At 58.4% G+C, this 115,343-nt stretch carries 96 protein-coding genes and 2 pseudogenes (1 of these 98 cut by a window edge); 58 read left to right on the top strand and 40 right to left on the bottom strand.

What is annotated here, in order from left to right; genetic code table 11:
• The 9 genes from G5306_RS03010 to ttcA all read left to right on the top strand — a co-directional run.
• Window positions 1–132, top strand: partial view of a CcoQ/FixQ family Cbb3-type cytochrome c oxidase assembly chaperone gene (locus G5306_RS03010; RefSeq protein ID WP_005336620.1) — the 3' portion only. Its footprint begins 48 nt before the window's first position; the window shows 132 of its 180 coding nt (coding positions 49–180); its start codon lies beyond the left edge, outside the window; the stop codon is at window positions 130–132.
• Window positions 132–1,112, top strand: coding sequence for a cytochrome-c oxidase, cbb3-type subunit III (gene ccoP, locus G5306_RS03005; RefSeq protein ID WP_047435046.1), 981 nt, complete (start codon window positions 132–134; stop codon window positions 1,110–1,112). The genes G5306_RS03010 and ccoP overlap by 1 nt, the downstream gene beginning before the upstream one ends.
• 141 nt (window positions 1,113–1,253) lie before the next feature.
• Window positions 1,254–1,754 carry a FixH family protein gene (locus G5306_RS03000; protein WP_005345427.1) on the top strand — a complete coding sequence of 167 codons (501 nt, stop codon included), beginning with the start codon at window positions 1,254–1,256 and terminating at the stop codon, window positions 1,752–1,754.
• Between the two features lie 86 nt (window positions 1,755–1,840).
• On the top strand, window positions 1,841–4,225 hold the full coding sequence (locus G5306_RS02995; RefSeq protein ID WP_421312351.1) for a heavy metal translocating P-type ATPase: 2,385 nt from the start codon (window positions 1,841–1,843) through the stop codon (window positions 4,223–4,225).
• A gap of 138 nt (window positions 4,226–4,363) precedes the next feature.
• Window positions 4,364–4,552, top strand: coding sequence for a cbb3-type cytochrome oxidase assembly protein CcoS (ccoS, locus tag G5306_RS02990; protein ID WP_202004609.1), 189 nt, complete (start codon window positions 4,364–4,366; stop codon window positions 4,550–4,552).
• Entirely contained in the window at window positions 4,536–5,222 is a 687-nt protein-coding gene (locus G5306_RS02985; protein ID WP_019446375.1) for a sulfite exporter TauE/SafE family protein, read from the top strand. The genes ccoS and G5306_RS02985 overlap by 17 nt, the downstream gene beginning before the upstream one ends.
• Before the next feature lie 68 nt (window positions 5,223–5,290).
• Window positions 5,291–6,046 (top strand): FNR family transcription factor, encoded by a 756-nt coding sequence (locus tag G5306_RS02980; protein ID WP_005336632.1) that lies wholly within the window; start codon window positions 5,291–5,293, stop codon window positions 6,044–6,046.
• 151 nt (window positions 6,047–6,197) lie between these two features.
• Window positions 6,198–7,145, top strand: a complete 948-nt coding sequence (gene uspE, locus G5306_RS02975) for a universal stress protein UspE (RefSeq protein ID WP_005345417.1) — start codon at window positions 6,198–6,200, stop codon at window positions 7,143–7,145.
• A gap of 74 nt (window positions 7,146–7,219) precedes the next feature.
• The gene (ttcA, locus tag G5306_RS02970) at window positions 7,220–8,128 is read left to right on the top strand and encodes a tRNA 2-thiocytidine(32) synthetase TtcA (protein WP_421312349.1); all 909 of its coding nucleotides are present in this window, start codon (window positions 7,220–7,222) and stop codon (window positions 8,126–8,128) included.
• A 103-nt stretch (window positions 8,129–8,231) separates the two neighbouring features.
• Here the strand turns inward: ttcA and G5306_RS02965 are convergent, their stop codons facing one another.
• Window positions 8,232–8,918: a DUF2987 domain-containing protein gene (locus G5306_RS02965; RefSeq protein ID WP_227342886.1), complete on the bottom strand. Its 687-nt coding sequence runs from the start codon at window positions 8,916–8,918 to the stop codon at window positions 8,232–8,234.
• Window positions 8,919–8,934: 16 nt separating this feature from the next.
• Window positions 8,935–9,672: a hypothetical protein gene (locus G5306_RS02960; protein WP_199416456.1), complete on the bottom strand. Its 738-nt coding sequence runs from the start codon at window positions 9,670–9,672 to the stop codon at window positions 8,935–8,937.
• A 201-nt stretch (window positions 9,673–9,873) separates the two neighbouring features.
• Between G5306_RS02960 and potA the strand changes: the two genes are divergently transcribed.
• From potA to G5306_RS02940, 4 genes are all read left to right on the top strand, one after another.
• Window positions 9,874–10,977, top strand: a complete 1,104-nt coding sequence (potA, locus tag G5306_RS02955; RefSeq protein ID WP_167569725.1) for a spermidine/putrescine ABC transporter ATP-binding protein PotA — start codon at window positions 9,874–9,876, stop codon at window positions 10,975–10,977.
• Window positions 10,964–11,851: a spermidine/putrescine ABC transporter permease PotB gene (gene potB, locus G5306_RS02950; protein ID WP_042083135.1), complete on the top strand. Its 888-nt coding sequence runs from the start codon at window positions 10,964–10,966 to the stop codon at window positions 11,849–11,851. The genes potA and potB overlap by 14 nt, the downstream gene beginning before the upstream one ends.
• A complete protein-coding gene (potC, locus tag G5306_RS02945) occupies window positions 11,848–12,618 on the top strand; it encodes a spermidine/putrescine ABC transporter permease PotC (RefSeq protein ID WP_005336644.1) in 771 nt (256 codons plus the stop codon). Before potB ends, potC begins: the two co-directional genes overlap by 4 nt.
• 81 nt (window positions 12,619–12,699) lie before the next feature.
• The gene (locus tag G5306_RS02940) at window positions 12,700–13,767 is read left to right on the top strand and encodes an extracellular solute-binding protein (protein ID WP_421312347.1); all 1,068 of its coding nucleotides are present in this window, start codon (window positions 12,700–12,702) and stop codon (window positions 13,765–13,767) included.
• A gap of 393 nt (window positions 13,768–14,160) precedes the next feature.
• On the opposite strand, the gene G5306_RS02935 is transcribed toward G5306_RS02940, so the two are convergent.
• Entirely contained in the window at window positions 14,161–14,952 is a 792-nt protein-coding gene (locus G5306_RS02935; protein ID WP_421312346.1) for a hypothetical protein, read from the bottom strand.
• Window positions 14,953–15,607: 655 nt separating this feature from the next.
• On the opposite strand from G5306_RS02935, the gene G5306_RS02930 reads away from it, so the two are divergent.
• The 7 genes from G5306_RS02930 to G5306_RS02900 all read left to right on the top strand — a co-directional run bounded on the left by G5306_RS02930 (window position 15,608) and on the right by G5306_RS02900 (window position 22,367).
• The gene (locus G5306_RS02930; RefSeq protein WP_266134628.1) at window positions 15,608–16,225 is read left to right on the top strand and encodes a glutathione S-transferase family protein; all 618 of its coding nucleotides are present in this window, start codon (window positions 15,608–15,610) and stop codon (window positions 16,223–16,225) included.
• 233 nt (window positions 16,226–16,458) lie between these two features.
• Window positions 16,459–16,878, top strand: coding sequence for a D-ribose pyranase (rbsD, locus tag G5306_RS02925; RefSeq protein WP_058052594.1), 420 nt, complete (start codon window positions 16,459–16,461; stop codon window positions 16,876–16,878).
• A 36-nt stretch (window positions 16,879–16,914) separates the two neighbouring features.
• Entirely contained in the window at window positions 16,915–18,444 is a 1,530-nt protein-coding gene (gene rbsA / locus G5306_RS02920) for a ribose ABC transporter ATP-binding protein RbsA (RefSeq protein WP_421312344.1), read from the top strand.
• A complete protein-coding gene (rbsC, locus tag G5306_RS02915) occupies window positions 18,441–19,409 on the top strand; it encodes a ribose ABC transporter permease (RefSeq protein ID WP_421312343.1) in 969 nt (322 codons plus the stop codon). The genes rbsA and rbsC overlap by 4 nt, the downstream gene beginning before the upstream one ends.
• Before the next feature lie 35 nt (window positions 19,410–19,444).
• A complete protein-coding gene (rbsB, locus tag G5306_RS02910) occupies window positions 19,445–20,320 on the top strand; it encodes a ribose ABC transporter substrate-binding protein RbsB (protein WP_041207819.1) in 876 nt (291 codons plus the stop codon).
• Between the two features lie 110 nt (window positions 20,321–20,430).
• Entirely contained in the window at window positions 20,431–21,363 is a 933-nt protein-coding gene (gene rbsK / locus G5306_RS02905) for a ribokinase (RefSeq protein ID WP_421312342.1), read from the top strand.
• On the top strand, window positions 21,363–22,367 hold the full coding sequence (locus G5306_RS02900; protein ID WP_421312341.1) for a substrate-binding domain-containing protein: 1,005 nt from the start codon (window positions 21,363–21,365) through the stop codon (window positions 22,365–22,367). The genes rbsK and G5306_RS02900 overlap by 1 nt, the downstream gene beginning before the upstream one ends.
• An 83-nt stretch (window positions 22,368–22,450) precedes the next feature.
• Here G5306_RS02900 and G5306_RS02895 read toward each other — a convergent pair whose 3' ends face one another.
• From G5306_RS02895 to G5306_RS02830, 14 genes are all read right to left on the bottom strand, one after another.
• Window positions 22,451–24,100: a GGDEF domain-containing protein gene (locus G5306_RS02895; RefSeq protein ID WP_245096655.1), complete on the bottom strand. Its 1,650-nt coding sequence runs from the start codon at window positions 24,098–24,100 to the stop codon at window positions 22,451–22,453.
• Entirely contained in the window at window positions 24,100–24,576 is a 477-nt protein-coding gene (locus G5306_RS02890) for a hypothetical protein (protein WP_421255120.1), read from the bottom strand. The genes G5306_RS02895 and G5306_RS02890 overlap by 1 nt, the downstream gene beginning before the upstream one ends.
• Before the next feature lie 89 nt (window positions 24,577–24,665).
• Window positions 24,666–25,439 (bottom strand): Sir2 family NAD+-dependent deacetylase, encoded by a 774-nt coding sequence (gene cobB / locus G5306_RS02885; RefSeq protein WP_216978766.1) that lies wholly within the window; start codon window positions 25,437–25,439, stop codon window positions 24,666–24,668.
• A 59-nt stretch (window positions 25,440–25,498) separates the two neighbouring features.
• Window positions 25,499–26,140 carry a GNAT family N-acetyltransferase gene (locus G5306_RS02880; protein ID WP_216978765.1) on the bottom strand — a complete coding sequence of 214 codons (642 nt, stop codon included), beginning with the start codon at window positions 26,138–26,140 and terminating at the stop codon, window positions 25,499–25,501.
• Window positions 26,141–26,143: 3 nt separating this feature from the next.
• Entirely contained in the window at window positions 26,144–27,388 is a 1,245-nt protein-coding gene (locus G5306_RS02875) for a response regulator (RefSeq protein WP_421312339.1), read from the bottom strand.
• Window positions 27,375–31,364 carry a response regulator gene (locus tag G5306_RS02870; protein ID WP_421312338.1) on the bottom strand — a complete coding sequence of 1,330 codons (3,990 nt, stop codon included), beginning with the start codon at window positions 31,362–31,364 and terminating at the stop codon, window positions 27,375–27,377. Before G5306_RS02870 ends, G5306_RS02875 begins: the two co-directional genes overlap by 14 nt.
• A 15-nt stretch (window positions 31,365–31,379) precedes the next feature.
• Window positions 31,380–31,676, bottom strand: a complete 297-nt coding sequence (gene ihfA, locus G5306_RS02865) for an integration host factor subunit alpha (RefSeq protein ID WP_005300715.1) — start codon at window positions 31,674–31,676, stop codon at window positions 31,380–31,382.
• Between the two features lie 3 nt (window positions 31,677–31,679).
• Window positions 31,680–34,067 carry a phenylalanine--tRNA ligase subunit beta gene (gene pheT / locus G5306_RS02860; protein WP_376901005.1) on the bottom strand — a complete coding sequence of 796 codons (2,388 nt, stop codon included), beginning with the start codon at window positions 34,065–34,067 and terminating at the stop codon, window positions 31,680–31,682.
• A gap of 12 nt (window positions 34,068–34,079) precedes the next feature.
• The gene (gene pheS / locus G5306_RS02855) at window positions 34,080–35,063 is read right to left on the bottom strand and encodes a phenylalanine--tRNA ligase subunit alpha (RefSeq protein WP_042053694.1); all 984 of its coding nucleotides are present in this window, start codon (window positions 35,061–35,063) and stop codon (window positions 34,080–34,082) included.
• A gap of 378 nt (window positions 35,064–35,441) precedes the next feature.
• On the bottom strand, window positions 35,442–35,798 hold the full coding sequence (gene rplT / locus G5306_RS02850) for a 50S ribosomal protein L20 (protein WP_005300683.1): 357 nt from the start codon (window positions 35,796–35,798) through the stop codon (window positions 35,442–35,444).
• 15 nt (window positions 35,799–35,813) lie between these two features.
• Window positions 35,814–36,011, bottom strand: coding sequence for a 50S ribosomal protein L35 (rpmI, locus tag G5306_RS02845; protein ID WP_005300673.1), 198 nt, complete (start codon window positions 36,009–36,011; stop codon window positions 35,814–35,816).
• An 86-nt stretch (window positions 36,012–36,097) separates the two neighbouring features.
• Window positions 36,098–36,628, bottom strand: a complete 531-nt coding sequence (gene infC, locus G5306_RS02840; protein ID WP_156852818.1) for a translation initiation factor IF-3 — start codon at window positions 36,626–36,628, stop codon at window positions 36,098–36,100.
• 21 nt (window positions 36,629–36,649) lie between these two features.
• Window positions 36,650–38,578: a threonine--tRNA ligase gene (gene thrS / locus G5306_RS02835; protein WP_421312336.1), complete on the bottom strand. Its 1,929-nt coding sequence runs from the start codon at window positions 38,576–38,578 to the stop codon at window positions 36,650–36,652.
• Window positions 38,579–38,811: 233 nt separating this feature from the next.
• The gene (locus G5306_RS02830; RefSeq protein WP_227342860.1) at window positions 38,812–39,399 is read right to left on the bottom strand and encodes a tetratricopeptide repeat protein; all 588 of its coding nucleotides are present in this window, start codon (window positions 39,397–39,399) and stop codon (window positions 38,812–38,814) included.
• Between the two features lie 173 nt (window positions 39,400–39,572).
• On the opposite strand from G5306_RS02830, the gene G5306_RS02825 reads away from it, so the two are divergent.
• On the top strand, window positions 39,573–40,628 hold the full coding sequence (locus tag G5306_RS02825; RefSeq protein WP_005336693.1) for a PA0069 family radical SAM protein: 1,056 nt from the start codon (window positions 39,573–39,575) through the stop codon (window positions 40,626–40,628).
• A 179-nt stretch (window positions 40,629–40,807) separates the two neighbouring features.
• On the opposite strand, the gene G5306_RS02820 is transcribed toward G5306_RS02825, so the two are convergent.
• On the bottom strand, window positions 40,808–40,963 hold the full coding sequence (locus G5306_RS02820) for a hypothetical protein (protein ID WP_005336695.1): 156 nt from the start codon (window positions 40,961–40,963) through the stop codon (window positions 40,808–40,810).
• A gap of 262 nt (window positions 40,964–41,225) precedes the next feature.
• Here G5306_RS02820 and G5306_RS02815 point away from each other — a divergent pair, with 262 nt between their 5' ends.
• The gene (locus G5306_RS02815) at window positions 41,226–42,623 is read left to right on the top strand and encodes an alpha-amylase family protein (protein WP_421312334.1); all 1,398 of its coding nucleotides are present in this window, start codon (window positions 41,226–41,228) and stop codon (window positions 42,621–42,623) included.
• A 105-nt stretch (window positions 42,624–42,728) separates the two neighbouring features.
• On the opposite strand, the gene gyrA is transcribed toward G5306_RS02815, so the two are convergent.
• Complete coding sequence (gyrA, locus tag G5306_RS02810; RefSeq protein ID WP_421312333.1) at window positions 42,729–45,476, bottom strand: DNA topoisomerase (ATP-hydrolyzing) subunit A; 2,748 nt, start codon at window positions 45,474–45,476, stop codon at window positions 42,729–42,731.
• A gap of 198 nt (window positions 45,477–45,674) precedes the next feature.
• On the opposite strand from gyrA, the gene ubiG reads away from it, so the two are divergent.
• From ubiG to G5306_RS02780, 6 genes are all read left to right on the top strand, one after another.
• The gene (gene ubiG / locus G5306_RS02805) at window positions 45,675–46,391 is read left to right on the top strand and encodes a bifunctional 2-polyprenyl-6-hydroxyphenol methylase/3-demethylubiquinol 3-O-methyltransferase UbiG (protein WP_421312332.1); all 717 of its coding nucleotides are present in this window, start codon (window positions 45,675–45,677) and stop codon (window positions 46,389–46,391) included.
• On the top strand, window positions 46,391–47,086 hold the full coding sequence (locus G5306_RS02800) for an HAD family hydrolase (protein ID WP_421312330.1): 696 nt from the start codon (window positions 46,391–46,393) through the stop codon (window positions 47,084–47,086). The genes ubiG and G5306_RS02800 overlap by 1 nt, the downstream gene beginning before the upstream one ends.
• A 624-nt stretch (window positions 47,087–47,710) precedes the next feature.
• Complete coding sequence (gene nrdA / locus G5306_RS02795; protein ID WP_216962818.1) at window positions 47,711–49,978, top strand: class 1a ribonucleoside-diphosphate reductase subunit alpha; 2,268 nt, start codon at window positions 47,711–47,713, stop codon at window positions 49,976–49,978.
• An 80-nt stretch (window positions 49,979–50,058) separates the two neighbouring features.
• Window positions 50,059–51,192, top strand: a complete 1,134-nt coding sequence (gene nrdB / locus G5306_RS02790) for a class Ia ribonucleoside-diphosphate reductase subunit beta (RefSeq protein WP_005336708.1) — start codon at window positions 50,059–50,061, stop codon at window positions 51,190–51,192.
• Window positions 51,189–51,512 (top strand): class I ribonucleotide reductase maintenance protein YfaE, encoded by a 324-nt coding sequence (yfaE, locus tag G5306_RS02785; protein WP_421312329.1) that lies wholly within the window; start codon window positions 51,189–51,191, stop codon window positions 51,510–51,512. The genes nrdB and yfaE overlap by 4 nt, the downstream gene beginning before the upstream one ends.
• Before the next feature lie 125 nt (window positions 51,513–51,637).
• Window positions 51,638–52,857 (top strand): IS3 family transposase gene (locus tag G5306_RS02780; RefSeq protein ID WP_421312327.1). Its coding sequence is split into 2 segments (ribosomal slippage): window positions 51,638–51,986 and window positions 51,986–52,857, totalling 1,221 coding nucleotides; the frame shifts between segments, so codons are not numbered across the junction.
• Window positions 52,858–52,955: 98 nt separating this feature from the next.
• Here the strand turns inward: G5306_RS02780 and mltA are convergent.
• The gene (gene mltA, locus G5306_RS02775; protein ID WP_421204889.1) at window positions 52,956–54,107 is read right to left on the bottom strand and encodes a murein transglycosylase A; all 1,152 of its coding nucleotides are present in this window, start codon (window positions 54,105–54,107) and stop codon (window positions 52,956–52,958) included.
• A gap of 149 nt (window positions 54,108–54,256) precedes the next feature.
• On the opposite strand from mltA, the gene G5306_RS02770 reads away from it, so the two are divergent.
• The gene (locus G5306_RS02770) at window positions 54,257–54,508 is read left to right on the top strand and encodes a DUF1289 domain-containing protein (protein WP_216953548.1); all 252 of its coding nucleotides are present in this window, start codon (window positions 54,257–54,259) and stop codon (window positions 54,506–54,508) included.
• A 101-nt stretch (window positions 54,509–54,609) separates the two neighbouring features.
• Here the strand turns inward: G5306_RS02770 and fruA are convergent, their stop codons facing one another.
• Genes fruA through fruB form a run of 3 tightly spaced genes read right to left on the bottom strand, consistent with a single transcriptional unit; the run spans window position 54,610 to window position 58,420 of the window.
• Window positions 54,610–56,334, bottom strand: coding sequence for a PTS fructose transporter subunit IIBC (fruA, locus tag G5306_RS02765; protein WP_421312326.1), 1,725 nt, complete (start codon window positions 56,332–56,334; stop codon window positions 54,610–54,612).
• The gene (gene pfkB, locus G5306_RS02760; RefSeq protein ID WP_421312325.1) at window positions 56,331–57,320 is read right to left on the bottom strand and encodes a 1-phosphofructokinase; all 990 of its coding nucleotides are present in this window, start codon (window positions 57,318–57,320) and stop codon (window positions 56,331–56,333) included. Before pfkB ends, fruA begins: the two co-directional genes overlap by 4 nt.
• Window positions 57,320–58,420 carry a fused PTS fructose transporter subunit IIA/HPr protein gene (fruB, locus tag G5306_RS02755; protein ID WP_323875405.1) on the bottom strand — a complete coding sequence of 367 codons (1,101 nt, stop codon included), beginning with the start codon at window positions 58,418–58,420 and terminating at the stop codon, window positions 57,320–57,322. Before fruB ends, pfkB begins: the two co-directional genes overlap by 1 nt.
• 296 nt (window positions 58,421–58,716) lie before the next feature.
• Here fruB and cra point away from each other — a divergent pair, with 296 nt between their 5' ends.
• From cra to G5306_RS02730, 5 genes are all read left to right on the top strand, one after another.
• Window positions 58,717–59,703, top strand: coding sequence for a catabolite repressor/activator (gene cra, locus G5306_RS02750; protein ID WP_199251945.1), 987 nt, complete (start codon window positions 58,717–58,719; stop codon window positions 59,701–59,703).
• Between the two features lie 548 nt (window positions 59,704–60,251).
• On the top strand, window positions 60,252–61,445 hold the full coding sequence (locus G5306_RS02745) for an aromatic amino acid transport family protein (RefSeq protein ID WP_159159013.1): 1,194 nt from the start codon (window positions 60,252–60,254) through the stop codon (window positions 61,443–61,445).
• A 254-nt stretch (window positions 61,446–61,699) separates the two neighbouring features.
• Complete coding sequence (locus G5306_RS02740; protein WP_005333187.1) at window positions 61,700–62,257, top strand: hypothetical protein; 558 nt, start codon at window positions 61,700–61,702, stop codon at window positions 62,255–62,257.
• Window positions 62,258–62,477: 220 nt separating this feature from the next.
• Window positions 62,478–62,864 carry an MAPEG family protein gene (locus tag G5306_RS02735; protein WP_236294696.1) on the top strand — a complete coding sequence of 129 codons (387 nt, stop codon included), beginning with the start codon at window positions 62,478–62,480 and terminating at the stop codon, window positions 62,862–62,864.
• Between the two features lie 116 nt (window positions 62,865–62,980).
• A complete protein-coding gene (locus G5306_RS02730; RefSeq protein ID WP_421275334.1) occupies window positions 62,981–63,631 on the top strand; it encodes a hypothetical protein in 651 nt (216 codons plus the stop codon).
• 119 nt (window positions 63,632–63,750) lie between these two features.
• Here G5306_RS02730 and G5306_RS02725 read toward each other — a convergent pair whose 3' ends face one another.
• On the bottom strand, window positions 63,751–65,151 hold the full coding sequence (locus tag G5306_RS02725; protein WP_421312322.1) for a DEAD/DEAH box helicase: 1,401 nt from the start codon (window positions 65,149–65,151) through the stop codon (window positions 63,751–63,753).
• A gap of 358 nt (window positions 65,152–65,509) precedes the next feature.
• On the opposite strand from G5306_RS02725, the gene G5306_RS02720 reads away from it, so the two are divergent.
• A complete protein-coding gene (locus tag G5306_RS02720) occupies window positions 65,510–66,319 on the top strand; it encodes a substrate-binding periplasmic protein (protein ID WP_106843347.1) in 810 nt (269 codons plus the stop codon).
• A gap of 125 nt (window positions 66,320–66,444) precedes the next feature.
• Here G5306_RS02720 and aroC read toward each other — a convergent pair whose 3' ends face one another.
• Both aroC and prmB read right to left on the bottom strand, forming a co-directional pair.
• Window positions 66,445–67,533, bottom strand: a complete 1,089-nt coding sequence (gene aroC, locus G5306_RS02715; protein WP_201951171.1) for a chorismate synthase — start codon at window positions 67,531–67,533, stop codon at window positions 66,445–66,447.
• Between the two features lie 12 nt (window positions 67,534–67,545).
• Window positions 67,546–68,481 (bottom strand): 50S ribosomal protein L3 N(5)-glutamine methyltransferase, encoded by a 936-nt coding sequence (gene prmB / locus G5306_RS02710; protein WP_113739592.1) that lies wholly within the window; start codon window positions 68,479–68,481, stop codon window positions 67,546–67,548.
• An 82-nt stretch (window positions 68,482–68,563) separates the two neighbouring features.
• Between prmB and smrB the strand changes: the two genes are divergently transcribed.
• Window positions 68,564–69,088, top strand: coding sequence for an endonuclease SmrB (smrB, locus tag G5306_RS02705; protein WP_021230158.1), 525 nt, complete (start codon window positions 68,564–68,566; stop codon window positions 69,086–69,088).
• A gap of 17 nt (window positions 69,089–69,105) precedes the next feature.
• Here smrB and G5306_RS02700 read toward each other — a convergent pair.
• Window positions 69,106–69,708 (bottom strand): annotated as a pseudogene (locus tag G5306_RS02700) (histidine phosphatase family protein).
• Window positions 69,709–69,743: 35 nt separating this feature from the next.
• Entirely contained in the window at window positions 69,744–70,166 is a 423-nt protein-coding gene (locus tag G5306_RS02695; protein ID WP_234922400.1) for a GFA family protein, read from the bottom strand.
• Between the two features lie 316 nt (window positions 70,167–70,482).
• Between G5306_RS02695 and G5306_RS02690 the strand changes: the two genes are divergently transcribed.
• Window positions 70,483–71,037 (top strand): porin family protein, encoded by a 555-nt coding sequence (locus G5306_RS02690; RefSeq protein WP_421312321.1) that lies wholly within the window; start codon window positions 70,483–70,485, stop codon window positions 71,035–71,037.
• 125 nt (window positions 71,038–71,162) lie between these two features.
• Here the strand turns inward: G5306_RS02690 and G5306_RS02685 are convergent, their stop codons facing one another.
• Both G5306_RS02685 and G5306_RS02680 read right to left on the bottom strand, forming a co-directional pair.
• Window positions 71,163–72,626, bottom strand: coding sequence for a chitinase (locus G5306_RS02685; RefSeq protein ID WP_421312319.1), 1,464 nt, complete (start codon window positions 72,624–72,626; stop codon window positions 71,163–71,165).
• Window positions 72,627–72,932: 306 nt separating this feature from the next.
• Entirely contained in the window at window positions 72,933–74,153 is a 1,221-nt protein-coding gene (locus G5306_RS02680; protein WP_421173221.1) for a methyltransferase, read from the bottom strand.
• Window positions 74,154–74,336: 183 nt separating this feature from the next.
• Here G5306_RS02680 and G5306_RS02675 point away from each other — a divergent pair, with 183 nt between their 5' ends.
• Window positions 74,337–74,915: a PhnA domain-containing protein gene (locus tag G5306_RS02675; RefSeq protein ID WP_005333203.1), complete on the top strand. Its 579-nt coding sequence runs from the start codon at window positions 74,337–74,339 to the stop codon at window positions 74,913–74,915.
• A gap of 204 nt (window positions 74,916–75,119) precedes the next feature.
• Here G5306_RS02675 and G5306_RS02670 read toward each other — a convergent pair whose 3' ends face one another.
• Complete coding sequence (locus tag G5306_RS02670; protein WP_005351759.1) at window positions 75,120–76,646, bottom strand: fumarate hydratase; 1,527 nt, start codon at window positions 76,644–76,646, stop codon at window positions 75,120–75,122.
• A 294-nt stretch (window positions 76,647–76,940) separates the two neighbouring features.
• On the opposite strand from G5306_RS02670, the gene pabB reads away from it, so the two are divergent.
• From pabB to G5306_RS02655, 3 genes are all read left to right on the top strand, one after another.
• Window positions 76,941–78,224 (top strand): aminodeoxychorismate synthase component I, encoded by a 1,284-nt coding sequence (gene pabB, locus G5306_RS02665; protein WP_421173224.1) that lies wholly within the window; start codon window positions 76,941–76,943, stop codon window positions 78,222–78,224.
• A gap of 42 nt (window positions 78,225–78,266) precedes the next feature.
• Window positions 78,267–78,833: a CoA pyrophosphatase gene (locus G5306_RS02660; RefSeq protein WP_421173222.1), complete on the top strand. Its 567-nt coding sequence runs from the start codon at window positions 78,267–78,269 to the stop codon at window positions 78,831–78,833.
• Window positions 78,834–79,049: 216 nt separating this feature from the next.
• Window positions 79,050–80,348, top strand: coding sequence for a serine/threonine transporter (locus G5306_RS02655; protein WP_005345325.1), 1,299 nt, complete (start codon window positions 79,050–79,052; stop codon window positions 80,346–80,348).
• A gap of 549 nt (window positions 80,349–80,897) precedes the next feature.
• On the opposite strand, the gene sstT is transcribed toward G5306_RS02655, so the two are convergent.
• Window positions 80,898–82,148, bottom strand: coding sequence for a serine/threonine transporter SstT (sstT, locus tag G5306_RS02650; RefSeq protein ID WP_005345324.1), 1,251 nt, complete (start codon window positions 82,146–82,148; stop codon window positions 80,898–80,900).
• 355 nt (window positions 82,149–82,503) lie between these two features.
• Here sstT and G5306_RS02645 point away from each other — a divergent pair, with 355 nt between their 5' ends.
• The 4 genes from G5306_RS02645 to G5306_RS02630 all read left to right on the top strand — a co-directional run bounded on the left by G5306_RS02645 (window position 82,504) and on the right by G5306_RS02630 (window position 89,759).
• Window positions 82,504–84,420, top strand: a complete 1,917-nt coding sequence (locus tag G5306_RS02645) for a RecQ family ATP-dependent DNA helicase (RefSeq protein WP_421312317.1) — start codon at window positions 82,504–82,506, stop codon at window positions 84,418–84,420.
• A gap of 591 nt (window positions 84,421–85,011) precedes the next feature.
• Window positions 85,012–86,934: a PrkA family serine protein kinase gene (locus G5306_RS02640; protein WP_421312315.1), complete on the top strand. Its 1,923-nt coding sequence runs from the start codon at window positions 85,012–85,014 to the stop codon at window positions 86,932–86,934.
• A 23-nt stretch (window positions 86,935–86,957) separates the two neighbouring features.
• Complete coding sequence (locus tag G5306_RS02635) at window positions 86,958–88,229, top strand: YeaH/YhbH family protein (RefSeq protein ID WP_005360363.1); 1,272 nt, start codon at window positions 86,958–86,960, stop codon at window positions 88,227–88,229.
• Between the two features lie 9 nt (window positions 88,230–88,238).
• A complete protein-coding gene (locus G5306_RS02630) occupies window positions 88,239–89,759 on the top strand; it encodes a SpoVR family protein (RefSeq protein ID WP_040065652.1) in 1,521 nt (506 codons plus the stop codon).
• A 168-nt stretch (window positions 89,760–89,927) separates the two neighbouring features.
• On the opposite strand, the gene fadJ is transcribed toward G5306_RS02630, so the two are convergent.
• Window positions 89,928–92,075 carry a fatty acid oxidation complex subunit alpha FadJ gene (gene fadJ / locus G5306_RS02625; protein ID WP_216980303.1) on the bottom strand — a complete coding sequence of 716 codons (2,148 nt, stop codon included), beginning with the start codon at window positions 92,073–92,075 and terminating at the stop codon, window positions 89,928–89,930.
• Window positions 92,075–93,385, bottom strand: a complete 1,311-nt coding sequence (fadI, locus tag G5306_RS02620; protein ID WP_216978740.1) for an acetyl-CoA C-acyltransferase FadI — start codon at window positions 93,383–93,385, stop codon at window positions 92,075–92,077. The genes fadJ and fadI overlap by 1 nt, the downstream gene beginning before the upstream one ends.
• Before the next feature lie 182 nt (window positions 93,386–93,567).
• Here fadI and G5306_RS02615 point away from each other — a divergent pair, with 182 nt between their 5' ends.
• The 11 genes from G5306_RS02615 (at window position 93,568) to G5306_RS02565 (ending at window position 105,818) form a co-directional block, all read left to right on the top strand.
• Complete coding sequence (locus tag G5306_RS02615; protein WP_201902410.1) at window positions 93,568–94,518, top strand: AAA family ATPase; 951 nt, start codon at window positions 93,568–93,570, stop codon at window positions 94,516–94,518.
• A complete protein-coding gene (locus tag G5306_RS02610) occupies window positions 94,509–95,411 on the top strand; it encodes a DUF58 domain-containing protein (RefSeq protein WP_421208476.1) in 903 nt (300 codons plus the stop codon). Before G5306_RS02615 ends, G5306_RS02610 begins: the two co-directional genes overlap by 10 nt.
• A complete protein-coding gene (locus G5306_RS02605) occupies window positions 95,396–95,935 on the top strand; it encodes a DUF4381 domain-containing protein (RefSeq protein WP_421312314.1) in 540 nt (179 codons plus the stop codon). The genes G5306_RS02610 and G5306_RS02605 overlap by 16 nt, the downstream gene beginning before the upstream one ends.
• Window positions 95,932–96,924, top strand: coding sequence for a VWA domain-containing protein (locus G5306_RS02600; RefSeq protein WP_421312313.1), 993 nt, complete (start codon window positions 95,932–95,934; stop codon window positions 96,922–96,924). Before G5306_RS02605 ends, G5306_RS02600 begins: the two co-directional genes overlap by 4 nt.
• Window positions 96,915–98,366 carry a VWA domain-containing protein gene (locus tag G5306_RS02595; RefSeq protein ID WP_421312311.1) on the top strand — a complete coding sequence of 484 codons (1,452 nt, stop codon included), beginning with the start codon at window positions 96,915–96,917 and terminating at the stop codon, window positions 98,364–98,366. Before G5306_RS02600 ends, G5306_RS02595 begins: the two co-directional genes overlap by 10 nt.
• Before the next feature lie 20 nt (window positions 98,367–98,386).
• On the top strand, window positions 98,387–99,898 hold the full coding sequence (locus G5306_RS02590; RefSeq protein WP_421312424.1) for a hypothetical protein: 1,512 nt from the start codon (window positions 98,387–98,389) through the stop codon (window positions 99,896–99,898).
• A gap of 13 nt (window positions 99,899–99,911) precedes the next feature.
• Window positions 99,912–100,511 (top strand): sigma-70 family RNA polymerase sigma factor, encoded by a 600-nt coding sequence (locus G5306_RS02585; protein ID WP_421312309.1) that lies wholly within the window; start codon window positions 99,912–99,914, stop codon window positions 100,509–100,511.
• Window positions 100,504–101,283: a DUF3379 domain-containing protein gene (locus tag G5306_RS02580; RefSeq protein WP_227342808.1), complete on the top strand. Its 780-nt coding sequence runs from the start codon at window positions 100,504–100,506 to the stop codon at window positions 101,281–101,283. The genes G5306_RS02585 and G5306_RS02580 overlap by 8 nt, the downstream gene beginning before the upstream one ends.
• 402 nt (window positions 101,284–101,685) lie before the next feature.
• On the top strand, window positions 101,686–102,969 hold the full coding sequence (locus G5306_RS02575; RefSeq protein WP_227342806.1) for an outer membrane protein transport protein: 1,284 nt from the start codon (window positions 101,686–101,688) through the stop codon (window positions 102,967–102,969).
• A 252-nt stretch (window positions 102,970–103,221) separates the two neighbouring features.
• Window positions 103,222–104,478 carry an OmpP1/FadL family transporter gene (locus tag G5306_RS02570; RefSeq protein WP_421312307.1) on the top strand — a complete coding sequence of 419 codons (1,257 nt, stop codon included), beginning with the start codon at window positions 103,222–103,224 and terminating at the stop codon, window positions 104,476–104,478.
• 116 nt (window positions 104,479–104,594) lie between these two features.
• Window positions 104,595–105,818 (top strand): EAL and HDOD domain-containing protein, encoded by a 1,224-nt coding sequence (locus G5306_RS02565; RefSeq protein WP_216953530.1) that lies wholly within the window; start codon window positions 104,595–104,597, stop codon window positions 105,816–105,818.
• Here the strand turns inward: G5306_RS02565 and G5306_RS02560 are convergent.
• The gene (locus G5306_RS02560; protein ID WP_421312305.1) at window positions 105,815–106,978 is read right to left on the bottom strand and encodes an acetyl-CoA C-acyltransferase; all 1,164 of its coding nucleotides are present in this window, start codon (window positions 106,976–106,978) and stop codon (window positions 105,815–105,817) included. The two genes, G5306_RS02565 and G5306_RS02560, sit on opposite strands and share 4 nt — an antisense overlap.
• A 122-nt stretch (window positions 106,979–107,100) precedes the next feature.
• On the opposite strand from G5306_RS02560, the gene G5306_RS02555 reads away from it, so the two are divergent.
• A complete protein-coding gene (locus G5306_RS02555; protein WP_216953528.1) occupies window positions 107,101–107,499 on the top strand; it encodes a MerR family transcriptional regulator in 399 nt (132 codons plus the stop codon).
• Between the two features lie 89 nt (window positions 107,500–107,588).
• Here G5306_RS02555 and rplY read toward each other — a convergent pair whose 3' ends face one another.
• The 5 genes from rplY to G5306_RS02530 all read right to left on the bottom strand — a co-directional run bounded on the left by rplY (window position 107,589) and on the right by G5306_RS02530 (window position 114,856).
• Window positions 107,589–107,876 (bottom strand): 50S ribosomal protein L25, encoded by a 288-nt coding sequence (gene rplY, locus G5306_RS02550; RefSeq protein ID WP_005345280.1) that lies wholly within the window; start codon window positions 107,874–107,876, stop codon window positions 107,589–107,591.
• A 115-nt stretch (window positions 107,877–107,991) separates the two neighbouring features.
• Window positions 107,992–108,825: a hypothetical protein gene (locus tag G5306_RS02545; RefSeq protein ID WP_227342801.1), complete on the bottom strand. Its 834-nt coding sequence runs from the start codon at window positions 108,823–108,825 to the stop codon at window positions 107,992–107,994.
• Window positions 108,826–108,920: 95 nt separating this feature from the next.
• A complete protein-coding gene (hrpA, locus tag G5306_RS02540; protein WP_421312304.1) occupies window positions 108,921–112,820 on the bottom strand; it encodes an ATP-dependent RNA helicase HrpA in 3,900 nt (1,299 codons plus the stop codon).
• 217 nt (window positions 112,821–113,037) lie between these two features.
• The gene (locus G5306_RS02535) at window positions 113,038–113,457 is read right to left on the bottom strand and encodes a CBS domain-containing protein (protein ID WP_421312302.1); all 420 of its coding nucleotides are present in this window, start codon (window positions 113,455–113,457) and stop codon (window positions 113,038–113,040) included.
• 121 nt (window positions 113,458–113,578) lie between these two features.
• Window positions 113,579–114,856: an HD domain-containing phosphohydrolase gene (locus G5306_RS02530; protein WP_421312300.1), complete on the bottom strand. Its 1,278-nt coding sequence runs from the start codon at window positions 114,854–114,856 to the stop codon at window positions 113,579–113,581.
• 220 nt (window positions 114,857–115,076) lie between these two features.
• On the opposite strand from G5306_RS02530, the pseudogene G5306_RS02525 reads away from it, so the two are divergent.
• Window positions 115,077–115,221 (top strand): annotated as a pseudogene (locus tag G5306_RS02525) (IS5/IS1182 family transposase); the annotation flags it as partial.
• Between the last annotated feature and the right edge of the window lie 122 nt (window positions 115,222–115,343).

Below are 115,343 nucleotides of genomic sequence, written 5' to 3'. Positions count from 1 at the left end.
ATCATGATTGGCATCATCGTCTGGGCCTACAGCAAACGCCGCAAGACCTCTTTCGACGAGGCTGCCAATTTGGTTTTTGCCGATGATGAGCAACCCGGTGCTGATAAAAAGAACGCAGGAGCGAAACAATAATGAGCACTCTGTTTAGCATTTTTGTGACTGTCATCAGTCTGGGAACCATCCTCGGCTGCTTCTTGCTGCTGATGTGGTGCCGCAAGGACAAGATGGGTGTTGAAGAAGGCAAATCGATGGGTCACTCCTTCGATGGCATCGAGGAGATCAACAACCCGCTGCCGAAGTGGTGGACTTACATGTTCCTCTTCTTCATCGTCACCGGTCTGGTTTATTTGATCGCCTTCCCGGGGCTTGGCAACTTCAAAGGCCTGCTGGGCTGGCAAAGTTCCAACCAGGACGTGCGCTCGCTGGCCGAGTCCAAAGCTGCAACCGAATCGGCCAAGGCTGAAGGTCGCGCGGTGGAGTATGACCGTGAGGTCGCCAAGGCTGACGAGATCTACGGCGCCAAGTTCCGTGAACTCACCTACGAAGCGGATGGCAAAACCTATCGTGCCATCACCGAGATCGCCAAGGATCCGGAAGCCCTGAAAGTGGGTCAGCGTCTGTTCCTGCAGAACTGCTCCCAGTGCCACGGCTCTGACGCCCGCGGTGGTCGCGGTTTCCCGAACCTGACCGACAGCGAATGGCAATGGGGCGGCCAGCCTGATCAAATCAAGACCACCATCATGGGCGGTCGTCAGGGGATCATGGCTGCCTGGGGTGAAATCCTCGGCAAAGATGGCGTTCAGGAAGTGGCCTCCTATGTGCTGAGCCTCTCCGGTCGCAAGGTTGACCTGGTGGAAGCGAAGAAAGGTGAAGCCCGCTTCGCCATCTGCGCAGCTTGCCACGGTGCCGATGCCAAGGGCGGTATTGCCGTCGGGGCGCCAGATCTGACCAACAACACCTGGCTCTACGGTGGCTCCCGCGAAGTGGTGGTACAAACCATCACCCACGGTCGTCACGGCGTGATGCCAGCCTGGAAAGATATTCTGGGTGAGGACAAGGTTCACCTGCTGGCCTCCTACGTTTACAGCCTGTCCCATCAGCCTGCTAAATAAAGGTCGCTCACATAAGTCGTAACATGTGATAAACACGTGATTACACAGCAAAAAGCCTCGACTCCTCGAGGCTTTTTGTTATCTTGTGTTACGTAAAAACCATCTTCCACGTTAATCATTCGTTTCATGGCAGTAGCAATCATGACCCAACCTCTATCCAAACCGTGGTATCGCCAATTCTGGCCCTGGTTTATCATCGCCCTCCCCACTGCCGCCGTTGTTGGCAGCATCGCCACCGCCATCATCGCCAGCAAGGATGGGGTCAATCTGGTGGCCGAGGACTATTACAAACAAGGGAAAGAGATCAATCAGGACTTGAGCAAGTTTGACCGCTCCGAAGCGCTCAATATCCGCTTTGGGCTGGAGGTTGACGGCAACGAGCTGACCCTCAAACCCATCAGCGGTGACATTCCTGCCGGGCAAGCTCTCTATCTCTCATTGTTCCACCCGACCTTGGCCGGTCAGGACAGTGAACACATGATCACCGCCGATGCGAGCGGTACCTATCGCCTCCATTTCGACAAGCCGCTGGTCGGCAAGTGGCACATTCGGGTCGATGCCTTTGATCACCAATGGCGATTGCAAGAGACCGTCCAGCTGCCCACCCTGGCCCCTGTCGAACTCGACCCGAAAGGACGCTAAGCCATGACCGGCTGTTCTCACTGTGGCGAGCCGGTGCTCGCCAGTGCCCCTGCTGCTTGCATTCTGCATTCAGGGAGGCATAACGCATGACCCCCTGCTTTCACTGTGGCGAGCCGGTACCCGCCAATAGTGGCTATTCCCTCGAGATAAAGGGGATTGTTCGCCCCATGTGCTGCCCCGGCTGTCAGGCTGTGGCAGAAACCATCATGGAGTGCGGCCTCGCCAGTTACTACGATCACCGCACCGCTCCCGGCACCAAGGGCGATCTGGTGCCCGAGGAGCTGGCCGCCCTCACCCACTACGATCTGGCAGAAGTACAACAGGATTTTGTCACCGACAACGGTACCCTTCGCGAAATCCAGCTGACAGTTGAAGGGCTCACCTGCGCCGCCTGTGCCTGGCTTATCGAACGTCACCTAATGACCCTTGGCGGCCTGCGCTACATCAACGTCAACACCACCACCCACCGGGCCCGCATCAAGTGGGATCCGGGCCAGCTCTCCCTGAGTGACATCCTCAAGGGATTTGCCCAGATCGGCTATCGCGCCTATCCGTTCCAGACCCATCAACAGGAGGCGCTCTACGCCAAAGAGGTGCGCAGCTATATGTTCCGGCTGGCACTGGCAGGGCTTGGCTCGATGCAGGTGATGATGTGCGCCGTGGCTCTCTATATGGACCTCTTCATCAGTGTTGAAGATGAGTTCATGGTCTACTTCAAGTGGATAAGCCTGTTGCTCTCCACCCCCATCATGATCTATTCAGCCCAACCCTTTTACGTGGGTGCCTGGCGCAGCCTGAAACAGGGCCATCTGTCGATGGATGTGTCGGTGTCGCTGGCGCTGATCGGGGCTTTTATCGCCTCCATGTGGGCCACCGTGTTCAATACCGGTGAGGTCTATTACGACTCCATCACCATGTTCGTCTTCTTCCTGCTGCTGGGGCGCTTTCTCGAGTTGCGGGCCCGGCGCAAGGCGTCGGAATCGAGCTCCAACCTGGCACGACTGGTGCCCATCATGGCGACCCGCATCGATGATGAAGGGGAGCATGAGGTAGCGGCCAAGACCTTGCAGGTCGGCGATCGGGTACGGGTGCTGGCCGGAGCAACCTTGCCGGCGGACGGCATCATTGTCGAAGGGCAAGCCAGCCTCAACGAATCCATGCTGACCGGTGAACAGCTGCCCCTGCTCAAACAGCCCGGTGAGCAGGTCTATGCCGGTACCATCAACACCGATGCCCCGCTGCAGATCCGGGTCAGCCACCGTATCGAAGAGTCGCGGATCGCCCAGATCATGCGGCTGCAGGATCACGCCCTCGACGACAAACCGGCCATCGCCCAGATGGCGGATCAGCTGTCGCGCCACTTTATTCTGGTGCTGCTGATCATTGCCGCCGCGGTCTGGACCTTCTGGCACTTCCATCAACCGGATCAGGCGTTCTGGGTCACCCTCGCCGTGCTGGTTGCCACCTGCCCCTGTGCCCTGTCGCTGGCCACCCCGACGGCGCTGACCTCGGCCACCGCCAATCTGACCCGTAACGGCATTCTGCTGCGCCGTGGTCATGTGCTGGACGTGCTGACCAAGGCCAACCGGATCGTGATGGACAAGACCGGTACCCTGACTACTGGCGAGATCAGTCTGACGCAGACTCAAGCGTTGGCCGACCTTGACGTGGCCCACTGCCTCGCCATCGCTCGGGCCATGGAGGCGCAATCCGAACATCCCATTGCCCGTGCCTTCCGACTGCCCGCCGACAGCATCGCCGTGTTGCCATCCGTTCGCGAGATCACCCCGGTCATCGGTCACGGCATCACGGCGCTGGTGAATGGCGTACGCTACCGCATCGGCAGTGCCCGCTGGCTTGGGCTGGATCCGGCGCAAGAACGCGGCCGCGGTCTGGCTATCTATCTGGCCGACGAGCAGAAGGTCTTGGCCCGCTTCAATCTGGAAGATACCCTGCGCCCCGATGCCAGGGCGCTGATCGCGGCATTCAAGGCGGCCGGTCTGCAAACTACCGTGCTGACTGGCGACAGCTCTTTGCAGGCAGACGAGATTGCCCGCGAGCTAGGAGTGGATGAGCTGGTCAAGGGGGTCTCGCCCGATGGCAAGCTGGCCTACCTCAAGGCCCGGGAAGCCCAAGGGGATATCAGCATCATGGTGGGCGATGGCATCAACGACGCCCCGGTACTGGCTGGCGCTCACGCCTCGTTTGCCATGGCTGGTGGCACCGATCTGGCGAAAAACAGCGCCGATGCCATCCTGCTGGCCGATGACCTGAGCCGACTGCTCGAGGCCAGAGTGCTGGCAATGCGTACCCGCAAGATCATCATCGAGAACTTCGCCTGGTCCATCGGTTACAACCTGCTGGTGCTGCCGCTGGCGGCCTGCGGCTGGCTGCCCCCCTATCTGGCGGCGGCGGGCATGTCGCTCAGTTCACTCATCGTGGTAACCAACTCGATGCGCCTCAACCGATGAGACCGGTGGCGGAAAATAGCTGAAAATGTGGCCTGCCTCCAATGCAGGCCACATTTCTCACTGATAGCGGCTGGCCCCCTGCCCAAACAGGGTTACCATAGGGGACACTTGCCAAGGATGAACGCCAAGGTACCTCTCATGAATATAATTTTTGTCCTGATCCCCATCGCCATCCTGTTTGTGATCATCGCCGGGGTCATCTTCTTCTGGGCCATTCGCTCCGAACAGTTTGAAGATCTCGACCGGCAGGGTTCCAACATCCTGTTTGACGAAGAGCAACCTGCCCACAAACCCGTAAAGCCTGCTGACCATGACCCACAACCTTGATCTGGCCGGCGCCCTGCTGGTCGGACTGGCAGGGTCTGCCCACTGTATCGGCATGTGCGGTGGCGTCTCCGCCGCGCTCTCCATGGCGATCCCCGCCAACAAGCAGCACTTCTGGGGGCGGCTTGCCTATCTGCTCAACTACAACCTCGGCCGGATCCTGAGCTATGTGATTGCAGGTGCACTGGTGGGCGGCCTGCTCGCCACCACCAGCGAGCTGGGCGCAGGCAAACACGCTATTGCCGGCTTACGCCTGGTGGCGGCGTTATTGATGATTGCGCTTGGTCTCTATCTGGCGGGCTGGTGGCAAGGGATCTTGCTGCTGGAGCGGCTCGGCGCAAGACTTTGGCCCCGTATCAAACCGCTGGCGGGCAAGTTTCTCCCCTTCACCTCACCTGTGCAGGCACTGCCCTTTGGCATGGTGTGGGGTTGGCTGCCCTGCGGGCTGGTCTACTCCATGCTGACCTGGAGCGCAGCGGCGGGTTCGGCCAGTGGCGGGGCGCTGATCATGCTCTTTTTTGGTCTCGGCACCCTGCCCACCCTGTTCGCGTTGGGCGGGCTTGCCGATCGCCTGAGATACTGGCTCACCCTGCGCAGTTTGCGCCTTGGCGGTGCCCTGCTGCTCATTTTGTTCGGGGTGCATACCTTCTGGATTGGCATTGCTTCCTTTTGAAACCCTATCCAAAACGGATGAGTTGATGGTAAACTTGTTTGATATAAATCAATTATTCGTATGAGCCTATGATCCCGGAAAAGAAACCTGGCAGACGTATCCAGAGCGGTGGCTGTGCAATTCATTGCCAGGATTGCAGCATCAGTCAGCTCTGTATTCCCTTCACTCTGAACGACAACGAGCTTGATCAGCTGGACAGCATCATCGAGCGCAAGAAGCCGATCCAGAAGGGTGAAGAGCTGTTCAAGGCTGGCGATGAGTTCAAATCGCTCTATGCCATCCGTTCCGGGACCATCAAGTCTTACACCATCACCGAGCAAGGGGATGAGCAGATCACCGCGTTCCACCTCGCTGGCGATCTGGTCGGTTTTGACGCCATCCACAAACAGGCCCACCCCTCCTTCGCCCAGGCGCTGGAAACGGCCATGGTGTGCGAGATCCCGTTTGAAGTGCTGGATGATCTCTCCGGCAAGATGCCCAAACTGCGTCAGCAGATCATGCGTCTGATGAGCAACGAAATCATGGGCGATCAGGAGATGATCCTGCTGCTCTCTAAAAAGAATGCCGAAGAGCGCCTCGCCGCCTTCCTGCACAATCTGTCGGTACGCTTCTCCGAGCGCGGCTTCTCCGCCAAGGAGTTCCGTCTCTCCATGACCCGTGGTGACATTGGTAACTATCTGGGACTGACCGTCGAGACCATCAGTCGTCTGCTCGGCCGTTTCCAGAAGTCCGGTCTCATCAGCGTCAAAGGCAAATACATTACCGTGCTGGATCAGGTCGCGCTGGGCATGATGGCCGGTGCCACTCGCCCGCCCTGCGGCTGATTTTTCCGCTTACCCTCTCGCTTTTCTCCTGCTTTCCCTGCCGGATCCTTTCCTCTGGAATGTGATCCGGTACGTTCCCCATACCCTCCTCCTGCGCTAAGCTGTAATGGCTAAGATTCTGCTGTCATTGGACTTTTCCAAGGAGGAGAAGATGGTCAAATATCAGAATATTCTGGTGGTTATCAATCCAGAAGAGGAGCGTCAAATCGCCCTCGAACGGGCAGTCAAAGTCGCCGAGCTGGACGAAAACGCCCATCTGACCCTGCTGCTCACCATCTATGACTTCTCGTATGAAATGACCGCCATGCTCTCGGTGGACGAGCGGCAAGAGATGCGTGATGGCGTCATTTCACAGCGACGTGAGTGGCTGGACGAAATCCTGACCCCCTATCGGGCACAGGGGATCGAATGCGAAGTGAAAGTGGTCTGGCACAACCGTCCTTTCGAGTGCGTCATTCAGGAAGTGCTGGAGCAGCGACACGATCTGGTGGTCAAAGCCACTCACCATCACAGCTTCCTGCAAACCTTCATCTTTACCCCCACCGACTGGCACCTGCTGCGCAAATGCCCCTGTCCGGTGCTGCTGGTCAAGGAGGGTCACTGGCAACGGGGCGGCAACATCATCGCCGCCATCAACTGCTCAAGCGACGATCCGGATCAGAAATTGCTCAACGAACGGATCACCCAGGAAGGAAGCGACATCGCCGAGCTGCTGGGCTCCAATCTCTATCTGGTCAACACCTACCCGGGCACCCCGGTCAACGTGGCCATCGAGCTGCCGGAGTTTGACCCCAACGCCTACAACGAAGCTATCCGCAAACACCACGAAAGCCTGCTGCTCAGCCATGCCGACAAGTTCGGGATCGGTCATCTCTGGACCCGGGTAGCAGAGGGGCTACCGGAAGAGGTGTTGCCGGATATGGCCGAAGAGCTCAAGGCGACCCTGATGATCATGGGCTGCGTCGGCCGTACCGGGCTTTCTGCTGCTCTGCTCGGCAATACCGCCGAACATGTGATTGACCGCCTCTCCTGCGACATCCTGATCCTCAAACCGGCGGACTACAGCTGCCCGGTCGACAGTCGTCGCAATCAATCATAAGGTACCTGGCACCTTGCCCTCCCCCGGGACATGGCTATAATAACGCGCTTATTTGTGTCCCGGGTTTTACGAGCATGCTAGAAGAGCTGAACGCCAAAGAAAAATACAGTTTTAACAAACTGCAAAAGCGCCTGCGGCGCAACGTGGGTCAGGCCATTGCCGACTTCAACATGATTGAAGAGGGCGACAAGGTCATGGTCTGCCTCTCCGGCGGCAAGGACAGCTTCGGTATGCTCGACATACTGATAAGCCTCAAAGCCAGCGCCCCCATCCATTTCGATCTGGTTGCCGTCAACCTGGATCAGAAGCAGCCCGGCTTCCCCGAGCATGTGCTGCCCGAGTATCTGGATTCCCTCGGTATCGAGTACAAGATCGTCGAGGAAGATACCTACTCCATCGTCAAAGAGAAGGTACCGGAAGGCAAAACCACCTGCTCACTCTGCTCACGGCTGCGCCGCGGTATTCTCTACCGCACCGCCCAGGAGCTGGGTTGTACCAAGATTGCCCTTGGCCACCACCGCGACGACATCCTCGAGACCCTGTTCCTCAACATGTTCTACGGTGGCAAGCTCAAGTCCATGCCGCCCAAGCTGGTGAGCGACGATGGCAAGAACGTGGTGATCCGCCCGCTGGCCTACTGCAAAGAGAAGGATCTGATCCGCTACGCAGACGTCAAAGCCTTCCCCATCATTCCGTGCAACCTGTGCGGCTCGCAGGAGAACCTGCAGCGTCAAGCCATCAAACAGATGATGCAGGATTGGGATCGCCGCTTCCCCGGTCGTATCGAGACCATGTTCACCGCCATTCAGGACGTGATCCCGAGCCACCTGCTCGACCACAAGCTGTTTGACTTCAAGAGCATCAACCGCGACTCCGGCATCATCGATGGCGGCGACAAGGCGTTTGATCCGCCCGAGATGCCAAAGGCGCCGCTGCTGGATATCGACGAGATGGACATGCTGGATGTGATTGAAGTGCGCTAAGCCGCCGTCACAGGGCAAACACCACGCAATAAAAAAGGAGCGATAATCGCTCCTTTTTTGCTTTCTTGACCTGCCTGTTACCAACGTGACAACACCATCGGCATCAGTCCTTGTGCAGCCAGGGGGTCAGTCGCAGCACGTCACCCTGCAGGCGCAGTTGCCCGGCAGCGAACGCGGCCAGTTGCTCATTGCTTAGCAGCAGGTGGCCTTCCTGCCAGGGCAGCGCTTCCTGACGGGCGCCATCAATCAGATAAGCAGTGCCGCTCTGCTGCACCAGGGTAATGCGTACCCCTTCCATCTTCGGCAGGAAGTGCTTGCCGACCATGCCCGCCATCTTGTCGAGCAGCGACTGCATCTGCTGCTGACGGGCCGCCAGCTCGGCCAGCGGCAGCTCGGGCCCGTTCGGCGCATCGGCCATCACCTGTACCGTCATATCGCAAGTGGCGTGCTCTTCTTTCAGGCCGACGGTCACGATCCCCTTGTCGAGGTTGAGATCCTCATCAAAAGGCAGGCGCAGTTCGCTATCGACCGTTACCTCGCCCGCCACTTCCTTGCTGTCGGTTGCAACCCGGGCAAAGGTGAGGCCGCAGCGCTGACCATTTTGCGGATCAGTCAGATAAAACCCCAGTCTGGCGTGACCAAACTCCCCTTTGGCAAAGGTCTTCATCTGGCTGTAGAAGGTGCTGTATTGCAGATCCAGCACCGGCTCAGCCAGCGCCAGCCCTGGCAGCAAGAGCGTGGCCAGCAGACTCTGGCGCAAAACCTTGGTCACTCCATATCGACGGGTCATTCAACGTCCTTTTGCATCATGCATTGAAATGGTTGGGGCCTTCTGTCACCTCGTTAACCTCTACCCCCACCCCGCAGAGATCCCGATAGAGGATCCCCTTGCAGTTGAAATAGAGCGGTGCCACCCAGATAAGCCCCAACCCCATGGGGATCAAAGCCAGGAAGAAGAGCGCGGTCATCACGCCGTGGAACAGCACAATGCTGGGCCAGCCGCGCGCAAAGAGCTTGAGAGAGACCAGAATGGCCTGGGGTGGCGTCAGGCCACGCTCCAGCACCAGCGGCACGGTAAAGAGCAGCCCCATGCCGATCAGGGCTGAGGGGATGAAAGAGAGTACGGCGGGCAATCCCAGCAGATCGAATAGCGGGCCAAACAGGCTGGTGAGCAGACTGCCAAGCAGGCTCAACATGCCGAGGCGTACAAAGTGGCGGAAGAAGTCGAACACCTGGTTGGCTCTAGCGCGCCCCCCGACAGACTGCTGCAACCCCAGCATATCGAGGGAGCTGGTCATGGGGGCCATTACCACCGTCATCAGCAGGCTCAGCACCATGGCCACATTCATCTGGCTGTCATCCCCCAGATAGGGCAACAGCAGCACATTGCTGAGCAGGATCCAGATCGCCGTCACCCCGACAATCGCCAGCAGCAGGCCAAATCCGGTACGGCGGGTCTGTTGCCATCCCTCCTGGATGACCCCTTTCAGATCAAGGCGGTAGCCCTGGTTCAGAGACTGCTCAAGGGAGCCGCCAATACGCATTTTATTACTCAATTGACTATCCAATATCGAAAACGACCAAATCAGGTGGCACATTATAGCGATTTGGTCTGCTATTCGTAGCCGTTTTTCCTGCGCACTTGCGGCTAATTCGGGCCAAAAAGCCTTTAATTTCATGTGTCGGCTGCATAGAATGCGGCCCTCTTTCAACACGATGGCCACTGGCTGGGGTGAGACTGGCGGATGATGAACAATCCACAGGTAATTGTCGCGCTGAACAAGATCAGCAAAAAATACGATGGCAAGGTGATCCTGAGTGACCTTGACCTTGAAATCTACGATGGTGAATTTCTTACCCTGCTGGGCCCCTCCGGCTGTGGCAAGACGACCCTGCTGCGCCTGCTGGCCGGGCTAGAATCGGTCGATGGTGGCACCATCCATCTGGCCGGTGACGAGATCACCCATATCCCCGCCGAACACAGGCACATCAACACCGTGTTCCAGAGCTATGCGCTCTTCCCCCATATGACGGTGTTTGAAAACGTCGCCTTTGGCCTCGAGATGCAGAAAGTACCGGCCAGCGAGATCCGCCAGCGGGTCGAGGAGACCCTCGCCATGGTGCAGCTCACCGAGCTGGCCAACCGCCGCCCGGATCAGCTCTCCGGCGGTCAGCAGCAACGGGTCGCCATCGCCCGCGCCGTGGTCAACAAGCCCCGCCTGCTGCTGCTCGACGAATCCCTCTCGGCGCTCGACTACAAGCTGCGCAAGCAGATGCAGAGCGAGCTTAAGGCGCTGCAACGTCGTCTTGGCATCACCTTTGTCTTCGTCACCCATGATCAGGAAGAGGCGCTCACCATGTCTGATCGCATTCTGGTGATGGAGGGCGGCAAGATCATCCAGCGCGGCACCCCGCGCGATATCTACGAATCGCCAGCCAACCTGTTCGTGGCCCGCTTTATCGGAGAGATCAATGTGATGGATGGCAAGCTGATCAATCAGCGCGAACCCGGTATCTGGCAGGCGGAGGTAGAGGGGCGCGAATGCCTGCTTCATACCACACTGCCGTTCCAACCAGACGACAAGGTGCTGGTGCTGCTGCGCCCGGAAGATCTGCGCATTCTCGATCAGGATGACGATCAGAGCGGCGCGCTGCGGGGCAATATCCGCGAGCGCAACTACAAGGGGGCGACGCTGGATTCGGTGATCGAACTCGAAAGCGGCAAACAGCTGCTTATCTCCGAGTTCTTCGACGAGGATGACCCCGACTTTGACTACCGTCTGGGTCAGGAGGTGGCGATCCACTGGGTCGACAGCTGGGAGGTGGTGCTGCCCTATGAGCCTCACTAATCTGCGGGTACCGCACAGCTTTGCCCACAATGGCTTTCGCAACGGGGCCATCGCGCTGATCCTCGGCTGGCTGACGCTGTTTGTCTTCCTGCCCAACCTGATGATCATCGGCGTCAGCTTCCTGACCCGTGACGAGTCCGAGCTTATCGCGCCGCTCTTTACCCTGAGCAACTATGGCCGCCTGCTGGACCCCCTCTATTTCGAGGTGCTGCTCCACTCCCTCTGGCTGGCGTTGCTCGCCACCGCCATCTGCTTGCTGGTGGGCTACCCCTTTGCCTGGCTGCTGGCTCATCTGCCAGCGCGTATCCGCCCGCTGCTGCTGTTTCTGGTGGTGGTGCCGTTCTGGACCAACTCCCTGATCCGCACCTATGCGCTGAAAGTGCTGCTCGGCACCCGGGGGCTGATCAATGGCTGGCTGCTGGATCTGGGGCTTATCGAGCGACCTCTGCAGATGATGTATACCGAGGTGGCCGTCATCATCGGGCTGGTCTATGTGCTGCTCCCCTTTATGGTGCTGCCGCTCTACTCCAGCATCGAGAAGCTGGATGGCCGTTTGCTGGAGGCGGCGCGAGATCTTGGCGCCAACGGCTGGCAGCGGCTGGTGCGGATCATTCTGCCCCTCACCCTGCCCGGCATCATCGCCGGTTGTCTACTGGTGTTCCTGCCCGCCATGGGGATGTTCTATGTCTCCGACTTGCTGGGGGGCGCCAAGCACCTGCTGATCGGCAACCTGATCAAGACCCAGTTCCTCAACAGCCGTGACTGGCCCTTTGGTGCGGCCATCAGCGTGATGCTGACGGTGCTGATGGCGCTGTTGGTCTACTGCTACTGGCGGGCAGGCAAGCTATTGAGCAAGAAGGGGGAGCTGGCATGATGCGCGCACTGAAAGCTCTGTTCCTGCTGCTGGTGTTTGGCTATCTCTATGTGCCCATCGGGGTGCTGATCGCCAACTCCTTCAACCTGTCGAAATATGGCATCGACTGGCGCGGCTTTACCCTGGGCTGGTATGAGAAGCTGTTTGCCAGCGCCAGCCTGATGCAGGCGGCCCAGCACTCCCTGACCATCGCCGCCCTCACCGCCACCGCAGCCACCCTGATCGGCACCCTCACCGCCGTGGCGCTGTTTCGCTACCGTTTTCGCGGCAAGCAGTATGTGAGCGGCATGTTGTTCGTGGTGATGATGTCCCCCGATATTGTGATGGCCATCTCCCTGCTGACCCTGTTTGTGGTGACCGGCATTGCGCTCGGCTTCTGGTCGCTGCTGATCGCCCACATCACCTTCTGTCTGCCGTTTGTGGTGATCACCGTCTACTCGCGGTTGTGCGGTTTTGATGTGCGGATGCTGGAAGCTGCGCGGGATCTGGGGGCTGGCGAGTGGATCATCCTGCGCCGCATCATACTGCCGCTGGCCCTGCCAGCGGTGATGGCGGGCTGGCTGCTCTCCTTTACTCTGTCGTTGGACGACGTGGTGGTCAGCTCCTTTGTTACCGGCCCGGCCTACGAGATCCTGCCGCTCAAGATCTACTCCATGGTCAAGGTGGGGGTCTCCCCCGAGGTCAACGCCCTGGCCACCCTGATGCTGGTCGCCTCCCTCGGGATGGTGCTGCTGGCGCAACTGTTACTGCGCAAACGGCAGGGCTGACCCTGCCCGTTTCGTCCCCGCCACCTTTGGCGAACTCTGTCACGGTGGGCCGCAAGGCCCCATAACCCCAAGGAGTTGTTGATGACAATCCAACACAAGGCCGGCGCCCTGCTGGCAGCCGCCCTCACCCTCACCACCCCGCTGCTGAGCCAGAGCGCTCACGCGGCCGATGACAAGGTGGTCTACTTCTACAACTGGTCGGAATATGTGCCGGACGGCCTGCTGGAACAGTTCCAGCACGAGACCGGCATCAAGGTGATCTACTCCACCTACGAATCCAACGAGACCCTCTACGCCAAGCTGAAAACCCATGGCGACGGCTATGACGTGGTGGTGCCCAGCACCTACTTCATCTCGAAAATGGCCAAAGAGGGGATGCTGCAGCCGCTGGATCGCGCCCAGCTACCCAACTTCAAGCACCTCGACCCCACCCTGCTCAACCACGAGTACGACCCGGACAACCGCTATTCCATCCCCTATATCTGGGGCGCAACCGGGATCGGCACCAACACCGACATCATCGAGCAACCGGTTACTAGCTGGAAGCAGCTCTGGGCGCCAGAGTGGAAAGAGAGCCTGCTGCTGATGGACGATGCCCGCGAGGTGTTCCATATCGCGCTGGTGCAGCTGGGCTACAGCCCCAACACCCGGGACAAGGCGCAAATTGCCGAAGCGTTCGAATACCTGAAAAAGCTGATGCCCAACGTCAAGGCGTTCAACTCCGACAACCCGGCCGACCCCTTTATCGCCGGTGAGGTCAATATCGGCATGCTGTGGAACGGCTCGGCCTACGGCGCCCAGCGCGAATACCCCTCCATCCAGATGACCTACCCCGAAGAAGGGGCGGTACTCTGGATGGACAACCTCGCCATCCCGGCCAAAGCCAAACATGTGAAAGAGGCCCACGCCCTGATCAACTTCCTGATGCGCCCCGATGTGGCCGCCAAGGTGGCCGAGGCGATTGGCTACCCCACCCCGGTCAAGGATGCTATTCCACTGCTCACCCCGGCGTTTCGCAATAACCCCATGGTCTTCCCGAGCGACGAGATCAAGCGCAAGGGCGAGTTCCAGTCTGATGTGGGTGATGCCTCCCGCCTCTACGAGCAGTACTTCCTGCAGCTGAAAGCCATGGTGGCCAAAGCCGGTTAAGTCGGCGGTTAATCGACCCTCTGACGGGCTTAATGGATAAAGGGGGCAATATTTGCCCCCTTCTCTTTTTAACCACCAGCGCAATTTTTAAGCACAACAGTCATAGACACTGAGAGGCACAGGCGCGCATCGATTAACAGCAAAATATATAGATAGTCATCTTTAAGCCAGACAGACCACAATTTTTGTAAGTGCTCCACTGCAGCCGGCTTCAGAGCAAATTTGTAGGGAAATATGAGGGGGGCGATGTATTTCTCCATTTAGAAGGGAGGAACTCATAGCGACCCCACTGTGGAGATATAGGCAAAACGGATGTGTTTATGGGGAATAACTGTGCAATTTTATCGAAACAGCTAACGTCCGATTACGATTCGCTAATCTAACTAACAGTCTTTATACCCCCTTTTCATAGGACAAATTATTATTTAGTGGATCGCCATATGCACTCTCTAAAACAGTATTTTGTTTAGCGCTTGACATTTTGTCCTCCATAACGAATTTAAAATTAACTATCGATGGTAGCGGTTTATTATGAACTTTATAGTTACGTCTATATGTATTTACTTCTCTTTGATTCAGTCGCTTACAAACAACACCACCTTTTAATTTTTTAAGACCAACATCTGGTCGGCATGAAATATTTACACTCCCCAGTTTTAACTCACTCCAATTGCTGTGTGCTGAAGATAAAAAATACCCTTGACGATTATGTTGATCTGAAGGGTTAGCTTTCAAATTAGCCTCCAACTCGGAACCTGCCTTCACTATAAAATAGCCAACAGAATCTAACACCCAATTACATCGGCCAGGCAATAAATAGTCTTTTGACACTTTTACACTGAATCTGTTTGATTGATATTTCTTAATGGGGTTATCTATTTGCCATCCCCTGAGTCTAGTATTTGCAGGTATAACTCCGAACGCATAAAAAGTTTTGCTGCAAGTAGAGTCAGTTTTATTAGATGCAATGAAAGTACTATTAACAGCTAATTGATACCCCTTATCAAAAGGAAACTCGCCCTGAATAGTAAACAATTCTGTTGGGGTGGGATTAATCTCTGGCTCAATATAGGGCTCTTTAAGCCACCAGTACCACCCTCCGCATATCACTGCCAAAGCTACAAAACCCGATATCAGTTTGGTTTTATTTTTGATATTGCTTGACTTTCCCTTGTCATCATCCATTGATCACCTCTTTATTTTCCTTAACCTACTTCCTACCTTTCCTTAAAACTCTCAATTTCGCTGAGTTTCACTCCCCTTCTCTTAGTAAACAACATGGCTACTGCATATATATACTTTCAACTCCCTACATGCTATTTTATAACCGGATTAAAGCATGATAAAACATTACAGCTACCATGACAGCAGTGGAAAGTTTGTAGAAGAACATGGTATCAAACGCAAACGATTGCAGTCATCAAAAAGTTATCTAAAAAGGCCGTTTTCTGTTTGATGATCTAAATGAAGATCAATCTTGTTAGATAGGATTCATTGTAACGACCCAAACATTAGAATATCTGATGACGATCAGATCGTGCAAGAGCGGGAGAACAACCAAGGACGCTACTGTGCCCCAGTCCTTTCAGTACCAACCACCCATCCTCAGGTATCAACTATCCCATCAAGTTCAACACCATCTGATTTGCGCCCTTAGCCGAGGAATTTATGAAATGGGCAAACAAACCGATTAATTCTGCGCTTTTTCATCGCCCCTTAGGGGTGTAGATTGGTTGGGGGAAAACGTTGCCCCCTCTCTTTTTTCATGACCCCTCGAGATATCACGGAAAACACGCTTTTCGCCGATATCGCGGGTGGCCTGAGCCAATCAGGAGTATTCATGTCCGATCTGACCCTCTATTTCGCTCCCGGCACTTGTGCCATGGCCGTGCAGATTGCCCTGCTGGAAGCGAATGCCCTGTTTCAACCCCGTCTCGTCAACCTCGCCGCAGGGGAGCAGCGTGATCCTTCGTATCTTGCCATCAACCCCAAAGGGCGGGTGCCTGCCCTTGTCACCGAGCAGGGCACCCTGACCGAGACCCCGGCCCTGCTGTACTATGTGGCACAGCGCTTCCCCGATGCCAAACTGGCGCCGCTGGACAACCCGTTCCTGCTGGCCCGCATGCAGGAGGTCAACAGCTTCCTCGCCTCCACTGTGCATGTCTCCCATGCCCACGGTCGCCGTGGCAGCCGCTGGGCCGATGACGAGCAAGCCATTGCCGCCATGCAGCAGAAAGTCGCCAGCAATATGCGCGATGGCTTTGCCCAGATTGAGCAGCACTATCTCGCCGGTCCCTGGGTACTCGGCGAGCAGTTCAGCGTGGCGGACATCTATCTGTTCGTGGTCGCGGGCTGGCTGAAAAGCGATGGGGTCGAGATCAGTGAATTCCCCAAAGTGGCCGATCATTATCAACGCATGCTGAGCCGTCCGGCGGTCGCCAAGGCACTGGCCAACTAACCATAAAATCAATAGCTCGATAAATAACAAGGGTGTCAGGGCTCTGCTGACACCCTTCCTGCCTCCTCCCCTGTACTTCTTCTCCCGCCTTTGAGATCGTTTTCACATTTCCGTGGTTTTGCCGTGGCCCTTCCTTAGTAAAAAGCCTATCTTTGCGCCACGACGCAACCGGTTGCGTAACCGGTTGCCTAGCGGTTCACAGATTGACGGGCCAAGGCCTGATGAGGTGCTGTATGAAACGAGGCGTACTGCTCAATGCTCCCCTGAGTGCTCTGGTGGCACAGATGGGCCACACCGACGAGATCACCGTCTGCGATGCAGGCTTGCCCATTCCGGCAGGTCCGGAGCGGATCGATCTGGCGTTGATGGCGGGCACACCCAGCCTTGAAACCGTACTGACCGCCCTGCTCACCGATCTGGTGGTGGAGAAGGTGATCATGGCGAGCGAGATCAAGCAGATCAGCCCCGCCGCCCATCAGGCGCTGGTCGATCAGCTTGAGGCCCACGCAGCCGCCCAGGGCAAGCCCATCGCCATCGAATACTGCCTGCACGAGGAGTTCAAGACCCGCTCCCGCCAGAGCAAGGCGATCGTGCGCAGCGGCGAGGTGACTCCCTACGCCAACCTGATCCTCTGCGCCGGTGTGGCGTTCTGACATTCTTCAAAGAAGGCCTCTTCAAGGAAGCTGCAAATGAGCACAACCTCCCCCCTCTCACCCATTCTGGAGCTGACCGGGATCGTCAAGACCTTCCCCGGTGTGCGCGCCCTCGACGAAGCGGGTCTGCGGGTCTATCCGGGCCAGGTGATGGCCCTGCTCGGTGAAAATGGCGCCGGTAAATCCACCCTGATGAAGGTGCTGACCGGCATCTATCAGGCCGATGCGGGCAGCGTCAGCTATCGCGGTCAACCGGTTCATTTCAAGGGGCCGCGCGACTCTCAGGATCAGGGGATCAGCATCATCCACCAGGAGCTGAACCTGCTGCCGGAGTTGTCGATTGCCGCCAACATCTTCCTCGGTCGCGAACCGCGCACCCGTTTTGGCAGCATCGACCACAAACAGCTGCGCGAGCGGGCAAGCACCCTGCTGGCACGACTTGGCGTCAAACACGGGCCGGATACCCGACTCGGGGATCTCTCCATCGGCGAACAGCAGATGGTGGAGATCGCCAAGGCGCTGTCGTTCGATGCCAGCGTCATCATCATGGATGAACCCACCGATGCGCTGACCGATACCGAGACCGAGCAACTGTTCAAGGTTATCCGCGAGCTACGTGAGCAGGGTTGCGGCATCGTCTATATCTCCCACCGTCTCAAGGAGATCTTCGAGATCTGCGATCGGGTCACTGTGCTGCGGGACGGCAAGTGGATCGGCGAGAAGGCGGTGAGCGATCTGGATGAAGACAAGATCATCGAGATGATGGTGGGCCGCCGACTGGAAGAGCAGTATCCGCGTCTTGAGCGCGAGCTTGGCCCCGTCAGCCTGCAGGTTAAGGATCTGGCCGGTCCCGGCGTGCGCGGGGTGAGCTTCTCCCTGCGTCAGGGTGAAATTCTGGGCTTTAGTGGCCTGATGGGCTCCGGCCGTACCGAGCTGATGAAGCTTATCTATGGCGCCAGCCCCATCAGCGCCGGTGAAGTGCAAGTTGACGGTCATGCTCTGGTGCCCAAAAGCCCGGCGGATGGTCTGGCCGCAGGCATCGCCTATATCTCCGAGGATCGCAAGGGCGATGGGCTGGTGCTGGAACTCTCGGTGCGGGAAAACATGAGTCTGTGCGCCCTCGACGAGTTCATCAGCAACGGCAAGATTGACGGCAAGGCCGAGCGGCAGGCGGTGAGCGACTATGTGCGTCTGTTCAACATCAAGACCCCGAGTCAGGATCAGCTGATAAAGCTGCTCTCCGGCGGCAACCAGCAGAAGGTAGCCATCGCCAAGGGGCTGCTGACAAGGCCCAAGGTGCTGATCCTCGACGAGCCGACCCGCGGCGTCGACGTGGGAGCGAAAAAGGAAATTTATCAGCTGATCAACCAGTTCAAGAAGGAGGGGATGAGCATCATTCTGGTCTCCTCCGAGATGCCGGAAGTGCTCGGCATGAGTGATCGCATCATAGTGATGCACGAAGGGCGCATCAGCGCAGAGTTCAACACCCGCGATGCCAATCAGGAGAAGCTGATGGCGGCGGCAGTCGGTAAACAGTGGCAAGCAGAGCAAGAGGCAGCACAATGACAACCCAAACCCTTCCCCGCCGCGGCATCATGAACAAGGCCTGGTGGATCGAGAACAAATCCCTGGTCGCCCTGCTGGTGCTGATTGGTGTCGTCTCCGCGCTCAATCCCAACTTCTTCAGCGTCGACAACCTGCTCAACATCCTGCGCCAGACCTCGGTCAACGCCATCATGGCGGTCGGCATGACGCTGGTTATCCTCACCGCCGGTATCGATCTGTCGGTTGGCTCTGTGCTGGCCCTGTGCGGTGCGCTGGCGGCGACTATGGTGGCGATGGAGCTGCCGATCTGGCTGGTGGTGCCCCTCACTCTGGGTGCCGGCGCCCTGCTTGGCGGCGTCAGCGGCCTCATCATTGCCAAGGGCAAGGTGCAGGCCTTTATCGCGACGCTGGTTACCATGACCGCTCTGCGCGGCATCACCATGGTCTATACCGAGGGTCGCCCCATCTCCACCGGTTTCAGTGATGGCGCCGATCACTTCGCCTGGCTGGGTACCGGCTATCTGCTCGGTCTGCCGGTGCCCATCTGGCTGATGGCCATCGTCTTCCTGCTGGCCTGGTTCATGCTCAATCACACCCGCCTCGGTCGCTACATCTACGCCTTGGGCGGCAACGAATCGGCCACCCGTCTCTCCGGCATCAATGTGGATCAGGTGAAGCTGGCGGTGTATGGTCTGTGCGGCGCGCTCTCGGCACTGGCAGGTCTTATCGTCACTTCCCGCCTCTCCTCTGCCCAGCCGACCGCCGGCATGGGTTACGAGCTGGACGCCATCGCCGCAGTGGTGCTGGGTGGTACCAGCCTGATGGGGGGCAAGGGCCGCATCATGGGCACCCTGATTGGTGCGCTGATCATCGGCTTCCTGAACAACGCCCTCAACCTGCTCGATGTCAGCTCCTATTACCAGATGATCGCCAAGGCCAGCGTGATCTTGCTTGCCGTGATGGTCGACAACAAAAGTACCCGATAACAACGTAAAACACGCCACACACAAGGAATGAAATGATGAAAAAGCTCAATACCCTGCTCGCTGCCGCCATCATGTCCGTGCTGGGCACCGCCCAAGCTGCCGACCATACCCTGGCGATGGTGGTCTCCACCCTCAACAACCCCTTCTTCGTCACCATGAAGGAGGGAGCCGAAGCCAAGGCCAAGGAGCTTGGCTACGAGCTGGTGGTGCTGGACTCCCAGAATGACCCGGCCAAAGAGCTCTCCAACATGGAAGATCTCACCGTACGCAAGGTCAACGCCATCCTGATCAACCCGACCGACTCCGAAGCGGTCGGCAACGCCATCCGTCTGGCCAACCGCGCCAACATCCCGGTACTGACTCTGGACCGCGGTGCCGCACAGGGTGAGGTCAAGGCTCATATCGCCTCCGACAACGTGGCAGGCGGCAAGCTGGCCGGTGACTTCATCACCGAAAAACTGGGTACCGGTGCCAAGGTCATTCAGCTGGAAGGGATTGCCGGCACCTCCGCCGCCCGTGACCGTGGCGAAGGTTTTGCCCTGGCCGTGGCAGCCAACAAGCTGCAGGTACTGGCTTCCCAGCCGGCCGACTTTGACCGCACCAAGGGTCTGAACGTCATGGAAAACCTGCTGGCGGCCCATCCGACCGTACAGGCCGTATTCGCCCAGAACGACGAGATGGCGCTGGGTGCCATCCGCGCGGTACAGGCTGCCGGTAAAGAGGTGATGATCGTCGGCTTCGACGGCACTGACGATGGCAAAGCCGCCGTTGCCAAAGGTAAACTGGCCGCCACCGTGGCCCAGCAACCCGCGCTGATCGGTGCCATCGGTGTCGAGACTGCCGACAAGGTGCTGAAAGGTCAGCCGGTCGAGAAATCCATCCCGGTTCCGCTGCAAGTGGTCAGCAAATAAGTGTACAAGGGGGAGGCTCGCCTCCCCTTTTTCCCCTCAGTCGCGGTGCCTCCCGGCTTGGGCTCACTCAATCACAGTGTTCAAGCCAAGATGCATCAGGAGTAGTCAACATGAATCGTCTCGTCGTTCTGGGCAGTGTCAATGCAGACCACGTGCTGCGCGTTCCCCACTTTCCTCGCCCGGGTGAAACCCTGACCGGTCACAGCTATCAGGTGGTGCCGGGTGGCAAGGGGGCTAATCAGGCAGTCGCTGCCGCCCGCCTTGGCGCCCCCGTCTCCTTTATCGCCCGCATCGGTGATGACGCCATCGGCCACCAGATGAAGAGCGGTTTTGCCAAAGATGGCATCGACGTCAGTGCCGTCGAGCTCGATCCCGAGCTCCCGACCGGCATCGCCATCATCTATGTGAGTGATGAGGGGGAGAACAGCATAGGTATCTCCGCCGAAGCGAACGGAGCCATCACTCCGGCTGTTGTGAAAAACCACGAAGCGATGATCGCCGACGCCCACACCCTGCTGTTGCAGCTGGAAGTGCCGCTGGAGAGCGTCCATGAGGCTGCACGGCTGGCCCGCGCCCATGGCACCCGGGTGGTGCTCAACCCCGCCCCTGCCCGCCCGCTCTCCGCTGAGCTGTTGGCACTGGTCGACCTTATCACCCCCAACCAGACCGAGGCCGAGCTGTTGACCGGCGTAAAAGTCACCGACGAAGCGAGCGCCCGCGAGGCGGCCGCCCGCTTCCACCAGATGGGCATTGCGGACGTGATGATCACCCTGGGCGCACAAGGGGTCTATTGCAGCAACGCCCAGCAGCAACAGCTGATCCCGGGCTTTCGGGTCAAGGCGGTGGATACCACAGCCGCGGGCGATACCTTCAACGGCGCCCTGTTGGCGGCGGAACTGGCCGGTGCCGATTTCCACAGCGCGGTGCGCTTTGCCCACGGGGCGGCGGCGCTCTCCGTCACCCGGTTCGGTGCCCAGAGCTCTATCCCGAGCAAGCAGGAGGTCGACACCTTCCTGCTTGAGCAGACTGCGCAGGGGCACTGATGGCCAATATCAAGGAGGTGGCGGCGCTGGCAGGGGTCTCCACCACCACCGTCTCCCATGTCATCAACGAGACCCGCTTCGTCGCCGAGGAGACCCGCGAGCGAGTCTTTGCGGCCATGCGCGAGCTCAACTATGCCCCGAGTCTGGTGGCTCGCAGCCTCAAGGTGAAGGAGACCAACAGTATCGGCATGCTGGTCACCACCTCCAGCAACCCCTTCTTTGCCGAGGTGGTGCGCGGGGTGGAGCGCTACTGCTTCGAGCAGGGCTACAACCTGATGCTGGGCAACACCGAAGGGCAGGCAGAAACCGCCCTCTCCTACCTCAAGATGATGCTGCGCAAGCGGGTCGATGGCCTGCTGATCATGTGCAGCGAAGGCCAACAAGAGGTGTTCAATCAGCTCGACTGGCTCAAGAGCCTGCCGGTGGTGGTGATGGATTGGGGGCTAGTCAGCGATGATGTGGATCTTATCGCCGACAACTCCTTCCACGGCGGTTATCTGGCGACCCGCCATCTGATTGAGCTGGGCCACACCGCCATCGGCTGCATCACAGGCCCTCACAGCCGCGCCCCCGCCAACCAGCGCCAAGCTGGTTTTGAACAGGCGTTGCAGGAGGCAGGGCTCACTGTCAATCCTGACTGGATTCAGGAGGGGGACTTTGACTGCGCCAGCGGCCATCAGGCGATGATTCGTCTGCTGGCATTGCCCGAGCGTCCCACCGCCCTCTTTGTCTGCAACGACATGATGGCGATGGGAGCAATCAGTGCCGCCCATCAGGCGGGGCTGGAGATCCCGCGGGATATCTCCATCGTCGGCTATGACAATGTGGCGCTGGCTGAATTTATGTCGCCGCCGCTCACCACCATCAACCAGCCCAAAGAGGAGCTGGGACGCCTCGCCGTCACCCGACTGTTGGCTCGCATCAACGGCGAAGTGGTGGCCGACCACCTGATCACCGTCGACCCTGACCTGGTGATCAGACAATCTTGCGCGCCCCGCCCCTGATTTTCAGGGACAACAAAAGAACAAGGCGACCCAGAGGTCGCCTTGTTTCGTTTTATCTCTGCCGTGCAATACCGCTTTTGCCCTCAGGCCAGCGACCGGGTCTCCCTGGCTGCCAGCACTTGCAGTGGCGCCAGCCCCAATCGTCTGGCCAGAGGCTGCAACAACTCGCCATCATCATCACCCTGCGGCAACCAGTAGCGAACAGGCCAGCCGGCTGCCAGCTGCGCTGAGGTGGTGCTGCCAATCTCTCTGAGCGCCAGAGTGCAACCCTGCTGTCGCAATCCCGCCAGCAAGACACCATCCGGCTGCAGCGTTGGTATCAGCAACACCAGCGGCGTGCGGGAAGACCTCGGCAGATAGGCCAGTAGATGGGTCAGCTGGGCCTGGTTGTCGAGCGGGACCAGTAGTGTCCGACCATCGGCATACTGCGCCTCGTGCGCCTGCAGCACACGGGCCAACACGGGCCCCAGTACGCCGCACTCCTGCAGCCAGCGCATCTGGCAGGGCGCCCCCAGCTCACGCCACTCAAGCGCCAATTGCCACATGTCGTTGCCCTGTCCGTCCGTCAGCGCCTGCAACGCCACTCGCAGCGGTGCAGGCTCGCGCCCTGCCAGCCACTCTCGCAGCTGATGAAGCTGCTGCTGACTCAACTGCAACTGCTGCAGCATGGCTGGCTCAAACCAGCTGATCGCCCCCTCCTGGCTACGCTTGGCCTGGTTGAGGGCCAGGATGGCCTGATCCAGCAACCGGGCGGCATCCTGTTGCTGCGCCTTGGCGACCCCGAGTCGACAGGCCAGCTCGAAGCTGCACTCCCGGGTCACGAACTCGAAATGGAGCAGATCCACCAGCTCATGAATGGCGGTTTCCAGCGCATCATCCGCATTGGTCAGCACCACGGCAAATTCGTCACCACCAAGGCGGTAAGCGTGACTGCCATGAGCCTGTTGCAGCTTGTTGGCCACCATCTGCAACAACCGATCACCGACCTGATAACCCAGCAGATCATTGACCTGCTTGAAGCGCTTGAGATCGAGCACCACCAGGGCGCTCACATCATCGGCATGCAGAGCGCGAGAGAGCTGCTCCAGCAGGGCACGGCGGTTGCCAAGCTGGGTCAGGGGATCGAGCAGGGCAAGCCGACGGTTCGCCAGATTGGCGCGAATGAGGGCAGCGACCAGAGCGCCACCGGTCAGTAGCAGGATCAGTTGCCAGATCTGCAGCCAGAACAGGCTGTTGCGGATTTGGCTGACCGAATGCTCCCGCTCCTGGCCGGAGAGGATCTGATCCCCTATCTGTTCGATGAGACGGGTCTGGCTGGCGATCGCCTCCTGCAAGCGGGCAAGCTCAGCCCCCTCGCGCAGCACACCGGCCTCCATCTGGGGTTCGAGCTGCTTGATCTGCTCGAACAGGGTGGCCAGCACCTTGCCGAGTCCGTGCCGCTGGCGCATCTCGGCGGTCTCGCTGCTGATGAGGAAGATGTCGAGCCGGTTCCACAGCAGATCGTAATCGAGGCTCAGGGTCTCCATCGTCACTCTGCCGGCCCGATAGAGCTGCAGATCGTAGAGGAAACGCTGGGATTCGAGCATCACCTGGCTGATGTTCCAGTGGACATTGCGGTAGAAGGTATCGACCAGCTGCTCCTGCCGATGCTGCAGATAGAGGCTGCTGCCCGACGAGATCAGAAACAGCAGCGACACCGCAACCAACAGCAGTTTGTGGCGGGACAGCCCCATCAATCGACGATCTCGATGCGGGTCACCTGCCACACCATGCAGTTATGAATGGCAGGCACGTCCAGCTTGGGATAGGTGGTGAACGGGATGAGCAGCCATAGCGGCCCTTTGTTGCGCCGGGTCAGCGGTTTGCCGTCCTCCTGACGCACCAGGGTCAGCTGCACGCCGTCGAACAGGGCCAGATCCACCACCTGCTGATAACCGTTGAGGGCCGAGACGACAATCTTGCGGGCATCCGGGATCCCTTGCGCCGCCAGCACGGCTGACAGGGTCGGCCCGCGATAGTGGTGGGCGCCCTGGGTCCAGGGGGTAGTGGTGGTGAACTCGGTCTGTGGCAAGGCGGAAAGGGCCGTCTCATCGAGGGTCACCTGCTGGCCGCCTGGCAGTACCAGGGTCATCAGGGGAATGGAGGCCGATACACTGGCACTGGCCAGCATCAAGAGAAAAAAAGCGATCCATTGCTTTACTGCGTTCATGGTAATTTGCGCCAACTGCGTCCCATTTTTTGTGGCTGCCAGTGTGGCGATTTCACCGATCCATTGCAACTGCCCGATCGCACACTAGCTCAGGGACCGCGCATCTCCATCCAGTTGTGCCCCTCGACTTGCCTCGGTTGATGAATGCCGCACGCCTCCAGCAACTCATCGACATAGGCGGGTACCAGCAAGGAGGCCGGCCCATAGCGTTTTTCGTCAAACTGGCTACCCACCTCGCTCGGCTCGAGATTGAGCTCGATGGTGTGCGCCCCGTTCAATCCCGCCTCATGGACAAACCCGGCGGCCGGATAGACGGCGCCAGAGGTGCCGATGGAGATAAAGAGATCGCACTGGGCCAGCGCGCTGTAGATGCGATCCAGCCCGAGCGGCATTTCACCAAACCAGACCACATGGGGACGCATCGGCTGAGGGAACTGGCAGCAGGAGCAGAGCTCGTCCTGATGGAGATCGCCGCGCCACTCGATCACCTGACCGGACTCGGGGCAACGGGCCTTGAGCAGCTCCCCGTGCATATGGATAAGGTTCTTGCTGCCAGCGCTCTCGTGCAGATTGTCGATGTTCTGGGTGACCAGGGTGACCGTGCCGGGCAGCAGCCGCTCGAGACGAGCCAACGCATAGTGGGCCGGATTGGGGTGAACCTGGGGCTGCTGCAGCTGTTTGCGGCGGGAGTTGTAAAAGCGCAGCACCAGATCGGGATCGCGGGCATACCCCTCGGGGGTCGCCACGTCCTCGACCTTGTGCTCTTCCCACAAACCGTCGCAGGCACGAAAAGTCTTGATGCCGGATTCGGCAGAGATCCCCGCGCCGGTCAGGATCACGATATGTTTATATGACTGCGCCATAAGCTGCTCCGTCTATCCCCGCATAATAGTGTGACCTTAGCACAGGGAAAAAAGCGCCACTATTCGCCCTTGGTCTTAAAAGCTTGGCGTGGCTGTGCGGGCAACCACTCATCCAGCACGGTCAGATCGAGCCTGACAAAAACCATCTCCCGCCCGGTTACCAGGGTCAGCGGCAGACCAAGGCGCTTGAGCAAAGTGAGCATGGGACGATTCTGGGCCAGCACCTCCGCGGTCCACTCACAGATCCCCTCAGCTCGGGCCAGCAGTGCCAGCGCCAGCAGAATGCGCCGTCCCGCTCCCTTGTGCTGGAAATGATCTGCCACGATGCAGGAAAATTCGGCACGCTCCGGATGGAGTCGACGCCGGATGGACTGAGCCTGAGCCAGCGGCTCACCGGCAAGATCGGTCAGCAACAGCGAGATCTGGTGTTCGGGATGGTAATTGAGAAACTGGGCCACCTGCTCCGGCGGTGGCCTCCGTTTGGGGCGCATAAAACGCAAGTAGATGCTCTCCTCACTGAGCGCATCATAGGCGGCCAGCATACGGTCAGGATCCACCCCCTGCAGCTCTCGTAGCAGACAAGGTTGGTCGGCGACCTGCATCGTCAGTGGCAGTACCGACCGCGAAGCCGGATGGGGCCAGCCTGCCAGCCCCTTGCAGAGACGCTCCCGATGGATGGGCCAGCAGAGATAACGGGGCACGGGTTACCAGCGCCCCGCAATACCCTGCTCCCGCCACACCTCGGCGTCGAGCAGATTGTAAGGATCATCGAGATAGACGGCGATCCCCAGCTCTCTGACTCGGGCCATAAAGCGTCCCAGCAGGGAGTCCATGGCCAATGACTCTATTTCGGGTAAAAGCGCCTGCCCCAGCAGCAAAGCGCTCAACGGCAAACGCTCCAGCAGATCGAATGGCAAATGCTGGCTGTTATCGAGCAGCAACGCCAGCTTGCTCCCCGCCAGACTCGCTTGCAGTACCAGCGCAAACCGCTCTCCATTGCTCAACAGGTGATCCCGACGATGGATCAATAATGTCAGCTCTGTGGGGCTACGTGACTGATCCGTCAACCACTCTTTAAGTGCCTCCCAGCGGCTGGGTAAACCCGTTACCGCCAGCCAGACAGGATGAGGAGTCGCGGGGCTGGAGAGCAGCCCAAGTTGCCCCTGCACTTCCCCCTGCCAACGACGAATTGTTCGACGTTGGCCACTCAGCCGACGCTGACGCAGAGGCCCCAGATAGAGTCCGCGCAGCAACCTGAGCAACTCGTTGCCATCGAGTGGCTTGGCCAGTGCAGCCAGCACATTGAAACCGGCATCGTGCAGCAGACGGCGGGCACCGTCGATCAATGTCTGCTCGTGCGCCGACAAGAGAATGATCGGCAACCCGCTGCGCTGAATTTGCGGCTGGCTCATCAGCAGGCTGATGGCATCCTGCTCCACCAGACTGAGATCACACACCAGCAGACTGATGTCGCCAGCCTCCAACGCAGCAAGACAGGCAGTTTCATCCTGCACCCACTGGCAGGAGAGCCCCAGTTCGGCGATAGCCTGCTGTAACTGCATCCCCTGAAACGGGTGATCTTCTAGCAGCAGTACCCGCTTGGCCGCCAGCCAGTTGTTCCAGTCACGGTAACTGGCGGCAAGTCCTCCCAGCCAATCTTCACCAATGGCATAAATTCCCTGATGATGCTGCAACTCGGGGAAATAGTCCGCCTGCTGGTGAGCGGCAGGATCGTAAAGGGCAATGGCTCCTGCCGCAAACAACCCTTCCCACTGCCAGCAGGCGTCCGGTTGGATGCGCTGCAAAGTGACATAGGAGGGGAGTGTCGTGCTCTTTGCCAGCTCATGGGAGGCCCGATCAAGCGCATACAGCAAGACAGGGCAAAAATCTGCCGCCTCGTGCTCTTCCGAGTCGAGCAACGCCAGCAGTTCTTCATCAGTAATGATCATCTTGGGTCCTTTTCGAGAAATGCTGGCTGAACTCATCCAACGCCCGGTTCAAACTGCTCTGGAGATCTGGATGGGGGGCTTGTTGCCACTCGTCAATCACCGTCACCAGCGCCGTGGCTCCTACCATTCTGGCGGCCCCCTTCAGCTTGTGTAAAGCAGCATTCACGCCAACTTCATCTTCTTCTGTGCAGCAGCGTTCAAGTTCGGCCAAATCATCACGGGTAGCCTTCAGATAAAGGGCAGCCAGTTCATCGGTCAGCAACGAGGCAACCGGCGTCGGGGCGACAGCATTGCTCCCCTCTTTGCCAATATGGCGCAGCAAGGTCGCCAGCACCTTGAGGGCGACCGGCTTGTCCAGATGACCATCGCAACCGCAGGATTGCAGCTCCCTTGCCGCTTGCTCACTGAGATCTGCGGTGATCACATAGACCGGAAGACGGGCCCAACGCGCGGATTTGCGCAATTGCCTGCACAGTTCGGCCCCGTTCATCACCGGCATCTGCAGGTCTGTCAACACAAGATCCACCTGGTGCTTCACCAGCATCTCCAGCGCCAGCTGCCCATTGGCGGCACTGACTACGCTTGCACCGAGTTGCCCCAGTTGCATACAGATCAGCTCCCGGTTGACATCGTGATCCTCAACCAGCAGTACCCGCATACCAAGCCCGGGCTGCATCTCACCCACAGGTTGCTCTGATGTCATCCGTGGCTGGAACAGGCTGATCATGGTGCCCGGCACCCAGGACTCCCCCTGCCATGACCAGTGATACAGACTATCCTCGTCTCTCTCGGCCTGCAGCAGATCAACCGCACGACTGGCAACATGAATACCGAGCCTGGACAACCAGGGCGTGACCCCCAAAACCTCATCGTGAGGCAGTGAGAGGGATAACTGGCGTACTCTTGGCTGCCAATCGATATCTTGCTGAACCTGTTGCAACGGCAACTCGCAGAAGAAGCGGCTACCACAGCCCGGGCGTCCCTCGACATCGATCAACCCGCCCATCTGCTCGAGCAGCTGCTTGCAGATCGCCAGACCAAGGCCGGTGCCCGGCGCCCGCAACTGCCCTTCAACAGCAAACTGTTCGAATGGCATAAAGAGAGTAGGACGCATCTTGGCGGTGATCCCCGGCCCTTCATCATCGACCCCGAAGCGCAAGGTCGATGCGACTACCTCGACCCACAGCACCACTTCCCCACGCAGGCTGAACTTGATGGCATTGGAGAGCAGGTTGTGGAGCACTTGCCGTACCCGATGGGGATCGAGAGTCAGCAAGGCTGGCAAGGCGGGGTCAAGCCGCAATCGTAATTGCAGCCGCTTGGATCTGGCCTTGCTCCAGTGCACCGCCGCCACGTGCTCGCACAGCTCGGCGAAATCGGTGGGCTGGGGCGAGAGGGAGAGTTTGCTGTTTTCGTTGCGACTAAAGTCGAGTACATCGTTGAGCAGGCCGAGCAGCTCATCCCCCGCCTGACGCACCCGCGCCAGCGCCGAATCCTGTTCTCTCGACAAAGGGGTGCTGGCCAGCCACTCAAGCAAGCCGAGCATGGCGTTCATCGGTGTACGGATCTCGTGGCTAATCGCCGCCAGGAAACGGCCCTTGGCCTGCACCGCCTGCTGCGCCTGTTCATGGGAGTGCTGCAATGCTTGATCCTGCTCGACCCGGGCAGTGGCATCCTGCATCACCGCATAAATTCGCCAACCATGCGGTTGACTGCGGCCACGGCCATAGAGCTGCAACCAGCGCAGACCCTTGGTCGGATGGTGATAGCGCAGGGTGAATGCGAAGGGTTTGCCAGCCTGCAACATGGCGAACATCTCACGGCTTACCCGGCGGCGATCCTCGCGCTCAAGCATAATGAGCACCCGTTTGGGCTCACGGCGGATCTGCTGGCTCGCCAGCCCCAGCAGCTCGTAACAGCCTCGGCTGATAAACTCGATGGCCCCTACCCGTCCCCGCTCGAACATAAACTGCAGCACTACGCCGGGGACTGTATTGGTCAGGGCACGCAGGCGGCGCTCTGCCTGACGTAGAAAACGGGCCTGCTCACGCAGCACACTGATATCCGACAGGGCGATGAGATCGGTGGCAGGTGCTTGCTTGTCCAGCCGCAGCGGATGCTGGGCATAGGCGAAGACCTGCTCCCCCAGCACCAGCTCCCCTTCGCTCTTTTGCGGCTGAACCGGCGGCAGCATCAACTGCTGAGAGTAGCGCAGGGCCAGACGTCGCCCCTGTTTATTGGATTTGATCACCTTGCCCTGGCTGTTGCGCAGATAGACGGGCACCGGCAACGCCTGAAACATGGTTTCCCGCAGCTCGCTCTCGATGGCCAGCGCCTTCTCGGCGGCGTGACGCTGGGCCACTTCCCTTGCCAGTTGCTGGCGGGAACGCCAGATCCCGCCGATGACAATGCCGCTGATCAGCAGTGCCATGGCGATGGAGCCAAACCAGGCGGCGTAGCTCACACCGGGTTGCTGCACGACGAGCAAGCGGCGCCAGCGCTGGTTAAGTTCGTCGATCTGGGTGCTGGTCAGCGCCATCAGGTTGCGGTCCATCACACCGGCTAGCTCGGTCTGACTCTTGTTGATGGCAAAGCCTAGGCCGAAACGATCTTCCAGCTCCTCGATATCGAGCCCTTCCAGCAAGTTGGTACGCTGGGGATATTGCAGCTGATATAGCTCGCTCAGCATGGCGTCAGCCTTGCCTTGCTTGATCGCTGCTAACCCCTGCTCGAGGCCGTCGGTGCGAAGCCACTCCTGATCACCAAGCAGGGCGAGCAAGGAGGGATCGTAGAGGGATTCAGGTACCAGAATACGCTGCCGCTTGAGCTGGGTGATGCGATCGGCAGCCAACTTGCGCTTGCTGATCAAGGCAAACCGATTGGTGGAGATCGTCCGACTGAAAATGAACTGATCCGTCAATGCCGGGGATTCCGGCAAGCCGGCCATCATATCCGCCTCACCAAGGCGCAGCTTTTCTACGGCCTCCGCCTTGCTGGCTGCAGGTACCAGCTTGTATTTCAGGCCGGTCTCCTGGGTGACCCAGCGCAGCACATCCGCGCTCCACCCTTTCGGCTCCCCCAGATCATTGACACCGCTATAGGGCATCAACTCGGGATTGACCACAAGACGAATGGTGCGCCCGCGGCCGGATAACCAGGCCTGCTCGGTATCGCTGAAGTGGGGTTGGTTGACGTAGAGCGACCCCTGATCGAGATAACGGGCCAGATCGGTATAGATAGTACCGGCGGGCATATGACGGATCAGGGTGTCCACCAGATTGGCCAACTCAGGCTGATCACGCATCATCAAGCGATAGCTGATGATCCGATCCTCACCAAACAGGCGGCGCAGGCGCAAACCATCGGCAGGAAACTCGCGCATCAGATAGCGCAGTTGCAGATAGTCCCCCAGATAGGCATCACCCTTGCCACTCTGCAGCGCGTCGTAGACCTTCTCTCCGCTTTTTAGGGAAATAATGCGTGCCTGTGGATAGAGCTCGTGCAGCAGGCGGGCAGAGTCTGCCAGCGAGTAGACCAGAAAGCGGGCCTGTTTGAGATTTTCACCCTTGTAGAGGATGGCGGCATCGGTCTCCATCATCGGACGACTTAACCGCATGCCCTCCACGGCCTTCTTGCGGGTTCCGACATAGGGAATGATGTCGCAGTCACCCTCTGCGAGCCCGTTGCGCAATATCTGCCAATCGGGCAACTCTTTGAGCACGAGGGGAACCGGGAACAGCTCCTGCAACCGGGCGAGACGATCCTTGAGCAGACCCCCCTCGGCCATCAGGTATGGTGGAGGAAGCGTCGCAGGATAGCAGAGCGAGAGCTGACTCAGTGAATTTACATAAGCTTGGGTCGCCGGCGCCAACGGCAGCACTGTGGTCTGCAAAGGCTTGGCGTGCAATGGCAGTGCCAGTACGGCACCCAGAAGAAAAACGGGGAATTTGGTCATCTGAAAACAAAAGCCAGGCATCTGCCTGGCTTTTTATCACTCGTTGGGTTCAACATTTTCTACCCTGGCCTTGAGCTTCTGGCCAGGCCGGAAGGTCACCACGCGGCGGGCGCTGATAGGAATATCCTCGCCCGTCTTGGGGTTGCGTCCGGGACGCTGATTCTTCTCACGAAGGTCAAAGTTACCGAAGCCTGAAATCTTGACTTGTTCACCACGCTCAAGCGCCTGTCGGATTTCCTCAAAGAAGGCTTCCACCATATCTTTGGCTTCACGCTTGCTCATCCCGAGCTGGGTGAACAGGTGCTCTGCAATGTCGGCTTTGGTAAGCGCCATAGATCAATCCCTCAAGGATGCATTCAACTCTTCACCAAGGGCCCGCACGACATTGTCTACGGTCTCGGCAATCTCTTTCTCCTCCAGGGTGCGCTGGGTGTCTTGCAATACAAGACTGATGGCCAGGCTCTTCTTGTCCTCTGCCATACCAGCACCCTGGTATACGTCAAACAAGTTTATTCCAACTACCTGATTTCCGCCAACTTTTTTAATTACCGCAAGCACATCACCTGCCAGAACCTGACGATCGACTACCACGGCAATGTCGCGACGGTTCGCCGGGAACTTGGAAACTTCGGCCGCAACCGGCACCTTGGCAGGGGTCAGCTTATCCAGCTCCAGCTCAAACATCACCGCGCGGCTCTTGAGGCCCAGCTTCTTCTCGAGGCTCGGGTGGATCACGCCGATGTGGCCGATGATCTCGCCATTGCGCAGGATGGCTGCGCTCTGGCCCGGGTGCAGGGCGCTGTGCTCGGTGCGCTCGAAGGTAAAGGTGGCCCCTTCGGCGGTCAAGTCCAGCACCGCTTCCAGATCTCCTTTCAGATCAAAGAAGTCGGCTGCGCGGGTTTTGATATCCCAGTGTTCGTCGCTCTGGTTGCCAGTGATGATACCGGCCAGCATCGGCTCCTGACGGATACCGTTCTCGGCGCTTTCATCCTTGATGAAACGCAGACCCTGCTCGAACAGACGCACACGCGGCTGCTGACGATTCTGGTTGTAAACAACGGCTTGCACCAGACCCGGGAACAGAGAGACACGCATGGCGGACATCTCGACCGAGATCGGGTTCGGCAGCACGATGGCATCGCTCTGCGGGAACAGGGTTTGCTGGGTCTTGGGATCGACGAAGCTGTAGGTGATCGCTTCCTGGAAACCGCGGTCAACCAGCAGGTCGCGCACGCGCTTCAAGGTCACCTGCCCTTCTGCCTGCTCCACCATCGCCAGAGAAGCGGCGGGTTTCAGGTTCGGGATGTTGTTGTAGCCGTAGATGCGAGCCACTTCCTCAATGAGGTCTTCCTCTATGGCGATATCGAAACGCCAGGAGGGTGCCAGCGCAGTCCAACCGTCAGCATCCACAGTGACCTGCATGCCGAGGCGGGTCAGGATCTCGACCACCTGAGCGTCAGCCACGCTGATACCGATCACCTTGTCGAGCTTGCTGCGACGCAGCTTGATGGGGGCCGCTTTCGGCAGATGGGCATCGGATTTGACCTCGATGACCGGACCCGCTTCGCCGCCGCAGATCTCCAACAGCAGACGGGTGGCTCTGTCCATCACCTTGGCTTGCAACTCCGGATCCACCCCGCGCTCGAAGCGGTGGGAAGAGTCGGTGTGCAGACCGTAGGCACGGGCACGGCCGGTGATGGAGAGCGGCGCGAAGAAGGCGCACTCCAGCAGGATGTCGGTAGTGGTCTCGGATACACCGGTGCGATTGCCACCGAAGATACCGGCCATGCAGGCAGGACCTTTGGCATCGGCAATCACCAGGGTGGTCTCTTTGAGCTTCACTTCGTTGCCATCGAGCAGGGTCATCGGCTCATCGGCGTGGGCACGACGCACCACCAGTTCCCCTTCCAGGGTAGCCAGATCGAAGGCGTGCATCGGCTGACCGTATTCCAGCAGCAGGTAGTTGGTGATGTCGACAATGGCGTCGATGGAACGAATGCCGCCACGGCGCAGCTTCTCTTGCATCCAGAGCGGGCTCTGGGCCTGCAAGTTCAGCCCCTTGATGACGCGGCCCAGATAACGCGGGCAATCAGCTGGTGCTTCAACCCGGATCGGGAAAGTTGCATCAATGGTGGCAACAGCTGGTGCCCAGGTCGGCTCGACCACGTCCACGCTGTTGAGCACGCCGATTTCGCGGGCCAGACCGGCGATACCGAGGCAATCGGCACGGTTCGGAGTCAGATCCACATCGATGGAGACGTCGTTCAGATTGAGGTAGTCACGAATATCGGTACCGATGGGGGCATCGGCCGGCAGCTCGATGATGCCATCGGCTTCAACGTCGATACCCAGCTCACTGAAAGAGCAGAGCATGCCGTGAGACGGCTGACCACGCAGCTTGGCTTTCTTGATAGTGAAATCACCCGGCAGGGTCGCCCCTACTTTGGCCACGCACACTTTGAGGCCCTGACGGCAGTTTGGCGCGCCGCAGACGATGTCCAGCAGCTCGGCTTCACCCACATTGACCTTGGTCACCCGCAGCTTGTCGGCGTCAGGATGTTGGGCGCACTCGACCACTTCACCCACGACCACATTGTTGAACTGGCCGGCCACCGCTTCCACGGCGTCCACTTCCAGACCGGCCATGGTGATCTGCTCGGCCAGCGCGTTGTCACTCAACTCGGTGCGGACCCACTCCATCACCCAGGATTTACTGAATTTCATGTTCTCTCGCCCTTACTTGAACTGCTTGAGGAAGCGCAGGTCGTTTTCGAAGAAGGCACGCAGGTCGTTGACCCCGTAACGCAGCATGGTCAGGCGCTCAACGCCCATGCCGAAGGCAAAGCCGGAGTATTTTTCCGGATCGATGCCGACCGAACGCAGTACGTTCGGGTGCACCATGCCGCAGCCCAGCACTTCCAGCCACTTGCCGTTCTTGCCCATCACGTCGACTTCGGCGCTCGGCTCGGTGAACGGGAAATAGGAAGGACGGAAGCGAATGGTCAGGTCTTCCTCGAAGTAGTTGCGCAGGAAGTCGTGCAGAATGCCCTTCAACTCGGTAAAGCTGGCATGCTCGTCAACCAGCAGGCCTTCGACCTGATGGAACATCGGGGTGTGGGTCATGTCGTAGTCGTTACGATAGACGCGACCCGGCGCAATGATGCGGATCGGCGGCTGCTGATGCTCCATGGTGCGGATCTGCACACCGGAGGTGTGGGTACGCAGCATCAGATCAGGATTGAAGTAGAAGGTATCGTGATCGGTACGCGCCGGGTGATGAGCCGGAATGTTCAGCGCATCGAAGTTGTGGAAGCCATCTTCAATCTCGGGACCACGGGCAACCTTGAAGCCCATCTCGCCAAACAGGCGCTCGATGCGCTCGATGGTGCGGGTTACCGGGTGCAGACCGCCATTCTCGATGCGGCGACCCGGCAGGCTGACGTCGATAGTCTCGGCAGCCAGCTTCTGGTTCAGCACGGCGACTTCGAGCGCTTCACGACGCTCGTTCAGCACATCCTGAACCTGCTGTTTGGCCTGGTTGATCACGGCGCCCGCGGCGGGACGCTCTTCGGCAGACAAGGCACCCAGGCCCTTCATCTGCTCGGTAAAAAAGCCCTTTTTACCCAGATATTTGACCCGGATTTCGTCGAGGGTCGCGATATCGCTCACGCCCTCAATTTCGGCTCTGGCTTGGCCGACTACTTCTTCAAGCTGTTGCATGTCTTCCTCGTCACCACTCCCGATACAGGAGCCTTTAGGCTAAATAAGGTCAAGAGGGGAATAATACAAAAAAAGCCCCTTCGCTGACCATAGTTAAGGTGGGCTTTTCTCCCTACAAATCATTTTGTTATATCAAGCGAGTCTCATCGATTTACCGTCACTCTTGAAATAGTAGAATAAAGACATAGTTTGTTGGCATACAATCCATTTATAGAACTAGTGATCTCCCACATGTCACTTTGTATGGAGAAAACTGTAGCGCGTGTAAAACAGTGGACAAAACGTGGACGGGAGAAAGAAAAACGTGATGTAAAACCGTGAATGACAGATACAAAAAAGGAGGCCTGAGCCTCCTTTATTTTTTATAACAGAGCTGGATTAGACCAGAGCTGCTTTAGCTTTTTCAACCAGGGCGGTGAAAGCCAGCTTGTCGTGAACGGCGATATCGGACAGGATCTTGCGATCGATCTCGATAGAAGCCTTCTTCAGACCGTTGATCAGACGGCTGTAGGACAGACCGTTCTGACGGGCAGCAGCGTTGATACGCGCAATCCACAGTTGACGGAACTGACGCTTTTTCTGGCGACGGTCACGGTAGGCATACTGACCAGCTTTGGTTACCGCTTGTACCGCTACGCGGTAAACACGGGAACGGGCGCCGTAGTAACCCTTGGCGGCTTTCATTACTTTCTTGTGACGAGCACGAGCAGTCACACCACGTTTAACTCTTGGCATTTTTCACATCCCCCCTTATGCGTACGGCAGACAAGCGACAACACGTTTGTGGTCGGCAGCGGAAACAAAGAACTTCGGTCCCAGCTGACGCTTACGCTTACTGCTCTTCTTGGTCAGGATGTGACGCAGGTGGTTGTGCTTGCACTTGAAGCGACCTGAGCCAGTCTTTTTGAAGCGCTTTGCGGCGCCCCGGTTGGTTTTCATCTTCGGCATTTCATACTCCGCATTGTGAGTGACAACAAAATCGCAAGGCGAACCGACTCATGGAGCGAGCCCCATGAGTCAATTTCTTGTGGGCCTTAAGATTTCTTCTTAGGTGCGAGAACCATCACAGCTTGACGGCCTTCGACTTTCGGGAACGATTCGACTACGGCCAACTCTTCCAGATCGTTCTTGACGCGCTCCAGAACCTTGATACCAAGTTCCTGGTGTGCCATTTCACGACCACGGAAGCGCAGGGTGACCTTAGCCTTGTCCCCGTCTTCCAGAAAGCGAACCAGGTTGCGTAGTTTTACCTGATAGTCGCCTTCGTCAGTGCCAGGACGGAATTTGATTTCCTTAACCTGGACGACTTTCTGCTTTTTCTTCTGTTCTTTGGTGGTTTTGCTCTTTTCGTAGAGGAATTTGCCGTAATCCATGATCCGGCAAACGGGCGGCTCAGCGTTCGGACTGATCTCGACCAGATCCACTTCGGCCTCAGCGGCCAAGTTCAGTGCTTCCTGGATAGAGACGATGCCAAGTGCTTCGCCATCCAGACCAGCCAAACGAACTTCTTTCAGACGGATCTCTTCATTGATCCGGTGAGCGCGGGCTTGCGGTTGCTTGCCCAGTTTTTTTCCGCCTTTTATAGCTTATTCCTCCACTTTCTTTTGTCCGCGGGTCTGAACTTCCTGGGTCAACAGAGCGATGAACTCTTCAACAGGATAAGTGCCCAGGTCAGCCCCTTTACGAGTACGTACTGCAATCTGGCCGGCTTCAACTTCTTTATCGCCACAGACCAGCATGAAAGGTACTCGCTTCAAAGTATGCTCGCGGATTTTAAAGCCAATCTTCTCATTTCTCAAGTCCGCTTTTGCACGAAGGCCCGCATCATTCAATGCTTTGGCTACTTTCACTGCATATTCGGCCTGATTGTCGGTGATATTCATGACCACTGCCTGGGTCGGAGCCAGCCAGGCCGGGAACAGGCCTGCGTACTCTTCAGTCAGGATACCGATAAAGCGCTCAATGGAGCCCAGAATCGCACGGTGGATCATGACTGGCACGTGGCGCTCGTTGTTTTCACCTACATAGGTGGCGCCCAGACGGCCCGGCAGGGCAAAGTCGAGCTGCACGGTACCACACTGCCACGCACGATCAAGACAATCGTGCAGGGTAAATTCGATCTTCGGTCCGTAGAACGCCCCTTCACCCGGCTGCAGATCGTACTTCAGACCGTTGAGCTCCAGCGCTTCGGCCAGCGCTTTCTCGGCGCGATCCCACATCTCGTCAGAGCCGATACGCTGCTCGGGACGAGTGGAGAGCTTGACCACGATGTTCTCGAAGCCAAAGGTACCGTAGACGTCATAGACCATACGAATACAGCCGGAGACCTCTTCCATGATCTGCTCTTCGGTACAGAAGATGTGAGCGTCATCCTGAGTGAAACCGCGCACCCGCATCAGACCGTGCAGGGAACCGGACGGCTCGTTGCGGTGGCAGGAACCAAACTCGGCCATACGCAGCGGCAGGTCGCGGTAGGACTTCAGACCCTGGTTGAAGATCTGGACGTGACCCGGGCAGTTCATCGGCTTGATGGCGTACTCGCGGTTTTCGGACTGGGTGGTGAACATGGCCTGGGCATACTTCTCCCAGTGACCTGAACGCTCCCACAGGACGCGGTCCATCATGAACGGACCTTTCACTTCCTGATAGTCGTACTCTTTGAGCTTGCCGCGGATAAAGGTTTCCAGCTCACGGAAGATGGTCCAGCCATCGTTGTGCCAGAACACCATACCGGGTGCTTCTTCCTGCATGTGATACAGGTCGAGCTGCTTGCCGATCTTGCGGTGGTCGCGCTTGGCGGCCTCTTCCAGACGCTGCAGATAAGCCTTGAGCTGCTTCTTGTCAGCCCAGGCAGTACCGTAGATACGCTGCAGCATCTTGTTGTTGGAGTCGCCACGCCAGTAGGCGCCGGACATCTTCAGCAACTTGAAGTGGTGGCAGTGACGCATGTTGGGCACGTGCGGGCCGCGACACATGTCGATGTACTCTTCGTGATGATAGAGACCTGGCTGGTCATCACGGGCAATGTTCTGATCCAGGATTTCGACTTTGTAAGACTCGCCGCGCGCCTCGAATACATCGCGCGCTTCTTGCCAGGAGACTTTCTTCTTGATGACGTCGTAATCCTTGGCTACCAGCGCCAGCATGCGCTCTTCCAGGGCAGCCAGATCTTCATCGGTCAGGGTACGGTCAAGATCAACGTCATAGTAGAAGCCGTTGTCGATGACAGGACCGATGGCCATCTTGGTCTGGGGCCAGAGTTGCTTGATAGCATGACCCAGCAAGTGAGCGCAGGAGTGGCGCAGGATGTCCAGACCTTCTTCGTCTTTGGCGGTGATGATGGCCAGCGCAGCATCGGCTTCGATCAGCTCGCATGCATCCACCAGTTCACCGTTTACCCGACCGGCAATGCACGCCTTGGCGAGACCGGGACCGATGTCCGCAGCCACATCCATGACGGAAACAGAGTGGGCAAATTGACGTTGGCTGCCGTCAGGCAGAGTAATGATTGGCATTATGTGTTTCCTTATACAGTGGTGACCCCTACCAAAGGTCACATGCGGGATGGAAAAGAGATTCAAAAAGGTGATGTTCTGGTTCTCCACAGCACTTTGCGAAGACGGCCTGACACGCAAACAGCATGTCTAACATGACAAACCAAGCCAAAACGGCCCCCATGCTACCAGAAGTCGGGCGTGCTGTATCGGATTTGCAGATATTTTCTACAGTCAAATGAGTCGCCTACCGACTATTCGCCAAGCAGGGATTGCCAGTTGAAGTCAAAGTCACTGCTCCCCTCCTCTGCCAGCGCCAGCTCTTGCAGCACCTGAAGCGCCAGCTTGTTGCCCTTTTGTGCCGCCTGATAGAGCCACTGTTTCGCCTGAGCCAGATCGACCCTGCCGCTGACCCCCATCAGATGAAGCACACCGACTTTCAGCATGGCCGGGACATCACCATTGCGGGCAGCCTGCTCCATCCAGTGAAAGGCTTGGCGCAGATCTCGCTTGACCCCGACACCGCGCAGATAGAGCTCTGCCAGCCGATATTGGCCGAAGGGATCTCCTGCCTGCGCCGACTGGCGATAGAGGCTGATGGCCTGATGGATATCCTGCTCGCTCCCCTGCCCCACCTCATGACTCCAGCCCATCAGGGCTTGCGCCCGAGGTTGGCCTTGATCGGCCAGTGGCGACCAGATCCGGGTCGCCTCATCAAAGTGACCGGTACGCCAGGCACGGTTGGCGGCAGCCATCTCCTGCTCGGTGGAGAGCGGAAGCAGACGCCAGATAACCAGCGCAAACAGACCGATAAACAGCCAACGGGAAGTGGTGGGGCTCATGATGATTTCCGTGATCCAGTTCTCATTTCGTCTATGTAAACGAAATGTAGCGTTGCGATCAAGCAAGAGATCCCTACGACAACCCTTTTTGCACCCGGTCGATCAGCAGTTGTTGTCATTTATCCGGGGTACCTGCAAAATAACTGTATGTATAAACAGTGTCGGTGCACACCATGGCAGGACGAGGCAGCCCCAACAATATCGATCACCGTTTTAGCGGCCCCCTTGTCGAAGCGGTCGATGACGGCTGGCAATCGTCCGATTGGGATGCCGCCTTCACTTCTTCTGTGCCTGGCACCGAGGTGCGGGAGATCGATGCACGCAGTATCATCAGCTACAACAGCTCGCCGGATGTCCCCTTTGGTCGCTCCATCAACCCCTATCAGGGGTGCGAACACGGCTGCATCTACTGCTATGCCAGACCCAGTCACGCCTATCTGGAACTCTCCCCTGGTCTTGATTTCGAGAGCAAGCTGTTTGCTAAACGCAATGCAGCCGATCTGCTGCGTCGGGAGTTTGCCAAACCGGCCTATCAGCCACAGACCATCTTCATTGGCGCCAATACCGACCCCTATCAACCCATCGAGCAGCGCTATCGCCTCACCCGGCAGTTGCTGGAAGTGATGCTGGCCCACCGCCATCCGGTCGGACTCATTACCAAGAGCGCCATGATCTTGCGCGACCTCGATCTGTTGACCGAGCTGGCCAGAGAGGGACTGTGTCAGGTGATGGTATCGGTGACGACCTTGAACGAAACCCTGCGGCGACAGCTGGAGCCCCGCGCCAGCACGGGCACCGGCCGCTTGAAAGTGATCGAAAAGCTGGCCAACGCTGGTATACAGGTGGGGGTATTGGCCGCCCCCATGATCCCGCGGCTCAATGAGCCGGAGCTGGAGCAGATCATCAAATCGGCTGCCGAGGCTGGCGCCAGCTGCGCCGATTACATTCTGCTGCGCCTGCCCCACGAGCTGGCGCCGCTATTTGGTGACTGGCTCGATACCCACTATCCGGGCCAGAAGGAGGCTATTTTGAATCAGTTGCGAGCCAGCCGCGGTGGCGGGCTCAACAGTACCGCCTTCGGTACCCGCATGCGCGGTGAGGGGCACTTTGCCGATCTGCTGGCCCAGCGCTTTCGCCTTATCAGCAAACGACTTGATCTGGGCAAACGCCATATTCAGCTCAGGCTGGATGGGTTTATCCGCCCCGGGGAGCAGCTGTCGCTCTTCTAATCCCCCTGCTCACGCCCTTCACGCATCAGGCACAGAGCCCTTGCCTGCCAAGAGGTCGAGAGGAAGATATGCCGCGATACATCCTGTGGAAAACCCGCTTTCCTAATTTTCCAAATTGGCCAACGAAGTAGCCATGTCGCCACAAGATCGCGCAATCCGGTAAAGGCTGTGTTAGCGCCTTAGCCTGCGCGCTGATCCCGACCCTGCTGCACCATTTCAACCGGTAGTCGCGAGGGTTCATGAGCCACTTCGTGCTCATCCTCTTCATACTGCGGCACCTCTGATTCGCCCCATACCCGGCTCCACCAAATTTCCCACGTGATCCAACTGGTCATATGCAGCTCCTGACGGTGAAGGTGATGGCAACAACCCACCACTCGCCCGGCAGGATAGCGACTGGGAATGACAGGGAAATGACAAAAAAATCACTTGTAAAAAGGCAACTGGCCGTGACAAGGAAAAGCCGAAACAGTTCACATATTCGGCGGAATCATCCTGAAAGCGGTCACAAATCTGCAGGTTGTGGATTGCAGCCCACCCTGTTCCCGCCAAAGCTGGCTTGCCCATTCAGGCATCTATAAAAACAGGGACACAATAATGAAACACACAGCGGGAATATGGGCGATCGCAGGCATGCTGATCGCCCCCTTGGCGCACGCCGACGTCATACTGCACGCCTTCAACTGGAAGTACAGTGAAGTGACCGCCAAAGCCGACCTTATCAAGTCAGCCGGTTACAAACAGGTACTCATCTCGCCACCTCTCAAGTCCTCCGGCAACGAGTGGTGGGCCCGTTACCAACCGCAGGATCTGCGCCTTGTCGACTCCCCTCTTGGCAACAAGCAGGATCTCGAGCAGCTGATCGCCGCCATGAAGGCGCGGGGCATCGCCGTCTATGCCGATGTGGTGCTCAACCACATGGCCAACGAAAGCTGGAAACGCCAGGACCTCAACTATCCCGGCAACGAGCTGCTGCAAAGCTACGCCAGCAACCCGGCCTATTTCGAGCGCCAGAAACTGTTTGGCGATCTGGGGCAAAACTTCCTCTCCGGTCAGGATTTTCATCCGGAAGGGTGCATCAGCGACTGGAGCGATCCGGGTCATGTCCAGTATTGGCGACTCTGTGGCAGTGCCGGTGACAAGGGGCTGCCGGACCTGGATCCCAACAACTGGGTAGTGAGCCAGCAACAGGCCTATCTCAAGGCGCTCAAGGGGATGGGGATCAAGGGTTTCCGGGTCGATGCGGTCAAACACATGAGCGATTACCAGATCAATGCCGTGTTCACCCCCGAAATCAAACAGGGGATGCACGTGTTTGGCGAGGTGCTCACCACTGGGGGCGCAGGCAGCACCGATTACGAGCGCTTTCTCCAACCCTACCTCGACAGTAGCGGTCAGGGAGCCTATGACTTTCCGCTGTTTGCCTCCCTGCGCGGCGCGCTGGGGTATGGCGGCAGCATGAACCTGCTGGCGGATCCGGGCGCCTACGGTCAGGCGCTACCGGGCAGTCGCGCCGTCACCTTTGCCGTGACCCACGACATCCCCACCAACGACGGCTTCCGCTATCAGATCTTAAGCCAGACTGACGAGAAGCTGGCCTATGCCTACCTGCTCGGCCGCGATGGTGGCTCGCCGCTGGTCTATTCGGATCACGGCGAGACCCAGGCCAAGGATGGACTGCGCTGGCAGGATTACTACCAGCGCGCCGATCTCAAGGGGATGATCCGCTTCCACAATGCGGTGCAGGGTCAACCGATGCAGTTGATCGGCAGCGGTGACTGCTTCGTGCTGTTCAAACGGGGCAAACAGGGGCTGGTCGGTATCAACAAGTGCGACTATGAGCAGGAGTATTGGCTCGATACCGCCAGGTTCGAGATGAACTGGTATCGCAACTACCGGGACGTGCTCGACCAAGGTGCCGTGGTCAACGTGCAGAGCCAGTGGGTACGGGTCGCCATTCCCGCCCGCAGCGCCAGAATGTGGCTGCAGGAGTGATCCAGCCGTAAGAGCAGCGTAGAGTCATAAAAAGCAGACAAATAAAAAGAGCGACCACCAGGGTCGCTCTTTTTTATCAGAGACGTTGCTCGGAACAGGTGACGATTACTCCTCGCCCGCTTCCCCTGCATCGACCGCATCAGTGCCGGTCGCGGTATCGGTACCTTCAGATACCTCACCGTCAACGGCCAAAGCGTCGTTCTCGTCTTCGTCGCTCTCGGCGATACGCTGCAGGCCAACCACGGTCTCGTCTTCACCGGTACGGATCAGACGGACACCGCCGGTGTTACGGCCAATGACACTCACCTCGGCAACACGGGTACGCACCAGGGTACCGCCGTTGGTAATCAGCATGATCTGGTCGGTATCTTCGACCTGGATCGCATCGATCACCTTGCCATTACGCTCATCCACCTTGATGGAGATAACGCCCTGGGTACCACGGCTCTTGGTCGGGTATTCGGCCAACGCAGTCCGCTTGCCGTAACCGTTCTCGGTGGCGGTGAGGATGGCACCTTCGCCGCGCGGAACGATGAGGGAAACCACCTTGTCACCGGCGCCCAGCTTGATGCCGCGCACACCGGCCGCGGTACGACCCATGGGACGCACCCCCTTGAAGGTACCCTTGGTTTCGGTGCCTTCGCCGTTGTCGTTGCCATCATCGTCGTTGCCAGCATCGTCGTCGGTTTCAACATCATCGCTGACATCGGCATCAGCGCGACCGCTGCCTTCCGCGAAGCGAACAACTTTGCCCGCGTCGGAGAAGAGCATGATCTCGTTGCTGCCATCGGTGATATCCACCCCGATCAGCTCATCACCCTCTTTGAGGTTGATGGCACGAATACCGGAGGAGAGCGGACGGCTGAAGTCAGAGAGGCTGGTCTTCTTCACGGTACCGTTGGCGGTGGCGAAGAACACATACTTCTCGGCGTCATACTCCTTCACCGGCAGGATAGCGGTGATACGCTCACCCTCTTCCAGCGGCAGCAGGTTGATGATCGGACGACCACGGGCGCCACGGGACGCTTCCGGCAGCTGGTAAACCTTGAGCCAGTAGACCTTGCCACGGGTAGAGAAGCACAGAATGGTGTCGTGGGTGTTGGCCACCAACAGACGCTCCACAAAGTCCTCTTCCTTGATCCGGGTGGCCGACTTGCCACGACCACCGCGGCGCTGGGCCTCGTAGTCGGAGAGCGGCTGATACTTCACATAGCCCTGGTGAGACAGGGTAACCACCACGTCTTCCGGGGTGATCAGATCTTCGATGTTGATCTCGGCACTGGACATGCTGATCTCGGTGCGACGCTCGTCGCCATACTGCTCACGCACAGCCAGCAGTTCATCGCGGATCACTTCCATCAGACGAGCCGGGCTCGCCAGGATGTGCAGCAGCTCGGCGATTAGATCCAGCAGAGATTGGTACTCTTCCAGGATCTTCTCGTGCTCGAGGCCGGTCAGCTTGTGCAGACGCAGGTCAAGGATGGCCTGGGCTTGCTGTTCGGTCAGGAAGTATTGACCTTCACGGATACCGAACTCCGGCTCCAGCCACTCAGGCCGTGCTGCGTCGTCGCCCGCTTTTTCCAGCATGGCGGCCACGTTGCCGAGTTCCCAGCCCTTGGCAACCAAGCCCGCTTTCGCGTCGGCCGGGGTCGCGCTGTGACGGATCAGCTCGATGATGGGATCAATGTTGGCCAGCGCAACCGCCAGACCTTCCAAAATGTGCGCCCGATCCCGCGCCTTGCGCAGTTCGAACACGGTCCGGCGAGTCACCACTTCACGGCGGTGCAGCAGGAACGCATCAAGGATCTCTTTAAGGTTCATCACCTTGGGCTGGTTGTTATCGAGCGCCACCATGTTGATGCCGAACGTGGTCTGCATCTGGGTGTGCTTGTAGAGATTGTTCAGCACAATCTCGCCGGACTCGCCGCGCTTGATCTCGATAACGATGCGCATGCCGTCTTTGTCAGACTCATCGCGCAGGGCACTGATGCCCTCTATCTTCTTCTCTTTGACCAGCTCGGCGATCTTCTCGATCAGTCGAGCCTTGTTCACCTGATAGGGGATCTCGTGAACGATGATGGTCTCGCGACTGGTCTTCTCGTCCACTTCCACTTCAGCTTTGGCCCGCACATAGATGGAGCCACGACCGGTACGGTACGCCTGCACGATGCCGGAACGACCGTTGATAATGCCGCCGGTGGGGAAATCCGGGCCGGTGATGTAGGTCATCAGCTCGTCAATGGTGAGGTCGCCGTTTTCGATCAGCGCCAGGCAGCCATTGACAATCTCGGTGAGATTGTGAGGCGGAATGTTGGTCGCCATGCCCACCGCGATACCGGAGGAGCCGTTGACCAGCAGGTTGGGAACCTTGGTAGGCATGACCGCCGGGATCATCTCGGTGCCGTCATAGTTCGGCACCCAGTCCACGGTCTCTTTGTCCAGATCAGCCAGCAGCTCGTGGGAGATGCGGGCCATCCGCACTTCGGTATAACGCATCGCCGCGGCGCTGTCGCCGTCGACTGAACCGAAGTTGCCCTGACCATCGACCAGCATGTAACGCATGGAGAAATCCTGCGCCATCCGGACAATGGTGTCATACACAGCGCTATCGCCGTGCGGGTGATATTTACCGATTACGTCACCGACCACACGGGCCGATTTTTTATAGGGCTTGTTCCAGTCGTTCCCCAACTCGTTCATAGCAAACAGAACGCGGCGGTGAACCGGTTTCAAGCCATCACGCACATCCGGCAGAGCTCGTCCTACGATCACGCTCATGGCGTAATCAAGATAGGAACTCTTGAGCTCTTCTTCGATGTTGACCGGCGTGATCTCTCTGGCCAGATCGCTCATAGAAAGCCTTATCCCTAATTAGTTGTTCTTTGGCTTAAACAGCGCGACATGGTAACACACTGAGCCAAATACCTTAAGCCACAAATCGGGTATCAGATCGGGCTGGTGTGACAAAGTCCGTCCGTTATAATGCCCGCCAGGACAATAGATTGCGCCCATGACTCAGAAGCGGGCGCCCTGCCACAGGATCTTCGAAAAATGAACAGTGATGCCAATGTCGATCTGATAGAAATCGCCAAGTTTGAAGCCATCGCCTCCCGCTGGTGGGACATGGAAGGTGAATTCAAACCCCTGCATCAAATCAATCCGGTACGCCTTGACTGGATCACCGACAAAAGTGGCGGTCTGTTTGGCAAGCGCATTCTCGATATCGGATGTGGTGGCGGCATTCTCTCCGAGAGCATGGCCCGCCGTGGTGCCAGGGTCACCGGCATCGACATGGGCAAGGAACCCCTCGGCGTCGCCCGCCTGCACGCCCTTGAGCAGGGTGTCGAGCTCGAGTACCGCCAGATCACTGCCGAAGCCCATGCCGCCGAAGTACCGGGCCAGTATGACGTGGTCACCTGCATGGAGATGCTGGAGCATGTGCCGGACCCCGCCTCCGTGCTGCGCGCCATCGCTACCCTGGTGCGCCCGGGCGGCCGGGTGTTCGTCTCCACCATCAACCGCAACCCCAAATCCTATCTGATGATGATCATCGGGGCCGAATACCTGATGAAGATGGTGCCCAAGGGTACCCACGATCACAAAAAATTCATCACCCCGGCCGAACTGTGTCGCATGGGGGAAGCAGCTGGCCTGCTGGTGCGGGACATGAGCGGCGTCCACTACGCCCCCCTCACCAACCAGTTCAAGCTCGGCAAAAATGTCGACGTCAACTATATGGTGGAGTTTGTCCGCCCGGAGCACGGTTGATGAGCTCCTCTCACCTGCTGCCTCTTCGTTGCGTGCTGTTCGATCTGGATGGCACCCTGCTCGACACAGCCCCGGATCTGGGGGCCGCCGTCAATCACGTGCTGATAAGCGAAGGCTTTGCACCGCTCTCTGACGAGATCATTCGCCAGACCACCTCCCACGGCGCCCTCGGGCTGCTCAGGGCGGGGCTCGGCGACGATCTGCTGGAAGAGTTGGGGGCCACCCGCCTGCGCAATGCCCTGCTCGACTACTACGCCGCCAATCTCTGCGTCGGTACCCGCCCCTATGAGGGGATGGTGGATCTCATCGAGTGGCTCAACGAGAAGCATCTGCCCTGGGGCATCGTCACCAACAAGCCAGCTTTTCTCACCGAGCCGCTGCTGGCGGCTCTGCCACAGCTTGCCAACTGCGGCGTCACCGTCAGCGCCGATACCCTGCCGGTACGCAAGCCCGACCCTGCCCCCATGTATTTTGCCTGCGAGAAGCTGGGGGTCGAAGCAGCTCACTGCCTCTATGTGGGGGATCATGTGCGCGACATCGAAGCGGGCCGCAATGCTGGCATGCGCACTGCGGTCGCTGGCTGGGGCTATCTCAATGATGAGGAAGATCCTGCCCAGTGGGGCGCCGATCTGCACTTTGATACCGTGCAGGCGCTGCACCACTGGCTGCGCTATGAGTTGACGGCCAATGCGTAACGCGCAGCCTTACCGGCTGATATGCGATAACGGGGCGAAGAGACTCTCCGCCCCTTGCATCTCTTCCTTTACGCTCCTGCGTCCTGCGCCACCATCACTCGTCTATTCATGGATAATAAAGGCAGCTTACAGTCTATTGGATACCCATTTGACACGCTCACAACCGTCACAAAGCGGCCACAAACCACCGTCATCTGATGCAAAGCCCTTGCCACGCTGAGCCCGCGGCTGCGACAACTGGACAGCTTTTGACCCTTGTTGCATAAGGGATAATCAGCCGCCGTTTGCTAGTAAAAAGCCCCCCGTTTCGCAAGCAAAAAAAGTTATTTAAATTTTCCATCTTCGATCGGGAGACTTGCTTTTAGCGGAGCGGACGAATGAAAACCCGCTCACTGTGAGCGGTCACTAACTGATGGGGCAAGACTCACAATTTATCCACAGCTCGTCACTTATCCACACATTGCAATGGCGGGCTGACCTCACTATCTTGTAGCTCGAACTTAAAATAACACTACATCTTGTGATTCATCGCACAATCTCTACCCAATACCTGCACATCGCTGGGGCCAGGGGTGGTGTCATTGTGCGATGGTTTTTCGGGAATCAACTGAAGGTCATCAGCCAATGAACTTGTTTGTGACGAAGCGTAACGGACACAAAGAACCCATCGATCTGGATAAAATTCACCGCGTGCTGGACTGGGCCGCCGAAGGGCTCGACAACGTGTCGGTCTCCCAGGTAGAGCTCAAATCCCACATCCAGTTCTATGACGGTATCCGTACCGCCGACATTCACGAAACCATCATCAAGGCAACGGCTGACCTCATCTCCGAGCAGACCCCGGACTACCAGTACATGGCAGCCCGTCTGGCCATCTTCCACCTGCGCAAGAAGGCCTATGGCCAGTTCGAACCGCCCCACCTCTACCAGCACGTGGCTCGTCTGGTGGACATGGGCAAGTACGACAAGCACCTGCTGGAAGACTACACCCAGGCCGAATTCGAAGAGCTGAACACCCATCTGGATCACTGGCGCGACATGGATTTCTCCTACGCGGCAGTCAAACAGCTGGAAGGCAAATATCTGGTCCAGAACCGCGTTACCGGCGAGATCTACGAGAGCCCGCAGTTCCTCTATATGCTGGTTGCGGCCTGCCTCTTCTCCAAGTATCCGAAAGATACCCGTCTGGACTACATCAAGCGCTTCTATGATGCGGTCTCGACCTTCAAGATCTCCCTGCCGACCCCGATCATGAGCGGCGTGCGCACCCCGACTCGTCAGTTCAGCTCCTGCGTACTGATCGAATGCGACGACAGCCTGGACTCCATCAACGCCACCGCCAGCTCCATCGTGCGTTACGTTTCCCAGCGCGCCGGTATCGGCATCAACGCCGGTCGCATCCGCGGTCTGGGCAGCCCTATCCGTGGCGGCGAAGCGTTCCACACCGGTTGCATCCCCTTCTACAAATACTTCCAGACTGCCGTGAAGTGCTGTTCCCAGGGCGGCGTGCGCGGCGGTGCGGCCACCCTGTTCTACCCGCTGTGGCACACCGAAGTGGAAAGCCTGCTGGTGCTGAAGAACAACCGCGGCGTGGAAGAGAACCGTGTTCGTCACATGGACTACGGCGTGCAGATCAACAAGCTGATGTACCAGCGCCTCATCAAGGGCGGTGACATCACCCTGTTCTCCCCGTCCGATGCGCCGGGTCTGTACGATGCTTTCTTCGCCGATCAGGACAAGTTTGAAGAGCTCTACGTCAAGTACGAGCAGGATCCGGCCATTCGCAAGAAGACTCTGAAAGCGGTAGACCTTTTCTCCCTGATGATGCAGGAGCGTGCCGGTACCGGTCGCATCTACATCCAGAACGTGGATCACTGCAACACCCACAGCCCGTTCGACCCGAGCGTGGCGCCGGTACGCCAATCCAACCTCTGCCTCGAGATTGCGCTGCCGACCAAGCCGCTCAACAACATCGACGACGAGAACGGCGAGATCGCCCTGTGCACCCTCTCCGCCTTCAACCTGGGTGCCATCGACAAGCTGGAAGATCTGGAAGAGATGGCCGATCTAGCCGTGCGTGCCCTCGATGCCCTGCTCGACTATCAGGACTACCCGATTGCCGCCGCCAAGCGTGGCAGCATGGGTCGTCGTACTCTGGGGATTGGCGTCATCAACTACGCCTACTACCTGGCCAAAAACGGTGCCCGCTACTCTGACGGCTCCGGTCTGGCCCTGACTCACCGCACCTTCGAGGCGATCCAGTACTATTTGCTGAAAGCCTCCGTGCAGCTGGCCCGTGAATTCGGCCCCTGCCCGCTGTTTGGCGAGACCACCTATGCCCAGGGCATCCTGCCGATCGACACCTACAAGAAGGATCTGGATGCGCTGTGCAACGAGCCGCTGCATCTGGATTGGGAAAGCCTGCGCGAAGAGATCAAGTCTGTTGGCCTGCGCAACTCCACCCTGACCGCCCTGATGCCGAGCGAGACCTCCAGCCAGATCTCCAACGCCACCAACGGCATCGAGCCGCCGCGCGGCCTGGTCTCGGTCAAGGCCTCCAAGGACGGCATTCTCAAACAGGTGGTGCCCGAGTATGATCGCCTGAAAGATCAATATGAACTGCTCTGGAAGCAACCGAGCGTTGACGGCTACCTGCAGCTGGTCGGTATCATGCAGAAGTTTGTGGATCAGGCGATCTCCGCCAACACCAACTACGACCCGGCCCGTTTCGAAGGCAACAAGGTGCCGATGAAGCAGCTGCTGAAGGATTTGCTGACCGCCTACAAATACGGCCTCAAGACCCTCTACTATCACAACACCCGTGATGGTGCGGACGATGCCCAGACCGATCTGCAAGATGACGGTTGTGCTGGCGGGGCTTGCAAAATCTAAGTCACGGCAAGATCTGATAACCGGGCGGGAGCGACAAGCTCCCGCTCTCCTGTTTTCTCCATACAGATATTCTGGTAACCATGGCCTATTCAACTTTCTGCCAAACCCAAAACGACCAGCTCAAAGAGCCGATGTTTTTTGGCCAATCGGTCAACGTAGCCCGTTATGACCAGCAAAAGCACGAAGTGTTCGAGCGGCTGATCGAAAAACAACTCTCCTTCTTCTGGCGCCCGGAAGAGGTGGATGTCTCCCGTGATCGTATCGACTATCAGGCCCTGCCCCCCCACGAGCAGCACATCTTCATCTCCAACCTGAAGTACCAGACCCTGCTGGACTCCATTCAGGGACGCAGCCCCAACGTGGCGCTGCTGCCGCTGGTCTCCATTCCGGAGCTGGAAACCTGGATTGAGACTTGGGCGTTCTCCGAGACTATCCACTCTCGCTCCTACACCCATATCATCCGCAACATCGTCAACACTCCCGCCCAAGTGTTCGACGACATCGTGACCAACGAGCAGATCCTGAAGCGCGCTGGCTCCATCAGCCACTTCTACGACGACCTGATCGAAGCGACCGCTCTCTACAACCTGCATGGTGAAGGGACACACACCGTCGCGGGCCGCGAGGTGACCATCACCTTGCGCGAGCTCAAGAAGAAGCTCTATCTGTGCCTGATGAGCGTCAACGCGCTGGAAGCGATCCGCTTTTACGTCAGCTTCGCCTGCTCCTTTGCCTTCGCCGAGCGCGAACTGATGGAAGGCAACGCCAAGATCATCAAGATGATCGCCCGCGACGAAGCGCTGCACCTCACCGGCACCCAGCACATGCTGAACCTGATGCGCACCGGCCAGGATGACCCGGAGATGGCCGAGATCGCCGCCGAGTGCGAACAGGCCTGCTTCGAGATCTTCAAGGAAGCGGCCATTCAGGAGAAAGAGTGGGCCGAGTACCTGTTCCAGGACGGCTCCATGATCGGCCTGAACAAGGACATCCTCTGCCAGTATGTGGAGTACATCACCAACCTGCGCATGAGCGCAGTCGGCCTGCAGCCAGCCTTTGCCGGCACCAAGCAGAACCCGATCCCCTGGATCAACACCTGGCTGTCATCCGACAACGTGCAGGTCGCCCCGCAAGAGGTAGAGGTCAGCTCCTATCTGGTCGGTCAGATCGACAGCGAAGTCAATGCCGACGACCTGGGTGATTTCGAGCTGTGAGTGACGCCACCAACACGCTGACCCCTGCCCCGCACGCACCTGCCGAACAGCATGCGGTCGTGGCACCACGGGTACATACCCGGGATGGTGCCGTGCTGCACGCCCATCCCGGCGAAAGTGTGTTGGAGACCCTGGAGCGCCATGGTCATCATGTGGAGTTCCAGTGTCGCAGCGGCTATTGCGGCGCCTGCCGCACTCCGCTGATGGCTGGCAAGGTGCACTACCCCAATGTGCCGCTGGCATTTGTCGCCCAGGGGGAGTGCCTCCCCTGCTGCTGCACACCGGTCGGCGCCATCCGGCTGGATATCCAGAAGAGCTGACGCAGCCACAGACTGGCAACTCGCACAAAATAGAAAGCCGCCGGAGCAATCCGGCGGCTTTTTTGTCTCTTCTGTCCCGTCCTGAATATGGTTTACACCTTTCCCCCCAATAAATGGAGAACCCGATGGGACAAGGTGTGAAACGGACACAGCGCGATTACTCGCTGACTTTTAAACTGGCACTGGTCGAGCAGATTGAAAAAGGCGAGCTCAGTTGCCAGCAAGCACAAGCCCGATATGGCATTCAGGGCCATTCCACCGTTCTGGTATGGTTGCGTAAACATGGTCGGCAAGATTGGAGCCAGGGGGCTTCTGTACGTGCCGGCAGGAGCATCACCATGCCTGACCCCGACAACCAGACGCCCGAACAGCGCATCAAGGAACTCGAGCAACAGCTGGCGCTGATGAGCCAGAAGGCCCAGTTCTTTGAGGCCGTCGTCGATGTACTGAAGAATGACTACGGCGTCTCCATCGTAAAAAAGCGACCCGGCAAGTCCTCTCGCAGCGGCAAGTCGAGAAGCTGACCATCGTCAGGGCTTGCCTGTTTCTGGGGATAAGCCGGCAGGCTTACTACAAGCGCAATCGGGTCGCCGACGAGCGCCATGCACAGGGATTGCAGGTGGTGCGCTTCGTACGTCAGGTTCGACTGCGACAACCTCGGGTGGGCACTCGCAAGCTACATTATCTGCTGCAGGGTCAGGATGATGGCGGGCTCAAGGTCGGGCGGGACAGGCTGTTTCAGATATTGGCCGAGCACCGCCTGCTAGTGCAACCTAAGCGGGCGTATCACAAGACCACCCACAGTTTTCACCGTTTCTACCGTCATCCCAACTTGCTCAAGGCGGGGCCAGGGCAGGTCACACCGGTGGCCCCGGAGCAGGTCTGGGTCGCTGATATCACCTATCTGCCAGCCAGGAGCGGGCCGCTGTACCTGAGCCTGGTGACGGATGCGTACTCACGCAAGATAGTGGGCCATCACGTACACGAAGGAATGCATGCCGAGTCGGTAGCGATGGCGTTCAGGAAAGCCCTGAAGCAACGGTGTGGCAGCGGGGAGCTAATCCATCACTCAGACCGCGGCGTGCAGTATTGCTCGGGGCTGTATCAGTCATTGCATGAACGGTACGGGGTGAGATGTTCGATGACGGATGGGTATGACTGTTATCAGAATGCGTTGGCGGAGCGGGTGAACGGGATTTTGAAAGGAGAGTTGTTGTTGCAAAGCCCACAGGACCTGGCGCAAGCGCGGGAAATGGTGCGTGAAGCGGTAGATATTTACAACGAGGAGCGGCCGCATCATGCATTGAAATACAGAACCCCCGATGCGGTACATAGGGGGTTCTGAGTAGAGAAATGCTAGTTGAAAATGTGTAAACCTATTTCAGGACTAGATATTCATCTTTGCTCGAGCGCCCGATTACAGACGCCCAAACCCTCAGAGTATTACAACCAGGGGGCAGCAGTCGGCCCGTGGTGCAGGCCCAGCTTCCAGACACGGCCAAAGTGCTTGTAGTGACCGGCCGCGACACCTGCCTTCTCACCCATGCCGTGGTAGAGATCGAGGTGACCCTTCTTCACCGCCCCGCCCACATCCAGCGCAATCAACAAGCGCAGCTGGTGCTTGCCGGTCCAGTTGCCCTCTTTATCGAGCAAGGGAACTTCGGCCAGGATCGGGGTACCCATCGGCAGCAGGGTCTTGTCGGCAGCGACGGCCGCCAGCGGCAGCAGCGGGATACCGGCGGCACCGATCACATCATTAGTCGGGCGACGCTCGAAGAAGACATAGGAGGGGTTCTGCTCTACCAGCTCCTTGACCCTGTGCTCAGGTTGCTGGTTGGCCCACTCCTTGATGGCCTTCATCGACATCTGCTCCTTGGGCACTTCACCGCGGTCAATCAGCACCCGGCCAATGCTCACATAGCCGTGGCCGTTCTTGCCGCTGTAGCCCAGATATTGCAGCCTATCGTCGTCACCGTAGTGAACAAAGCCCGATCCCTGCACGTCCATCAGGAAGTTGTCGATAAGGGATTTGCTGTAACCCAGCTCCAACCCGCGGTTGGCAAGGGCGCCCTGGTGGATCTGTGCCCGGGTCGGACAACGGCTGCCGCAGTTGGGCATGGCATAGATGGGGTACTTATACTCGGCATCCGGGCGGTGACGCACCTCCAGCACCGGCGAGTAGTAGCCGGTAAAGAGCACGTTGCCCATCCGATCCGCACCGCCCAGCTGGGCCAGGCTGATGCCGTAACGGGTGATGTCGGCCGGATTGCCGCCGTTCGCTACCCAGCGGGAGAGCAGACGATATAGTTCACCATAACGGCTCGCCATCCGCCCTGAACGCTGCATGACAATGCGACTCTGGGGGCCAAACTTGCTGTAATCGACACTGGCACGACTGTTGACCCGCTCGACCCGCACCAGATCCCCCGGCAAGGTACCGTCCAGATACTGCTTGCCCAGATTTTCCGGCACCTCGCAGTTGAGAAAACATCTGTCATCAGTCTGTTTTTTGGGCACCTCTGCTTTGTCAGAGTTACCCGCACACCCGGCCAACCCCAGCACTATCGCGGCCAGCCAGAATCCGTGTTTGTTCATATGTCCTCATTTAACACCAAGAGTCCTGCTCGGCGGCAAGATGCCAAATTTGCAGGGGGAAAGCAAACGACATCAATCACTTGAAGAGAGATTTCTCCAAAGGGAGGATGCTGGGTTATAACAAGGTGACAGGATATGCGAGGTAATGGATGGAACAGCTCGAAATATTCCCGTTGCAGAGCCCCTGTATCGGGGTCTGCGAGGTGAACAACAAGGGCTATTGCAAAGGATGCCTGCGCAATCGCGAGGAGCGTTTCAACTGGCAGAAAATGAGCCCGGCCCAGCAACAGGATGTAATGCGTCTGTGTCGCGCCCGCAAGGCGCGGGTTGAGGCTGCGCGGCGCAAAGCGCTGGAAGGAGCGCAACCCCAGTTGCCAGAACAACAAGGCTGGGAGTTTTAACCACTCCCTATCTTCCCCTCACAGGTTACCTGTCCTCCCGACAAAACCAAAAGCGGCCCGCAGGCCGCTCTTGGTTATGACGTCTTGCCGGGTGGCGAGGCTTATGCCGTGGCCAGCTTGGCCTGCTCTTCGCCGCGCTTGAGCATGGCGTAGGAGACACCGGTCAGCAGCGAGCCTGCTGCAATGGCCACGATATACATCATGACATTGCTGATGGCGTGCGGGATGAACAGCACAAACAGACCGCCGTGGGGTGCCATCAGCTCACAGCCGAACAGCATGGAGAGCGCACCGGTCAGGGCGCCGCCAATCATACAGGCTGGGATAACGCGCATCGGATCCTTGGCGGCAAACGGGATGGCCCCCTCGGAGATAAAGCACAGGCCCAGCACGAAGGAGGCTTTACCCGCTTCCTGCTCCGCCTTGATGAACTTGGAGCGGGCCAAGAAGGTCGCGATCCCCATGCCCAGTGCCGGCACCATACCAGCGGCCATGACCGCTGCCATCGGGGCATAGGTTTTGGAGGCCAGCAGGCCGACACCGAAGGCGTAAGCAGCTTTGTTGACCGGGCCGCCCATGTCGAAGCACATCATGGCCCCGATGATGACACCCAGCAGCACGGCGTTGGCAGAGCCCATGTTGTTGAGGAACTCGGTCATGGCATTCATGATGCCAGCCACCGGGCCACCCACCACGTAGATCATCACCAGGCCGGTAAAGAGGCTGGCAAAGAGCGGAATGATCAAGATGGGCTTGAGCGCTTCCAGGGTCACCGGCAGGCGCACCTTGTCGCTCAGGTACTTGGCGCTGTAACCGGCGAGGAAACCGGCCACGATGCCGCCGAGGAAACCGGCGCCCAGCGAACTTGCCAGCATGCCGCCGATCATGCCGGGAGCGAGACCCGGGCGGTCAGCGATGGAGTAGGCAATGTAACCGGCCAGCACCGGGATCATCAAGGCAAAGGCGGAGCCACCACCGATCTTCATCAGGGCAGCAGCCAGGGTGCCTTCCACCTTGAACGCTTCGATACCGAACACAAACGAGAGCGCAATGATAAGGCCACCCGCCACCACCATCGGCAGCATGAAGGAGACACCGGTCAGCAGGTGCTTGTAGGGGCCGGCTTTTTCCTCTTTCTTGGGCTGGCTGGCACCGCTGTGGCGATAGAGTGTCGCCTCGTTCCACGCCTTGTCGAGTTCGGCGCGGGTTTTCTTCAATGCCGCGCCCGTGCTGGTACGATAGACCGGCTTACCGTCAAAGCGCGCCATGTCCACTTCGATATCGGTGGCGAGGAATACCAGATCGGCAGATGCAATCTCCTCGGCAGTCAGGGCATTCTGGGCACCGACCGAGCCTTGAGTCTCGACGCGGATCTGATAACCCAGCTGTTTGGCCATGGCCTCCAGCGCTTCTGCCGACATAAAGGTGTGGGCAACGCCAGTCGGGCACGCTGTCACTGCCACGATGCGCTTGCCAGCGGCGGCGGGTTTAGCTGCTGCGGGAGCGGCTTGATGACGATAGACGCTGGCACCGCTGGTGGCTGCTTCCAGCAAGGCGGCCGGATCCTGCTGGGCGAGATCCATGCTGCCCTGATAGACTCGCTTGCCATCATAGGCGGCGAGATCCACCGGGGCACTGGCGACAACCAGCACCAGATCGGCGGCGGCAATCTGCTCCTTGCTCGGTACTTGGCGGGGCTGCACGCTGGAGCCGACGTCGAGGGTGAGTTCCCAGCCAGCCAGTTTGGCCTGCTGTTCTATCCGTTTTGCAGCGAGAAAGCTGGTGGCAATGCCCGCCGGGCAAGCCGTAACCAAGATTGCTTTCATTGGGCATCTCCTGAGTTTTCCATTGAGGGGGTATGGCATTGAACCGGTGCCAGCGCATCCAGACGCTCTACGCGCACCTGTTCAAGTAAAGGGTTGAGCACATTGATATCGTCAAAGCCGACCGCGACCTGACTGACCGCCAAGGCCGAGACGGCGGTGGCCAGCCGCAGGGTCTGCTCCGGCGCCCAGCCAAGGCTCAGGCCATGGGCAAGACCGGCCACCAGCGAATCGCCGGCACCCACGGTACTGACCACCTGCATCCGCGGCGGAATGGCCTGCCAGACGGCATCCGGAGCAAACCAGATAAGGCCATCGGCGCCGTTGGAGATCACCACGTTGGGAATGCCGCTTGCCTGCAGCGTGCGGGCACACTCGGCCTGCTCGCTCAGCGTCTTGATCGGGCGGCCCGCCCACTGGCTCAGCTCCTCCAGATTGGGTTTGACCAGGGTCGGTGCCGCCTTGATCCCTTCGCTTAAGGCCGCGCCGCTGCAATCGAAGATCACCTGCTTGCCCTTGGCCTTGAGCAGACGGATCAGATGGGTGCAGTAATCGGGAGCCACCCCTTTGGGCAGGCTGCCCGCCAGCACAAACCACTCTGCATGCGCAGCCAGCTCGTCGATGGCCTGCTCCAGCTCGCTCACCTCCCCTTGCTGGATGGTGAGCCCCGGCAGGTTGAGATCGGTGACCCGACCGGATTGCTCGGAGATCTTGACGTTGATGCGGGTGCTGCCCGCGACGCGCACAAAGTGATCATCCAGCGCTCGCTCGGCAAACAGGGAGACAAAACTCTGTTCATTGTCTGCGCCAAGCCAGCCGGTCACCCCCACCTCGCGGCCCAAGTCCTTGAGCACCATGGCGACGTTGATCCCCTTGCCTGCGGCACGCAGGTTGGCCTCGCTCACCAGATTGACCTCACCCAGGCTCATTGCCTCGAGGCGAGTAGTGAGATCAAGGGCCGGATTGAGGGTTATGGTAACAATCTTCATCAATGCGCCCCCTCGCCCAGACCTGCGGCGATCGCCTCACCGATCCCCTTGAGAGCCGCTTCGGCATCAGCCCCTTCGGCGCGAAACGCCAGACGGTGACCGCACTTGACCCCAAGGCCGATCACCTTCATCAGGCTCTTGGCGGAGACTGCCTCGCCGCTGCCATCCAGATTGGCAACCCGGATGTCTGATTCAAACTCTTTGGCCACCTTGACCAGCATGGCGCCCGGGCGGGCGTGCAGACCGTGGGGGTTGATGATGGTGAAGGTTTCGGAAAGACCACTCGCAGGACCAGCTTGCAGCATGGCCAGAGCGTCATTGCCCGCCAGCGTCGCCAGCTGACCGGCAGCCGCCAGTTTGGCCAGATTCTCCAGCTGCGGCAGATGGCCGCTATCTGCGGCGCACAACAGTAGCATGGCGCTGACCGGCAGCTCCCCTGCGCGAAGTTCGCTGTTGGGCGTTGCCAGCACCCAGCCAGTCTGGGCCGCTTGCGCCCGGGCCAGCCAGACGCCCTCGCCCAGATAGGCGGGATCGCTTGCCAGCAGGGCGCTCACCATAGCGGCATCGCCCCAGCCCGCCGATTTGGCGCGGGCGGCTGCTCCCAGCAGCAGTTGGTCGCGATCATCGGCCGGGAAGTCAGCCAGAGTCAGGTATTGCACCTCTTTGGCAGCAGTCGCACCGGTCAGGATGTTGATGATGGTGTCGGCATCGGTGGCCTCTTTGAGCTGAGCTGCCGCCTGCTCGTCACCCAGCACATGGGTGAGCTGGCGCAAAATGCCCAGATGCTCGTCGGACTTGGCGGCGATGCCGATGGCGACATAGGCGATCTGCCCCTCATCCCACTCGATACCATTGGGGAACTGGGCCACCATGACGCCTGTGCTCTTCACCAGATGACGGGTATCGGTGGTGCCGTGGGGAATGGCGATGCCGCTGCCAAGATAGGTGGCATGCTGCGCTTCACGAGCCAGCATCCCATCCACATAGCCCGCTTCCACCAGACCAGCTTCGGTCAGTTTGCCTGCCAGCAGGGCAATGGCGTCCGACTTGGTTGCCACCGACTGTCCCAGCAAGATCTGCTCTCGCGCCAACTTCAACATAGAGACTCTCCATCAGGTTCCGGCCGCGCCGGTACGTCACAATTGAACATTCGGGTAACTCGCCAGCTGACAATAGACCCGAACACGGTTGACTGTGATCGGAGCCTGATTTTCAGGCCACTGGGTCTCTTCGTTGCTGACAGGCTGAATCGTTTCACTTACACTCAGACTGAATCGTTTCAGCGAATTGATCAAGTACCCACAAAGAGTGCTTTTCAATGATATGATCCCGCGCACACTTTTCGGTGCCCTCACCCGGCAGTGACCGTGGGCCTTGCAACTCAAACAGAGCCAATATGATGAAACTGGATGAAATCGCCGCCCTCGCCGGTGTCTCGCGCACCACGGCAAGCTATGTGATCAATGGCAAGGCCGACCAATACCGCATCAGTCAGGCCACCCGCGACAAGGTGATGGCCGTTGTCACCGCCCATAACTATCAGCCGGACAGCCGCGCCGCCTCCCTGCGTGGCGGCCAGACCAAGACTCTGGGCTTTATCCTGCCCGACCTTGAGAACGCCAGTTACGCCAAACTGGCCAAACGGCTGGAACAGGGGGGCCGGGCGCAGGGCTATCAGCTGCTCATCGTCTGCTCGGAAGATGAGCCCGCCACAGAAAAAGAGCTGGCCCAGATGCTGGTGAGCCGCCATGTGGACGCCCTGCTGGTGGCCAGTTGCCTGCCGCCGGACGACCCCTTCTACGGCAAATTGCAGGCGCAAGGCAGCCAGATCCTCGCCATCGACCGGGCGATGGCCGCCGACAAGTTCGTCACCGTCGCCAGTGAAAACGAGAAAGCGAGCTTTGATCTCACCAGCTCCCTGCTCACCCCGAACTTACGCCATATCGCCTTGATCACCGCGCTGCCAGCACTCACGATCAGCAAGGAGCGAAAAGCCGGTTTCGAGCAGGCGGTCGCCAGTCACAGCGCGGCTCGCCACCTGTGCGAGGGAGATCACTTCTCCCGCCTTGAGGGGTATCGCCTGATCAAAGACCTGCACCAGCAGCTGGGCCAGTTGCCCGAAGCGCTGATCACTACTTCCTATATCCTGATGGAGGGAGTACTCGACTACCTGTTGGAGCAAGAGATCGATATGAGCCAGCTCGCCATGGCCACCTTCGGGGACGATCGCCTGCTCGACTTCCTCCCTTTTGGCATCAACTCCCTGCCCCAGCAGCACGACGCGCTGGCGAGCCAGGCGCTGGATCTGGCGCTCAAGGCGGTGAACGGCGAATACCAGAGCGGGCTGCACTATGTGAGCCGCACCCTCAAGCGCCGCCGCTAACCTGCTCGAAGCAGACCCGATTTGCTGTCAATGGGTGGGTAAAACGAACAGATGATAATAAGGCTGCCAGGATTGGCAGCCTTATTGTTTTCCCCCACAACCCTACCCGCCCGTTTTGCTTTCTCTACCGTCTGGCTGGGCCTCCACACTCCTTTCACCCCGCAACTAAACGCCAACGCCACGACAAGGCACTCCCCCATCCGTGCTGCAACCACTTGGCTGACCTGTATCAATGAGCCCCTGCCAATCATTTTTTCGGTGCTTTTTTCTGCAATCAGCTACCGCTGTCATCATTTATTTCCACTTGTTGGCACAAGCCAGCACAAGATCCGTATAAAAGGGGTTGTTTCCGCTATTTTGATCCGCTAACGTGGCAACCTTCTTTTACAACTGACAGGTTTTAGGTACAGATGTTCCCGTTCCGATATTGCTAGCCTCCGGCCCTATTACCGGAGGCACCTTCTGATAACGCCAATCGGCCCCCTCTTGTTGACGTCACTGCTGACATCGCCTGTTTGCACTGACACCGCTACGTTCGGATGGATAACATGAATACCAAAACTCTGGGTTGTACCCTGTTGATTGCCGGCACCACTATAGGCGCCGGCATGCTGGCCCTGCCGCTGGCCTCCTCCTCCCTCGGCGGCCCCGCCACCCTGATGTTGATGGTCGGCCTCTGGGCTCTGATGGCCTTCACCGCCATGCTGCAAGTAGAGGCAAGCCTCAACACCGGCAAGTGGTACCTGCACCAGCTGGCGGATCATCTGCTCGGCCCCTGGGGCAAGCGCATCGCCTCCTTCTGTATCCTGATGCTGTTCTACTCACTGGCCTCCGCCTACATCAGCGGCGGCAGCAGCCTGCTGGCACAGGCGCTGATCGATGCCGGCATGACCCTGAGCCAGGAGCAGGCCGCCTGGGCCTTTACTCTGCTGTTTGGCGGCATGGTCTGTGTCGGCACCCGCTCGGTGGATTACCTCAACCGGCTGATGTTCACCGTCAAACTGGTGATCATGGTGGTGGTGCTGGCGTTGCTGCTGCCCCGCACTGAAGGGCAGCATCTGCTCTCGATGCCGCTGGGTCAGGGCCTGTTGCTGGCGGGCCTGCCGGTCATCTTCACCTCGTTCGGCTTTCACGGCTCCATTCCGAGCGTGATGCTCTACCTCGGTGACTGCCCCAAGCAGTTGCGCCGGGTCTTTGTCTGGGGCTCAGCCCTGCCGCTGATCCTCTACGTGCTGTGGCAGGTAGCAATCCTCGGTCTGCTCGGCCAGCAAGCCCTGCTGCAAACCGGTGGTGCGCTGGACAGCCTGCTGGCCAACGTCGGCAAGCTGGTGAGCTGGCCTGCGTTTAATCAGGCGATGCACCTGTTTGCCGATCTGGCGCTCGCCACCTCTTTCCTCGGGGTGACGCTGGGGCTGTTCGACTTTATGGCCAAGGTAACCCGCCGCAAGGACAACTGGCAGGGCCGCACCCAGACCGGCCTTATCACCTTTGTGCCGCCATTGCTGTTTGCCCTCTACTTCCCGCAGGGTTTTATCATGGCCCTCGGCTACGCTGCCATTGCGCTGGCGATCCTCGCGGTACTGCTGCCGGTGGCGCTGGTGTGGCAGAGCCGCAAGCAAGCCCCCGCCCACCACTACCGCGCGCCGGGTGGCGTGGTGGCGCTGGGAGTGGCCGCCGCCATGGGCTTACTGATTGTCGGCGTACAGATCAGCGTCAGCCTCGGAATGCTGCCAGCGCTGTAATCCCCGATACTGAATGCCCCAAATAGCAAAGCCCCGCCAATTAACTTGGCGGGGCTTTTTTGTTGGAAAAGAAATCAAGTTGGATACAGGCATCCGCCATTAATTAAGAGAGCGCCCCTTACCAAACAAACACCCAAACCTTCAGCTATATACCGACCTTTTTACTACCCAACCCTGAATAATCAGTTCAAAAACCGTTCATGCCCCTTCGCTACACTGCCCGCTCGTTTATCGCGTTCAGGAGTTTGAAAACAATGATGTTGCACCTCAAGAAGAGTACCCTTGCCCTCGTCCTGCTTGCCGCCAGCGGCGCACTCAGCGCAGCCGAAATCGCCAACAACAATATTACCGAGGCAGAGATCAAGGCCGCGCAGGATGGTTGGGGCGCGGCGCTCATCAAGATCAGCGATGACTATCGCGCCGGTGGGATTGAGCGCGCCAAGGCGACTGCCGAGTCGGTGCTCGACAGCGCTTATGGCTACCAGCAGGGGCCGGTGCTGTTCAAACCCACCCTTGCCGGTGGCGAGCAGACCTTTCGCACCAACCGCGAGGGGGCGCTAGCCTACTTTGTCGGCAACAACAGCGCCTATCCGGCCGATAGCGGCTTTGCCCTGAAAAACTGGCAGAGCTATCGCTATGACAACGCCGCCGTCTATATCAACGGCGACATGGCGCTGACCATGGGCAAGGTACATCTGGTGGATCGCGACAACAAGGAGACCACTGTCGACAAGACCTGGGGTTTCAAGAAGGGAGATGATGGCAAGGTGCGCATCGTGCTGCACCACTCCTCCCTCCCTTACGAGGGGTAATGGCGGGGCTCTGCCCACCATCAACACGGTCAAAAAACAGCCCTGCCACTTCGGCAGGGCTGTTTGTTTTGCGCCTGCGCTGGGCCGATGGCGAGTGAGTGGATGACAGTCGTGCTAAGGCAGTTTGCTGCTACCCTCAAGGCAAGCCATTGAGATGCCGAGCAATATCGCGTCTCGGAACACCAGCCACTCGTTATCATCACACAAGGAGCCAGATACCATGACCATACTGCCTGTTTACGCGGCCCTGCTCGCCCTGCTGTTTGTGTTGCTGAGCATTCGAACCATTCGCACCCGCCATAGCCGCAAGGTGGCGCTGGGGCATGGGGATGACCCCGCCATGTTGCGCGCCATGCGGGTGCATGCCAACTTTGCCGAGTATGTTCCCCTCGCCCTGCTGCTGATCTATTTCGTCGAAACCGGCAGCCATGCCCCCTGGCTTATCCATCTGCTGGGGAGCGCCCTCTTGCTTGGCCGTCTCTGCCACGCCTTTGGCATGAGCCGCACGCCGGAGAACTTCCGTTATCGGGTGGCGGGAATGGGGCTGACCTTCACAGTGATCCTGGTGAGCGCGGCCCATATCCTGATCACGGCGCTGCTCCCCTGACCCGGCCGTCACGAATAGCTGGCGAAGCGGTCTGGCAGCCATCCCCATCGGCTATTCTTCACTGCACAGATAGTCGCAACAGTGCTGCTTAAACAAGCCCGATTCAGGAGTACGATATGAAGTGGATTGTCTGGTTACTGCTTGTCGGGCTGACTCCCGTTGCCCACGCAACCCCGCTAAAGCTGGCGGCAGCGGTCGAACACACTGCGATATTGCGCCCTTTTATTCATGACTGGTTTGGCCGGGCCGGCATCGACTTTCAGTTGATCCCCTGCACCTATGCCCGCTGTGAAAAGTTGATTGAGGCAGACCATGCCGTCGATGGCGATATGGCCCGGATCAAGGGCTTTGATCAGACCTATCCCCACTTGCTGCAGATCGGTGCCCCCATCTCGGAGGCGGCGATTTATGGTCAGCCAAGGGATAACCCGAGCTGGCCCCCTGCCAAGGGTACCGTGATTGGCTGCCTGCGTGGCATCCAGTGGTGCGAACGCTTCCTCGGCAACTATCAGGTCATCTGGTTGAACGATGAGAAGCAGGGGCTTGCCCAACTGCATCGAGGCAAAGTGGACTGGCTCATCAAGATGCGCCCCGCCTCTCAACCTGCACTGGCGTCCCCCTGGCAGAAGATCACCAAAGAGCAGGTCTTTCTCTACCTCGATAAAAAGCACCGCGCGGAAATTGCGGCCTTGCTCAAGGTACAGCTGGCGTTTATCAATAACGGCCGCTGGCTGGCGATGCAAAAGCAGTACCTCTCCGCCATCTAACGCGCTTCTCGCAGCACCACACAGTGCCGATTACATGGCTGAAAAAACAAAAAGCCCTGTCAGATTGGCAGGGCTTTTTCAGTCAACCGCATAGCTGGGGAGTCAAGCTCCCAAGCCGATTACTGGTTGTGGGTAGAGCGACGTGGACGACGGGCCTGAGCCGGTTTGCCGGCACCATCAGCCGGACGCTGACCACCTTGCGGCTTGGGCTTGCCACCGTTACCGGTACGCGCACCACCCGCATTGCCATTGGAGGCGGAACGACCGGCCCCCTGACGCTGGCCCTGACCTTGCGGACGCGGCGCACGGCGCTGCTCGCTCGGATCACGGGGCTCTTTGCGCAGCGGCGCGCCGATACCACGGGCGATGTTGTCGAGGGTCTCGCGGGAGGCTTCAAAACCGGCCACCTGCTCGCACGGGATGTTCTGCTTGGTCAGACGCTCGATGGCCTTGATCAGCTTCCCTTCATCGGCCGCAACCAGGGAGATGGCGTGACCGGCAGCACCGGCACGACCGGTACGACCGATGCGGTGCACGTAATCTTCCGCCACGTTGGGCAACTCGAAGTTGACCACTTGCGGCAGTTTGTCGATGTCCAAACCACGGGCGGCGATGTCGGTCGCCACCATGACGCGCACGCTGCCATCCTTGAAGCCGGACAAGGCGCGAGTACGGGCCCCCTGGCTCTTGTTGCCGTGGATGGCGGCGGCGCTGATACCGTCTTTCTCAAGCTTCTCGGCAACCCGGTTGGCGATGTGCTTGGTGCGGGTAAACACCAGCACCTGCTGCCAGTTGTTGCTGGAGATGAGGTGGCTCAGAAGGGCAATCTTGTTGGCCTTGTCGCACGGATGCACCAGCTGCTCGATGCGCTCGGCGGTGCTGTTGCGCGGGGTCACTTCGATCACCGCCGGGTTGTCCAGGAGGCCAGTGGCCAGCTCACGAATTTCGTCGGCGAAAGTGGCGGAGAAGAGCAGGTTCTGACGCTTTTTCGGCAACAGAGCCAGGATGCGGCGGATGTCGCGGATAAAGCCCATGTCGAGCATGCGGTCCGCTTCGTCCAGCACCAGAATTTCCACTTCGTCAAACTTGACGGCGTTCTGGTTGTAGAGATCCATCAGGCGGCCCGGGCAGGCCACCAGCACGTCCAGACCACGGCGGGTCGCCATCATCTGCGGGTTGATGCTCACGCCGCCAAATACCACGTGGCTGCGGATCGGCAGGTGCTTGCCGTAGTTGCGCACGCTCTCGCCCACCTGGGCGGCCAGCTCGCGGGTCGGGGTCAGCACCAGGGCACGGATGCGATTCGGGGAGACCTTGCGCTTGCTTTCAGTCAGACGCTGCAGCATCGGCAGGGTAAAACCTGCGGTCTTGCCGGTCCCGGTCTGGGCTGCCGCCATCAGATCACGGCCAGCCAGTACCGCCGGGATCGCTTGTTGCTGAATGGGAGACGGGGTGTCGTAGCCTTGCTCGGCAACGGCACGCAACAAGGGTTCGGCCAGACCGAGGGAAGTAAAACTCATAGTTACCTGCTAGGGATAGGGGCGCCGGGGATCCGTGATGGGGCTCCTCTGCTGAGCCGATGCCATCTCGCCAGATCCGGGCCTGTTGAGAACACAACGATTTCCCCGGGGAGCAGAGCAAAGGGGAAAGAATAGGGGCGCAGTCTAACGGAGTTGTGCCGGATAAACGAGAAAAATGTGATGCTCCTCCCAGCACGCACAGAAAAGCCCTCTGCTCTCCACCGAATAATCCCGTTGACCAGTGAAGCACGCACCACACTATTAACTGACAACTTATTACCTGTCCCGCCATCGTGATGCGCGGGTCGCAGGCGCACGGGATAGCAGAGAACAAAAAGCAGAATAACGAGGTTAAGCTATGAGCACGCAATATCGTCCCCACGGCAACTGGCAGGCCAAGCTCTGCCTGCTGCTGCTTTTGCTGACCCCTTCCCTGCAGGCCAGTCAGACCCTGACCGTGGCCTGGAGCCACTGGCCCCCCTTCAGTCAAATCAACAACAGGGGTGAGCTGGACGGGCTGGATGTCAGCCTGACTCGCCAGATCCTCACCCAGGCGGGCTTTGCCCCCAAATTTCGTGAGATCCCCTGGGCGCGGGCACTCCATCTGGTGGAGCACGATCAGCTGGATGTGGCGATGGCCGCACTACCACTACCGGAGCGGCAGAAGTATGCCCGCTTCTCTGCACCCTATCGCCAGAGCGCCTATGTGCTGTTGAGTAATAACCCGATTCCAGGCCATCAGGATCGCTGGGGAAAGCTCGATACCTTGTCCAAACTGTGCCACAACAAGGATCTCAAAATTGGCAAACTGCGCGGTACTCGCCCCATTCATCAAATGGACGAGTGTCCTGCCCTCAAGGGGGCGACCGAGTACAATGCCGATGATCGACTAATCGAACTGCTGCTGGCCCGCCGTCTCGATGGCATCATTATGGAGTGGCAATATGCACGCTATCGGCTCTCCCAATTGGGCGCCGAGGGGTTTATCAGTTGTCAGCTGTTGCTGCACCATCAGCCGGTCAGCCTGATGTTTGCCAAAAACAGCATGAGCGAAGAGCAGCTCCTCAAGGTCAACGAGGCCATTCACGCTATGCCCAAACACCATGGGAAGTTCTCTCCCCCCAACTGCCGTCTCGATGCCGATCCGCAGGACGCTGATCACTCTTGATAACCGACGAGTGATAGAAGTACCGCAGAGCATAAGAACAAAGGCGACCCGAAGGTCGCCTTTGATTTGGTTGACGAACCAGCACCCTGAACAGGGTGCGATCAGTCGATGTGCAGCAAGAGCGATCAACGCAGCTGTGGGGTATGGGTCAACACCCCCTGATTCTGGGCACGATGGCGCAGCAGGTGATCCATCAACACCAGCGCCAGCATGGCTTCGGCGATGGGCACGGCGCGAATGCCGACACAGGGATCGTGACGCCCCTTGGTGATCATCTCGATTGCCTCACCTTCGGTATTGATGGTCTTGCCCGGCACAGTGATGCTGGAAGTCGGTTTGAGCGCCATGCTCACCACAATATCCTGACCCGACGAGATGCCGCCCAGAATGCCACCCGCATGGTTGCTGGCAAAGCCCGCCGGGGTCATCTCGTCGCGATGCTCGGAGCCTTTTTGCTCCACCACCGCAAAGCCATCACCGATCTCCACCCCTTTCACCGCATTGATGCCCATCATGGCATGGGCAATGTCGGCGTCGAGACGATCAAATACCGGCTCACCCAGGCCCACCGGCACATTGCGCGCAATGACCTGCACCTTGGCACCGATACTGTTGCCCTCTTTTTTCAGGTCGCGCATATATTGATCGAGCGCTTCCAGCTTGCCCGCATCGGGGAAGAAGAAGGGGTTCTGCTCAATCTGCGCCGCGTCAAACGCCTCGGCCTTGATGGGGCCGAGCTGGGAGAGGAAACCGGTGATCTCGATGCCGTGCACCTGTTTCAGGTACTTCTTGGCAATGGCACCCGCCGCCACCCGCATCGCGGTCTCGCGGGCAGAAGAGCGACCACCGCCACGATAGTCGCGCTGACCATACTTTTGGTGGTAGGTGTAGTCAGCGTGACCCGGCCGGAACAGATCCTTGATATCGGAGTAGTCCTTGGAACGCTGATCGGTGTTCTCGATCAAGAGCCCGATGGAAGTGCCGGTGGTCTTGCCCTCAAACACCCCGGAGAGGATCTTCACCTCATCCGGCTCGCGGCGCGGCGTGGTGTAGCGAGAGGTGCCCGGCTTGCGCCGATCCAGATCTCCCTGCAGATCTGCTTCGCTTATCTCCAGCCCTGGCGGGCAACCATCGACCACGGCGCCCAGCGCCAGGCCGTGGCTCTCGCCAAAGGTGGTGACCCGAAAGAGTTGACCAAAACTGTTCCCTGCCATGCGCGCTCCTGCTTAGTTCTTGTAGATGGCGAAATGATCCTGATACTGCACCAGCTCGTCACGGGTCATCACAAAGACGCCGTGCCCGCCGTTTTCGAATTCAACCCAGGTAAAGGGGATCTCGGGGAACTGGGCTTCCAGATGGATCATGCTGTTGCCCACTTCGACCACCAGCACGCCGTTATCCTTGAGGAAATCTGCCGCATGAGCCAGCAGACGCTTGGTCAGCTTGAGGCCATCGGAACCGGACGCCAGCGCCAGCTCTGGCTCGTGACGGAACTCTTCCGGCAGATCCGACATATCTTCGGAATCCACATAGGGCGGATTGGAGACGATGAGATCGTACTTGTCACCCGCGGGCAGATCGCGGAACAGATCGGAGCGGATCGGAATGACCTGCTGCTCCAGCCCGTGATCGTTGATGTTGCGCTCGGCCACGTTCAGTGCATCAATGCTGATGTCGATGGCATCCACTTCCGCTTCCGGGAACTCGTGGGCCATGATGATGGCGATACAACCGGAGCCAGTGCACAAGTCCATGATCCGGGTCGGTTCATGTTTGAGGAAGGGTGCGAAACGGTTGGCCACCATCTCGGCAATGGGGGAACGGGGAATGAGCACCCGCTCGTCCACGTAGAACTCCCAACCGGCATACCAGGCCTTGTTGGTAAGATAGGCGGCCGGTACCCGCTCCTGTACGCGGCGGATAATCAGCTCGGCGATGCGGTGACGCTCGCTGCTGGTCAGACGGGAGTGGCGCATCGCCGGGTCTACATCCGGTGGCAGATGTAACGCGGGCAGTACCAGCTGCACAGCTTCATCCCAGGCGTTGTCGGTTCCATGACCGTAAAAAATCCCGGCGTCGTTGAAACGACTCATGGCCCAACGCAACATGTCCTGGATGGTGTGCATCTCGGCAACCACCTCATCGATAAATATCTTGTCCAAATCCACCTCCAAGTCGAGTAATATCCGGCCCGAGCCCCGTTTACGTTGCGGGCAAGACGCATACCTAATACATGAGCATCTGATGAAAAAAACGCCCTCACCGACAGACGAGGAAACCCTGCTGTTCCGCGATGCGATAAAAGGTACCCGGAAAATCAAGCAAGATACCATAAGGGCCGAGTTACGCCCGGTCAAGCAGAAACGCGAAATGCGCGAAACCCGCGAAAAGCTTGGGGTTGACCACTATTTCAGCGATGAGTATCAACCCCATCTCGACGATGATGGGCCGACCCGTTACGTGCGGGAAGATGTGTCAAAATTTGAGCTGAAAAAGCTCAAGCGGGGCATTTATCCGCCGGAGATCTACCTGGATCTGCACGGCATGAACCAGCAGCAGGCAAAACAGGAGCTGGCCGCCCTGCTCACCCTCTGCCAGAAAGAGAACATTCACGTCGCCTCGGTGATGCACGGCATCGGCAAACATATTCTCAAGCAGCGCATTCCCAGCTGGCTGGCCCAGCACCCCAATGTGCGCGCCTTCCATCAGGCCCCCCGCGAATGGGGTGGCGACAGCGCCATTCTGGTGTTGCTGGATATCGAAGAGTAGAAAAAGCAGCGCACAAACTAACTCTGCCCAACCGGTCGATTGAATCGCAATGGTGATATAGAGGAGTCAAGATTGACCACCAGCATGCCGCCGTTGGGCAACTGCCACGCGAAGAAGTCATCAAATCCGGCGGTCGTTAGGGCGCGGATCACCTTGGCGACCACACCGTGCGCCACCAGCAATACCCGCTCCCCCTGCATGGTCGAGGCCAGTGCCGTTAGTCCCTGCGAGACTCGGGCAATCACCTCATCCAGCGTCTCACCGCCAAGCGGAGCCTCCGCCCAGCGCCGGGTGATGTTGCGCCCCCACAACTCGGGATAACGCGCCTTGGCCTCTGCCTGCGTCAGCCCCTCGAACAGGCCGACATGCCGTTCACGAAAGTCCGGAGCAAGTTTCACAGGCAAGCCCAACTGACGTGAGAAGATCGCGGCGCTCTCTCTTGTTCGCAGCAGGGGCGACGCCAGCAACCGATCGAAAGGGGCCAGTGTGGTCGCTATATCATCGGCCAGCCAGCATATATGCCGCGCGCCATCTTAGTTAAGCCCGATATCCAACGCCCCTTGATAACGCCCCTCGGCGTTGGCTTGGGTCTCTCCATGGCGGATCACTATCAGCTCCATGGTGTACTCCTCTTTCTACGTGGAATATCACAAAACTACTTCCCTTTCGGATAACGGGGATGATCGTCCTGGATCGGCAACCAGGAGAGCTGGCTGACGGTATGGATGTGATAGGTTGGTGCGACCGTTTCGGGGTTATCAAGTGAGACAATAGCCAGCGTCAGGTACTCGGGGTATTGAATGCTGCGATAGCTGAGGGTGGCGCCACAGGTTGCACAAAAGCCGCGTCGAATCGCCTCCGACGAGGCGTACTCAGTCAATACGCCGCATAGCCATTGCACCTGTTTCACCCGAAAATCCATCCAGGCGCCGACCGGAGCGCCGGTCGTGCGCTGACAATCCCGGCAGTGGCAAAAATCGGTAGCAAAGGGAGCAGCTAGCACCTTGTAGCGGATTGCACCACAATGGCAACCCCCCTCTAATATCCCGTTACGAGAAATCACCATCTTGTTTACCATCCAGTCCACGTTTGAAGGCATATATTGCCAGCCTAACATCCCGTTACACTAAGTTGATTAGTGCAGAAAACCAATGAAATTTGCGATTTATCAGCACCCGTTTCAGATAGTATTGACACAGTTCACCATTGTTCAGACAGAAGATAACCACTCTCACCTCCCATCATAACGGTTATGGGGGCTCTGATTATTCATCCCGCTGACAATATGAGATATTGCCACTCACTACTGGCCTGCGAATATAAGACAAGCTCACCCGAGCCCATATAAATCTGTTCGTCGCAGCCATATTCCACGCTATTTAATTGGAACCTGCATGATGAAGTTATTCACTCCCCTGGTGGTTGCCACGGCGATCTTCTCTTCCGTGGCGATAGCAACCCCCTCTCCCCATATCGTCGGCGCCACCCTTGGCTATGGCACCCAGTCATTCAAAGCACAAAATGGGGATCAGGCCGATGGCGGTGACAATATGACTGCCGATCTCTATTACCGTTATATGTTCAACAATTATATCGGTATCGATTCAGGAATATTGTTTGGTACCGGTGGCGTAGTCAGCGCCCTCTTCGATGCAACCCTCAATGACGTAAAAGATATCCATTACAAAGGGATCCGCTCTGCCTTGTATGCACAATTCCCGGTCTCTTCCGGCAACAGCTTTTATGCCAAACTGGGTGCCAACGCCCACAGAGTCGAATACACCATCAACAAAGAAGATCAGAGCAACTCCGGGGTCGGTTTTTATGGCGCTGCGGGTTGGCAATATCGCTTTGATTCGGGTATCGGACTCAATGCGGAGTACCAATATATCCCCATGCCTCGACTCGATGTCAAAGGGGTCAGTGTCGGTCTCAACTACCGTTTCTGATCCCGCCTGATGGGGCGACAACAGGCCGATAACGGGTAAAAAGCAGGGAGATATCTCCTCCCTGCTGCCTGCTTGTTTCCACTACCGATAGATCATGGTGATTGACCATGATCCCAACGGCAACCTTATTTGGTCACCACCACAGCCCAGGGGCCACCTTTGGCGGGATCATCCCCTTGCGTCCACCATTTGGCCTGATAGACGGCGCCCTTGTAGCTCACCTTGTTGCCCGCGGTATAGACCTTGCTGGCCTCCCAGGCAGGCTGGCCATCAATGGGCGGGTCAACCGGATCGACCGGGGCAGGATCGAGCTTGGCGACGATCCGCACTTTCGGCCAGTTGGCGTGGGAACCGTAGAAGTTGGTCACGCACTTCTCGTAATCACCCGGCACCAGCGCAGAATAAGCGGTCTGGAAGCCCACCAGCTCACACTCGAAGGAGTAACCGCCCGGGCGATCAGGATAGTACTTCCAGTTGCCATCCCAGTTGGTGTAGAGCACGTCGGTAGCGCCGTTGAGATTGAGGCTGCCATAGGGAGTCTGCTGCCAGCAGGTGTTCTTCTCATCCGCCTTGACCGGGATCTGGTAGTGGTTGGCCAGCCCTTCCCAGTAGCGGATGCGATTGACCGGCTGCCCTTTGTCCTTGTTCTGTTCACCACACTCGATACCGCCGTTGATGACGTTGATGGTGGTACCGAAGCCATAGCCGATACCGGCGTCAGCTTCCCGTTTGGAGGGTACCCAGGTGCGATCAATCACGTGCAGCATGGCCGGTTTCGGGGCCTGCGGGGTGAGGAAGAACCAGATGGCAGAAGCGAGGTTGAGCCAGGAGTCCGCCACCAGCCCCGGGTTGTTGAGCAGCACTGAGGCATCGCCATCAAACATCGCCTCGGAGAAGGCCCCGTAGTTGAAGTGGTAAGAAAGCTGCTTGGCGCCGCGGCCAAAGTAACCTTGTCCGGTACTGCAGGGCCACTTCTTGTTCTGCCAGTCGTTCTGGCCACAGCCGGTGGTATAACCGGTCTGTCCCTCTGACCAGCCCATCTCCCGCACATGCACCAGCGCCTGTTGCCACTCCTCCAGCCCCAGCGGGTTATCGGAGACGTTCTCCTTGGCAATATGGCCGCCGGTCTCCTGAGAGAAGTGGGCAAAGGCCGTCACAATGGATTTTTTACAGATCGCATCAGAATCGCGCCCGTCGGTATATTCGCCGCAGAACGCAGGAAATTTACCGATGGCTCGCAAGAAGCGGACATAGGTATATTCCGGCGCGGCCATCTGGGTTAAATATTCCCATTCAGATTGGGGAAATACCCGTTCAACCCGTTTTACGTTGTCAGGATTGCTTGCCAGACCCGGTTCAATGGCATCGACTATTTTATTTGACCGGGTGGCCAGTGCCTTGGCCCATATTGTATACATGGGGTTGGCCGTCTTGGCCTTTTCCACCGCGGCCAGATCCGGGGCCGCAATCACATATCCTCCCGCATTTTGCGGATCGGGTTGAATATTCATGGCTGCACTCATTGCGGCATAGCTTGGCAATGTGCAAGCGGCAGCGATCAGCCAGGCACAACGCTTGGGTTTGAACATGTTTATCGTCCTTGTTTGAATTAATGCGCTCCAAGAGTAGGTGTTCCAACAACTAAATTCACGATGAAAATTAAGAAATGCGCGTAATTTGTGAACCATTTCACCTTGTGCTACTCAACGCAGCTAAAACGACATAAAAGAACTCAAACGATGACCATTTTGGCCTGTTTTGTCACCCGTATGGGGAGGCGAAAGACGATCAGATGATCTGTCACCAATTTATTATTCGTGGCAAAAAAAATGGCTGACCCGCTTCACCCGTCAGCCATCAACAATGTTCAAATAACGCTCACAAAGAGCTCGGTGTCAGGCGCGCACGGCACGGATCAATATATTGCGCGGGGTCATGGGTTTGGCACAGAACTCCCCCACTTCGACCCGATAACCCTGCTCTTGTAAAAAGAGCGCGCGATCCAGCGCCAGCCAGATCTCGAGGGGACGGCGAAACAAATGACGCACCAGCTCCATGCGGGCGACATCGCCAAAGCGGCGCTCCCCGTGTTCCAGCCAGGCGGAATAGTCGAGCCCGGCGGGCAGCACAATCCCTTTGCGTTCAGCAGCCCAAACGCAGAATGCCTCGAAGGTGCCGGTCAGCAGGCTCTTTTGCATATTGGGCACCGGCAGATACTCATCTATGCCACGCACCTGACGCTGCAGGCAGTCAAACCCGAGACGCCACACCACTTCCTGCTCACGCAAGCGGGCTATCCGCGCACCGCCGGTGACCGTCTCCTGTAGCGGCAACTTGAGATCCGCCTTGCTCAACACCAGCTCGCTGGAGTTGGCCGCGGCCGACAGCGGGCGATAGTGGCTGCTGCGGATCAGGTGGTAACAACAGGGAGAGATAGTCACGCCGCGGGCACTGCGTTCGGCCACCCGCTCCAGCAGATGGGTGTGCAGCTCGCCGCAGGCATGGAGTGCCATAGCGTGATGTTCGGGGGCGATCAGCGCCGCCGACTCGGGGGCAAAAGCATCGGCGCAGGTAAAGGTCATATTCGCGCCATCCCGCTCGGCCAGCAGCCGACCTTCGTCACAAAGCTGCCCTTGCAACTCCAGACTGAGGATAGGAGCCTGTCGATGAAGTGACACCAGCCGCCCAAGATGCCCCTTGCCAGCACACCACTCCAGATAGGGGCCCTGATGGGCAGGCAGACAGGCGGTGAACGACTCGATCTGGGCCTGCTTGCGCCCCGGCATATGCAGCGCCATCTCCTTGCTGCAGGTGATGGGCTCAGGGGTAAACGGGGCAAGCTGGCTGAGTTGCTGCAGCTCGGCTCCCTCGGCAATCCAGGGGGCAAGCAGACTGCTGAGGGCATCCATATCCGCATCGAACTCCGCCAACTGGGTCAGCGTCAGCCCATTGAGCAACGTCGCCAGTTCGGGCACCTCATCGGCAAAGGCCATGGTCAAATGATGATATGGCTGATATTGCCACCAGCGCCGGTAGCGGGTGAGCAGTCGATCCAGTTGTTGAAAACGTTGAGCCAGCACGAATGCCCCTGCCTTGCAGTCAAAAAGGAGGCTCATTCTAGCGATCCCGCTTCAAATTGCACTCTCAATACCAAACGATCAGCGCCGCGCAACAGCACAGCCAACCTTGTGAGCCAGGGCAGACCTGACAAAGTGCGGGGTTTTATGCTATATTCCGCCCCCTCTTTCACGCGCCCCGCCCAACGCGGGTCGCTTTACACTAGCTATGGGACCAACAACATGACCATCAACGCCATTCTGCAAGCGCGCGCGGGCGCCAAGTGTGAACTGTGCAGCGCCGAGCAGGCGCTGACCGCCTTCGTGGTGCCTCACTCCCCCGCCAGCGACGATGATCACAGCGTTGCTATCTGTGACACCTGCCGTGGTCAGCTGGAACAACCGGATACCCTGGTGGTCAACCACTGGCGTTGCCTGAGTGACAGCATGTGGAGCCAGGTGCCTGCGGTGCAGGTGATGGCATGGCGGCAGCTGAAAGCTCTCTCCGGCAAGGGTGAAGTGTGGGCTCAGGATCTGCTGGACATGATGTACATGGAAGACGAAGCCAAGGCTTGGGCTGAAGCTGGTATTGCTGACGAAGATGACGACAGCGTACCGACCGTTGACTCCAACGGCGCCGTGCTGCAAGAGGGCGACTCCGTTACCCTGATCAAGGATCTGGACGTGAAAGGCGCCGGTTTCACCGCCAAGCGCGGCACCCTGGTCAAGGGCATCCGTCTGACCAACAACCCGCTTCATATCGAAGGCAAGGTCAACGGCGTGCAGATCGTACTGGTTGCTGCCTACCTGAAAAAGGCCTAAGCCAAGGGCGATTGCTCTGCTGTCTGCTGCCAGAGCACAAGCACAACGGAAAAAGGATGGCGTCACGCCATCCTTTTTTATACCCGCTTGCCGCAAACGGCCAACTTGAGCCCATAACAGGCCAGCCAAAGCAACAAGGCGCATCCGGATGGACGCGCCTTCTTTACAGGGCCGATACCGTTAACCGGCATCGGAAACGGTCACTCAGGAGGAGAGTTTGCCATCCAGCTCGGCAATCTTGGCCGACCAGTAGGCCGGGCCGGTTTCGTGGATATTGTTGCCTTCGGAATCGACGGCAACGGTCACCGGCATATCTTCCACTTCAAACTCGTAGATCGCTTCCATGCCGAGATCGGCAAAGGCCACCACACGCGCCTTCTTGATTGCTTTGGCCACCAAATAGGCTGCGCCGCCCACCGCCATCAGATAGACGGCCTTGTGCTGCTTGATGCTCTCGACGGTTTTCGGGCCACGCTCGGATTTGCCGATCATGCCGATAAGGCCGGTTTCACCCAGCATCATGTCGGTGAACTTGTCCATCCGGGTGGAGGTGGTGGGGCCTGCCGGGCCAACCACTTCGTCGCGCACCGCATCGACCGGGCCAACGTAATAGATAAAGCGGTTGGTGAAATCGACCCCTTCCGGCAACCCTTCACCATTTTTCAGCATGTCGGCGATGCGCTTGTGGGCGGCGTCGCGACCGGTGAGGATCTTGCCCGACAGCAGCACGGTATCACCGCTCTTCCAGCTGGCCAGCTCGGCCTTGGTGATGCCATCGACGTTGACGCGGCGCACATTGCCACCCGCTTCACGGGTAATCTCCGGCCAGTCGCTCAGTTTCGGCGGAGTCAGCTCGGCGGGGCCTGAACCATCCAGCTCGAAGTGAACGTGACGGGTAGCGGCGCAGTTGGGGATCATCACCACCGGCTTGGAGGCGGCGTGAGTCGGCGCAGATTTCACCTTCACATCCAGCACGGTAGTGAGACCACCCAGCCCCTGGGCACCGATCCCCAGCTTGTTGACCTTGTCGTAGAGCTCGACCCGTAGCTTCTCCTCTGTGGTTTGCGGGCCACGGGCGATCAGCTCCTGAATGTCGATGTGCTCCATCAGGGCCTCTTTGGCCAGCACCGCCGCTTTCTCGGCGGTACCGCCGATGCCGATGCCCAGCATGCCGGGTGGGCACCAGCCTGCTCCCATGGTCGGCACGGTTTTGAGCACCCACTCGACGATATCGTCAGAGGGGTTGAGCATCACCATCTTGGATTTGTTCTCGGAGCCGCCCCCTTTGGCCGCGATGCTCACTTCCACCTTGTTGCCGGGGATCATGTCGATATGCACCACGGCAGGGGCGTTGTCTTTGGTGTTTTTGCGACTGCCAGCCGGATCGGCCAGCACGGAGGCGCGCAGCGGGTTGTCAGGATTGGTGTAGGCACGACGGGTCCCTTCGTCCACCATCTCCTGCACCGTCATGTCGCTGTCCCACTGCACTTGCATGCCAATCTTGACGAAACAGGTCACGATGCCGGTGTCCTGGCAGAGCGGACGATGACCTTCGGCGGACATGCGGGAGTTGATCAGGATCTGGGCCAGTGCATCTTTGGCGGCCGGGTTGGCCTCACGGTCATACGCCGCTTTGGCAGCCTGAACAAAATCCAACGGGTGGTAATAGGAGATGTACTGGAGGGCATCTGCGATAGAATCGATGAAATCCTGTTTTTTTATAATGCTCATATCATCCTCACTGGTCCTTGTCTCTGCCACAGAGCAGGGCAAGGGCTTCCATATGATGGGCCGTGCTGACGTGCTGGCTAAAAACTATCAACCAGCAAAAAACGAACGACACGGCAGTTTTTTCTTAAGTCACCGACACCTATGATACGCTTGCCCACCAGCACCGACTAGGGTTCGGGAACCAAACTGTTGCCTGTGTAACATAAAATGACGCCAACACTTCATATCCATCATCTAGACCACAGTGCTGAACTCCATCAGCTTTTTGCCCGCCTGCAACATCAGCCGTGGGCCATGTTGCTGGAATCGGCGGGGCCACTCGGCGCCGATAACGGCTTTGATATCATCACCGCCGATCCGCTGGCGACCCTCGAAACCCGCGGCGAGGTGACCACTCTGCGTGTCGGGATGAATATCAGCAAACACCATGAGGATCCCCTAGCCCTGCTGGCCCATATCCAGCAACAGCTGCTGGGAGAGCTGGAACTGTGCTCTACTCACCTACCCTTTATTGGCGGTGCCCTCGGTCTGTTTGGCTATGATCTCGGCCGCCGCTTCGAGCGACTGCCAGTGCAGGCCGCCGCCGATATCGCGGTGCCGGACATGGCGGTGGGTATCTACGACTGGGCGCTGCTGCGCAATGTGGCGACTGGCGACTGGCAGCTGGTGCACTGGGGGGATGAAGCGGGACTTGCCAAGCGGCTGGCCTGGCTTGAACAGCAGCAGACCAACCCGGCCCCCGCTTTTGCCTTGCTGGGGTCGTGGCAGAGCAATATGAGCCGCGCCGAGTATGGCGAGAAGTTTGCCCGCATTCAGGAATATCTCGCCGCGGGGGATTGCTACCAGATCAACCTGACCCAGCGTTTCAGCGCCCCCTATCAGGGTGATGAGTGGCAGGCCTATTGCCTGCTGGCGGCTGCCAACAAGGCACCCTTCTCTGCCTTTATCCGCTTGCCGGATAGTGCGCTGCTGAGCCTCTCCCCCGAGCGGTTCCTGCTGCTTGATGGCCGTCATATCGAAACCAAACCCATCAAAGGCACTCGCCCTCGCCACCCCGATCCGGCGGCCGATCGACAAGTCGCGCAGGAGCTGGCGCAGGCGGACAAGGACAGATCAGAGAATCTGATGATCGTTGATCTGCTGCGCAACGATATCGGTCGGGTCAGCCGGCCGGGCTCGGTCAGCGTGCCTCATCTCTTTGCTGTGGAGTCGTTTCCGGCGGTACATCATCTGGTCTCCACCATCCACAGTGAGCTGGATGCACACTGGCAAGGAGTCGATCTGCTGCGGGCCTGTTTCCCGGGTGGCTCCATCACCGGCGCACCCAAGATACGCGCCATGGAGATCATCGAAGAGCTGGAACCCCAGCGTCGCAACGCCTATTGCGGCAGCATCGGCTATCTCAGCCAGCATGGCCGGATGGATACCAGCATCTGCATTCGCACTTTGATCGCCGAAGCGGGTCGCCTGCACTGCTGGGCCGGTGGCGGCATCATCGCCGACTCCGACGCCGACAGCGAATATCAGGAGACTTATGACAAGGTCGCCCGCATCCTGCCGCCGCTGTCGGCGCTTTAACCCTCCCCACTGTCTGGCCAACGCACAGGAGATCTCCCCGCCATGGATCGCCACGAACTGCTGACCCGCTTCCAGTTGCAGCGACCCGCCCCGGCCCATCGCCTCGCCATCGGCGGGCTCAGTCCGGCGGCAGTATTGATCCCGGTGGTGATGCGCGATGAGGGGCTCAGCGTGTTATTGACCCGGCGCAGCCCACGGCTACGTCATCATGGGGGGCAGATCAGCTTCCCCGGCGGGCGACAGGATCCCGGCGACGAAAACCTGATTGCCACGGCGCTGCGGGAGACCGAAGAGGAGCTCGGCATTCCGGCCCGGCTGATTGAAGTGATCGGCACCCTCAACCCACTCAATACGGTGTCACGATTCGAGGTGCTGCCGGTGCTGGGGCTGCTCGATGGCAACTATCCCCTCATTCTGAGTCCGGATGAGGTGGATCACGCCTTCGAAGTGCCGCTGACCCATCTGCTGGATCGGCGCAACCATATCCCCCTGACCCTTTACAGAGGGGGGAAACCGCACACCATCTACTGGATCCCCTGGCAACAGCACTTTATCTGGGGGGCTACCGCCAGCATGATCAACCAGCTAGCCCAGCATCTCGCAAAATAACAATTTACCTACATTTGGCTGGGCGAGATTTAATCATTAACACTAAAATAACGTGCCAATTGATAAACAATAATTGAATTTTTCTTGTTTTGATCACATTTCCATAAGAAAGTGCGGTTTTTCGTGCCGTAAAGATGAATTTGATCAACATTTTTGATTAGAAAAACCGTATCCTTGCGCCGACTTAATAAGAACCACACATTCGGGGTGAGATAGATGTCAAACACAGTCACTGGCACGCAGGGAGTTGCGGCGTCAACAGAGCAAGGGATCAGCTCTACTCAAACCACTCGTTGGGAAAAACGCGACTCTACCTGGGTCATCAGTCTGTTCGGGACCGCAGTTGGCGCGGGGATCCTGTTCCTGCCGATCAACGCGGGTATGGGCGGTTTCTGGCCGCTGGTCGTCATGGCGCTGCTGGTAGGTCCCATGACCTATCTGGCCCACCGTGGTCTGGCCCGTTTCGTGCTCTCCTCCAAAAAGCCAAATGCAGACATCACCGAAGTGGTGGAAGAGCACTTTGGCGTGGGTGCCGGTAAATTAATCACCCTGCTCTACTTCTTCGCCATCTACCCCATCGTGCTGATCTACGGCGTGGGTATCACCAACACCGTGGAAAGCTTCATGGTCAACCAGCTGCAAATGAGTGCCCCGCCGCGCTGGATCCTCTCCATCGTGCTGATCATGGGCATGATGTCCGTGATGCTGGCCGGTGAAAAGCTGATGCTGAAAGTGACCGAGCTGCTGGTTTATCCGCTGATCGCCATTCTGGCCGGTATCTCCCTCTACCTGATCCCGGACTGGACCGGCGCGGCGCTGGAGCAAGTGCCCTCTGCCAAGGATTTCGCCACTACCCTGTGGCTGACCATCCCGGTACTGGTTTTCTCCTTCAACCACAGCCCGGCCATCTCCAGCTTCTCCCTAGCCCAGCGCCGCGACCACGGTGATCAGGCTGTCGAGAAAGCCGATGCCATCCTCAAGCGTACCGCCATGGTGCTGCTGGGCTTCGTGATGTTCTTCGTCTTCTCCTGCGTCATGAGCCTGACACCGGCCCAGCTGGCAGAAGCCAAGGCCCAGAACATCGCCGTGCTCTCCTATCTGGCGAACCAGCATGCCAGCCCCATCATCTCCTACTTCGGTCCGCTGGTTGCGTTCGTAGCCATCGTATCCTCCTTCTTCGGCCACTATCTGGGTGCCCGTGAAGGTCTGAAAGGGATGATCGTGCAGAACATGCGCAAGTCCGGCAAAGAGCCGAACGCCAAGAAAGTCGAGATGTTCATCATCGCCTTCTTCATCCTGACCCTGTGGGGCACTGCCATTGCCAACCCTTCCATTCTGGGCATGATTGAATCCTTGGGCGGCCCGATCATCGCTACCATCCTGTTCATCATGCCGATGTACGCCATCAAGCGCGTACCGGCCATGGCGAAGTATCAGGGCCATATCAGCAACGTATTTGTCGCTGTGATGGGGATGATCGCCATCTCCGCCATCCTCTATCAGCTGGTCGGTTAATCCCCTACCTGCCGCTGATAGCAAAAAGCCAGCCGAACACTCGGCTGGCTTTTTTATCTCTGCAATCTCTGCATCCGCGATTGCCCTGCTCTCTCCTTATTACTCTCCTCACCTTGTTGGATATCTGCATGCTCACCAGCACCATGACTGAGCACGTCGGGTATCAACATGACCCCTCATGCCCGCAGCTCAATATCGCCAACACGTTTACTCCCCCTCACCAAACCATGATGGCGTGTCTGATAGGACGGGTTCATCTGCCGCAGCCAGCCACCTCCATTCTTCTGTGATGCTGTGATTATCCTGAAGATCTGGGGTAAGCCATAGCAATTGGCTCTTGGCAGAGCAGGCAAAAATGTATAGCGCACCACAGAGGGAGTAAGCACAACTCAAAGGGATAAAGATAAGGCAGCGCCCTGGACAAGGGCGACAGAATGTCCGGCACATCAGCCAATGAGATTGATCAAAGAGGAAAAGAGAGCAAAGCCGACAATAAAAAGCGCCCTCCGAAGAGGGCGCAAGTGTGTTGCGAAACTGACCGTTGAGAGATCAGGCTTCGCGGCTCGGTACCGGAGCCACATCCAGCAAGGTTTCATCTTCGGCCATGCACGCTGCGGCGGTGAACAGCACGTCGGTGGAGCTGTTAAGGGCTGTCTCGGCAGAATCCTGCAGCACACCGATGATAAAGCCGACGGCCACCACCTGCATGGCGATGTCGTTGCTGATACCAAACAGGCTACAGGCCAGCGGGATCAGCAGCAAGGAGCCACCGGCGACACCGGACGCGCCACAGGCGCTGACGGTGGCAACCACGGAGAGCAGCACAGCAGTTGCCATGTCCACTTCCATCCCCAGGGTATGTACCGCCGCCATGGCGAGCACAGTGATGGTGATGGCCGCACCCGCCATGTTGATGGTGGCACCCAGCGGAATGGAGACCGCATAGGTATCTTTGGGCAGGCGCAGTTTTTCACACAGCGCCATGTTGACCGGAATGTTGGCGGCAGAGCTGCGAGTAAAGAAGGCGGTCACACCGCTCTCTTTGAGGCAGGTCAGCACCAGCGGATAGGGGTTGCGCTTGATCTTCCAGAAGACGATCAACGGGTTGACCACAAAGGCGATAAACAGCATGCAGCCGATCAGCACCACCAGCAGTTGGGCATAGCCAAACAGGGCGTCAAAACCGGTCTCTGCCAGCGTGGAGGCAACCAGACCTAAGATCCCGAGCGGAGCACAGCGGATCACCGCTTTCACGATGGCGGAGACACCGTGAGACAGGTCAGTGATCAGCGCCTTGGTGCTCTCGTTGGCATGGCGCATGGCGATACCCAGACCGATGGCCCACGCCAGAATACCGATATAGTTGGCATCCATCAGCGCCTTGACCGGGTTGGTTACCACATTGAACAGCAAGGTCTGCAGCACCTCGGTGATCCCGCCTGGCGGGGTGATCTCGGCAGTATTGGCCACCAGATGGAGGTTGGAGGGGAACAGGAAGCTGGCAATCACCGCGACCACGGCCGCAGAGAAGGTACCAAACAGGTAGAGCGCCAGCAGTGGGCGAATATTGGTCTTCTGACCCTGCTTGTGACCAATGATAGCCGCCATCACCAGTACGAATACCAGCAGCGGGGCTACCGCTTTCAGTGCACCAACGAACAGACTGCCGAGCAGACCTGCCGTTTTCGCCCACTCGGGTGCAAACAGTGCCAGCAAGATACCGAATACCAGACCAACCAGGATCTGGCTGACCAGGCTGGTGCTATTGACCAGCCGAAGGAGGGGGTGTTGTTGTGTCATCAAAAAAGTCCCTAAGCACCGTAGTGCATGAATCATGAGTCCTGTCTGCAACCACTCATCGGGAGACCCCTGTCGCCCGGATGTGGTGTCTGTGGCCAGCCTTCTGTCGGGCCGATCCGCCAGTCACCGGATTGCATGACGGAATATCCCATTCACCATCTTTTTTTTCCAGAGACTCACCAAAAAATATCCCGTTTCCATCACAAAAAACCGCAACAAAACCTTAACTACAGCGCAACCACCCATTTTTGTACGTTTTATCAACTCTCTCTGCCCTCACCCTCACGACCATTCCTGTGCCACCCGTGACCGGCATCGCTGTGCTATCATCCCCCATTTGCCGCGGAGCCTTGCCATGATCCCATCCCTGCTCAACCAATATTTTGGTTTCTCCGCACTCAGGCCTGGTCAGGAAGCGGTGATTAGCCGGGTGCTGGCAGGTCAGAGTGCCGCCGCCATCTTTCCCACCGGCTCCGGCAAGTCCCTCTGCTATCAGCTACCTGCCCTCGCCCTGCCTCACCTGACCCTGGTTATCTCGCCGCTGCTGGCGCTGATGCACGATCAACTCACCTTCCTCAAAAGCAAGGGAATAAGCGCCGCTACCCTCGACTCAAGCCAGAGCCCGGAGGAGAGCCGACAAGTGATGCAACAGGCACTGGATGGCCAGCTCAAGATCCTGATGATCTCGGTGGAGCGACTCAAGAACGAGCGCTTTCGCCGCTTTATCCAGCAAGTGCCGCTCTCGCTGCTGGTCGTCGATGAGGCGCACTGTATCTCGGAGTGGGGCCACAACTTTCGCCCCGACTACCTCAAGCTGCCGAGCTACCGCCATGACCTGAAGATCCCGCAGGTGTTGCTGCTGACCGCTACTGCCACGCCGGCGGTAATTCAGGATATGCAGACCAAATTCGGCATCGCGCCGGAGGGGATCGTGGTCACCGGTTTCTACCGCCCCAATCTTGATCTGGCGGTCATTCCCCTAGCGCCCGACACGCGGGATAGCTGGCTCGCGCAGGAGTTGGCCAACGCTCCGGCGGCCCCCACCATCGTCTACGTCACCTTGCAACACACCGCAGAAGCCTGTGCCGAGCAACTCGTTAGAGAAGGGATCAACGCCCGCGCCTATCATGCCGGACTCGACTCAGCGCTGCGCAGTCAGATCCAGCACGATTTCATGGCGGGCAAGGTGGACTGCATCGTCGCCACCATCGCCTTTGGCATGGGGATCGACAAAGCGGATATCCGGCGGGTCATTCACTACGATCTGCCCAAATCCATCGAAAACTACAGCCAGGAGATTGGCCGCGCCGGACGGGATGGCCGACCATCGCGCTGTATCGTGCTGGCCAACCAGAGCCAGCTGCCGGTGCTGGAGAACTTCGTCTACGGCGATACGCCGGATTTGAGTGCCATCCTCCAGCTTCTTGCCATCATCAAACAGAGTGGGAGCGAGTGGGAATTCACCCTGCTGCGCCTCTCCAACGACACCAATATCCGCCAGTTGCCCCTTAAAACCCTGCTGGTCTATCTGGAGATGGCAGGCATCATCACCCCGGCCTACAGCTACTACGCCGACTACCGCTTCAAGTTTGTGCTGGATAAAGGCGAGATAGTGAGCCGCTTCAATCCGGATCGTCGCCAGTTTCTGGAGCAACTGTTCGCCTGCGCCCCGCAAGCGCGCAGTTGGTGCACCATGGACTTTGACGCCCTCTGGCAGGGCTATCAGGGGGAGCGACAGCGGGCGGTTGCGGCGCTCGACTACCTGCAGCAGCAAGGCTGGATCGAGCTTGAAAGCAAACAGATGACCGAGGTCTACCGGATCACCCGTCAGGGGTGGGACAACGAGCAGGAAGCAAAAGCCCTGCACGCCCTGTTCCTGCAAAAAGAGCAGAGCGAGCTGGCAAGACTGCAAGCCATGCTCGACTTTTTCACCTCAAGTGAGTGCCTGAGCCACCGCCTCGCCCGCTATTTTGCCGATGAGGTGGCGCCGGTTCATTGTGGCCACTGTTCGGTTTGTCGCGGCGAGGTAGCACATCTCCCTCCCCTACCCCAACTGGCCATGCCAAACGCGGCGGGGATCCGCGCCTGGTGCGATCCGCTGATTGCCAAAACCGGTTCGGTGGATGCTCGTGTCCTGGCCCGTTTCCTGTGCGGTATCACCACACCGCTGACCAGCCGGGTCAAGGCCAAATCGCTGGCGGGCGCAGGCCAGTTGGCCGCCCACCCGTTTGCCCGCGTCCTGGCGGCAGTGCAACAAGCCTACCCTTGCTAGATGAGTGCTGGCGGCGTCAATAGCCACCAGCAGAAACAAGCGTTTACAGACGCAGAAAAAGAAGACCCTCGCGGTTGCGAGGGTCAAGCCAACGGAAACGTGCTTAAACAGAGCTTGGTGAGGCAACAGTCAACTCTCTTGCTAAAGCGTCTTGCTGCTCACACATCGCCAATTTAGGGCACTCAAAATGTAGCGTCAATGTAAAAATTAGAGCCAAAACTCCAAACAAAGTGATTTACGTTGACGTACACGTAATGACGTTTTCATTCATAACCCCGCTAACCCGCAGTCCCATTGCCTTTCGTCAAACCCCTTAATCTTTTCGCAATAAGTTCCCTCTTTCCCATAAACATTTATTTTTTATGTCTTTGACATTTACCTCACTATCGTGGCAAAAATAATTTAACAGTCAGTAACATAGCGGTGTTGTTGACTGACCCTCCCCGCACAAGGATCGGGCAGGTTTCTTCAGAATTTAACCTATCAACCGTGATGGATTACTGGAGTCTGTTGACTAGGCTTTAAAAGCGCACAACACAAAAGCAGTCATCCACTTTTTTCAGGGTAAGCGACTATAACGAGGGCAAAGTTATGGGCATATTCGAGCATTACCAACAGCGATATGAAAAAGCGAGAGAAGAGGAATATACCATCCAGGAGTTCCTGGATATGTGTAAGCAGGATAAAGCCTGCTACGCCTCCGCAGCCGAACGTCTGCTGACCGCCATCGGTGAGCCGGAGATGGTAGACACCTCAGCCAACCCCAGACTGAGCCGACTCTTCTCCAACCGCGTCGTGGCACGCTATCCCGCCTTCAAGGATTTCTACGGGATGGAAGAGGCTATCGAACAGATCGTCTCCTACCTCAAACACTCCGCCCAGGGGCTGGAGGAGAAGAAACAGATCCTCTATCTGCTGGGCCCCGTTGGCGGCGGTAAATCCTCGCTGGCAGAGAAACTCAAATCCCTGATGCAGAAGGTGCCCATCTATCGCATCAAGGGCTCACCGGTCAACGATCACCCCTTCTGCCTGTTCGACATCGAAGAGGATGGGGAGATCCTGGAAAAAGAGTACGGCATCCCGCGCCGTTACCTGCGTCCCATCATGTCCCCCTGGGTGGCCAAACGCCTGCATGAATTTGGCGGCGACATCACCAAGTTCACGGTGGAGAAGGTCAACCCCTCCATCCTCGATCAGATTGCCATAGCCAAAACGGAACCCGGTGATGACAACAACCAGGATATCTCCTCACTGGTCGGCAAGGTCGACATCCGCATGCTGGAGCACTTCGCCCAGGATGACGCCGATGCTTACTCCTACTCAGGCGCGCTGTGCAAGGCGAACCAGGGGGTGATGGAGTTTGTCGAGATGTTCAAAGCACCCATTAAGGTGCTGCACCCGCTGCTGACAGCAACCCAGGAGGGTAACTACAACGGTACCGAAGGGCTCTCCGCCCTCCCCTTTGACGGCATTCTGCTGGCCCACTCCAACGAATCCGAATGGCAGCAGTTCCGCAACAACAAGAACAACGAGGCCTTCCTCGACCGGGTCTACATCGTCAAGGTGCCTTACTGCCTGCGCGTCTCGGAAGAGGTGAAGATTTACGAGAAGCTGCTGGTCAACAGTGAACTGACCGAAGCCAAGTGCGCCCCGGGTACCCTCGAGCTGCTGGGCCAATTCTCTGTGTTGTCACGGCTGAAAGAGCCGGAAAACTCCAGCATCTACTCCAAGATGCGGGTCTATGATGGCGAGAGCCTCAAAGACACCGATCCCAAGGCGAAGAGCTATCAGGAGTATCGCGACTACGCAGGTGTGGACGAGGGGATGAATGGTCTCTCTACCCGCTTTGCGTTCAAGATCCTCTCCCGCGTCTTCAACTTCGACCACGCGGAAGTGGCCGCCAACCCGGTGCACCTCTTCTATGTGCTGGAGCAGCAGATCGAGCGCGAACAGTTCCCGCAAGAGCTGCACGATCGCTACCTTGAGTTCATCAAGGGCTATCTGACCCCGCGCTATGTGGAGTTCATCGGCAAGGAGATCCAGACCGCCTATCTCGAGTCCTACTCCGAGTACGGGCAGAACATCTTCGATCGCTACGTCACCTACGCCGACTTCTGGATCCAGGATCAGGAGTACCGTGACCCCGAAACCGGCCAGCTGTTTGATCGGGCTTCGCTCAACAGCGAGCTGGAGAAAATTGAAAAACCCGCCGGGATCAGCAACCCGAAAGATTTCCGTAACGAAATCGTCAACTTCGTGCTGCGTGCCCGGGCCAACAATGCAGGCCGTAACCCCAACTGGACCAGTTACGAGAAGCTGCGCACTGTGATCGAGAAGAAGATGTTCTCCAACACGGAAGAGCTGCTGCCGGTTATCTCCTTCAACAGCAAAACCTCGGCCGAGGAGCAGAAGAAGCACGATAACTTTGTCGAACGGATGATGGAGAAAGGCTACACCCGCAAACAGGTGCGACTGCTCTCCGAATGGTATCTCAGGGTACGCAAGTCATCCTGACCCTGACTGTTCAAGGGGGAGTTATGGCGCATTTTATCGACCGCAGGCTCAACGGCAAAAACAAAAGCGCTGTCAATCGGCAGCGCTTCATCCGCCGCTACAAGAAGCAGATAAAACAAGCGGTCTCGGATGCTGTCTCCAAGCGCAGCATTCAGGACGTAGACAAGGGCGAGAGCATCAGCATCCCGACCAAGGATATCGGCGAGCCCCATTTTCATCAGGGGCACGGCGGTAAACGGGAGATGGTGCATCCCGGCAATGATCAGTTCGTCTCCGGCGACAAGATTGACCGCCCCAAAGGAGGGGGCGGTGGACAGGGTTCCGGCGAGGGACAGGCATCCAATCAGGGTGAAGGGGCCGATGATTTCGTGTTCCAGATCTCCAAGGATGAGTATCTCGATCTGCTGTTTGAAGATCTGGAGCTACCCAGGCTGCAGAAAACCCAGCTCAATCAGCTGATGGAGGTCAAAACCTATCGGGCGGGCTACACCTCAAACGGGGTGCCCGCCAACATCAACGTGGTGCGTTCCCTGCAAAATTCGCTGGCGCGGCGCATGGCGCTGCAAGCGGGCAAGAAACGCCAACTGCATGAACTGGAAGATCGGCTGGCTCTGCTGGCCACCGATCCCAACGAGCACTTTGCCGAAATAGCCCTGCTCGAGAAGGAGATCAGGGAGCTGAAACGGCGGATCGATGCGGTGCCGTTTATTGACACCTTCGATCTCAAGTTCAACAACTTCGTCAAACGGCCCGTCCCCTCCAGCCAGGCGGTGATGTTCTGTCTGATGGACGTCTCGGGCTCCATGGATCAGGCCACCAAGGAGATGGCCAAGCGTTTCTATATCCTGCTCTATCTGTTCCTGAGCCGGACCTACAAGAACGTCGAGGTGGTCTATATCCGCCACCACACCCAGGCCAAGGAGGTGGACGAGCACGAGTTCTTCTACTCCCAGGAGACTGGCGGCACCATCGTCTCCAGCGCCCTCAAGATGATGAACGACATCATCAACGAGCGTTACCCCGCCAACCAGTGGAACATCTATGCGGCGCAGGCGTCGGATGGTGACAACTGGGCTGATGACTCACCACAGTGCAGGGAGATCTTGGCGCGGGACATCATGCCAAGGGTGAGGTACTACTCCTACATCGAGATCACCACCCGTGCCCACCAGACCCTGTGGCACGAATATGAATCGGTAGCCAGCCAGTTCCCCCACTTTGCGATGGAGCACATTCGCAAGGTCGAGGATATCTATCCGGTGTTCCGCGAGCTGTTCAAGAAACAAGCGGCGTGAGGAGGTCACATGATCGAAACAGAAAAACGTGTAGCGCCACTGGATGACGGACCAGACTGGAACTTCGATCTGCTGGAGACCTATCACCAGGAGATCGCCCGGGTCGCCCGTTTCTACAAGCTGGATACCTACCCCAACCAGATCGAGGTGATCACCGCCGAGCAGATGATGGATGCCTACTCCAGCGTCGGCATGCCCATCGGCTATCAGCACTGGTCGTTCGGCAAGCGCTTTATCCATACCGAGCGAAACTACAAGCGCGGCCAGATGGGGCTGGCCTACGAGATCGTCATCAACTCCGATCCCTGCATCGCCTACCTGATGGAGGAGAACACCATGCCGATGCAGGCGCTGGTGATGGCACACGCCTGCTACGGCCACAACTCCTTCTTCAAGAACAACTACCTGTTCAAGGCCTGGACCGATGCCTCCTCCATCATCGACTACCTGCTGTTCGCCAAGAACTACATCACCCAGTGCGAAGAGAAGCATGGCATCGAGGCGGTGGAACAGCTGCTCGACTCCTGCCATGCCCTGATGAACTTCGGGGTGGATCGCTACAAGCGTCCACAGAAGATCTCGATGGCTGAGGAGAAGCGGCGTCAGAAGGCGCGGGAAGATTATCTGCAGACTCAGGTCAACGAGCTGTGGCGAACCCTGCCCAAGCAGCATAAAGCGGCTGGCGTGGAGGACAGGCGCTACCCGGCCGAGCCCCAGGAGAACATTCTCTACTTTATCGAGAAGAATGCACCCTTGCTGGAGCCCTGGCAGCGGGAAGTGGTGCGTATCGTGCGCAAAATCAGCCAATATTTCTATCCGCAAAAGCAGACTCAGGTGATGAACGAGGGGTGGGCCACCTTCTGGCACTACACCATCCTCAATCACCTCTATGACGAGGGCAAGCTGAGCGATCGCTTCATGATGGAGGTGCTGCACAGCCACACCAATGTGGTCTATCAACCTGCTTACAACAGCCGCTACTACTCGGGGATCAACCCCTATGCGCTGGGGTTTGCCATGTTTACCGACCTGCGCCGCATCTGCGAGAACCCGACCGAGGAAGATAGATACTGGTTCCCCGACTATGCCGGCAGCAACTGGGTCGACACCCTCCACTTTGCCATGCAGAACTTCAAGGACGAGAGCTTTATCAGCCAGTTCCTCAGTCCCAAAGTGATGCGGGATATGAAGCTGTTCGCCATTGATGACGACGATCTGAAGAACTATCTGAAGGTCTCCGCCATCCACAATGACGAAGGGTACCGTCAGGTGCGCAATACCCTGTCGGCCCAATACAACCTCAGCAATCTGGAACCCAATATTCAGGTCTACAACGTTGCCGTGAAGGGGGATCGCTCCCTCACCCTGCGCTATGTGCCCCACAACCGCATACCCCTTGGCGACTCACGCCATGAGGTGCTCAAACACCTGCATCAACTGTGGGGATTCGACGTGGTGCTGGAGCAGGATAACGGCGAGCTGCCGCCCGATATCATCGGCCGCTGCCCGGAGCGCAAACCGGGGATCTGACCCGTGACGTGATATCTCGACGGCCCACTTCGGTGGGCCGTTTTTTAATCGGTTGCTTCTGCCAGCATGAGCGCTGCCCAAGCCGTACAACCCGAACAAACCACAACATAGAAGGAGGCCCGCATGGTGTGCGGGCCTCTTTGCCTTGCTGTCACTCGGCAGCGATTATCAGTAGAAGGTCTGCTGCTCTGCGGCCATCGCCTTGAGACGGGCACAGGGGGCGAACCGGTCGCCGTGGCGCTTCTGGTAATACTCCAGACGGCCAACCAGATGATCGATCCCGAGCGTATCCATATAACGGAACGGGCCGCCAAGGAAAGGCGGGAAACCGATGCCGAAGATGGCGCCGATATCGCCATCACGGGCCGACGCCACCACACCACTATCCAACGCCATGGCCGCTTCGTTGAGCATCAGCAACACGCAGCGCTCGGCGATCTCCTGACGGGCCAGCTTGGCAGACGGCTTGATGCCGAGCACGCCATAGACGCTCTCGTCCACCGTCTTCTTGCCCTCTTTGCCAGTCAGCTTGTTGCGCGGTGCCGCCTTGCCATAGAGATAGAAGCCCTTGCCGTTCTTGCGTCCCTTGCGATCATTTTGCAGCAGCTTGTCGAACGCCTTGGGCGCCTGGAACTGCTCGCCGCCCAGCTCTTTTTCAAGAATAGGGGAGATCTTGGCGCCCACATCGATCCCCACCTCATCGAGCAAGGTGATGGGGCCAACCGGGAAGCCAAAGTCCAGCAGCGCGCTATCCAGCACCTCTACCGGCTCCCCTTCCAGCACCAGTCTTGCCGCCTCATTCATGTAGGGCGCCAAGATGCGGTTGACGTAGAAACCGGCTTCGTCCTTCACCACGATGGGCGTTTTGCCCTGGGCGCGGGCAAAAGCCAGGGTGGTAGCGACCGTCTCGGCACTGGTGCCAGCGTGGGGGATGATCTCCGCCAGCGGCATCTTGTCCACCGGGCTGAAGTAGTGCAGCCCCACGACTCGCTCTGGGTGCGCCGCCTCTGCCGCAATCTGGTTGATGGGCAAGGAAGAGGTGTTGGAGGCAAACACTGTGTGCTCACCGCACTCACGCTCCACGTCCTTCACCATCTGGTGTTTGAGATTGAGATCTTCAAACACCGCCTCCACCACCATGTCCACCCGGTGGAAACCGGAGTAGTCGAGGGTACCGGTCAACAGGCTCATCTGCTTTTCCAGCTCGCTGCGCAGGATATGACGGCGCTTGAGCTTCTTGGCCAGAATGTCATAGCTGTAGCGCATGGCATTGCCGATCCCGGCGCTTGCCACATCCTTGATCCGCACCGGCACGCCCGCCTTGGTAGCGGTGACGAACGCAATGCCGCCCCCCATCAGACCACCGCCCAGCACGGCGGCATGGGCCACCTTGCGCGGCTCGGCTCCCTGATAGGTGACCTCTTTCTTCATCTCGGTGGTGGCAAAGAAGATGGAACGCAGGGCGGCAGACTCAGCAGTCATCACCAGCTCGCCAAAGTGGCGGGATTCAGCGGCCAGACCGGCCTTCATCCCCTCCTCCACGCCGATGCGCACAACATCCAGGATCCGCTCCGGCGCCGGATAGTTGCCGCGGGTCTTGGCTTTCACCCCCTTGCTGGCCTGATCGAACAGCACCTTACGGCCCAGCTTGTTGGTCTCCAGCACCTTGCCCTGCAGATCCCGTTTCAACTGATGGCGCGGTTTGCCCTTCTTGGCCAGCTTGATGGCAGCATCCAGCAAGATTGACGGCGGCACCACATCGTCCACCAGCCCCAATTTCTTGGCTTGTTTAGCACGAACCTGCTTGCCGGTCAGCATCAGATCCAGCGCCTTGGCCACCCCGATAAGGCGCGGCAGACGCTGGGTACCGCCAGAGCCCGGCAGCAGACCGAGCTGCACTTCCGGCAATCCCAGCACGGTTTTACCGTGCTCGGTCACCACCCGACCATGGCAGGCCAGCGCCAGCTCCAACCCGCCACCGAGGCAGGGGCCATGAATGGCGGCGATCACCGGAATGGTCAGCCCCTCGATCTCGGCAAAGATCTCCTGCCCTTCTCGTGACAGGGTCTCGGCATCCTTGGCACTGGTGCAGGCGGCCAGCATGGTAATGTCAGCGCCGGCGATGAAGGAGTCCTTCTTGCCGGAGGTGATCACCAGCCCGATCAAATCCTTGTTGCGTTTTACCTCGTCCAGTACGGAGCGGATCTCCTCGACAAAGGCGGCTTTCAGGGTATTCATGCTCTCGCCCGGCACATCCATGGTGAGGATGCCGATGCCATCTTTGCGAACATCCAGGGAAAAAGTCTTAGCGCTCATCATTCAACCTCCAACACCATAGCCACGCCCAATCCACCCGCCGCACAGGCGGTGTTGAGCCCCAATCCCCCACCGCGACGACGCAGCTCGTGCAGGGTCTGGGTGATCATCCGCGCACCGGTCGCGGCAAAGGGGTGGCCATAGGCCAGCGAACCGCCGAGGACGTTGAACTTCTCCATGTCCACCTCGCCGATGGCCTGATCGCGGCCCAGCTTGTCACGGGCAAACTCGTGGCTTGAGAACATCTTGAGGTTGGCCAGAGTCTGGGCGGCAAAGGCTTCGTGCATGTCGATCAGAGTCAAATCGCTGAGCGTGATGCCGGCTCTGTCCAGCGCCAGCGGCGTGGCGTAGGAGGGCCCCATCAGCATGTCTTGCCACACATCGATGGCCGAGAAAGCGAAGCTGCGGATATAGCCCAGCGGTTCGAGGCCCAGCTCTTTCGCCCGCCCTTCGCGCATCAGCAGCACGGCGGCAGCGCCATCGGTCAGCGGCGTGGCGTTGGCCGCCGTCACTGTGCCATGAACCCGATCAAACACCGGCTTGAGCTTGGCGTAGCTCGCGAGATCCGAGCTTTCACGGATATTGTTGTCCCGCTCCAGCGGCGACTTGTAGGGCGGTACATGGGCGGTAAACACCTCGCCACTGAGCTTGCCATCGGCCCAAGCCTGCGCGGCCAGAGTGTGGGAGCGGTGAGCCAGCGCATCTTGCGCCTCGCGGCTGATCTGGTGGCTCTTGGCCATCTGCTCGGCGGTCTGCCCCATGGAGAGGCCAGTAGAGTATTCCGCCACGGCAGGCGGCACCGGCAGCAGATCCTTGACCCGCAGCTGACGTAGAATATTGAAGCGCTGCTGCAGATTGCGCGCCTTGTTGAGATCCACCAAGGCGCGGGCCAGCTTCTTGCTCACTCCGATAGGGAGCACGGAGGAGGAGTCCGCACCGCCAGCGATGGCGATATCCACAGTGCCCGCCATGATGGATTCGGTGACGTTGGCCACCGCCTGAAAACTGGTGGCGCAGGCGCGGGAGACGCTATAGGCATCGGTATTGACGCTCATGCCGGTGCCAAGCACGATCTCGCGAGCAATGTTGGGGGCTTCCGGCATCTGAACCACCTGACCAAACACCAGCTGGTCGATAAGCTTGGGATCGAGATTGGTACGGGCGAGCATCTCGCTCACCACCAGTTTGCCGAGATCGACTGCAGGCACGCCATGAAAGGCGGTGGCCTGCTTGGCAAAGGGGGTACGCAGCCCCGCCACGACGGCAATCCGTTCGCCCTGGCGAGTCGTCAGTTTCAATGGCTGTTTCATCCTGGCTCCTTGGTTTAAAAGGCAGAGGTCTGACCTCATTGCGCCACATCTTAACAATCCAATCACAAGTTTCATACAGCTGATTGAAACTAAATTAAGCACGGCAAGGCCCCTTTGCTCGCCCTTGGGGAGCAACTGGAGTATAAAAAGATCAACTTCCATAAAAACAACGGGTTTATCGCATGGCAGCGGCCGAGTTCAGAGCACTTAGGGACTATCTTGGCAGTCAGATCCTGGGGCAGGAGGAGCTAATAGAAGGGCTCCTGATTGCCCTGTTATGTGAAGGACATGTGTTAATCGAAGGGGCCCCCGGGCTGGCCAAAACCCGCGCCGTCAAGGCGCTCGCTGGCGCCGTCGAGGGGCGCTTTGCCCGTATCCAGTTCACCCCCGATCTGCTTCCTGCCGATCTCACCGGCAGCGAGGTGTTTCACCCGCAGGATGCCAGTTTTGTTTTCCAGCCAGGCCCCCTCTTCAACCATCTGGTGCTGGCGGACGAGATCAACCGGGCGCCGGCCAAGGTGCAATCAGCGCTGCTGGAAGCCATGGCCGAACACCAGATCACCGTGGGCAAAAAGAGCTGGCGACTGCCGCCTCTCTTTATGGTCGCCGCCACCCAGAACCCCATCGAGCAGGAGGGAACCTATCCCCTGCCGGAGGCGCAGCTCGACCGATTTCTGCTCAAGCTGATGGTGGATTACCCGAGCCCCACGATGGAGCTCGCCATCTTGCAGCTCAACGCCAGCGGCGAACAGCTTGGCGCGGCGCCGGTGACACTGAGTCAGACCAGCTTGCAGCATGCCCGCAGCGAAGTGCTGGCGGTGACCATGCAAAGCAGACTGGAGCACTATCTGGTGGAGCTGGTCTGCGCCACTCGCCCGGGCAGTGGTCTTTGCCCTGCCCTTGAGCCATTGATTGCCGTGGGGGCCAGCCCTCGGGCTACGCTGGGGCTGGCTCGCTCCGCCCGCGCCCGAGCCTGGCTTGCCGGACGAGATTATGTGCTGCCGGAAGATATCCAGCTGCAAGCCTATCCTGTGCTGCGCCATCGCCTTATACCCAGCTATCAGGCACTGGCCGACAATCTGGATAACGATATCCTGATCGCCCAACTGCTGGATCAGGTGCCATGCCCCTAGATCCCGGTCTGCATCCCGATATCGTCCTGTCGCTGCCACGGCTGCTCAGTATCCGGCTATGGGCCAAGGCCAGGAAGCCACCTCACGCGGGCAGAAGCAGCAGCGAACGCGGCAGACCGGGCCGCTCTCCCGGGCTCACCTTTCGCGAGCTGCGCGCCTATCAGGCTGGTGACGAGGTACGCCATATCGACTGGCGAGTGACCGCACGCCTCGGTCGTCCCTATACCCGCCTCTATAGCGAGGAGCTGGATCAGGCGCACTGGCTGCTGCTCGATCTCTCTCCCGCCATGTATTTCGGCTCCACACTGCAGCTCAAGGCGCGCCTCGCCTGCGAGCTGGCGGCAGCCTTGATCTGGCAAGGGGAGAAGCAGCACAACACCCTAATCTGCCACGGGCTTATCCCCCATCACCAGAACCAGCGCGGCAGCGTGCTGCCCCTGCTCGAATCCCTCTGCCATCACTATCAGCAAGGGCTGGCCCGCCGGGCGCTTTCTCACTCGCTGGCCGACACCTTGTCCGGCGTGAAGCTGCCTCACGGTGCCAAGCTGACGATCATCACCGATCACAGATCCTGCGAGTCGGCGCTCTGTCAGCAATTGCAACTGCTCTCCCGCCGCCACGATATTCACTATTGGCAGATCCGTGACCCCCTCGAGGCAGCCCTTCCCCCTGACGGCCAGCTGCCAGTGGCTATCGATCGGCCAGGGCAGCACTATCAGGGCTGGCTGGATGGGAGCCATGCCTGTTTCTCCCAGCGCTACCGGCATGCCGCCGAGCAGCAGCTGGCCCACGGCAAGCAGTTGCTGTTGCCATTGGTGCAGCGCCTCTATCTGCTCGATAACAGCCAGACGCTGCAACAGCAGTGGCAGGAGGGGCTATGTCATCAGGGATGATCTCGCCCGCCGAACTCGACAGCGCCAGTCCAGCCTCCGACGCCATCACTCCGCCGCTGGCCGCCCTGATGCGCGACATCCACCCGGGACCTGATCTGATTGAACAGAGTCTTGATCCCAGAGTGCAGGCGCTACTGTGGCTATTGATCACAGCGTTATTGCTGCTGCTGATCGTCTTGATTGCCCGGAGAGTGATACGTTACCGCCGCTGGTGTCATCAGCTGGAGGGAGATCCGGCGCTGCTGGTGGCACGCATACAGGAGGCCCTGCGTCATGAAGCACTGCAACGCTGGCCCGAGGCGCGCCAATTGCAGGGAGAGGCGTGGCTCGCCTTCGTCGATCGTCACGGCGGCAGCGATTTCAGCCAGTTTTCGTCTCACTGGAGCAGTTGGCTCTATGGCAGCCAGAACCCGACTCGCGAGCAGAGCGAACAACTGCGGCAACATTATCGCCGCTGGGGTCAGACCCTCTTCTTGCAACGCTCTCCCCGCTCGGGGCGTAAAACCGCACGGAGGCATTCATGATCCTGGCCTGGCCCTGGTTTGCGCTGGCGCTGGTACTGCCCTTGCTGGTGCGCTTCGGCTTGCCGCCCCTGCGCCGCGGCTATCTGGCTCACCCCGGGTTTGCGCTGCTGCGTCCTCAGGCCGGATTACCGCTCTGGCGCGCCATGCTGCTCTGGTGCGCCCTTATCCTCGCCCTCTGCCGCCCCCAGTGGTGGGGAGAACCGGTTATTCAATATGAAGGGAGTCGGGATCTGCTGCTGGCAGTGGATCTGTCAGACAGTATGCGCACCCCTGATATGCTCGATAACGGCGAGCAGCAAGCTCGGTTGACGGCGGTGCGCCAGCAGATCAAGGCGCTGATCGCCAAACGGGCCGGAGACAGGGTGGGCCTCATCGTATTTGCCGATCACGCCTACCTGCTCTCTCCCCTCACTCAGGAGATCCCGGCGCTGTTGACCTTGAGCGACGAGCTCGATTTTGATCTTGTCGGCCGAACCACCGCCCTTGGCGAAGCCATCCAGCTGGCACGTCAGCATGGAGATCCGGGTCGCCCCACCGCCCTGCTGCTGGTCACTGATGGCCGCAATACCGCAGGCAGTGCCGACCCGCTGCAGGAGGCCAAACTCGCCGCAGCGCAGGGAATACGGATCTACACGCTGGGGGTCGGGGCCGATCCCGATACCTTTATCCAACCCTACGATGAGACGGGCAGCGGTCAGGCCGATCCCAGCAGCGAACTGGACGAGCCGCTCCTGAAAGAGCTGGCACAGACAGGCCAGGGGCGTTACTTTCGGGCACGCACCCAAAGCGATCTCGATGCCATCAACGCGACCCTCAATGCCCTTGAACCTGCCCCCATGCCGATTGCCCAGTACCAGCCGGTGATCGAGCTCTACCCCTGGCCGTTGGCACTGCTTTGTGGCTTGCTGCTTCTGCCATCAGGGCACGGCAGACTGGAGTTTCGCATGGTGCGTAACTGGCTGGCACGAGGCGCGCGCAGATGGAGTTGATCTTGCTCCGCCCCCTGTGGCTGATCGCACTCATCCCCTGGCTCTGGCAAGGGTGGCGCCGTCGTCGCAAGCCCACGCTGCTCGCACCTGCTATGCAGGCTTATCTGCTGCCAGCATCCCACCCTCAACGCCCCTTGCTTTGGTTGGCGACACTGCCCGTCATTTTGGCTCTGAGCGGACCGGCACTGCGCGGCGAGCTGCAACAGCAGCCTGCAGCGCCGCTCGATATCTGGCTGCTGGACTTGTCACGCTCGATGACCGCCACCGATCTCAAACCGGATCGGGCAACCCGGGTCAGATGGCAGTTGCAGCAGCTGCTGAGCCGCGCCAATGGCGAGCGCATTGCGCTGATCCTCTACGCAGGCGATGCCTACCTCGCCATGCCGCCCACCCGGGATCATCAGGCCCTTTCGCTGCTGCTGCCCGACTTGCGCCCCGATATCATGCCGCTGCAGGGCAGCAACCCGGCACGGGCGGTGGAACTTGCCATGAAGCAGCTGGCCCCTGGAGAACAAGCGCGTCTGCTGCTGATCACCGACGACCTCACCCGAAATCAGATGACCCAAATCGCCGCCCTGTGGCCCTGCCAGCAACGCCTTCTTTGCCGCGACACCCAGTCGGCACGCCTCGATATTCTGCTTGCCAGCAGTGGTCAACCGGCCCCCATGCCCGCCATTCCGGCCAGTGAGTTGGGATTTGCCGCCCGCATGCCCGCGCAGTTGCCCGCCCCCGATAGTCAGGCCATTGCCGCACTGGCCAATCGCCTCGGCGGTGAGCTGCAATGGCTTGGTAGCGATGTACCCCGATTTGCCCCTCTCCCCGCCACGACCTCCGCCCTCACCCCGGCGCCACTGGATCTTGGCCCCTGGCTGCTGATCCCGTTATTACCATTGGCATTGTTGGCCAGAGTCGGCGCCCGGCTGATGATGGCGCTGATGGTGGGAGCTCAGCTGCTTGCGCCACAAAATCTGCAAGCAACAGAGAGGGGGGATCTGCAAGCGATGCAGGCTTATCAAGAGGGTGATTTTCAGCGGGCAGCCCGCACCTTCAACGATCCAGTCTGGCGCGGCAACGCCTGGTATCGGGCCGGAGTCTATCGGCAAGCTATCGCAGCCTATCAGGAAGTAGCAAGCGCCACTGCCCACTACAACCGCGGCAATGCCCTGCTGCAACTGGGGGAGTTTGCCGCAGCCAAAGAGGCCTATCTGGCCGCTCTGGCGCTTGAACCCGGCCATGAAGATGCGCTCTATAACCTCTCTCTGTTACAGGGCGCAGCGGCGGCCGCTCCCGATACCAGCAACAGCAAGCAACCCGAACCATCGGCAGCTCAGCAGGCGACGGCAATGCCCCTGCCCCCCTCTCCCCCGGTGTTGCTGCTGGAACAGCGACTGCGTAAAGAGGCGCTGCGCCGGGATCTTATCAAGGTGGAGGAACCCTGGTGACGCGAGCAGGATGGGGGCTGTTGCTCGCACTGGCGAGTCCACTTGGTTGGGCCCTGCCCCCCCGGGCAGAGCTGCTGCCGGGAGCTGACCCCAGCGATTGGCTGCTGATCATCGAAGCGGATGGCGAGCGCCAGAGCAGCGAACTGGAGATCACCCCCCTACTGCACCAGTTTGCAGTGGGCAGAGTGACCATGAGCCGGGTCACGACTCCGGTACAACAACTGACTCGCTGGCAGATCCCGCTGCACCAGAGCGGTTCACCTGCAAATACCGAGGTGGTGATTGCCCCGCTCAAGCTCGGAAATGAGTTTACCCCCTCGCTCACCCTGCCATTGAGAGAGGCGAAAACAGCCGCGCTGCCACAGCCCGCAGCCCCCTCGCCCCTCGAAATGCAGGCCAGCCTTGAGCATCAGGGCCCGCTCTATCCCGGCCAGCCGGTGATCTACCGGCTGACACTGTGGCTGCCCACCAGTATGCAAAACCCGGCGCTGAGCGAACTCAGCTCTGCTAGCTTCACCATCCGTCGCCTCGGTAGCGACGAGTGGATCGCCCCCGCTCAGGCTGGTCTACCAGGCCGGCTAACCCGCAGCTGGCTCGTTCAGGCAAAAGCGCCTGGGCTATGGCTCCTCGACTCACCCCGCTTGCAGGGGCAGCTCACGCAGCAGGGGAGCAAGCCGCAACAACTATCGGCCCGCGCGGCACCGCTCGAGGTGAGGGTCGACAAGGCCCCCGCCACGCCGGTGGCCACCCGGCTGACCCTGAGTCAACGGCTTGAACCGGCCTCCAAGGGGGAAGTGGGTGAACCGCTGATCCGGATCCTCACCCTGACCATGGAAAATGGTGACAGCGGCCAGATCCAGCTTGCCCCCCTGATGGCCCATCAACTGCCAAGCGGCATACAGGCACATCCCGATGGCGAGCAACAGCAGGAGCGTTACCGAGATGGCAAGCTGCTGTTTGAGCGACAGTGGCGCCAGACTCTGGTCGCGGAGCAGAGCGGCGACTACCAGCTGCCCCCCATTGATCTGCCCTGGTTTAATACCCAAAGTGGCCGGATTGAGCAGGCCAGCCTGCCCGCCATCACGCTGACGTTTCAGGCAACGACAAATCGGCAACCTGATCAGCAGACATCGCAGGTGGCACTGCGAGAGAGCCTTTGGTGGGTCGTGCTGGCCATAACGCTGCGTACGCTATGGCGCAACGGGCCCCGCTGGCGCGCCTTCTATCAACTGCAACGAGCCCTTGCCCGACACCAGCCGGATGCCAGTCGCAAGACGCTGATCCGGTGGGCGACCTTGCGCTGGCAGGTCTCCTATTATCAATTAGGCCAGTTGCCTGACGCTGGGCATAATCGGCTCGGCAACGCGCTAGCCGCACTCGAGCGAGCCTGTTTTTCACGACCCTCTTCTGGCCCCCCCATCGAGTGGCGCGCTCTGGCGCGTACCCTCAGGGCAGATGAAGCTGCCGGTATTGCGCACCTGATTTACCTGCTGGCGCACGGGAGTTACCGCTTCCGCCGCCACGCCCCCTGACAAGGATTGCTCTATGGCACTGCTGTTTTTTAGAAAAAAACGTGCTCAGCAGCATATTGGTGGAAATGATCCGGCCATTTCGCCGGTCTCTGATCCCATGGCTGACCAACAAACCAAATTTGAAGCACTGGTTCATGCGCTGCACGGCGATCTATACCGGTATGCCTACTGGCTGACCCGGGATCCCAACGTAGCGGAAGATCTGGTGCAAGAGACCTTTCTGCGTGCATGGAAGGCTATCGACACCCTGCAGGATGACAAGGCAGCCAAAGGGTGGCTGATCACCATCCTCAGACGGGAAAACGCCCGCCGCTTTGAACGCAAACAGCTGGAACTGATTGATCTCGACGATCACCCTCAACCCCAGCACGATGCGCTGCACAGCGAACAGGAGATGGAGAACGAGTGGTTGCACCGTCACATCGCCCGGTTGCCCGAGGAGTATCAGGAGCCACTGCTGCTGCAAGTCGTGGGAGGATTCAGTGGTGAGGAGATTGCCGAGATGCTCGGCCTCAACAAGAACACCGTTATGACCCGACTGTTTCGCGCCCGCAACCAGATCAAGGAGGCGATGGAGCAGAAGAACCAAGCAAGAGGACACGGACATGGATGAACTCGAATTTCGCCGCAACGCCATGATCCAGCCCAACGATCAACAACCGGACTTTCTCAAAACTGCTGAAGCAAGCCAGGCCAATCGGAACTACCTCGACGAGATGAAGCAGTTCGACAGAAGCCTCAAGCGCACCATGCAGGTAGAGGTTCCCGCCGGACTGGCCGAGCGGATCCTGCTCAGGCAAGCCATGCTGCAAGACAGTGACGCGCCAGATGATATGCCGCCATCCCGCCCCCTTGGCACGGCACCGGTCAAGATCCGGACATCGACATCCTGGCGCCAGATCGCCCTGGCTGCATCGGTCGCCTTCCTGCTGGGAATGAGCACCCGCTGGATCACGCTGCCAGAAACGGCTCCTGCGGCCCTCTCCCTCGCACAGGTGGCGATGGCTCATGTCTATGGTGAAGAACCCTTTATTGAAGGTGTCGATGAGCAGGTCAATCTGCATAGCATCAATGCCAAGATGGAGAAGTATGGCGCCACCTTAAGCGGGATGGATGGACTCAAGGTGACCTATGTCAATCACTGCTCGTTTTATCAGGGACCGGCCTTGCACATGGTGATCCAGGGAAAGATGGGGCCAGTCACTCTCTTTTTAGTGCCCAAACATGTGCCATTAACCCTGCAACAGGACACCTTTGATGATGGCACCCTCAAAGGGGAGATAGTCCAGCTCAAAGGCGCCAATATGGTACTGATTGGCGAGATGAAAGAGCCACTTGCCCCTGTTGCCAACGCCCTGCAGTCACGTCTGCAGTGGGACATTTAACATCGCTGGTTAACAACCTCAGAGCCATCCTCAATAGCAGGCGGCGGTCACGAGACGCTGCCTGTTCCCTCCCTGTTTACTCCCCTTTGTCACTCATTTGCCTCAAGATTTCGAAAAATTGACAAAATTATTTTTGTGACGGAGATCGGCAATCCAGGTCAATATTCCGCCTTTAGACCCTGGAAATGATGAATTAAACAGCAAGTTAAAACAAATGATTAACACATCGATCACTTTTATGTATTCTGCTGTCACTGGTCTGATTTCTTACCTCCTACCAGATCCATAGAATCACGCCAGAATTGATTGGGAAGAAGCTGAAATAAAAACGGATTTTGTCGAGGTTTGCATTGAACGTGCAGCCAATATCGGCAAAAAAATCTGCCTACAAGAGAGAACACCATGACGACAACTATTTTCAAGAAGAGCCTGATTGCCGCCACCATCGCGCTGGCCACCGGTCAAGTCCATGCCGCGGCATTCCAGTTGAACGAGCACTCGGCCTCCGGTCTGGGTCGCGCCTATGCCGGTGAAGCGGCTATCGCCGACAACGCCTCCGTGCTGGCCCGTAACCCGGCTGCCATGACCACCTTCGACAAGATGGCGGTTTCTGTCTCCGGCACCTACATCAAGCCGGATGTCGATGTGAATGGCAGCGTTGCTACGCCTCTGGGTACAGTTCCTGCCAGCGAATCAGGTATTGCTCCGTCAGCATTCGTTCCTGCCGCTTATTTTATTCAGCCGCTGAATGACCAGTGGGCTTGGGGTATCGGCCTCTTCTCAAATTACGGGCTATCTACCGAGTACTCCAAAACCTTCCCGGCTGGTGCCGGTGCCGGTGATACCGAGCTGATGACTCTCAATATCAACCCGAACATCGCCTATCGCATCAATGAGCACTTCAGTGTGGGTGCCGGTATCAACGCCGTTTACGGTGCTGCCGAACTCAACCGCTATGCTGGTCTGCTGGGTCCGCTGAACCCACCGAGCCAGGGTGGCCCGTTGGCAACAGATACTCGCCTGGCTCACCTGAAAGGCGATACCTGGGGCTTTGGCTGGAACGTTGGCACTCTGTACGAAGTCAATGAGAACCATCGCTTTGCTCTGACCTACCGTTCACAGGTCGATATGAGCTTTGATGGTGACTTCCAGGGGCTCACTTCAGGGAACCGCACTGTTGACGGCAATCTGAAACTGGATCTCCCTGCTCAGGCCGAGTTTGCCGGTTATCACCGTTTGAATCAGCAATTCGCCGTTCACTACTCTGTCAACTGGACTGACTGGAGTGCCTTCCAGGAGCTGAAAGCAACCAGCGGCCAATGCGCTGGCGGCGTATGTCTGCAAAAGGATGAGAAGTTTAAAGACTCTACTCGTTACTCAATCGGCGGTACCTGGTATATCAACCCGGCTTGGGAAGCGCGTATCGGCTTTGCTTATGACAACAGCCCAATCGAGCCCGAATACCGCAGCCTGAGCATCCCGGATTCTGACCGTGTCTGGTATAGCGCTGGCGCGACCTACCATATCAATACTGATATGAGCATTGACTTTGGTATGGCCTATCTGGACGGTAAAGAGGTTGATGTCAACGAAGGTCTGCGTAACCACTCAGACCCTCTGCGTTGGAAAGGCTCCTCCCACGGCAATGCCTTCCTGGCCTCTGCCCAGTTCAATATGAAGTTCTGATTAGAACGCCACCGAAAAGAGCGCCGACAGGCGCTCTTTTTTTATCCGAAAAAACAGTTTCAGCGCACAGCTGTAGCACACACGTGTTTATTTTTCTTTTTCAATCAAGCTATTAGACTACATCATCCCAGCATTAAATCTTGTTTTCTCCGGATAACCACCATGAGCGTTGCCTTACTGGTCATACCATATAAAATCCTGCCTCCATCCATATGACCTATTGAAACCTCGGGTAACAGCAAGGATTTTCCCATGCATTCCATCATCAAACCGTCCGCCATCGCCCTGCTGGTGATCGCGGGTCAAACCCATGCCGCCGGGTTCCAGCTGGCTGAACAATCCGCCACGGGCCTGGGACGCGCTTTTGCCGGTGAAGCCGCCATTGCGGATAACGCCAGCGTACTCTCCCGCAATGCCGCAGCCATGACCCGTTTCGATCAGATGGCGCTGTCTGGCGGAGCTATCTATGTCAGCCCTGACGTCAATATCGAAGGCCACACACGTTTGCCGACGCAAGCCAGCATCGTCACCTCCGATGCGAGTGCACACGATATCGCGGCCTCGGCCTGGGTGCCCAACGCCTATCTCATCATCCCGCTGAATGAGCAGTGGCGCCTCGGCTTCTCGGCCACCTCTTACTATGGTCTTGGCATCAAGATGCCGGATAACTACAGTGCCGGCCACTTTGGCAATGTTTCCGATATCAAGACCATGGATTTGGGAACCTCTCTTGCCTATCGCATCAATGAGATGTGGTCAATTGGCGCAGGGATCTCTGCTATTCAGGGCGAGGGCGAAGTCGGTGGCACCTTCCCCTCTCGCAATCTGATAGCAAAACATCTGCAAGGGGATGGCTGGGCATGGGGCTGGAATGTCGGCACCTTGCTGGAGTTGTCGGAGCAAACCCGGATTGGGCTCTCATACCGCCACGATGTCAATTTGACACTCTCGGGTGATGCCATTCTTGGCCTGCCCAACGGCAAGGAGCTAAAAGACACAGGTTCTCTGGATCTTCCGCTACCCGCAACGGCAGAGCTTGCTGCATTTCACCAGCTGACCGAAAAACTGGCGATCCATGGCAGCCTGAACTGGACCAACTGGAGCAAATTTGTCCAGCTGGAAGCCGATCTGGATACACTGCCCAACATGCATATCAAGGATGAACACTGGGAAGATAGCTGGCGCTATGCGATCGGGATGACCTATCAACTGACTCCCCAGTGGCAGCTGCGCTCGGGAGTTGCTTACGATGCGAGCCCGGTACCAGCGGATCGCCGTACTATCTCCATTCCTGATGCCGACCGGATCTGGTACAGCCTGGGGATGGGTTATCAGTTCACCCCCAACCTGACCATGGATCTGGGGTTAACCCTGATCGATGGCAAGAAGGTTGATGTTACTGAAAAAATGGAGTTGCAACCGGGCAACCCGCAGAGCACCTCCACCTTCCAGGGCACCTCCGAGGGAGATGCCTGGCTGGCTGGCGCCCAAATGAGTTATCTCTTCTAAGTTCCCTCCCTGCAGAAAAACACTATGCCAATTATTGCCTTACCGAACAGGGTCAAAACTGGCATAGTGTTCTGCAACACCATAAAATCAACCCAGTACCCATACTGGAGCAAGGCATGTATTCCTACGTAGCCAGACAGCCGATCCTCGACAGAGACCTCAATACCCATGCCTATGAGCTGCTCTTTCGCGATAGCCTGAATAATGTCTTCCCGAGCATCTCCTCACAACAAGCCACCTCCCGGTTGGTGGTCGAGCAGTTTCTGCAACAGAATATCGATCAGCTGTTGGGTGGCCGCCCCTGCTTTATCAATTTTCCCCACTCACTGTTACTGGAAGGACTGGCCGAGTGCCTGCCACCCGAAAAGGTGGTGATCGAAATTCTGGAGGATGCCCCTCCGGATGATGCCCTGCTGGAAAAGGTGAAGCAGTTGCACAAACTGGGCTATCAGCTGGCACTCGATGACTTCACCATGTCGCCGGATTGGGAGCGCTTCCTCCCGTTTATCCACATCATCAAGTTTGATCTGCGTGACACGCCCCTGTTGCAGATCAGGGTGTTCATCAAGCGCCATCAGGCGCTGGGACTCACCTATCTGGCAGAAAAAGTTGAGGACAAGGCTGAGTTCGAACGAGCCAAAAAGCTGGGGATCCAGCTGTTTCAGGGCTTTTTCTTCAGCCGCCCCGAGATGGTCAAACAAGCCACTATGGAGCCCGCCCAGGTCGTGGTCATGCAGTTGCTCAATGTGGTCAACGAGACAGAACCCGATATCAACAAGATCGAGCAACTGCTCAGCCAGGATATCTCTCTGTCACTCAAGTTGCTGCGCTATGTCAATCATCTCAAAGGCCATGCCAACCCCATCTCCTCGTTTCGCCAGGCTGCGATATACTTGGGCAATACCCAGCTAAAGCGTTTTGTTTCACTGGTGGCTGCGACCAGTGCAGGCAAGGGGAAAAGTGCCGAGCTCTACCAGATGTCGATGATCCGTGCCCGTTTCTGCGAGTTGCTTGCGCATACCCATGCGCCGACCCTGCAGGCTCAGCAAGCGTTTATCACCGGTCTCTTTTCGCTACTGGATGTGCTTATGGAGCAGCCGATGGACAAGCTGCTGGGGACTATCCCCCTGATCGAGGATATCCGGCTGGCGCTGCTCGAGCGCAAAGGCACTCTCGGTTTCTATCTCGCATTTTGTGAAGACTACGAGAATGCCAACTGGCCCAAAGTCACGGCCCGAACAGCCCGCCTGGGGTTGAATGAAGATAAGGTAAGCCACCTTTATCTCGCGGCAACGACCTGGGTGAACGAGCAACTGCAAGCGATGGATACCGGCGATTAAGGGATCTCTACCGCAATAGCGGTCGCCTCTCCGCCACCGATACAAAGAGACGCAATGCCTCGTCTCCCTCTCCGCAACCTCAATGCCGAGATCAGCGTCACCAGAATACGTGCTCCACTCGCGCCAAGCGGGTGACCCAATGCGCAGGCGCCACCATGAACATTCACCTTGTGATGGGGGATCCCGCACCCGCTCATGGCCAGCATGGTGACCATGGCAAAGGCTTCGTTGACTTCGAACAGGTCAACCTCATCCACTGACCAGTCGAGACGAGCCAGCAGTCTGGATATTGCGCCAACGGGAGCGGAAGTGAACTCGGCCGGCAATGCCGCATGGCTCTGATAACCGACGATCCGCGCCAGTACAGGTACCTGCCAAGCTTGCGCAGTGGCACCATCCATCAATATCAGCGCCGCCGCGCCGTCCGAGATGGAGCTCGAATTGGCCGCCGTAATGGTGCCATCTTTACCAAATGCAGGCTTCAGGGTCGGGATCTTCTCCGGCCTCCCTTTGCCCGGTTGTTCGTCTTCGGCCAGCAACAAGCGATCACCGCGATAGACACTTGCCAGCTCGGATGCAAACGCGCCGGCTTGCTGCGCAGCGCGGGCACGCTGCAACGACGCAAGGGCAAACTCATCCATGGCACTGCGGGTCAAACCGGCATGATCGGCGCTGCGCTGGGCGTGTATTCCCATCAACTGGCCATCATAGGCATCCTGCAATCCGTCGAGGAAAAGGTGATCAAACAGCTGTTGATGGCCCATCCGAAAACCATTGCGGGCATTATCCAGCAGATAGGGGGCCCTGCTCATGCTCTCCATCCCCCCAGCCACCACAACCTTGTTATCGCCCAGACGAAGGGAATCTGCCGCCAGCATCACCGCCTTCATGCCGGAGCCACACACCTTGTTGACCGTGGTAGCAGGCACACTCTCTGGCAATCCCGCTTTTAACATCGCCTGCCTTGCCGGCGCTTGTCCCACACCTGCCGAGAGCACATTGCCCATAAACACTTCATCGATCTGCTCGGGAACAAGCCCGCCCTGTGCCAACGCAGCGGCAATGGCACAGGCCCCCAGCTCCGGGGCCGCCACCTCTGCCAGTGCCCCTTGAAACGCCCCCATTGGCGTACGTTTTGCCGCCACAATTGCAATATCCATTTGCCCGCCTCTTTTAGTTACATGGTCATAACATAGGTTTTCTATGCCATGGGAACAAGAGTTGCAGTGCAGTTTACGTTTAGGTAAGGTGCCAGCAGGATTTAGCTCGCCAAGAAGTTTATATGAACAAAAACAAGGATGAAGCCCGGAGCTACAGCATCAGTGAACTGGCTCGGGAATTTGATATTACGACGCGCAGCATCCGTTTCTATGAGGATCAAGGGTTACTCAATCCCGCCAGAGAAGGGCAGACCCGCATCTACAGCAAGCAGGATCGGGTTCGTCTCAAGTTGACCCTGCGTGGTAAGCGACTCGGTTTCAGTCTGGCCGAGATCCGGGAGTTGTTTGATCTGTATGATGCCGACAAGAGCAGCCGCACCCAGCTGCAAACCATGCTCGGGCTGGTTACCGAGAAGCGGGAGACGCTGCAGCAGCAGATGGAAGATATCAGGATGGTGCTGCTGGAGCTGGATGCCGCGGAGCGGCGCTGTCAACAGGCATTGCAGCAACTGGGTCGTTAAAGAAGGGGGCCGTGAGATCCCCTTCTCATGCTTCAGATAACAAAAAGCCACTCCTGAGAGTGGCTTTTCTGCTACCTGACGGTTCGTGATTAAACGCGAACGAAGTCCAGGTGAACCAGCTTGTAACGTACCGGGTGACGCTGGATAGCTTTCACTTTCACGTTAACTTCTTCGCCGTTGATAACCAGAGTCAGTACGGACTCATAGAATTCCGGCTTTTCTTGGGCCAGGATGAATTTCTTGTGGTCAACAGTGATGGACTGGGCTTCTTTGCCTGCACCGTAAACGATGGCAGGAACTTGGTCAGCTTGACGCAGGCGGCGGCTCGCACCTTTCCCCAGGTCAGAACGGACTTCAGCTTGGAATACGAAAGACATAGTGTGTATCTCTTTTAAAGGAATGTATGGTGCAGACTGCGACCGGTCAGCACCTCGCAAAACGAGCGCGAATACTACCATGGGCCAATAGCGGATACAAGGCTCATCCCGCGCTTTAACGCCCCTGCTCAAGACGAGCAAATTGCTGTTGCCGCTGGGCCGGACTCAACGCATCAAACTGCGCAAGCGTCTCGGCGCGAGGACAGTAGAGCCCCTCCCCGGTTTTGACCCGGATACTGTTACCAAGGCCCGCCCTGTTTTCTGCGGCCAAGGCCAGCAGATAGCTGTAAGTATCTGCCCCCACCCTGCTGGATAGCTGATTGGCGATGCGCCACAGCGTCTCACCCGCCGCGACCCGATGGCACACTGAGCGCCCCTCGCCAACCGCCGGCGCAGAGAGTGTCAGTGTGGTGCTATCAGATGACACGCTGGCCGCCAGCAGACCATCACTGCGACTCCCCCTCTCGCCAACTGCGGCACCAAGCAACGCCAGCAATGGCTCTGCTTCGTAGCGGGGGGCGACCGCCAACTGAACCGGCATGGCACGAGGAACGTTGAACTCGGCGATAAAGGGCGCTATGGGTTGCGATGGCTCAAAAGGTGAAACACTGCCATGCTGCACGGTTGCAGCGACCTGGCCGGGGGCGACCCCGTAAGCCATCTCGTCGATGCGCCGCAGTCTTGCCAGATAGGTTTTGGAGAGCTGCGCCTCCCCCTCGAACAGATCGAAAGGGGGGACCAGCCGAGCGGGAAAGAGGATCTGCCAGCGACCATGCTTCTGCTTTTGGGCCAGCGGCGGAAACTGATTTCCACGCCAAGCCACAAACATCGCAGGCGGCGTGCGCGCCAGCGGGTAATATTCCGGGTTCAACTGCACCCAGGTTTGTTCCGCGATGGGTTGATAACCGCTGATCACCACCTGCGCCACACTCAACCAGATCCCCAGCATCCTTGCCTCCCTGATTTGCGGTTTGAAGGGGCTACCTGACCGGCGACCCCTTCTCATCACCCGCTATCATGCTGTTAAAACAGTTAGATAGCAGCTTAGCACTGAGCGATGGCGTTAAGCACCCGTTTATCGGAGACCGGATAAGGGGTCCCCAGATTCTGAGCGAAGAACGACACCCGCAGCTCCTCAATCATCCAGCGGATATTGACCACCTCGGTGGGAATAAGCTGGGATTTGGGGATCTTGGCCAGCAGCGCCTTGTACTCCGACTCCACGCTGTGCACTTTGAGCATGTAGACCCGATCTCGGTTGGGATCGATGGCGAGCTTCTCCAGGCGACGCTCGATGGCGCGCAGATAGCGCAGCAAATCAGGCAACCGCTGCCAGCCGGTCTCGGTGACAAAACCTTTGTGAATAAGGTTGCCGAGCTGCTGCTGGATATCCGACATGGCAAAAGCGGTGTCGAGCTGCATCTTGCCCTTGAGCCGCTTCTTGATCTCATGGGAGAGGGTCAGCACGGCTTCCACCTGCTTGGCCACCTCCACTACCGCATCGTTGAGCTCGGCGCGGACATACTCCTTGAGCGCCTCGAAACCGGCCTCGTCCCAGGCCAGCCCGCCATGTTGCTCGATCAGCTTGTCGCAGCCGCAGGCGATGCAGTCATCTATCAGCTCCGCCACCTTGCCAAACGGGTTGAAATAGAGTCCGAGCTTGGCCTTGTTGGGCAGCTTCTCCTGCAGGTATTTGATAGGAGATGGCACGTTAAGCAGCACCAGTCGGCGCTGGCCTGCCCACATCAGCTGTTGCTGGGCCACCGGGCTCTCCACCAGCTGAATGGCGACCGAATCCTTCTCGTCTACCAGTGCCGGATAGGCTTTCACCTCGAAGCCGCCGCGCTTCTGGCTGTACTCCTGCGGCAGCTCGCCAAAGCTCCACAGGGTGAGGCCGGACTGCTCGATATCATCGTCCGCCACTTGTGACAGGGTCTCCTGCACCTTGCCACGCAGCGACTCTTTAAGTGCCTCCAGATCTTTCCCTTCGGCCACCTTCTTGTGTTTGTCGTCCACCACCCGGAAGGTGAGTTTCAGGTGATCGGGCACAGCAGTCCAGTCCCAGGATTCGCGGGGCACGGTCACGCCGGTCATCCGGCGAAGTTGGCGCTCCATCTCGTCCAGCAGCGGCCCCTGCTCGGGGTTGAGGCTGGCGAGCAGCGCATCGGCGTAGTTCGGCGCCGGCACAAAGTTTTTGCGCATCGGCTTGGGCATCGACTTGATCAGGGCGACCAGCAGCTCATGACGCAACCCCGGGATCAGCCATTCAAACCCCTTCACCTCCACCTGATTCAAGAGCGGCAGCGGAATATGCAAGGTCACGCCATCGGCTGCCTCTCCCGGCTCGAACTGATAGGTCAGTTTGAGTTTGAGGCGTCCCTGCTGCCAGAAGTTGGGGTAGTCGAGATCACTGATGTGAGCGGCATCCCCCTTCATCAGCATCTCTTTTTCGAAGTTGAGCAGCTCGGGATCCTGCTTTTGCACCTCTTTCCACCACTTGTCGAAGTGGCGGGCGGAGATCACCTCCTCCGGCAAACGGGCATCGTAGAAGCGGAACAAGTCCTCGTCATCCACCAGGATGTCGCGCCGACGGGATTTGTGCTCCAGCGCCTCCACCTCGGCCAGGAGCTTGCGATTGTCGCTGAAGAAGCGGTGACGGGTCTCGAAATCCCCCTCCACCAACGCGCGGCGGATAAACAGCTCGCGGCACAGCGCCGGATCGATACGGCTGAAGTTGATGGTGCGCTCGTTGACCAGCGTCAGGCCATAGAGGGTCACCTTCTCCTTGGCCATTACGGCGCCGTTTTTCTTCGACCAGTGAGGGTCGCTGTGGTGCAGCTTGATGAGGTGGCCTGCCAGCGGCTCCACCCATTCGGGTTCAATCTTGGCATTGATGCGGGCGTAGAGGCGCGAGGTTTCAACCAATTCTGCGGCCATCACCCACTTGGGCGGCTTCTTGAACAGGCCCGAGGCCGGGAAGAGGTGGAAGCGGCCATTGCGAGCACCAAGGAACTCGGGCTTTTCCAGATCCTTGTTGCCGATGTGGCTCAAGAGGCCGGTCAACAGCGCGCAGTGCACCGTCTTGAAATCCGCCGGCTCCTGGTTGGCTTTAAAACCCAGCTCCTTGACCGTCTGACGCAGCTGGAAGTGGATGTCCTGCCATTCGCGTACCCGCAGGTAGGAGAGAAACTCCTTCTGGCACATGCGGCGGAATGGATTGCTGCCAAGGGCATCCTGCTGCTCTTTCAGGTAGTTCCACAGATTGACGAAGGCGAGGAAGTCGGACTCCTTGTCCTCAAAGCGTCTGTGCTGCTCGTCGGCGGCCTGCTTCTTCTCCATGGGCCGCTCGCGAGGATCCTGAATGCTGAGAGCGGCCGTGATCACCATCACCTCGCTCAGGCAGCCGGTCTGCGCCGCGCTGATCACCATCTTCGCCAAACGCGGATCAAGGGGGATGCGCGAGAGCTGGCGACCGATATCGGTCAGCTGCAGTTTGGCTTCACGATCGCCGGTGGCGGGCAGCTCGCGCACCGCCTCCAGCTCTTTCAATAGGGTCAGGCCGTCCTTGATATGGCGGGACTCCGGCGGCTCGACGAAGGGGAAGGCCTCCATATTGCCAAGGCCGAGCGCCAGCATCTGCAGGATGACGGAGGCCAGGTTAGTGCGCAGGATCTCGGGGTCGGTAAAGGCCGGACGGCCGTTGAAATCCTCCTCGGAGTAGAGACGGATACAGATACCGTCCGCCACCCGACCGCAACGACCCTTACGCTGGTTGGCACTGGCCTGGGAAACCGGCTCGATGGGCAGGCGCTGCACCTTGGTGCGCCAGGAGTAGCGACTGATACGGGCAGTGCCCGGGTCAATGACGTAACGAATGCCTGGCACCGTCAACGAGGTCTCCGCCACGTTGGTAGCCAGCACGATCCGCCGTCCGGCGTGTTGCTGGAACACCTTGTTCTGCTCGGCGTTGGAGAGGCGGGCGTAGAGCGGCAGCACCTCAGTATCGCGCAGGTTGAGCTTGCGCAAGGCATCGGCGGTATCGCGGATCTCCCGCTCACCGTTCATGAAGATGAGGATGTCTCCTAAACCTTCTCTAGCCAGCTCTTCCACCGCATCGAAAATCCCCTGCAGCTCATCGCGCTCTTCCAGCCCTTCACTTTTATCACTGGTGAGCGGGCGGTAGCGCACCTCTACCGGATAGGTGCGGCCAGAGACCTCTATCACCGGCGCCTTGTTGAAATGGCGGGAGAAGCGTTGCGGGTCGATAGTGGCCGAGGTGATGATCACCTTGAGATCGGGGCGCTTGGGCAGCAGTTGCTTGAGATAGCCCAGGATGAAGTCGATATTGAGGCTGCGCTCGTGGGCCTCATCGATGATGATGGTGTCGTACTGGGTGAGCATCCGGTCGTTCTGGATCTCGGCCAGCAGGATACCGTCAGTCATCAGCTTGATGTGGGTCTGCTCGCTCACCTGATCAGTAAAGCGCACCTTGTAGCCCACGTAGTGGCCGAGCTCGGACTCCATCTCCTCGGCAATACGGGCCGCGACGGTGCGGGCTGCCAGACGGCGCGGCTGGGTGTGGCCGATAAAGCCCTTCACCCCGCGCCCAAGCGCCAGACAAATCTTGGGGATCTGGGTGGTTTTGCCCGAGCCAGTTTCCCCTGCAATGATCACCACTTGATGTTCTTGAATGGCCTTGGCGATCTCAGCCTGCTTCTGGCTGACCGGCAGGTTGTCCGGATAGGTGACCTTGGGCACTCCGGCCAGACGGGTTTGATAGCGCGCTTGCGCGGCATCCAGATCGGCGGCAATGGTCTCGAGTACCGCAGCCTGTTTGCCCTCGGGCAACTTCTTGGCACCGTGCAGACGGCTGGAGAGACGGCGGGCGTCGAGGTTCATGCAGGCAGAGAGACGGCGGCGCAGCGCCTCGATAGAGAGAGACAAGGTACGAATTCCTTAAAAGAGTGCCCGACAAGGGGGCCATATCGATAGCTGGGGGAGATCCTAAAGAGCACAGACAGCAGGTGCAAGCCTTAACATGAGACACTGGAGAGGCAAATTAGCCTCCATACCAGGCTACGGATGGGTGAACGCACCATCTCCCAAAACAATGAAGCAGGCCATTGGCCTGCTTCTGTTGCATGTTGCATCCGGTCAGCCCTTAGCCGTGATTGTGTACAAAACAGGTGGTCAACTGGGCATGGATAGCCTGCATCACATTATGGCGATTGATTACCCCGAGCAGCCTGCCCTCCTCCACCACCGGATAGATCTTGGGTTTCTGTCCCATCATCATCTCCGCCAGGGTGAGGATGCTGGTATCTGGCTCAACCATCAGTACCTCCTTGCGCATCACATCCTTGACCTGAGCGACCTGCTCACAGTGATAAGCTTCCTTGAGCATCACTGCAATGCAATCCTGCTCGGAGATCCAGCCGATCAAGTGTCCCTGCCCATCCACCACTGGCCCTCCCAACTGATGACTGTTCAAAAATTTCTCGACCGCAGCCTGCACCATCATGTCTGCAGTGAAGGTAATGGGTCTGCTCTGCATATAATCCCTGGCTTTTAGCGATTCCATATCAATTCCCCTATCCATAGTCCAATCAGGCTGGCGTCTTGCGCGTCAGTACCGGCACCACGCACGGCTTGCTCCAAGCATAGCTGGCTCACTGCCGGATGGGTCAGCCTCTCCTCCCCCATCAACCGATTGCATATCTGTTTTCATTGGCCGGCATGGCCGCAGCCATCATCTGTGGCAGATGATCCGCTAACGTCGCCACCACGACAGGATCTACCCGACCCTGAGCCGCCAGTTGTTGCATAAAGGCCAGAGCATCACGAGCAGGCAGCCCACGTCGATAAGGTCTGTCCTGCACCATGGCCTGGAAAATATCGGCTACCCGCAGGATGCGCGCTTCGAGCGCCATGGCGGATGCCGGCAGATGGAACGGATAGCCCTCCCCGTCAGGCTCCTCATGGTGATAGGCCGCCCAGCAGGCTATCTCCTCAAACCCTTCGATATGACGCAGGATCTGGTAGGTTTCGAAACTGTGGGTATTGATGATTGCCCGCTCCTCCGGCGTCAAGCCGGCAGGTTTGTCCAATATTTCATCAGGAACCCTCAACTTGCCGAGATCATGCAACAGCCCTGCAATTTCGAGCATGTCACAATGGACACTACTAACCCCCAGCCGCTCAGCCAGGGCACGCGAAAGACGGCTCACTCCGAGGGAGTGCGTCATAGTGAATGGACTTTTGGCATCAACGATACCCGAGAAGATCCTGGCCAACGCTTTTAGCTCACCATTATCGGTGATGCAGGACTCCCGCTGCCTCAGCATCTCGTGCATGTAATCATTGATGGCTCGCGCCTCCAGTTGCAACCAGAACGCCTCCGAGCGAGAGGCTTGGAGAAAACCATCCAACAGATCGGTGGCAAAGAATTCGTCACGGCAATCCTGCAGGCGAGCACGGATCTCGTGTGTATGCATTAACAATGAGCCATCGCCATAGAATGGGGCAGTCAGCGCATCGCAACGATCCACCAGAAAGATAAGGTTGGCCTGACGAGCAACCTGGGGGTCCGCATCGGCCATCTCGCGCAAGAGATGCCAGTGGGTATGATGATAACGGATAGGCAGTGCCAACGGGGCCAGCAAGCGGAAATCCTTGAGCAGCTGATATCCTACCTCGCAGTGACGCTGGGAGGACTCCCAATCGAACTCACTAACCAGATGGTGATGGGTGATGGTCGAGGAGACACCAATATCGTGCAGCACGCCGAGCTCAAACAACAAACAACATTCAGCTGTATCCAGCCCCAATACCCGACCACACTCGGCCGCCATGATCCCGACCCGTTTACCATGGGCCACATCGCCAATTCCTACCAGATCCAGTGACGCAGACAAGGCATAAACGACCTGTCTGAGATCCACCTGAAGCGAGCACGAACCGGCTTCCTGCGCTTTGTTCATGATCCCTGTCCCATGCTGTTTTGTGATGATGCAAGGGTGTCGTTTTACTCCTTGCTACTGATAAATCTAGTCATTAATCCCATGGTTTACCTCATCACGGTTTTGCAAAAAGCAGTGCAAAGAGGCTTATAGAGCCCTTGTATCCCTACTACCGCTCAACCGGGCCTCTTTCACGCGAACAAGACCTGCTGCTCGATGGCATTGCCGGGATACACCCAACCGGCGTAGAAGGATAAAAGCGATCATCGCACAGCATGTGCGAGCAGTCGCGACACCATAAGGTTCCGCACACTGGTGTTAAACAAAGCTCGTTATTGCAGCTAAATGCAGTCGCGCGGTGCTTCGGATGGCTGAAGAGGTTTCAGATATGAAAAACAGGCGAGAGGTTATGCTGTATGGAAATGGTATTCACCTGACAGTTGCCCACAAAAGGGAGTGGTCATACGGCTTCAAACCGGATAACAAAACGGTACCCCTACCGTGTTAT

Source organism: Aeromonas sp. 603404, from assembly GCF_049171775.1.
Classification (GTDB): domain Bacteria; phylum Pseudomonadota; class Gammaproteobacteria; order Enterobacterales; family Aeromonadaceae; genus Aeromonas; species Aeromonas veronii_A.
This window is presented reverse-complemented; position numbering and strand designations above follow the sequence as displayed.

Excerpts from the sequence above, each read along its gene's own strand:
- ccoP (WP_047435046.1), top strand. The coding sequence starts at position 132 with ATGAGCACTCTGTTTAGCATTTTTGTGACTGTCATCAGTCTGGGAACC.
- G5306_RS03000 (WP_005345427.1), top strand. The coding sequence starts at position 1,254 with ATGACCCAACCTCTATCCAAACCGTGGTATCGCCAATTCTGGCCCTGG.
- G5306_RS02995 (WP_421312351.1), top strand. The coding sequence starts at position 1,841 with ATGACCCCCTGCTTTCACTGTGGCGAGCCGGTACCCGCCAATAGTGGC.
- ccoS (WP_202004609.1), top strand. The coding sequence starts at position 4,364 with ATGAATATAATTTTTGTCCTGATCCCCATCGCCATCCTGTTTGTGATC.
- G5306_RS02985 (WP_019446375.1), top strand. The coding sequence starts at position 4,536 with ATGACCCACAACCTTGATCTGGCCGGCGCCCTGCTGGTCGGACTGGCA.
- G5306_RS02980 (WP_005336632.1), top strand. The coding sequence starts at position 5,291 with ATGATCCCGGAAAAGAAACCTGGCAGACGTATCCAGAGCGGTGGCTGT.
- uspE (WP_005345417.1), top strand. The coding sequence starts at position 6,198 with ATGGTCAAATATCAGAATATTCTGGTGGTTATCAATCCAGAAGAGGAG.
- ttcA (WP_421312349.1), top strand. The coding sequence starts at position 7,220 with ATGCTAGAAGAGCTGAACGCCAAAGAAAAATACAGTTTTAACAAACTG.
- G5306_RS02965 (WP_227342886.1), bottom strand. The coding sequence starts at position 8,918 with ATGACCCGTCGATATGGAGTGACCAAGGTTTTGCGCCAGAGTCTGCTG.
- G5306_RS02960 (WP_199416456.1), bottom strand. The coding sequence starts at position 9,672 with ATGCGTATTGGCGGCTCCCTTGAGCAGTCTCTGAACCAGGGCTACCGC.
- potA (WP_167569725.1), top strand. The coding sequence starts at position 9,874 with ATGATGAACAATCCACAGGTAATTGTCGCGCTGAACAAGATCAGCAAA.
- potB (WP_042083135.1), top strand. The coding sequence starts at position 10,964 with ATGAGCCTCACTAATCTGCGGGTACCGCACAGCTTTGCCCACAATGGC.
- potC (WP_005336644.1), top strand. The coding sequence starts at position 11,848 with ATGATGCGCGCACTGAAAGCTCTGTTCCTGCTGCTGGTGTTTGGCTAT.
- G5306_RS02940 (WP_421312347.1), top strand. The coding sequence starts at position 12,700 with ATGACAATCCAACACAAGGCCGGCGCCCTGCTGGCAGCCGCCCTCACC.
- G5306_RS02935 (WP_421312346.1), bottom strand. The coding sequence starts at position 14,952 with ATGGATGATGACAAGGGAAAGTCAAGCAATATCAAAAATAAAACCAAA.
- G5306_RS02930 (WP_266134628.1), top strand. The coding sequence starts at position 15,608 with ATGTCCGATCTGACCCTCTATTTCGCTCCCGGCACTTGTGCCATGGCC.
- rbsD (WP_058052594.1), top strand. The coding sequence starts at position 16,459 with ATGAAACGAGGCGTACTGCTCAATGCTCCCCTGAGTGCTCTGGTGGCA.
- rbsA (WP_421312344.1), top strand. The coding sequence starts at position 16,915 with ATGAGCACAACCTCCCCCCTCTCACCCATTCTGGAGCTGACCGGGATC.
- rbsC (WP_421312343.1), top strand. The coding sequence starts at position 18,441 with ATGACAACCCAAACCCTTCCCCGCCGCGGCATCATGAACAAGGCCTGG.
- rbsB (WP_041207819.1), top strand. The coding sequence starts at position 19,445 with ATGAAAAAGCTCAATACCCTGCTCGCTGCCGCCATCATGTCCGTGCTG.
- rbsK (WP_421312342.1), top strand. The coding sequence starts at position 20,431 with ATGAATCGTCTCGTCGTTCTGGGCAGTGTCAATGCAGACCACGTGCTG.
- G5306_RS02900 (WP_421312341.1), top strand. The coding sequence starts at position 21,363 with ATGGCCAATATCAAGGAGGTGGCGGCGCTGGCAGGGGTCTCCACCACC.
- G5306_RS02895 (WP_245096655.1), bottom strand. The coding sequence starts at position 24,100 with ATGGGGCTGTCCCGCCACAAACTGCTGTTGGTTGCGGTGTCGCTGCTG.
- G5306_RS02890 (WP_421255120.1), bottom strand. The coding sequence starts at position 24,576 with ATGAACGCAGTAAAGCAATGGATCGCTTTTTTTCTCTTGATGCTGGCC.
- cobB (WP_216978766.1), bottom strand. The coding sequence starts at position 25,439 with ATGGCGCAGTCATATAAACATATCGTGATCCTGACCGGCGCGGGGATC.
- G5306_RS02875 (WP_421312339.1), bottom strand. The coding sequence starts at position 27,388 with ATGATCATTACTGATGAAGAACTGCTGGCGTTGCTCGACTCGGAAGAG.
- G5306_RS02870 (WP_421312338.1), bottom strand. The coding sequence starts at position 31,364 with ATGCCTGGCTTTTGTTTTCAGATGACCAAATTCCCCGTTTTTCTTCTG.
- ihfA (WP_005300715.1), bottom strand. The coding sequence starts at position 31,676 with ATGGCGCTTACCAAAGCCGACATTGCAGAGCACCTGTTCACCCAGCTC.
- pheT (WP_376901005.1), bottom strand. The coding sequence starts at position 34,067 with ATGAAATTCAGTAAATCCTGGGTGATGGAGTGGGTCCGCACCGAGTTG.
- pheS (WP_042053694.1), bottom strand. The coding sequence starts at position 35,063 with ATGCAACAGCTTGAAGAAGTAGTCGGCCAAGCCAGAGCCGAAATTGAG.
- rplT (WP_005300683.1), bottom strand. The coding sequence starts at position 35,798 with ATGCCAAGAGTTAAACGTGGTGTGACTGCTCGTGCTCGTCACAAGAAA.
- rpmI (WP_005300673.1), bottom strand. The coding sequence starts at position 36,011 with ATGCCGAAGATGAAAACCAACCGGGGCGCCGCAAAGCGCTTCAAAAAG.
- thrS (WP_421312336.1), bottom strand. The coding sequence starts at position 38,578 with ATGCCAATCATTACTCTGCCTGACGGCAGCCAACGTCAATTTGCCCAC.
- G5306_RS02830 (WP_227342860.1), bottom strand. The coding sequence starts at position 39,399 with ATGAGCCCCACCACTTCCCGTTGGCTGTTTATCGGTCTGTTTGCGCTG.
- G5306_RS02825 (WP_005336693.1), top strand. The coding sequence starts at position 39,573 with ATGGCAGGACGAGGCAGCCCCAACAATATCGATCACCGTTTTAGCGGC.
- G5306_RS02820 (WP_005336695.1), bottom strand. The coding sequence starts at position 40,963 with ATGACCAGTTGGATCACGTGGGAAATTTGGTGGAGCCGGGTATGGGGC.
- G5306_RS02815 (WP_421312334.1), top strand. The coding sequence starts at position 41,226 with ATGAAACACACAGCGGGAATATGGGCGATCGCAGGCATGCTGATCGCC.
- gyrA (WP_421312333.1), bottom strand. The coding sequence starts at position 45,476 with ATGAGCGATCTGGCCAGAGAGATCACGCCGGTCAACATCGAAGAAGAG.
- ubiG (WP_421312332.1), top strand. The coding sequence starts at position 45,675 with ATGAACAGTGATGCCAATGTCGATCTGATAGAAATCGCCAAGTTTGAA.
- G5306_RS02800 (WP_421312330.1), top strand. The coding sequence starts at position 46,391 with ATGAGCTCCTCTCACCTGCTGCCTCTTCGTTGCGTGCTGTTCGATCTG.
- nrdA (WP_216962818.1), top strand. The coding sequence starts at position 47,711 with ATGAACTTGTTTGTGACGAAGCGTAACGGACACAAAGAACCCATCGAT.
- nrdB (WP_005336708.1), top strand. The coding sequence starts at position 50,059 with ATGGCCTATTCAACTTTCTGCCAAACCCAAAACGACCAGCTCAAAGAG.
- mltA (WP_421204889.1), bottom strand. The coding sequence starts at position 54,107 with ATGAACAAACACGGATTCTGGCTGGCCGCGATAGTGCTGGGGTTGGCC.
- G5306_RS02770 (WP_216953548.1), top strand. The coding sequence starts at position 54,257 with ATGGAACAGCTCGAAATATTCCCGTTGCAGAGCCCCTGTATCGGGGTC.
- fruA (WP_421312326.1), bottom strand. The coding sequence starts at position 56,334 with ATGAAAGCAATCTTGGTTACGGCTTGCCCGGCGGGCATTGCCACCAGC.
- pfkB (WP_421312325.1), bottom strand. The coding sequence starts at position 57,320 with ATGAAGATTGTTACCATAACCCTCAATCCGGCCCTTGATCTCACTACT.
- fruB (WP_323875405.1), bottom strand. The coding sequence starts at position 58,420 with ATGTTGAAGTTGGCGCGAGAGCAGATCTTGCTGGGACAGTCGGTGGCA.
- cra (WP_199251945.1), top strand. The coding sequence starts at position 58,717 with ATGATGAAACTGGATGAAATCGCCGCCCTCGCCGGTGTCTCGCGCACC.
- G5306_RS02745 (WP_159159013.1), top strand. The coding sequence starts at position 60,252 with ATGAATACCAAAACTCTGGGTTGTACCCTGTTGATTGCCGGCACCACT.
- G5306_RS02740 (WP_005333187.1), top strand. The coding sequence starts at position 61,700 with ATGATGTTGCACCTCAAGAAGAGTACCCTTGCCCTCGTCCTGCTTGCC.
- G5306_RS02735 (WP_236294696.1), top strand. The coding sequence starts at position 62,478 with ATGACCATACTGCCTGTTTACGCGGCCCTGCTCGCCCTGCTGTTTGTG.
- G5306_RS02730 (WP_421275334.1), top strand. The coding sequence starts at position 62,981 with ATGAAGTGGATTGTCTGGTTACTGCTTGTCGGGCTGACTCCCGTTGCC.
- G5306_RS02725 (WP_421312322.1), bottom strand. The coding sequence starts at position 65,151 with ATGAGTTTTACTTCCCTCGGTCTGGCCGAACCCTTGTTGCGTGCCGTT.
- G5306_RS02720 (WP_106843347.1), top strand. The coding sequence starts at position 65,510 with ATGAGCACGCAATATCGTCCCCACGGCAACTGGCAGGCCAAGCTCTGC.
- aroC (WP_201951171.1), bottom strand. The coding sequence starts at position 67,533 with ATGGCAGGGAACAGTTTTGGTCAACTCTTTCGGGTCACCACCTTTGGC.
- smrB (WP_021230158.1), top strand. The coding sequence starts at position 68,564 with ATGAAAAAAACGCCCTCACCGACAGACGAGGAAACCCTGCTGTTCCGC.
- G5306_RS02695 (WP_234922400.1), bottom strand. The coding sequence starts at position 70,166 with ATGGTAAACAAGATGGTGATTTCTCGTAACGGGATATTAGAGGGGGGT.
- G5306_RS02690 (WP_421312321.1), top strand. The coding sequence starts at position 70,483 with ATGATGAAGTTATTCACTCCCCTGGTGGTTGCCACGGCGATCTTCTCT.
- G5306_RS02685 (WP_421312319.1), bottom strand. The coding sequence starts at position 72,626 with ATGTTCAAACCCAAGCGTTGTGCCTGGCTGATCGCTGCCGCTTGCACA.
- G5306_RS02680 (WP_421173221.1), bottom strand. The coding sequence starts at position 74,153 with ATGAGCCTCCTTTTTGACTGCAAGGCAGGGGCATTCGTGCTGGCTCAA.
- G5306_RS02675 (WP_005333203.1), top strand. The coding sequence starts at position 74,337 with ATGACCATCAACGCCATTCTGCAAGCGCGCGCGGGCGCCAAGTGTGAA.
- G5306_RS02670 (WP_005351759.1), bottom strand. The coding sequence starts at position 76,646 with ATGAGCATTATAAAAAAACAGGATTTCATCGATTCTATCGCAGATGCC.
- pabB (WP_421173224.1), top strand. The coding sequence starts at position 76,941 with ATGTTGCTGGAATCGGCGGGGCCACTCGGCGCCGATAACGGCTTTGAT.
- G5306_RS02660 (WP_421173222.1), top strand. The coding sequence starts at position 78,267 with ATGGATCGCCACGAACTGCTGACCCGCTTCCAGTTGCAGCGACCCGCC.
- G5306_RS02655 (WP_005345325.1), top strand. The coding sequence starts at position 79,050 with ATGTCAAACACAGTCACTGGCACGCAGGGAGTTGCGGCGTCAACAGAG.
- sstT (WP_005345324.1), bottom strand. The coding sequence starts at position 82,148 with ATGACACAACAACACCCCCTCCTTCGGCTGGTCAATAGCACCAGCCTG.
- G5306_RS02645 (WP_421312317.1), top strand. The coding sequence starts at position 82,504 with ATGATCCCATCCCTGCTCAACCAATATTTTGGTTTCTCCGCACTCAGG.
- G5306_RS02640 (WP_421312315.1), top strand. The coding sequence starts at position 85,012 with ATGGGCATATTCGAGCATTACCAACAGCGATATGAAAAAGCGAGAGAA.
- G5306_RS02635 (WP_005360363.1), top strand. The coding sequence starts at position 86,958 with ATGGCGCATTTTATCGACCGCAGGCTCAACGGCAAAAACAAAAGCGCT.
- G5306_RS02630 (WP_040065652.1), top strand. The coding sequence starts at position 88,239 with ATGATCGAAACAGAAAAACGTGTAGCGCCACTGGATGACGGACCAGAC.
- fadJ (WP_216980303.1), bottom strand. The coding sequence starts at position 92,075 with ATGAGCGCTAAGACTTTTTCCCTGGATGTTCGCAAAGATGGCATCGGC.
- fadI (WP_216978740.1), bottom strand. The coding sequence starts at position 93,385 with ATGAAACAGCCATTGAAACTGACGACTCGCCAGGGCGAACGGATTGCC.
- G5306_RS02615 (WP_201902410.1), top strand. The coding sequence starts at position 93,568 with ATGGCAGCGGCCGAGTTCAGAGCACTTAGGGACTATCTTGGCAGTCAG.
- G5306_RS02610 (WP_421208476.1), top strand. The coding sequence starts at position 94,509 with ATGCCCCTAGATCCCGGTCTGCATCCCGATATCGTCCTGTCGCTGCCA.
- G5306_RS02605 (WP_421312314.1), top strand. The coding sequence starts at position 95,396 with ATGTCATCAGGGATGATCTCGCCCGCCGAACTCGACAGCGCCAGTCCA.
- G5306_RS02600 (WP_421312313.1), top strand. The coding sequence starts at position 95,932 with ATGATCCTGGCCTGGCCCTGGTTTGCGCTGGCGCTGGTACTGCCCTTG.
- G5306_RS02595 (WP_421312311.1), top strand. The coding sequence starts at position 96,915 with ATGGAGTTGATCTTGCTCCGCCCCCTGTGGCTGATCGCACTCATCCCC.
- G5306_RS02585 (WP_421312309.1), top strand. The coding sequence starts at position 99,912 with ATGGCACTGCTGTTTTTTAGAAAAAAACGTGCTCAGCAGCATATTGGT.
- G5306_RS02580 (WP_227342808.1), top strand. The coding sequence starts at position 100,504 with ATGGATGAACTCGAATTTCGCCGCAACGCCATGATCCAGCCCAACGAT.
- G5306_RS02575 (WP_227342806.1), top strand. The coding sequence starts at position 101,686 with ATGACGACAACTATTTTCAAGAAGAGCCTGATTGCCGCCACCATCGCG.
- G5306_RS02570 (WP_421312307.1), top strand. The coding sequence starts at position 103,222 with ATGCATTCCATCATCAAACCGTCCGCCATCGCCCTGCTGGTGATCGCG.
- G5306_RS02565 (WP_216953530.1), top strand. The coding sequence starts at position 104,595 with ATGTATTCCTACGTAGCCAGACAGCCGATCCTCGACAGAGACCTCAAT.
- G5306_RS02560 (WP_421312305.1), bottom strand. The coding sequence starts at position 106,978 with ATGGATATTGCAATTGTGGCGGCAAAACGTACGCCAATGGGGGCGTTT.
- G5306_RS02555 (WP_216953528.1), top strand. The coding sequence starts at position 107,101 with ATGAACAAAAACAAGGATGAAGCCCGGAGCTACAGCATCAGTGAACTG.
- rplY (WP_005345280.1), bottom strand. The coding sequence starts at position 107,876 with ATGTCTTTCGTATTCCAAGCTGAAGTCCGTTCTGACCTGGGGAAAGGT.
- G5306_RS02545 (WP_227342801.1), bottom strand. The coding sequence starts at position 108,825 with ATGCTGGGGATCTGGTTGAGTGTGGCGCAGGTGGTGATCAGCGGTTAT.
- G5306_RS02535 (WP_421312302.1), bottom strand. The coding sequence starts at position 113,457 with ATGGAATCGCTAAAAGCCAGGGATTATATGCAGAGCAGACCCATTACC.
- G5306_RS02530 (WP_421312300.1), bottom strand. The coding sequence starts at position 114,856 with ATGAACAAAGCGCAGGAAGCCGGTTCGTGCTCGCTTCAGGTGGATCTC.